We start from the raw sequence: 111,707 nt of genomic DNA on the forward strand, positions 1-111,707 counted from the left end.
CGGCTTCACCGCGGCCCCCGAGTCCTCGCGCTCCTCCATGTACGCGACGGACGTGGCCCGCATGATCGAGGCCCCGATCTTCCACGTGAACGGCGACGACCCCGAGGCGGTCGTCCGTGTCGCGCGGCTCGCCTTCGAGTTCCGTCAGGCGTTCAACAAGGACGTCGTGATCGACCTCATCTGCTACCGCCGCCGCGGTCACAACGAGTCGGACAACCCGGCCTTCACCCAGCCGCTGATGTACGACCTGATCGACAAGAAGCGCTCGGTGCGCAAGCTGTACACCGAGTCCCTGATCGGTCGCGGTGACATCACCCTGGAGGAGGCCGAGCAGGCCCTGCAGGACTACCAGGGCCAGCTGGAGAAGGTCTTCACGGAGGTCCGCGAGGCCACCTCGCAGCCGTCGACGGTCGCGCCCTCGGAGCCGCAGGCCGAGTTCCCGGTCGCCGTGAACACCGCGGTGACCACGGAGGTCGTCAAGCGGATCGCCGAGTCCCAGGTCAACATCCCCGACCACATCACCGTCCACCCGCGTCTGCTGCCGCAGCTCCAGCGCCGGGCGTCGATGGTCGAGGACGGCACCATCGACTGGGGCATGGGCGAGACCCTCGCGGTCGGCTCCCTCCTGCTGGAGGGCGTCCCGGTCCGGCTGGCCGGCCAGGACTCGCAGCGCGGCACCTTCGGCCAGCGCCACGCGGTGATCATCGACCGCGAGACGGGCGAGGAGTACACGCCGCTGCAGTACCTCTCCGAGGACCAGGCGCGGCTGAACGTCTACAACTCCCTGCTCTCCGAGTACGCGGCGATGGGCTTCGAGTACGGCTACTCGCTGGCCCGCCCCGAGGCGCTCGTGATGTGGGAGGCGCAGTTCGGCGACTTCGTCAACGGCGCCCAGACGGTCGTGGACGAGTTCATCTCCTCGGCCGAGCAGAAGTGGGCCCAGACGTCCGGCGTCGTCCTGCTCCTGCCGCACGGCTACGAAGGCCAGGGCCCGGACCACTCCTCGGCCCGCCCGGAGCGCTTCCTCCAGATGTGCGCGCAGAACAACATGACGGTCGCCATGCCGACGTCGCCGTCGAACTACTTCCACCTCCTGCGGTGGCAGGTGCACAACCCGCACCACAAGCCGCTGGTCGTCTTCACCCCGAAGTCGATGCTGCGCCTGAAGGCCGCCGCGTCGAAGGCGGAGGAGTTCACCACCGGCCAGTTCCGGCCGGTCATCGGCGACGCGTCGGTCGACCCGGCCGCCGTCAAGAAGGTCGTCTTCTGCGCCGGCAAGGTCTACTACGACCTGGAGGCCGAGCGGAAGAAGCGCGGCGTCACGGACACGGCGATCATCCGTATCGAGCGCCTGTACCCGCTGCCGGGTGCCGAGCTCCAGGCGGAGATCAAGAAGTACCCGAACGCCGAGAAGTACCTGTGGGCCCAGGAGGAGCCGGCGAACCAGGGTGCGTGGCCGTTCATCGCGCTCAACCTGATCGACCACCTGGACCTCGCGGTCGGCGCCGACGTCCCGCACGGCGAGCGCCTGCGCCGCATCTCGCGTCCGCACTCCTCGTCCCCGGCCGTCGGTTCCGCCAAGCGGCACCAGGCCGAGCAGGAGCAGCTGGTGCGTGAGGTGTTCGAGGCCTGATCCCGCGGATCTCCGTAGGAGAGCCCCGTCCGGAAGGCCCGGCTCCGCGTCCCACCGACTCGGAGCCGGGCCTTCCGGCGTTCCTAGCTCAGGGCGGCGAGGAGATGGGCCAGGGCCCGTACGGTCGACCGGATCTCCAGCAGGTACGAGGTCGCGCCGGACGGGCGCCGGGCCGGCTCCGGCGCCCGCGACGGTTCGATGCCGACCGTGTCCACCTCCACGGCGAAGGGCAGCTGGAGCATCCGTACGGCGGTGGCGTGCTGGGCGGGGACGTGGAGCGCGGTCGTCACCAGCAGCAGCCGCTCCCCGGGCACCGGTTCGGCGATCCGCTCGGCGAAGAAGGCGTAGCTGTCCGCGGTGTCCGCGCGGCGCCGCTCCGGCTCGCTCGACGGGGCGGCGACCACCCGGACGGGCAGTCGGCCGGGCGTGCGGTAGGTGCGTACGGCCCAGGTGCCGCCGGGCAGTTCGGAGTGCTCACCCGCCACGGACTCCGGCGTCTGCAGGCCGAAGGCGCGGCGTGTGCCGAAGTCCAGCGCCTCGTACTCCTCACCGAGTTCGGGTGCCCCGGCGAGCGCCGCGAGCTCGAACTCGTCGCCCAGGAAAGGGCGGTGGCCGCCGAGAGCGGTGACGGAGCCGGCCGTCACCCGCCCGGTGCGGATCAGTTGGGCGGCATACGCCGTGCGTGCCAGGCAGGCCCGGATGAGGCCGCCCAGCACCAGGACGTGCTCGTAGTGGCCGTAGCGCAGGCGGGTTCCGCCGCACAGGCCGAGCGCCTCGGCCGCGGCCCGTACGAGCTGCTGCTGCTCGGGCCGCACGGGCAGGTCGTCGGCCAGGTTGCGCTCCCTGCCCCGCCGGGTGTCCCAGCGCCGGGTGAACACGTCGAGCCGGGCCAGCCGCTCCGCGGCGTCGCCCTTCCCGGCCGCGAGGTCGCGGGCCAGCTCGTGGTCCTGGTCGGTGCGGGCGAACGCCTCGACCAGCGCGCGCACCGGCGGGGAGGCCAGCCAGAACTCGATGTCCGCGGCCGGGTCGACTCCCGTGCCGACGAGGGGGACCGGTTCGAAGTGGGTACTCATGTCGTTCCGTCTCCGTCGGGGTGGGTCTACCGCGCGCCGTCCCGAGAACTGCCGGGAGGGGGGCGGGGTCACGGAGCCGGCCGGGGGCGGCCCCGGCCCGGCACGCAGCCGTGGCGGACAGGACATATCCTCGCTGCATGTACTTCACCGACCGAGGCATCGAAGAGCTGGAGAAGCGGCGTGGCGAGGAGGAGATCACCTTCGAGTGGCTGGCCGAGCAGCTGCGCACCTTCGTCGATCTGAACCCCGACTTCGAGGTACCGGTGGAGCGGCTGGCGACGTGGCTGGCCCGGCTGGACGAGCAGGACGACGACATCTGACCAGGGACGGCGCCCCCGGGGCGGTGCCCCGCTGAGGGCGCGGGCGTTCAGTCGAGCGGCCGGACCGGCGCGCAGGCCAGGCCGAGCGTGCCGTGGGCCAGCAGCAGCGCGCCCGCCGTCGTCCAGCCGCCGCTGCGGCGGCGCAGGCCCCAGGCCGTGAGGGGCAGACCGGCCGCGATCTGGGCCAGGGAGAGCACACGGCCCCACGGTGCGGCGGCCCAGGCCGGCCAGGGGCCGGGACGGTCCTCCCGCGTCCCGCGCCGGCCCGCCCCGCCGCCCTCGGACCGGCTCACGCCCTGCTCCAGGCGGGTGTGGGGCCCCTCGCGCGCGGCGGCACGCAGCAGCTCCGCGCTGTCGCCGGGAGCGAGGCCGCCGGGCAGGTCCACGCCCGCGCGCTGGAGGACGGCGAGCAGGCCCCGCAGACGGGCGCGCGCGTCGGACGCCGGGTCGGGGCGGGTCAGTTCGTCGAGGGACTGCACGTCGAGCACCGGGTCGAGGCCGAGGCGCCCGGCGAAGGTGTGCATGGCCTCCTCCACGCCCGCCGGGGTGCCGTTGGCGAGCCACTCGTAGCCGACCGGGCGGCGGAAGCCCGAGGCGAGGGAGTACCCGGCGCGTTCGGTGTCCCACCACAGGGCGAGCACGGGCCACGGGGCGCCTACGGCGAGGGCGAGGGCCCAGCCGGAGAGGACGCGGTCGACCGGCTCGCCGGCCTCCTGCCAGGGCCTGCCCTCGGGGAGGAGGACGCTCCACCCGTCGCCGGCCGGCGCGAGCAGCATGTCCTCGCGCAGCAGGCGGGCCACGGGCGCGACGGAATCGGGTTCCGCCCGGCACAGGAGCAGGGCGCCCGGGGCCGGCTGGGCCTCGCGGGCGGACCGGGACTGTTCCGTCGACATGCCCCCACGCTAGGCCGGTTTGCCCGGTCAGCGGGATTTGTGATCACCAGAACGAGTGCCTTGACTTTCCCCGGCCGCGATATATCGTGTTTTGGAGAAGACGCGATATGGCGTGTCGTGTTCAGGTCCGGCCCGTGCGCCGCGCCCGGTCAGCCAGGAGGTCCGCACCATGCCCGAGTGGTCCGTCACGGAGCCCAGGAAACTCACCTTCGACGAGCCGGTGCGGGACCTGCACGTCCGCATCGTCAACGGCACGGTGAACGTGGTGGGCACCGAGGAGGGTTCCGCCCGTCTGGAGGTCTCCGAGCTGGAGGGCCCGCCCCTGGTGGTGAGCCAGCAGCGCGGCACCCTGACCGTCGCCTACGAGGACCTGCCCTGGAAGGGGTTCCTCAAGTGGCTGGACCGCAAGGGCTGGCGCCGCAGCGCGGTGGTCTCCCTGGCGGTGCCGGCCGGCACCCGCGTCGAGGTGGGCGTGGTCGGCGCGAGCGCGTTCGTCTCCGGGCTGCGGGGGCCGTCCATGATCAAGGGCGTCACCGGCGACACCACGCTCGTCGGCCTGTCCGGCCCGGTCCGCGCGGACACCGTCTCCGGGAACCTGGAGGCGCAGGCCGTCACCGGCGACCTGCGCTTCAACTCGGTCTCCGGCGATCTGACGGTCGTCGAGGGGGCCGGCTCGTCCGTGAAGGCCGACTCGGTCAGCGGGTCCATGATCGTCGACCTCGACCCGGAGGGCCCGACGGACGTCCGGCTGACCAGTGTCTCCGGCGAGATCGCCATACGGCTGCCCGCCCCGGCGGACGCGGACGTCGAGGCCAACACGGCGAGCGGCACCATCTCCAACGCCTTCGACGACCTGCGGGTGCACGGCCAGTGGGGTGCCCACAAGATCACCGGACGGCTGGGCGCCGGCACCGGCAAGCTCCGGGCGACGACGGTCTCCGGTTCGATCGCCCTGCTGCGCCGCCCGCCACGGGAGGAGGAGCCCTGGGAGGGACGGACCGGCGGGGAGCCGGGCTCCACCCCGGGTGCGGCGCCCGGCCCCGTGGACGGCCCCGCGGGCGGGGCGGGGGACAATCCCCCCTCCGGCCCGGGCGGCGTCCCGTCCGACACCCCCCCACCCCGCCCGGCCGACGGCACGACCGACAAGAAGGTGCTCTGACATGCCCCCCGTCTTCGCCCACGGCCGCCTCCGCCTGTATCTGCTGAAGCTGCTGGACGAGGCGCCCCGCCACGGCTACGAGGTGATCCGCCTCCTGGAGGAGCGCTTCCAGGGGCTGTACGCGCCGTCCGCCGGCACCGTCTACCCGCGCCTGGCCAAGCTGGAGGCCGAGGGCCTGGTCACCCACACCACCGAGGGCGGCCGCAAGGTCTACGCCATCACGGACGCGGGCCGCGCCGAACTGGCCGACCGCAGCGGTGAACTGGCCGATCTGGAGCTGGAGATCCGGGAGTCCGTCGCCGAGCTGGCCGCCGAGATGCAGGCCGATGTGCGCGGGGCGGCCGGGGATCTGCGGCGTGAGATGCGGGCCGCCGCGTCCGAGGCCCGCAAGGGCGGCTCCCGGCCGGAGACCTCCTTCGGCGACTTCTCGGACGTCGCCGACAAGGAGGCGTGGCGGGCCGCCAAGGAGGAGATGCGCCGGGCCAAGCAGGAGTGGAAGGAGCAGGCCCGCCGCGCCAAGGACGAGAGCCGTCGAGCCCGCGAGGAGGCCCAGCGCGCCCGGCGCCAGGCCAAGGAGGCCCAGGACCGCGCCCGGGCCCAGGCCGAGGAGGAGGTCCAGCGCATCGCCCGCCGGGTCCAGGAGCAGGTGCAGGACCACTTCGCGCGCGGCGACTGGCCGACGGGGCTGCGCGAGGGCCTGACGGAACTCGCCAAGGAGTTCGGGGACTTCGGCAAGGACTACGGCAAGGGGCTGGGCCGGGACTTCGGCTTCGGCCGTCAGGGCGCCTCCTCCCCGGGGGCCGACCGTGCCGGGCCCTCCCCCGCCGCCGACTCCACACGGCCCCGCGAGTACTCCGGGACTCCCGAGTACTCCGAGACCCCGGAGGACTTCCCGGCCGGCTACGAGCCCTCCTGGTCCCATGAGGCCGGCACCGGGGATCCGGTCCGCGACCTGGACCGTCTGCTCGACCGGTTCCGCGACGACATCCGCGACGCGGCCCGCGACCACGGCGTGACGCCGGATCAGTTCCGGGACGTGCGCCGCCACCTGTCGACGGCGGCGGCCCATATCGGGGCCCTGCTGCGCGCACCCAAGTCCTGAAGGAGCCGGGCGGTACGGCGGCCGTACCGCCCGGCCTCGCGCGCGGGAGCGGTGGCGGCTCCTCAGCCCGCCTTGGTCTCCGGGCCGCCGTACAGCACCCGGGTGACGGACGCATGGGTCACCCCGTGGTCGGCGAGGGCCTCGGCGGGCACTCCGGGGCGGCCGATCAGGGCCAGCAGCAGATGCTCGTCGCCGATGTGCCGGTCCCGCCGGGCGACGGCCACGCGCAGCGACCGCGTGAGCACGTCCTTGGCCTCCTTGCTGAACGGGCGGTGCCCGGACCACCCGGTCCCGCTCCTGCGGTCCCCGGCGAGCGCTCCGACACCGTGCGCCTCCTCGACCCGGGCGACGATCTCCGTGACGTCGATCCCGAGCCCGGCGAGCGCCTCGGTCTCGGCCTGCGACAGCCCGCCCCGCCGCCGGGCGTCGCCGAGCGCCCGGCGTACGGAGTCGACCCACTCCCCGCCGCCGAGCGCCGCCAGGGCGAACGACGCGCGGCTGCCCTCCCGGTCGAGCAGCGCGAGCAGCAGATGCTCGGCCCCGACGGCCGGCGCCTTGTCCCGCTCGGCGTGCTCCGCCGCGCCCGTCACCACCGCGCGGGCGTCCTTCGTGAACCGCTCGAACATCAACGCCTCCCGTACTTCTTGTGCACGGCCTGCCTGCTGACCCCGAGTTCCGCGGCGATCTCCTGCCACGACCACCCTTGGTTGCGCGCGCTGCGCACCTGCACCGCCTCCAGTTGCTCCAGCAGCCGGCGCAGTGCCGCGACGGCCCGCAGGCCCACACGTGGATCGCGATCTCCCGCCCGCTCGGCGAGATCCGTTGCCTCGGTCATGCTGTCAATATTGGTTGACAGATGCCGGCATGTCAACCTCAGTTGACATGCCGGAACGCGAACGGCGGGCCCGGAGTCAGGTCCGGACCCGCCGTGCACAACGCGACGCCGTGCGGTCAGTTGGTGAGCACGATCTTCCCGAACTGCTCGCCGGACGCCAGCCGCTCGAAGCCCTCACGGGCCCGGTCCATCGGAAGCACCTCGTCGATCACCGGGCGCACCCCGGTCGCGGCGCAGAAGGACAGCAGGTCCTCCAGCTCGTCCTTCGTGCCCATGGTGGATCCGACGACCTTCAGCTCCAGGAAGAAGATCCGGGTGAGTTCGGCGTGGGAGGGACGGTCGCCGCTGGTGGCACCGGAGATGACCAGCGTGCCGCCCGGCTTCAGCGACTTCACGGAATGCGACCAGGTGGCGGCGCCCACGGTCTCGATCACGGCGTCGACCCGCTGCGGCAGCCGGGCCCCCGACTCCACGGCCTCCACGGCGCCGAGCTCCAGGGCGCGCTTGCGCTTGGCCTCGTCCCGGCTGGTGGCGAAGACCCGCAGCCCCGCCGCCTTGCCGAGGACGATGGCGGCCGTGGCGACACCGCCGCCGGCCCCCTGCACCAGCACCGAGTCCCCGGGGCGCACACCGGCGTTGGTGAACAGCATCCGGTACGCCGTCAGCCAGGCGGTGGGCAGGCAGGCGGCCTCCGCGAAGGAGAGCTCCTTGGGCTTGGGCAGGACGTTCCACGTCGGGACGGCGACCCGCTCGGCGAAGGTGCCCTGGTACCGCTCGGTGAGGATGGAGCGGGGCTCCCGGGGGCCGACCCCGTGCCCGCTCTGGCCGATGACGGAGTGCAGGACGACCTCGTTGCCGTCCTCGTCGACGCCCGCGGCGTCGCAGCCGAGGATCATCGGCAGCCGTTCCTCGGGGAGGCCCACACCCCGCAGGGACCAGAGGTCGTGATGGTTCAGGGAGGCGGCCCTGACGTCGATGGTGCTCCAGCCGGGGCGGGCCTCGGGGGCCGGGCGGTCCCCCAACTCCAGGCCGGAGAGCGGCTGGTCGCGGTCGATTCGGGCGGCGTAGACAGCGAACATGACCTTGACGATAAGCTCCGCGCCCGGCCGGCGGAACGGTGGGGCGTTGTGAGACACGCCCTCTTGCCAAGCCGCGGGACATCCCGGCGGACCTTCCGCGCCCCGGGGCCGCTCCGCGCGACACACCGGTCCCACGCTCCCCGCCCACCCGGACGGGCGAGCGGGCAGGTGAAAAAGACGGCACCCACCGGCGGGCAGGTGAAAAGAAGGTACCCACCGGCGCGTGGGCGCAAAGGGGACGACCCCGCCCGGGGAGCCGGGCGGGGTCGTCCTGGGGCGGGTCAGCGGCGGGCGACGCCCTCGGCCCGCGCGGCGGCGGCGACGGCCGCGGTGACCGCGGGGGCCACCCGCTCGTCGAACGGGGACGGGATCACGTAGTCGGCGGCGAGGTCGTCACCGACGACACCGGCGAGCGCCTCGGCGGCGGCGATCTTCATGCCCTCGGTGATCCGGGAGGCCCGCACCTGGAGCGCCCCGGCGAAGATGCCGGGGAAGGCCAGGACGTTGTTGATCTGGTTCGGGAAGTCCGACCGGCCGGTGGCCACGACCGCCGCGTACTTGTGCGCGACGTCCGGGTGCACCTCGGGGTTCGGGTTGGCCATGGCGAACACGAACGAACCCTCCGCCATGGAGGCGACGGCCTCCTCGGGCACCGTGCCGCCGGAGACGCCGATGAAGACGTCCGCGCCGGCCAGCGCCGACTCCAGCGACCCGGTGAGGCCGGCCTTGTTGGTGAACCCGGCCAGCTCCCGCTTGACGTCCGTCAGGTCGGTCCGGTCGGCCGACACGACGCCCTTGCGGTCGGCCACCGCGACATCACCGATGCCGGCCTCGACCAGCATCCGGGCGATGGCGACGCCCGCGGCCCCGGCGCCGGAGATGACGGCCCGCAGGTCCGCGAGCCCCTTGCCGGTCAGCCGCGCCGCGTTGCGCAGCGCCGCCAGCGTGACGACGGCCGTGCCGTGCTGGTCGTCGTGGAAGATCGGGATGTCGAGCCGCTCCTGCAGCTTGCGCTCGATCTCGAAGCACCGGGGGGCCGAGATGTCCTCCAGGTTCACCCCGCCGAAGGACGGCGCGAGGCGCACCACGGTCTCGACGATCTCGTCGACGCCGGTGCAGTCGAGGGCGATCGGGACCGCGTCGACGCCTCCGAACTGCTTGAAAAGGATCGCCTTCCCCTCCATCACCGGGAGGGAGGCTTCGGGGCCGATGTCACCGAGCCCCAGCACGGCCGTGCCGTCGGTCACGACGGCGACGACGGACGACTTCCACGTGTAGTCGTTGACGAGGTCCGGCTGCTCGGCGATCGCGCTGCACACTTTCGCGACGCCGGGCGTGTACGCCAGGGACAGGTCGTCCTTGTCACGGACCGGCACGGTGGCCTGCACGGCCATCTTGCCGCCGCGGTGCAGGGCGAATGCCGGATCGAAGGAATCGAGGGGCTCGACCCCTCCGTCCTGATCGGTATTGCCCCCGCTGCGAGGATTGACGATCTCCGCTGCCACTTTGTCTGACCCCTTAGGTGTTCTGGTTGAGGGTGGGACCACTCCTGGTGAGAAGTGGGCGGGGACGCGTATGGCCCTGCTCGTTGATACGTACGACGTACGACGTACGGCCCATACGCGACGGGCGCGCCGCACACGCGCCCTGAGCCCCGGATGAGGGGTGTAAAGAACCTTCTTACCGGACGGACCGCGCCGCGACGAGTCCAATACGTGCAAGATCACATGACGCATGGGGAGACTTCCTCACCCATGGATACGAATCGGACACGACGTGAAGGTGCCACCGGCGTGAATCGTGCCGAAATGGTCGGACAATCAACACCAAACATCATGAAGGGTCGATGACCCCCACGCATCCCGCACACGACCGGCTCTTATTCCGTGAAACGCCGAAGATCTTCCGGCCGGAGGGACGGATTCCCGCAAGAGGTGCGGTCAGGATGGACCGGCCTGCGGCTGTTCGGGGGTAACCCGTTATCCGATTTTGACATGGCGAGTGCCCTGAATGGCCCAGTCCGAATGGCAAGATGCCGTAATCACACAGGGTCGCGACACTCGAAGGCGTGTGTTCCCGTCGCCCTGAGCACCCCAGGCGCCTGCCGGTCACCGGCAGGCGCCCGCCCCATCGGCAACTCCACCCATCCGCCGGAGGAACCCACCATGACCGCACGCACCACCCGTCGTACGACCGCCGCTCGCCCCCGGTTGGCAGTGGTCGGCTCGATCGCGGTCGCAGGCGCGCTGATTCTCACCGGTTGCGGTGACCAGACCGACAGCAACGCGGACGGCTCCGGCTCGAAGAGCGCGGCGCCGCTCGCCGACAAGCTGCCGCAGGCGATCCGCGACAAGGGCGTCATCAAGGTCGGCTCGGACATCGCCTACGCCCCGGTCGAGTTCAAGGACGACTCCGGCAAGACGGTCGGCATCGACCCCGATCTGGCCGCCGCCATGGGCAAGCAGCTCGGTGTGACGTTCCAGTTCGAGAACGGCACCTTCGACAGCCTCATCACCGGTCTGCGCTCCAAGCGCTACGACATCGCCATGTCGGCGATGACGGACACGAAGGACCGCCAGGAGGGCATCGACTCGGACACCGGCAAGAAGGTCGGTGAGGGCGTCGACTTCGTCGACTACTTCACGGCCGGTGTCTCGATCTACACCCAGAAGGGCAAGAACACCGACATCAAGACCTGGTCGGACCTGTGCGGCAAGAAGATCGTCGTGCAGCGCGGCACGGTCTCCGAGGACCTGGCCAAGGCCGAGGCCAAGAAGTGTTCCGGTGGCAAGACCATCAGCATCGAGGCCTTCGACAACGACCAGCAGGCCCAGACCCGCCTGCGCGCCGGTGGCGCCGCCGCCGGCTCGTCCGACTTCCCCGTCGCCGCGTACGCCGTGAAGACCTCCGGTGGCGGCAAGGACTTCCAGCTGGTCGGCGAGCAGGTCGAGGCCGCCCCGTACGGCATCGCGGTCGCCAAGACCAACACCCAGCTGCGGGACGCCCTCAAGGCCGCCCTCGACGCGATCATCGCGAACGGCGAGTACGGGAAGATCATCAAGAAGTGGGGCGTCGAGGACGGTGCGGTCAAGGAAGCCACCGTCAACGGCGGCAAGTGACCGCGCCGGACAGCGGGCACTGAAAGGCAACACCTGTGACTGACATCGACAAGAAGGACCGGCCGGTGGACACCCCGCCGGCCGGTCCGGAGGCCATCAAGGCCATCCCGGTCCGCCACTACGGACGGTACGTCTCCGCCGTCGTGGCGCTCGCCCTCTTCGGCGCGATCGTCTACGCCTTCTCCCAGGGCAAGATCAACTGGGGTGCGATCCCGGACTACTTCTTCGACGACCGCATCCTCGACGGCGTCGGCAAGACCCTGCTGCTGACGATCCTGTCCATGGCGATCGGCATCATCGGCGGCATCCTGCTGGCCGTGATGCGCCTGTCCAAGAACCCCGTGACCTCGTCCATCGCGTGGTTCTACATCTGGTTCTTCCGCGGCACCCCGGTCCTGGTCCAGCTCATCGTCTGGTTCAACCTCGGCCTGGTCTTCGAGTACATCAACCTCGGCCCGTTCTACAAGAACGAGTGGTCGGACTTCATGACGCCGTTCCTGACGGCGCTGCTGGGTCTCGGCCTGAACGAGGCGGCGTACATGGCGGAGATCTGCCGCGCCGGCCTGCTCGCGGTCGACGAGGGGCAGACGGAGGCCTCGCACGCGCTCGGCATGAGCCACGTCAAGACGCTGCGCCGCATCGTCATCCCGCAGGCCATGCGCGTGATCGTGCCGCCCACGGGCAACGAGGTCATCAACATGCTGAAGACGACCTCGCTGGTCTCGGTCGTCCAGTACCCCGAGCTGCTGCGCGCGGCCCAGGACATCGGCCAGACCTCCGGCGCCCCGGCCGAGATGCTCTTCCTCGCGGCCGCCTGGTACCTGCTGCTGACCTCGGTCTTCAGCATCGGCCAGTACTACCTGGAGCGCTACTACGCGCGCGGTTCCAGCCGGTCCCTGCCGGCCACGCCGTTCCAGAAGGTCAAGGCGAACCTGCTGTCCCTGTCCAACCGCTCGGCGTCGACGGGAGGCACCGCATGAACGCCATGGTCAAGGCCGAGGGCGTCCACAAGTCCTTCGGCCCGGTAGAGGTCCTCAAGGGCATCGACCTCGAGGTCAAGCAGGGTGAGGTGTTCTGCCTCATCGGGCCCTCGGGCTCCGGCAAGTCGACCTTCCTCCGGTGCATCAACCACCTGGAGAAGATCAACTCCGGACGGCTGTACGTCGACGGCGAGCTGGTCGGCTACCGCCAGAAGGGCGACAAGCTGTACGAGCTCAAGGACAGCGAGGTCGCGCTGAAGCGCCGGGACATCGGCATGGTGTTCCAGCGGTTCAACCTGTTCCCGCACATGACGGCCCTGGAGAACGTCATCGAGGCGCCGATCCAGGTCAAGGGCGTCGCCAAGGCCCAGGCCCGGGAGCGGGCGCGCGAGCTCCTCGACCGGGTCGGCCTGTCCGACAAGGCCGGGAACTACCCCTCGCAGCTCTCCGGCGGCCAGCAGCAGCGGGTGGCGATCGCCCGTGCGCTCGCGATGGACCCGAAGCTGATGCTGTTCGACGAGCCCACCTCGGCGCTCGACCCGGAGCTGGTCGGCGACGTCCTGGACGTCATGCGCGACCTCGCCGAGTCCGGCATGACGATGGTCGTCGTCACCCACGAGATGGGCTTCGCCCGCGAGGTCGGCGACAGCCTGGTCTTCATGGACGGCGGTGTGGTCGTCGAGTCCGGCGATCCCCGGGAGGTCCTGACCAACCCGCAGCACGAGCGGACGCAGGCGTTCCTGTCCAAGGTGCTCTGACCGAGGACACCGGAGAGGGGCGGTACGGGTGATCCGTACCGCCCCTCTCGTCCTGTGCTACTTCAGCGCCAGCACCAGCGCGTCCGACGGGGAGCACCAGACCGGCCGGGCCTCCCCGAAGCCCTTCTCACGCAGGACGCGCGCGTGCCACGCGGCCGAGGGCGTGTCGCCGTCGGCGTGGTCGCCGTAGATCTCGAAGCGGCGGGCCGTCGGCTCGGCGAGGGCCGGGTCCTGGGCCGCGAGCCGCCACCACTCGGACCAGTCGGGGACGCCGTCCGCCCTGGCCCGCTCCATGCGCGCGTGGCGCTGGGCGCGCTCCGCGGCGTTGATCCGGGGCGTCGAATCGTCGATCATGTGGTCCGCGTTCATGAAGACACCGCCGTCACGGACGAGCTCCGCGACCTGACCGTAGAGGGCCACGAGGGGTTCCGTGTGCAGCCAGTGCAGGGCCGTGGCGGTCAGGACGGCGTCGTAGGAGTCGTACGGCAGCCCGGCCGGCCAGTCGGGGTCCTTGAGGTCGGCCGTGACGAACGAGATCCGCTCGTCGCCCGCGAAGGTGCCCTCGGCGATGGCGAGGAGCGCCGGGTCGAGGTCGACGCCGGTGCTGGTGGCCTGCGGGAACCGCGCGAGCAGCCGCGCCGAGATGCTTCCGGTGCCGCACGCGAGGTCGAGCACGCGCGGGGCCGGGCCGACGAGGGCTTCGACCATGTCCAGCATGATCCGGAAGCGGTCCTCACGGTCGGGCATGTACCACTCCTGCTGCCGGTCCCAGCTGCGCTGCCAGCCGGCCCAGTCCGCCGTCGCCGTGGTGGCCGAGTTGTCCAAGTCCGTCATCGGGCCCCTCCGTCACAGGATTGCGTAATACCCTGGATACGCGATCACCCATTACCCGACCGCACGACGACGATAGAACGTCACCGTAAGGACTACAAGTGGAACTGGCCTATTACTCGGACTACGCCGTACGACTCGTCAACAGCGAGGACCCGGCCCGGGGCAAGGACTCGCTGACCTCGGTCGAGGCCGTCCGCGACCTCTTCGGCGGCAGTCAGGAGGCGGCCCGCCGCGCCACCGACGCCGACGTCACCCGCTTCCGCTCGGTCCGCGCACGGCTGCGGTCGGTCTTCGAGGCGGCGGACCAGGGCGACGAGTCCACCGCGGTGAACCTGCTCAACGCCCTGCTCCTGGAGTTCCCGGTGAGCCCGCAGATCTCCGGGCACGACGTCCGGGACGACGACGGACGCCCGCTGTGGCACATGCACCTGGCCGACCACCCGTCGAACGCGACGGCCGGCTACGCGGCCATCGCCGCGATGGGCCTGGCCTTCCATCTGACGGAGTACGGCGTCGACCGGCTGGGGCTGTGCGAGGCGTCACCCTGCCGCAACGCCTACCTGGACACCTCGACCAACCGCTCCCGGCGCTACTGCTCGGACCGCTGCGCGACCCGCGCCAACGTCGCCGCCTACCGGGCCCGCAAACGCCTGGAGGCCGATCGGTCGGCCAGCACCGGCCGCACGGCCGACACCGCCCAGCGCAGCACCGCGAACAGCGAGCGCTGACCGGGCTTGCGCGGCCGCACCCGCAGCCGTACGCGGCCCAGGATCAGCTCGTCGGGGACGACGCCGTAGTCGGTGCTGTCGCCGCCAGCGAACGCGTTGTCGGCCAGCACCCACCAGCCGCCCTCCCGGCGCTCGGCCGCGCGCTTGACGACCAGCAGGTCCTGCTGGAAGGGATGGCGCAGGACGACGACGTCACCGGGCCTGGTGCGGCCCCGGTGCGACACGACGAGCAGATCGCCGTGGTAGAGCGTGGGCACCATGGACGGACCGGTCACCTCGGCCCACCCGAAGGGCCGCCCGGCACGCCCGCGCCCGGTCTCCTGCGACAACTCCGGCATCCCCGGCACCTCCCCGGTACGGTCCTCCACCAGTCTCAGTCTCACCCCGGACTTTTGTCCTAAGCCCACGGGGGCACTCGCGAAATCCGGTCTTGCAGGGAGTAATGTCCCACCTGAGAAGACGATCACGAGGAAGGAATGCTCCATGCTTTCCCGCCTGTTTGCCCCCAAGGTCAAGGTCAGCGCACACTGCGACCTGCCCTGCGGTGTGTACGACCCGGCCCAGGCCCGCATCGAGGCGGAGTCGGTGAAGGCCGTCCAGGAGAAGATGGCCGCCAACGACGACCCGCACTTCCAGGCGCGTGCCACCGTCATCAAGGAGCAGCGCGCCGAGCTGGCCAAGCACCACGTCTCGGTTCTCTGGAGCGACTACTTCAAGCCCCCGCACTTCGAGAAGTACCCGGAGCTGCACCAGCTGGTCAACGACGCCCTGAAGGCCCTCTCGGCCGCCAAGGCGTCGACGGACCCGGCGACGGGCCAGAAGGCTCTGGACTACATCGCCCAGATCGACAAGATCTTCTGGGAGACCAAGAAGGCCTGAACCCAGGCCGTTTCGTCGTTCTCCCGACTCCCGAAGGGGCTTGCCCGGTTCGCCGGGCGGGCCCCTTCGGTGTCGGTCGGCGCGGCCGGGCACGGTGTCTTCGCCGGCCGTTCACCGCGTGGGCCAGCGGTTCCCTCGACGTGCCGTGACGGTGCTCACCCGGTGCGGAGTGGCCCTTGATCGTCGCAGTCCCGTAGGTTCTGGCATGTCCACCCAGCCGGTGCAGCCGTCCGGCGGTGGTCTCACGGGGGTGATGTGGCCGGCATGGCCGAGGCGGACCGCCTCGCCGTGCCCGGTGTGAGCGGATCGCTGCGCTGCGGGCCGCCCTCGGTGGACGAATGCCGATCCCCGGGGGGAACACCGTTGCCCGAGTCACGCTCCACGGCCGTCATGGAGGCCGCGGTCGTCCCGCGCGCGCCCGCCGCGGAACCGATACCCCACCGGCGTCGCCGGTCGCTCCTGTGCGTGGTTCCCGCCGTGTGGACCGTCGGCCTCGGGCTGTGGGGGCTCTCCCGGCAGCACAGCGTCTGGCGCGACGAGGCCGCGACCTGGCAGGTGGCCCGGCGCTCCAGCGGGGCGATGGCGCACCTGCTGGAGCACGTCGACGCCGTGCACGGCCTCTACTACCTGCTGATGCACGCCCTGTTCAGCTGCTTCGGCAGCGGCACCACCACCCTGCGGCTCCCCTCGGTGCTGGCCATGGCCGTCGCGGCGGCCTGTGTGACCCGCCTCGGGCAGCGAACGGCCGGGGCCTGGGCGGGGCTGGCGGGCGGACTGGCCCTCGGGCTGCTCCCGGCCGTGCAGTTCCACCTCCAGGAGGGCCGCCCGTACGCCCTCGTGACCGCCGGGGCCGGGGTCGCGACCGTGCTGCTGGTGACCGCCCTGGAAGGACGCGCCCGGCGCCGGCACTGGGCCGCCTACGCGGCCGTGGTCGCCGTGTGCGGGCTGCTGAACTGGCTCTCGCTGCTGGTGCTGCCCGCGCATCTCGTGACCCTGGCGTGGACTCGGGCCACGCGCCGGGTCCTGGCACGCTGGGCGGTGGCGTCGGCGCTCGCCGTGGCGGCGGTGCTGCCGCTGATCCTGTTCAGCCTCGGGCAGGCCGAACAGGTCTCCTGGATACCGCCGGTGACCTGGCACATGCTCATCGGCCCCGGGGTCCTCGTCGCGATCGGGGTGCTCGGCGCCCTGGCGGACCGTCCGCACACCCGGCGCCCGTCGGCGGCGGCCGTGGGGCTGCCGCTGCTCGCGGTGCCCCAACTCCTGCTCCTCTGCGTCTCCTTGGTGAAGCCGCTCTTCCTGGACCGCTACGTGCTGTTCTCGATGCTGGGCCTGGCGCTGCTGATCGGCACCGCGCTGGGCGCGGCCGTCCGGGCGGTCCGGCCGCGACTGCCGAGGGTGTCGGCGGTGCTGGTCCCGGTGGCGGTCGCCGTGGCGCTGGCCGCGCTGCTGCCCCAGTCGCTGGCCAAGCGGTCCCCGGCGAGCCGGGTGGACGACGTGCTGGCCGTGGCGGCGGACGTACGGCGGCTGAAACAGGTCGGCGACGCCGTGGTGTTCGTACCGGCGGCCCGGCGGGACACCGCGCTGGTGTCGCCGGCCGCCTTCACGGGGGTGCGGGACATAGCGCTGGCCCGGGGCCCGGTGGAGTCCGGCACGCTGAAGGGCGAGGAGGCACCGCCCGCCCGCATACGGTCCGCGATGCTGACTCAGCGGCGCATCCTGCTCGTCACGGACGCGGCGGCGGTGGCCCGGCCGGTGCCGGCACACCGGGACCAGGTCAAGTCGGCTGTGCTGAAGCGGTACTTCACCGTGGTGACGGACGTACAGGTACGGGGGCGGCGGGTGACGGTGTACGAGCGACGGCCGTCCCGGTGAGGGGCGGCGGCCGGACCTACGATCACCTCATGAGCATTCGCTGGACGTACGCCTTCGTGGACCGGCCCGCCGCCGTCTTCGAGCGGGCCCACTCCTTCTGGGCGGCGGTGACCGAGAGCGGCCTGTCGGCCTTCCGGGGCGACCGGGACGAGTTCGTCACCCTGCTGCCGGGCGACGGGGCGGACGCCTGCGTCAAGGTGCAGGGGGTCGGGGCGGGGGCCGGGGGCGCGCATCTCGACTTCGCCGTCGAGGACGTACGGGGGTTCGTGGACGGCGCGTCGGAGCGCGGGGCCGGCCTGGTCGCCGAGCACGACGGGTGGGCCGTGCTGCGCACGCCCGCCGGGGTGGCGTTCTGCGTGGTGCCGTGGGCCGGGGAGGCGGTCCGGCCGCCCGTCGTGCGCGGGAGCCGTCCGGACCAGGTCTGCCTGGACGTGCCGCCCTCCGCGTTCGACGCCGAAGTCGCCTTCTTCGAGGCCCTGTTGGACGGCTGGGAGTCTCGGCCCGGCTCACGCCCCGAGTTCCACGTGCTGCGTCCCCCGGCCGGACTGCCGGTCCGGATCCTGCTCCAGCGGCTCGGCGAGGAGCGCGCGGCCTCGGCGCATATGGACCTCGCCTGCGCGGATGTGGCGGCGACCCGGGCCCGGCACGAGGGACTGGGCGCCGCCTTCGTCGCGCAGGGTGCGCACTGGACGGTGATGCGGGACCCGGCGGGCGGCGTCTACTGCCTGACGGCACGGGATCCGGGCACGGGCGCGCTCAGCGCGTCCTGACGAAGCAGAGGACGTCCGCCCTGTCCTCCCCCGGTGCGGGCCGCGTGCACTCCGGCGGGGGCGACGGACTCGTCGCGTTCTCCCAGACGTACGGCCCCGGCGGCTCGGCGGCGTCCCGCAGCCACAGCGTCACCCCGCCCGCGACGGCCACCAGGACCAGCCAGGCCGCCACGATCCACCGCCATGACCGGTGGCTCCGCTCCGTCACCCCCACCGCTCCACGTCGACCACAGCGCCTGCCGGCAGCGGGCCGTACACGTGCGGGAACTCCTCGCCGCCCGGCTCCACCGCCTCGTAGCGCAGCGGCACGTCCAGCCGCTCGGGGTCGACGACCAGCACCACCAGGTCGTCGGGGCCGTCGTAGGAGCCGTAGAGGAAGCCGGCGACCGTCGGGAGCTGGGCGCGGGTCGAGCAGTGGATGAAGCCCTCCTGCTGGAGCGTGCGGCCACGGGTGGACATCTCGTAGGCGCCGCGCTCGCGGGCGGCCTCCCAGAGCGACCGCTCCGTGAGGTGGAGGATGTGCGCGTGTTCGGGCATGCGGCGAGCCTACGGTCCGGGGCGGACCGGCTTCCCGCCGCGGGTCAGGATTCGGTCGCGGTGGTCTTCTCGGGCCGACCGGACGGGGCGGGCTGTCCGGGCGGGGCGGGCTGGTCGTGGTGGTGCTCGGCGGCCTCCGGGGGGTGCGCCGCGCAGTCGGGGTTCCGGCAGGGGCCGGCGACCCAGGTGGGGACCCATGCGCCCAGCGTCTTGTGACGCCGGACGACCGTTTCGACGGGCTGTCCGCAGTCGGGACAGACGTGCTCTTCGCTGCCCATGCCTTCAGGGTAGGGCGGCTCGGGGCTCAGCGCTTCCTGCTGTACGTACGGACCACGGTTCCGTTGCGGAAGGCGCGGACCTCGTCGAGGGCGAACTCGGTGACGGCGAGGCCCGCTCCGAACATCGGCATGCCCGCCCCGTAGACGATCGGGTAGCTCTTGACGACCAGTTCGTCGATCTCGTCGAGCAGGGTGCCGGCGAGCCGCGAGCCGCCGCACAGGTAGATGTCGAGTCCGCCCTCCTCGGCCTTCAGCGCGCGAACCTTGCCGACGACGTCGTCCGTGATCAACTCGACCTCCGGGTCCGGGGACTCCGGCAGGGAGCGCGTCGCGACGTACTGGCGCAGGTGTGCGTACGGGCTGGTGATGCCCACCTTCAGGGCCTCGTCGTAGCTGCCGCGGCCCTGGACGACGGTGTCGAACCGCTTGTTCTCCAGGTGGTCGACGCCGAGGGCGCGGCGGCCCTGGGTCGCCACCGTCTCCGGGTACTGCTCCGTGAGGTAGGCCAGGAACTCCTCGTCCACGAAGCGGAACATGTCCGTGGCGTCGCCGGCCGGGTCCCCGATGAAGCCGTCGAGGGAGCAGGCGATGAAGTACGTGAGCTTGCGCAAGCCGGTCTCTTTTCGTAGGCCGACCGCAACCACTTCGATTGCAGTGCTTCAGTTGTAGTACTCCGGATGCAGTGGTTACAAGGGGGTTTTCCGTGAGGGCTTCGACTGCCACCGCTCCGCCGGGCTGCCCGGCGGGGGCGAGGTCGTCACCGTGCTCGGTCCGGCGATACTCGGCGTGCTCCTCGAGCACCTGCCCCTGCCTGCCGGACGTCCACGGCAGCGTTCTGCGCGGCGGGACCGTCCTGGACGGGCGGGTGGAGCGGATCACGGCGACGGTGGCGCCGGAGGAGGAGCGGGCGCGGACCGCGAGAGGCGGGTGGGGTGGTGGACGGCGGGGTTCAGGCGCGCGGCTCGCGCCACATCGGCCACATCCGCGGGCCGTCCGGGAGGTCGAGGGGGCGTCCTTCGAGGGTGAAGCCGAGGCGTTCGTACAGCACACGGCTGCGGGCGCTGCTCGCCTCCAGGTAGGCGCCGAGGCCCTCCTGGTCGCAGCGGTCGAGGACGGAGGTGATGAGGGCCGTGCCCAGGCCCTGCCCCTGCCGCTCCGGGGCCGCGGCGATCATCCACAGGTACTCGTGGGCCCGCCCGGCCGGATGGATCCCGGCGGTCAGCCGGCCGATCAGTTCGACGCGCTCGTTGTCCGGGTCGACGGCCGCACGCAGCTGGGCGGGGCCCTCGTCGTCCTGCTCGGGTGCGTCGGCGGGGACGGACATCCACAGCGCGCAGGCCGTGCCGTCCTCGGTGAGGTCGATCCGGCCGTGGGCCAGGACGACATCGGTGAACGCGGCCATCAGTCGCGGGTGGGTGGTGCGGCGGTGCTCCTCGCCGGGGAAGACCCAGCCGCTGACCGGGTCGTTCTGGAAGGCCGCGTCCAGCAGTCCCACCACCAGCTCCCGGTCCGCCTCGCCCGCCGTCCGGATCGCCACGCCCATGAGTCCGCACCCCTTCGTCTCAACCGGGCTCGATCGTAGGGCCGTTGACCGTGCGGTGCCGTACCGGGGACGACTTTGACGCGATCCGTTCGCCTCGCGGACGCGGGCACGGGGACCCGCGCACGGTGGCGGACGTGAGACGGGCCCCGCACACCGTGGGGATGTGCGGGACCCGCCAGGCCGGAGCCACCAAGGCGCCGTACGGGGTCAGGAGCCGTACGGCCCCGATGGCTCCGGGGTCCTCATGGCCGCGGCGGACGCCGCGTCCCTCAGGCGCTGCGCCGGGTCACGAACTCGGCCAGCGCCAGCAGTCCACCGGCCTCCTCCGGCTCGGGCACCGCGCGGGCGAGCGCCTGCACGGCACGGGCCATCCGGTCCGCGGCCTGGGCCTGCGCCCAGTCGCGACCGCCCGCCCGTTCCACGGCGAGCGCGGTGCGCTGCAGGTCCTCCTGGTCGTAGGGCGCCTCGTACAGGGCGGCCAGTTCCTGCGCCGCCGGGCCGCCCGAGGTGAGCGCCGCGACGACGGGCAGCGACTTCTTGCGGGCGGCGAGGTCCGCTCCGACCGGCTTGCCGGTGCGGCTCGGGTCTCCCCATATGCCGATCACGTCGTCGATGAGCTGGAAGGCGAGCCCGGCCTCGCGGCCGAAAGCGTCCAGCGCCCGGACCTCGTCGTCGCCGGCGCCCGCGTACAGCGCCCCGAGCGCGCAGGCGCAGCCGAGGAGCGCGCCGGTCTTGGCCTCGGCCATGGCGAGCACCTCGTCGAGGGAGACCTCGGCGGGGCGCCGCCTCTCCAGCGCGGTGTCGGCGTGCTGGCCCGCGCACAGTTCGACCACGCAGTCGGCGAGCCGGGACGCGGCCGCGGAGGACGCCGGGTGCGGGTCGTCGGCGAGCAGACGCAGGGCCAGTGCCTGCAGGGCGTCCCCGGCGAGGATCGCGTCGGCGTCGCCGAACACGGTCCACGCGGTGGGCCGGTGCCGGCGGGTGGTGTCCCGGTCCATCACGTCGTCGTGCAACAACGTGAAGTTGTGGATCAGTTCCACCGCGACCGCCGCCCGCAGGGCCGCCGCCCGCCCCTGTGGCCCGCCGAGCGTCGCCGCGGCGGTGAGGACGAGGGCGGGCCGGATGGCCTTGCCCGCGCCGCCCGCCGCCGGGGCTCCGTCCGGGCCGGTCCAGCCGAAGTGATAGAGCGCGATCCGGCGCATGGCGGGCGGCAGCGACTCGACCGCGGCGCGCATCTCGGGGTCGACGGACGCCCGGGTGCCCTCCAGGATCACCGCCGCCTCGGGCGGCTCGGCCGGTCGCGGGCGGTCCGGTGGGCCGGTCAGGACGGGCCCCCGCCCCTCCGGCGGTTCGGTCGCACGCGGTACCCCGGCGGGGCGGTGCTGTGTCTCCGTCATGAACTCACCCACGGCCTCGCCTCGATGAGTCGGCCCACGGCGGCCCTTCCGCTCCGGCTGGACGCCTACGCCGTGGGTCTACCCACGCGGTGAGTGCGGAACACGGCGTACCGCCGGCGACGGTCATCGCCAACGGCCGATCTCGACGTTCTCCAGGACGCCGAGGGCGTCCGGGACGAGGACCGCGGCCGAGTAGTACGCCGTCACGAGGTAGTTGATGACGGCCTGCTCGTTGATGCCCATGAAGCGGCACGACAGGCTCGGCTCGATCTCGTCCGGGATGCCGGCCTGCTGGAGCCCGATGACCCCCTGCTCCGCCTCGCCGGTGCGCAGCGCGATGATCGAGGTCGTCCGGGCGTCGGTGACCGGGATCTTGTTGCACGGGAAGATCGGCACGCCCCGCCAGGTCGGGATGCGGTTGCCGCCCATCTCGATGGTCTCCGGGACCAGTCCGCGCTTGTTCAGCTCGCGTCCGAACGCGGAGATCGCCCGCGGGTGGGCGAGGAACATCTTGGTGCCGCGCCGCCGGCTGAGCAGCTCGTCCATGTCGTCGGGGCCGGGCACGCCGTCGTGCGGCTGGAGCCGCTGGTCGTACTCGCAGTTGTGGAGCAGGCCGAACTCGCGGTTGTTGACGAGTTCGTGCTCCTGGCGCTCCTTCAGGGCCTCCACGGTGAGCCGCAGCTGCTGCTCGGTCTGGTTCATCGGCTGGTTGTACAGGTCGGCCACGCGTGTGTGGATGCGCAGCACGGTCTGGGCGATGCTCAGTTCGTACTCGCGGGGCCGGGCCTCGTAGTCGACGAAGGTGTGCGGGATGTCCGGCTCGCCGCTGTGGCCGGCGGCCAGGTCGAGCGCCTTCTCGCCGTACTTGTTGGTGCGCTGCGCGGGGATCGACCGCAGCCGCTCCAGATGCCCCCGCAGCGACTCGGCGCGCTCCGCTACCTGCTCGAAGTCCCGCCGGTCCAGGACCAGGACGGTGCAGGCGGTCACCGTGCGGGCGGTGTACTCCCAGATGGCGTCGGAGTCGAGCAGCGCCTGCTCGCCGAGGTAGGCGCCGTCGGCGAGGACACCCAGCAGCTCGTCCTCCCCGTAGGGGCCGGCGCCGATCTTCTCCACCCTGCCGTGCGCGAGCAGGTACACGGCGTCGGTCGGGCTGCCGAACGAGGCGATGACCTGGCCGGCCGCGAACTCCCGCTGCACGCACCGCTGGGCGAGCTCGAAGAGCACGTCCTCGTCCTCGAAGGACCGCAGCGCCGGCAGTTCACCCAGCTCGGCGGGGATGACCTCGACCCGGTCACCGGTCTTCACGAACGTGACGCGGCCGTCCCCCACGGCGTACGTCAGACGCCGGTTCACCCGGTACGTGCCGCCCTGCACATTGACCCAGGGCAGCATGCGCAGCAGCCAGCGGGAGCTGATCTCCTGCATCTGGGGAGCCGACTTGGTCGTGGTGGCCAGGTTCCGTGCGGCTGCCGTGCCGAGACTCTGCTGCGCCTTGGCCTGCTCCGTACGGACCTCTTCGCCTACCGACATATGGAATTGCCCTCCCGGTCGTGCACCGGCGCCGTCGCGGCGCCACGCGTAGCGATCTGCCTGACCAGGCTTTCATCACGGAACGTGTTGGTGCTATTACACGAACGAGGGGGAATGGATCACGGACCCGCTGGGCAGATGGAGGTCTTCTGTCCATCCGTACCGGCGCCGCCGGCTGGCCGAAACAGCTCGCTCACCGTGCGAGCGGCGGAGCGACAAGGAGTCCTTTCTTCCGTTTCCGGTAAAGCACCGGTACGAGGCGGCCGCATCCGGCGGCCGCCCCACGGCACGAGGAGGCGTACATGGCCACACCCATGTCCGCGAGCAGATTCCTGCAGAGGCTGCGCGCGGAGGGCGTGACGGTCGTCGAGGTCGGCGACTGGGAGCACCACAACCGCAATCACGTGGGGCCCTGGGGCCCCGTGCACGGCGTGATGATCCACCACTCGGTGACCAAGGGCAGCGCACACACCGTGGAGCTGTGCCGCAAGGGCTACGAAGGGCTGCCCGGTCCGCTCTGCCACGGGGTGATCACCAAGGACGGCAAGGTCCACCTGGTCGGCTACGGCCGTGCCAACCACGCCGGTCTCGGCGACGACGACGTGCTGCGCGCGGTCATCGCGGAGGAGGCACTGCCGCCGGACAACGAGGCCAACACCGACGGCAACCGACACTTCTACGGCTTCGAGTGCGAGAACCTGGGCGACGGCAAGGACCCCTGGCCCGAGGCTCAGTTGGAAGCGATCGAGCGCGTGTCGGCCGCGATCTGCCGCCATCACGGCTGGAACGAGCGCTCGGTGATCGGGCACCTGGAGTGGCAGCCCGGAAAGGTGGACCCGCGCGGGTTCACGATGGCGTCCCTGCGCGGGCGCGTGAAGGAGCGGCTGAAGTAGCGGCCCCGTGCCGGTCACAATGGCCGGGTGACCAGCCGTGACGCCGTACCCGACCTCGCCGCCCTGCGGCCCCGGCTGCCCTCGCCGCTGCGCGAGTCGCCGGACGGGCGGCTGGAGCGGCGCGGTGTGCGGCTGCTGCTCAAACGGGACGACCTGATCCACCCGGAGCTGGTCGGCAACAAGTGGCGCAAGCTCGCGCCGAACCTGACGGCCGCGGCCGGACGGACGGTCGTCACCTTCGGCGGCGCCTATTCGAACCATCTGCGGGCCACGGCGGCGGCGGGCCGTCTCCTCGGTCTGCCCACGGTCGGCGTGGTGCGCGGCCAGGAGCTGGCGGAACGTCCCCTCAACCCCTCGCTGGCCCGGTGCGTGGCCGACGGGATGCGGCTGCACTTCGTCGACCGGTCGACGTACCGCCGCAAGGGCGAGCCCTCGACGCTCGCCGCCGTGCTGCGCGCGGCGGGCGCCCGGGACGCCCACGTCGTCCCGGAGGGCGGTAGCAACGCCCTGGCCGTCCAGGGGTGCCGGGCGCTCGGCGAGGAGCTGCGCGGGCGGGCCGACGTGGTCGCGGTCGCGTGCGGCACGGGCGGGACCCTGGCGGGCCTGGCCGCCGGGCTGGGTCCGGGCGGGCGGGCGCTGGGCGTGCCGGTGCTCAAGGGCGGCTTCCTCGGCGCCGAGGTCCGTGCCCTGCAGACCGCGGCGTTCGGGGGACCGCGCGGCGACTGGTCCCTCGACGAGCGCTTCCACTTCGGTGGGTACGCGCGTACGACGCCCGCTCTGGAGTCCTTCGTGGCCGACTTCGAGGAGCGCCACGGGCTGCCCGTCGAGCGTCTTTATGTGGCCAAAATGTTGAACGCGCTCGTGGCCCTCGCCGAGGAGGGCGCCTTCGCGCGCGGGACGACGGTCGCGGCCGTTGTCACCGGGGCGCCGTTCACCGGCTGACCCGGGCGGGCCGGGTCAGCCCCCCTCGCGGTAGGCCGCCGCCTCCTCCAGGTCCAGTCTGCGCAGCAGGGTCCGCAGCATCTCGTCGTCGATGTAGCGGCCGTCGCGCAGCTTGACGAAGACGGAGCGTTCGGCGCCGATCGCGTCCCGGGACAGACGCCGGTAGGTGTCGTCGACGGACTCGCCGGTGATCGGGTTGGCCTGGCCGAGGCGTTCCCAGACGGAGTTGCGCCGGCGTTCCAGGACCGACATCAGGCGCTCGGCCAGGGGCTCGGGGAGGGCGTTGCGCTCGTCGGCGAGCAGTTCCCGCAGGCGCTCCTCGGCGACCCGGGACGCCTGCGCCTGGGCGTTGGCCTCGGCGAGGGTCTCGGCCTGGGGGTCGCGGCCGGGCAGCTTCAGCAGACGGATCAGCGGCGGCAGCGTCAGGCCCTGCACGACGAGAGTGCCGATCACCGTGGTGAAGGTCAGGAACAGGATGAGGTTGCGCTCGGGGAAAGGCCGGCCCTCATGCGTCGTGAGCGGGATGGAGAACGCGATGGCGAGGGAGACCACGCCCCGCATCCCCGCCCAGGAGATGATGAACGGCCCCTTCCAGGTCGGGTTGTCCTCGCGCTCCCTGATCCGGGCCGAGAGCATCCGCGGCAGGAAGGTCGCCGGGTAGACCCACAGGAACCGCGTCACGACGACGACGGCGAACAGGGCGGTCGCGTACCAGGCGGCGGTGGAGCCCTCGAACTCCCCCAGGCCCTTGAGCACGACCGGCAGTTGCAGGCCGATCAGGGCGAACACGGCCGACTCCAGCACGAACGCGACCATCTTCCACACCGCCTCCTCCTGGAGCCGGGTCGCGAAGTCGACCTCCCACGCGCGGTGTCCGAGGTAGAGGGCGACGACCACGACGGCGAGCACACCGGAGGCGTGCACCTGCTCGGCGGCCGCGTACGCCACGAAAGGGGTCAGCAGCGACAGCGTGTTCTGCAGCAGCGCCTCCTTCAGATGGGTGCGCAGCCAGTGGATCGGCACCATCAGCACCAGTCCGGCGACGACGCCGCCGACCGCGGCCATCAGGAACTCCCGGATGCCGCCGGCCCAGGTGGCGCCCTCGCCGACGGCCGCGGCGACGGCGACCCGGTAGACGGTGATCGCGGTGGCGTCGTTCACCAGGGACTCGCCCTGGAGGATCGTGGTGATCCGTGACGGCAGCCCCACCCGGCGGGCGACGGCCGTCGCCGCGACCGCGTCCGGCGGCGCCACGACCGCGCCCAGCACCAGGGCCGCGGTCAGCGGGAGCCCGGGGATGAGGCGGTAGGCGGCGTAGCCCACGACGACGGTCGCGAACAGGACGTACCCCACGGACAGCAGCGCCACGGGGCGCAGTTGCGCGCGCAGGTCGAGGTAGGAGCTGTCGGTGGCCGCCGTGTAGAGCAGCGGCGGCAGGATCAGCGGCAGCACGACGTGCGGGTCGAGCGTGTAGTCGGGCACGCCCGGCACGTACGACACCATGAGTCCGGCCGCGACCAGCAGCAGGGGTGCCGGCACGGGGACCCGCCGGGCGAGCGCGGCCACCGCCGCGCTTCCCGCCACCAGCAACAGCAGCGGCATCACGTCCATGCTTCTCGCCCACCCTTGTCCGTCGCCCGCGCTCGCGCGTGGCCGCCCGTCGTGTCCGGGGACGCGGCCACCCGCGCTCCCCGGCCATGATTTTCGCGCGCGGGGCCGCGCGCGGCCGTCGTAACCTGGCAATCATGAAACAGTGCACGCACGCCGACGGGCTGCCGCACCCGGAACCCGAACCGCTGAGCGAGACGTGTCCGGAGTGTCTGGCGGAGGGTACGCATCCGGTGCAGCTGCGGATCTGCCTCACCTGCGGTCATGTCGGCTGCTGCGACTCCTCGCCCGGGCGGCACGCCACCAGGCACCACAAGGAGTCCGGGCACCCGGTCATGCGGACCTTCGAGCCCGGCGAGCGCTGGCGCTGGTGCTTCGTGGACCACGTTCTGGTGTGACGGGGACGTAGGCTGGACGGCGCCTGAACCGGACGGTTCGACCGTCTGACGTCTGGGTACGTCAAACCGGCGCGCGCTCTTCCCAATTGGGCCCGCAGACCCCCTAGCCACGGAGCGTATCCGTGTGTTTACTATGAGTGACAGCAAGGGGTTGGGGTCCTGGGGACAGGAAACTTCGAAGCGCGGTAGCGTCACCGCTGAACCACAGATCGCGTTACCCCGGGGGGCGACCCTCGGCCCCGAGAAGCTTGTACCACCTTGGAGGTGAGGGTGTCCCAGATCGCAGGCGAGCCCGTGACCCAGGACTTCGTGGAAGTCCGGCTGCCGGCTGCGGGTGCCTACCTGTCGGTGCTGCGTACGGCGACTGCCGGCCTCGCCGCCCGTTTGGACTTCACCCTCGACGAGATCGAGGACCTTCGCATCGCGGTGGACGAGGCCTGCGCGATCCTGCTCCAGCAGGCCGTGCCCGGCTCGGTGCTCAGCTGCGTGTTCCGGCTCGTCGACGACTCGCTGGAGGTCACCGTCTCGGCCCCGACCACGGACGGCCACGCCCCGTCCCGGGACACCTTCGCCTGGACCGTCCTGTCGGCCCTGGCCGGCAAGGTCTCCTCGGCGGTGGACGAGGACAAGACCGTGTCGATCAGCCTCTACAAACAGCGCGGCGCGGGACCCGGGCCGGCGTGAGGGACGGGGACGGGCCGGTGCGGGACGAAGAGCGCGGCACACGGGAGCTGCCGGACGGCACCTCCCCCTGCTCCGACGGAGCCGGGAGCCCGGGGGCGGGCCCGAGCGGCCCGAGCGGTTCCCGCCGCATGGCGGACGGCATCGACGGCATCCCCGAGCAGGCCCGGCCGCACCCGGAGGACGACTCCGTGGCGACCGGCCTCCTGGACGACGGACGGGATGACGAGGGTGCCGTGCAGGGTGCGCCCACGGCCGGGCGCATCGGGGTCTCCCCGGCCCGGCCGGCGGCGGGGGCTCGGGAGAGGGCGACGGGCGGGACGATGAGCGAGCACGAGCGATACGCCGAGGACCGGGCGGCGAGCGCGCGCGGCGCGCAGGCCACACGCCACGACCCGCAGGACCGCAGCGGGGCACGCGCCCTGTTCATCGAGCTGCGCGGGCTGCAGGACGGCACCCCGGAGTACGCGGAGCTGCGCAACCGACTGGTCCGGATGCATCTGCCGCTCGTGGAGCACCTCGCGCGCCGCTTCCGCAACCGGGGCGAGCCGCTCGACGACCTCACCCAGGTCGCCACGATCGGGCTGATCAAGTCGGTCGACCGGTTCGACCCGGACCGGGGCGTGGAGTTCTCGACGTACGCGACACCGACGGTCGTCGGGGAGATCAAGCGGCACTTCCGTGACAAGGGCTGGGCGGTCCGCGTCCCGCGCCGGCTCCAGGAGCTGCGCCTCGCCCTCACGACGGCCACCGCGGAGCTGTCCCAGCTGCACGGCCGCTCCCCCACCGTCCACGAACTCGCCGAGAAGCTGGCGATCTCGGAGGAGGAGGTCCTGGAGGGCCTGGAGTCGGCCAACGCCTACTCCACGCTGTCCCTGGACGTCCCCGACACCGACGACGAGTCGCCGGCGGTCGCGGACACCCTGGGCGCGGAGGACGAGGCGCTGGAGGGCGTCGAGTACCGCGAGTCGCTGAAGCCGCTGCTGGAGGACCTCCCGCCGCGCGAGAAGCGCATCCTGCTGCTGCGTTTCTTCGGCAACATGACGCAGTCGCAGATCGCGCAGGAGGTCGGCATCTCCCAGATGCACGTCTCGCGTCTGCTGGCGCGCACGCTGGCGCAGCTGCGGGAGAAGCTGCTCGTGGAGGAGTGAGCGCCGTGCGGGTGTGGCGGCCGGGTCCGACCCGGCCGGTGGTCACCGCTCGTCGGGTTCGGCGCCGGGCCGCCGGATGCCGAGGGCCTGCGTGGTCGACGGGCTGACGAGGAAGACCAGCGTGGCGATCGCTGCGGCGGCGAGGGCGATCCCCACCGGGATGGCGATGCTGTCGGCCTGCAGCAGGCTGTAGGCCACCGGCAGCGCCAGGATCTGGGTGATCACGGACGGTCCCCGGCTCCAGCTGCGCAGGGCGAACAGTCCGCGCGCGGCGAGCAGTGGCAGCAGGGCGAGGACGACGAGCGTGACACCGAGAGTGACGGCCTGCTGCCGGTCGTCGGGGTCCCCGGTGAGTCCGAGCACCAGTACCCAGATGCCGCCGACGGCCAGTCCCAGCCCTTCCAGGGCAGTGAGCACGGCGGCGTAGGTCAGCCGCCGCGGGCGCGGACCGGCGGTTTCCTCGGGAGTGGGGGTCTGCTGCTTGGTCACTCCTGAAGGGTAGCCCTCCGTGCGGGGCTCCTTTCGGGCCGAGGTCCCCCGGCTCCCGCCGTGGCGAGGCTCACGCGGAATGTCCCGGTCGATCCCCACCTCGGCCTGTGCCCGGTACCCCCCAGTAGGTACGCTGCCAGTCATGCGTGCACTTCTCGTGGTCAATCCGGCGGCAACCACCACAAGCGCACGTACGCGCGACGTCCTGATCCATGCGCTCGCCAGCGAGATGAAGCTGGAGGCGGTCACCACCGAGTACCGCGGGCACGCGCGCGACCTGGGCCGGCAGGCGGCGGACAGCAACGACATCGACCTGGTGGTCGCCCTCGGCGGCGACGGCACGGTGAACGAGGTCGTCAACGGCCTGCTGCACAACGGCCCCGATCCGGACGGCCTGCCGCGTCTCGCGGTGGTCCCCGGCGGTTCCACGAACGTCTTCGCCCGCGCTCTCGGGCTGCCCAACGACGCCGTCGAGGCAACCGGCGCCCTGCTCGACGCCCTGCGCGAGGGAAGCGAGCGCACGGTCGGCATGGGGATAGCCGCCGGCACCCCGGGGAGTGCGGACGAGACGGTGCCGGGCCGGTGGTTCACCTTCTGCGCGGGGCTCGGCTTCGACGCGGGGGTCGTGGGCCGGGTCGAGCAGCAGCGCGAGCAGGGCCGGAAGTCCACGCACGCGCTGTATCTGCGCCAGGTGGTGCGCCAGTTCCTCCAGGAACCCAACCGCCGGCACGGCACGATCACCCTGGAGCGGCCGGGCGAGGACCCGGTGACCGATTTGGTGCTGTCCATCGTCTGCAACACCGCTCCGTGGACGTATCTGCTCAATCGCCCCGTGTACGCGGCACCTAAGGCCTCGTTCGATACCGGTCTCGACGTACTCGGTCTCAGCCGGATGTCCACGGTCGCGGTTGCCCGGTATGCGACCCAGTTGCTCACTTCGTCCCCCGAGCGGGGACCCCAGGGCAAGCACGCGGTCTCGCTGCACGATCTGGACCGGTTCACCTTGCATTCGAAGGTGCCCCTGCCCCTTCAGATGGACGGCGACCACCTGGGGCTGCGTACGAGCGTGACGTTCACAGGCGTACGCCGTGCACTGCGTGTGATTGTGTGAGCGGAACGGGCGAAAGTCCTTTCACTCGAACGTTTAGGCCAGGATCCACCCCATGGAAGTACGGCTGTGACCTAGTCGACACCGAGGAATCAAAAAAAACTTTCCGGAAGGGGTTGTATCCGCCGCCGAGGTTTGCGAGTCTCTTCATGGCGATCGGGACGGCCCGCAAGACCGGCCTCCACTGATCACCAGAATCCCCTTCAACTCACAGGACCCACGCCGGGAAACCTGGCGATAGGCCCTTCACTTGTTGAGGGATTCGTGAAAGCGTTCACATTCACAAGCAACCCGCATGTAATCAAGGAGAGGTAGCAGCCATGGACTGGCGTCACAACGCCGTTTGCCGCGAGGAAGACCCCGAGCTGTTCTTCCCCATCGGCAACACCGGTCCTGCGCTGCTGCAGATCGAGGAAGCCAAGGCCGTCTGCCGTCGCTGCCCGGTTATCGAGCAGTGCCTGCAGTGGGCGCTCGAGTCCGGTCAGGACTCCGGCGTCTGGGGTGGTCTCAGCGAGGACGAGCGCCGCGCCATGAAGCGCCGCGCCGCCCGCAACCGGGCCCGTCAGGCCTCCGCCTGACACTCCCACCCCGCAAGAACAGCCTGAGCTTGGCGGCGCGTACAGCGCGTACGCATCTCCCGCCCCCGAGCCGCAGCGCGCAGTACCCCCGATGCTCCCCCGACACTCGGCCCCGGTCGAACGGCGGGTGACCATCGAACTTGCTGACGAGCAGCAACGAGCACTGGCCCCGGACCTTCTGGTCCGGGGCTCTTTGCTGTCCGCACTCCCCCGCCGCGGGCCACACCCCCGGCCGGCGCTACTTGGCCGCCCGTACCGGGATGTCGAGGATCACCCGGGTGCCCCGCTCCGGCGCGGGCACCATGTCGAAGGAGCCGCCCAACTCGCCCTCGACGAGCGTCCGTACGATCTGCAGGCCGAGATTGCCCGCGGTGTGCGGGTCGAAGCCCTCGGGCAGGCCGACGCCGTCGTCCTGGACCGTGACCAGGAGCCGTGCCTGCTTGGCTGTCCCGCCGCGGACCGCGGACACCTCGACGGTGCCGGTGTCGCCCTCGCGGAACCCGTGCTCCAGCGCGTTCTGCAGGACTTCGGTCAGCACCATCGACAGCGGGGTGGCGACCTCGGCGTCCAGGATGCCGAAGCGGCCCGTGCGCCGGCCGGTGACCTTGCCGGGCGAGATCTCGGCGACCATCGCGAGCACCCGGTCGGCGATCTCGTCGAACTCGACGCGCTCGTCCAGGTTCTGGCTGAGCGTCTCGTGCACGATGGCGATCGAGCCGACGCGGCGGACCGCCTCCTCCAGGGCCTCGCGGCCGCGGTCGGACTCGATGCGCCGGGCCTGCAGGCGCAGCAGGGCGGCCACCGTCTGGAGGTTGTTCTTGACCCGGTGGTGGATCTCCCGGATCGTCGCGTCCTTGGTGATCAACTCGCGCTCGCGGCGGCGCAGTTCGGTGACGTCCCGCAGCAGCACCAGCGATCCGATGCGGATGCCCTTGGGCTTGAGCGGGATCGCCCGGAACTGGATGACGCCGTCGCCGGACTCGATCTCGAACTCACGGGGCGCCCAGCCGCTGGCGACCTTGGCGAGCGCCTCGTCCACCGGGCCGTGGGTCGGGGCGAGTTCGGCGGTCGTCCGGCCCAGGTGGTGGCCGACCAGGTCGGCCGCGAGGCCCAGGCGGTGGTAGGCGGAGAGGGCGTTCGGGGAGGCGTACTGGACGACGCCGTCGGCGTCCACGCGGATCAGGCCGTCGCCGACCCGCGGCGAGGCGTCCATGTCGACCTGCTGGTTGGCGAACGGGAACGAGCCGGCCGCGATCATCTGCGCGAGGTCCGAGGCGCTCTGCAGATAGGTGAGCTCGAGACGGCTCGGGGTGCGGACGGTGAGCAGGTTGGTGTTGCGGGCGATGACGCCGAGGACGCGGCCCTCCCGCCGGACCGGGATCGACTCGACGCGGACCGGCACCTCCTCGCGCCACTCCGGGTCGCCCTCGCGCACGATGCGGCCCTCGTCGAGCGCGGCGTCCAGCATGGGGCGGCGGCCGCGCGGCACGAGGTGGCCGACCATGTCGTCCTGGTAGGAGGTCGGGCCGGTGTTGGGCCGCATCTGCGCCACGGAGACATAGCGGGTGCCGTCGCTGGTGGGCACCCACAGCACGAGGTCGGCGAAGGAGAGGTCGGAGAGCAGCTGCCACTCCGAGACCAGCAGATGAAGCCACTCGAGGTCGGTGTCGTCGAGGGCTGTGTGCTGGCGTACGAGTTCGTTCATGGAGGGCACGAGGCCGAGCGTACCCGGGGTCACGGACGGGGCCCGAACGCCGCCCTCGGGAGGCTGTACGGCCCCGGAGACACCCGCGGGCCGCGGCGCCTGAGAGGGACCCTCAACCCTCCCGGCACCGCAGCCCGGAGCAATATCGGCCGTGGGGTGTGCGGTCCCGGTCGGCCGAGGATGAGGACCCGGGGGCAGTCAGGGCAGAGAGCCCCGGTTCCTCGGTCCGCCTTCCTGTGCGGGGAAGGCGGAAGTCGGTGCGTACTTCGCTACGCACTCCCTGGCATTGTGGACTAGACCACTCGAGTGTGTCCATGCGTGGGAGCTTGTTCGTTGTTGGCGTTTCCGGGCGGGCCCTCGGACCGGCCCGAGCCCTTCGGCCGCCCCGTCATGCATCACGCAGCCTAACCCGTATGGGTTCATGTCGGGGCGGGTCGGCCGGGGCAATTCCAGCGGGCGGACCCGGTTCGTCCTTGTTCGTCCCGTCAGGCCATCTTTCGTACCGGGGCGTGGGCATCGCGCCGGAGCCGTGGAAGGCCCCTCGCGCGGGGCCCCGGGCGGCGGCTCGCGGGGCACGCTCACCTGGGCCCGAGGGCCCCGCTCTGTTAGATTGGTCTAAACCACATGCTCCCTTCAGGGTGCCCTTCGAGTCCCTCTTCAGATCGGCAGGCCCAGCGTGGAAGTTGTCATCGTTCCGGACGCCCAGGCGGGCGGCGAGCTGATAGCCGAGGCCATGGCCCAGCTGCTCCGACGCAAGCCCGACGCCCTGCTCGGTGTGGCCACCGGCTCGACACCGCTGCCCGTCTACACCGCGCTCGCGGCCAAGGTGCGCTCCGGTGCCGTCGACGCCTCGCGGGCGCGCATCGCGCAGCTCGACGAGTACGTGGGGCTTCCCGCCGAGCACCCGGAGTCCTACCGCTCGGTGCTGCGGCGCGAGGTGCTGGAGCCGCTGGGCCTCGGCATGGACGCGTTCATGGGCCCGGACGGCACGGCCGAGGACGTGCAGGCCGCGTGCGAGGCGTACGACGCGGCCCTGGCGGCGGCCGGCGGGGTCGACCTCCAGCTGCTCGGGATCGGCACGGACGGGCACATCGGCTTCAACGAGCCCTGTTCGTCGCTGGCCTCGCGGACCCGGATCAAGACGCTCACCGAGCAGACCCGGGTGGACAACGCGCGCTTCTTCGACGGGGACATCGAGCAGGTCCCGCACCACGTGATCACCCAGGGCATCGGGACGATCCTGGAGGCGCGGCACCTGGTGCTGCTGGCCACCGGCGAGGGCAAGGCGGACGCGGTCGCCGCGACCGTCGAGGGGCCGGTCGCCGCGGTGTGCCCGGCGTCGGCGCTGCAGCTGCACCCGCACGCCACGGTCGTCGTCGACGAGGCGGCCGCCTCGAAGCTGAAGCTGGCGGACTACTTCCGGCAGACGTACGCCGCCAAGCCCGACTGGCAGGGGATCTGAGCCCCCTGCCCACGACTCGGGCGCCGGTCCCCCTCGGGGGACCGGCGCCCTCCGTCATCCCGCCTGGGCGCCCGCGATGACCTCGGCCGCCGCGCGGCCGCAGACGCGGGCCGCGCCGTGGGTGGCGATGTGCAGGCTGCCGCGCGGGGCGGCCTGGGGGACGCCCATCTCGACCACGATCGTGTCGGGGCGGGCCGTGAGCAGGTCGTCCAGGGCCGCCGCCATCCAGGGGTGGCGGTGCTCGTCGCGCACGACCGCCACCAGGCGGCTGTCTCCGGCCGCCGCCAGGGCCTCCCGGCCCGCGTCCTCGCCCGTGTGGCTGCCGGTCCGGGTGCCGGGGAGGAGACGGTCCAGGTCCGCGGCCACGCCCCACGGGGTCTCGTCGCCCACGGCGATGTTGGCGACCGGCGTGAAGGCGGCGACGTACGGCGCCTCGGTGAGCGGGGTGAAGGACGCGGCGCCCGTCAGCCGCAGGGCGCGGCGGGCCGCGACGAGGCCGATGCCGGGGCGGGCCTCCACCGGGTCCGCCGCAGCGGTGGCCGTCCAGCGGGCCAGCTCGCGGACGCGTTCGGCCGCCTCCGCGAGCCGCGCCTCGGGGAGTTCGCCCGAGCGGACGGCCGTGACGAGGGCGTCGCGCAGCCGCCGTACCGTCTCGTCGTCGGCGAGGCCGCCGCCCACGCAGATCGCGTCGGCGCCGGCCGCGATCGCGAGGACGCTGCCGCGTTCGATGCCGTAGGTGGCGGCGATGGCCTGCATCTCCATGCCGTCGGTGACGATGAGGCCGGTGTAGCCGAGTTCGCCGCGCAGCAGTCCGGTCAGGATGCCGCGGGACAGGGTCGCCGGGCGCTCCGGGTCCAGGGCGGGGACGAGGATGTGCGCGCTCATCACCGCCCGGGTGCCGGCCGCGATCGCCGCGCGGAACGGGGCGAGTTCGCGCTCCGTCAGCAGCGAGGCGCCGGCGTCGATACGGGGCAGGGCGTGGTGGGAGTCGACGGCGGTGTCGCCGTGGCCGGGGAAGTGCTTGGTGCACGCCGCGACGCCCGCCGACTGGAGGCCGGTGACATAGGCCGCGGTGTGCCGGGCGGCCAGGGCGGTGTCGGCGCCGAAGGAGCGCACGCCGATCACCGGGTTGGCCGGGTTGGAGTTGACGTCGGCCGACGGCGCCCAGTTGAGGTTGACCCCGCAGGCGGCGAGGCGGCGGCCCAGTTCGGCCGCGACCTGGCGGGTGAGCGCGACGTCGTCCACGGCGCCGAGGGCGTGGTTGCCGGGGAAGCTGGAGCCGGAGCGCACCTCCAGCCGCGTCACGTCACCGCCCTCCTCGTCGATCGCCACGAGGACGTCGTCGCGCTCGGCGCGCAGCTGGGCGGTGAGGGCCGCCAGTTGCTCGGGCGAGGCGATGTTGCGGCCGAACAGTCCGACGGAGGCGAGGCCCTCCCCGAGCCGGCGCAGCAGCCAGTCCGGGGCCGTGGTGCCGGTGAAGCCCGGCTGGAGGACGGTCAGGGCATCGCGCGTGAGTGTGTCGGTGCCGCTGGCGATTGTCGTCATCGGGTGGCGTTATCCCTTCACGGCGCCGGCCGTCAGGCCGCTGACAGCCCTGCGCTGCAGGAAGACGAAGAGGATCAGGATCGGGACGGCGAAGAGGGAGGACGCCGCCATGGTCGCGCCCCAGTCGTTGCCGAACGCGGTCTGGAAGCTGGACAGCCACAGCGGCAGCGTCTGCGACTCCGCCTCCTTGTTCAGCACCAGGACCAGCGGGAACTCGTTCCACGCGGTGATGAAGCCGAACAGGGACGTGGACATCAGTCCCGGTGCGAGCAGCGGCAGGATGACCTTGCGGAAGGCCTGGGAGCGGGTGCAGCCGTCGACCATCGCCGCCTCCTCCAGCTCCCGGGGCACCGCGGCGACGAAGCCGCGCAGCGTCAGGATGGTGAAGGGCAGGATCATCATCATGTAGAAGACCGTCAGCGGCAGGAGGCTGTTGAGCATCGACGCGTCGCGGACGATCATGTACATCGCGATGATCATGACCTCCCAGGGCGCCATCTGGGCCAGCATGAAGCCGATGACGAACCCGCGTCGCCCCCGGAACCGCATCCGGGCGAGGGCGAACGCGCCGGCCAGCGCGATGACCAGGGCGAAGGCGACCGCGCAGACGGTGACGATCAGCGAGTTGCCGACGTAGGTCCAGAAGTGGTCGACGCCGGTGGCCCGCCGGAAGTGCTCGAAGGTGATGTCGGTCGGGAACCAGACCGGGTCCTCGGAGATGATGTCGCCGGTCGGCTTGAACGCCGTGGCGAACATCCAGTACACGGGGAAGACGAAGCCGACGAACAGGACGACGGCCGTGACGTTGGGCCACAGGCGGCCGAAGAGCGAGCGCTTCACAGCTCGTCCTCCTCTTGCTTGAGCACGATCCTGAGGTAGTACGCGGTCAGGCCGAGCAGGATCAGGATGGTCAGGACGGCGATCGCGGCGCCCATGCCGTAGTGCTGGTTTCCGACGCCCTCGATGTAGGCGTAGACGGGCAGGATCTCGGTGAGCCGGTCGGGGCCGCCGCCGTTGATGGTGAAGACCTGCACGAACGCCTTGAAGACCCAGATGACCTCGAGGAAGGTCGTGGCGTACAGGAAGGGGCGCAGGAAGGGCATGGTCACCGTGGTGAAGCTCTTCCACACGCCCGCGCCGTCCAGGGCCGCGGCCTCGTACAGCTCGCCGGGGATGGTGGTCGTGGCCGCGTAGAGGTTGATCGCGACGAACGGGATCGACATCCACACGATCAGCAGCGTGACCACGAAGAACGTGGACATCTGGCTGCTGGTCCAGCTGTAGTCGGCCATCGAGTGCCAGCCCAGCTTGTCGAGCACCCAGTTGACGACGCCGAAGCGCTGGGCGAACAGCCACTGGTAGACGGTGCTCGCGGCGACCACGGGCATCGCCCAGGCCAGCACGAGCCCCATCATGAGCGTGAGCCGCATCCGCCGGCCGAGGCGGGCGAGCAGCAGGCCGACCAGTGTTCCCGCGACCATGATCAGGACGACGTTGACCGCCGTGAACAGGATCGAGCGCAGGGTGACGCGCCAGAAGTCCTCGCCGGTGAGGACCTGCTTGTAGTTCTCGACGCCGTTCCACTCGGTGACGTGCTGGATCAGCTGCGCCATGTTGAGGTTCTGGAACGACAGCAGCACGTCCTTCAGCAGCGGCCAGCCGAGCAGCAGCACGGTGGCCGCGCAGGCCGGCAGCAGCAGGAGGTACGGGACGAACGTGCCCGCGCGCTTCCCCGACGCGGGTCTGGGCCCGCCGGGTCGGCTCGGCGTCGTCTTCGCCACGTCCACCGGACCGGAGGGCGGCCGTTCGGTCTGCACGGTCATGCTCGCGATCTCTCTTCTCGACCTACCGGAACGAGGGTGCGGGGGGCGGCCCGACGGCCGGCCCCCGCACCCGGTGCCCTTACTGCTGCTGCGCGAGGCGCTTGTTGAACTCGTCCTCGACCTGCTTGGCGGCGGCGGCCGGGGACTTGCCGTTCAGCACGGCGGTCATGTACGTCTTCACCGGGTTCGGCGCGTTCTCCACGGCGGCCCACTCGGGGATCAGCGGCGTGGTGCCACCGCCCGCGGCGGCCGGCGCGGCGGCCTCGGCGACCTCGTTGCCCTTCAGGTTGCTCTGCAGCGACTCCTTGTTGGGGATGACGCCGTTGAGCTTGGCGAGCTCGCCCTCGTACGTGTCGGACAGGGCGATCTTCAGGAACTCCTTGGCCAGCTCCTGCTTCTTGCTGCCCGCGGCGACCGCGAGGTTGGAGCCGCCGAGGAAGACACCCTCGGGCTTGTCGGCCGTGGCACCGGGGATGGTGAAGTAGCCGATCTCCTTCTCGATCTTCGGGTTCGCCTTGATGGCGATGCCGGCCTCCCAGCCCATGCCGATGAAGGCGCCGACGTCGCCCTTGCCGAAGACCTCGCCCTGCTGCGGGGTGGCCTCGTCCTTGTCCTTGGGGGCCTTGGACAGGGCCTGGAACTTCTTGTAGGTCTCCATCGCGGCGGCGACCTTGGGGTCGTCGAGGTTGGAGACGTACTTGCCGTCCTGCTCCTTCACCAGCTGGACGCCCTCACCGATGGTGAGGCCGACGAAGTGGTACCAGTTCTGGCCGGGCAGGTAGATCGGCTCGGCGTCGGTCTTCTCGTCGATCTGCTTGAGGTCGGCGTAGAACTCGTCGCGGGTCTTGGGCGTGTCCTTGATGCCGGCGTCGGCCCAGACCTTCTTGTTGTAGAGCACGACGCGGTTGGCGAAGTACCAGGGCGCCGCGTACTGCTTGCCCTCGAAGATCGAGGACTCGTTGAGGGACGCCGTCCACTCGCCGCCGATCTCGCTCTTCAGGTCCGCCAGGTCGGCGAGGCCTCCCGTCTTGGCGTACGCCGGGGTCTGGGTGTTGCCGATCTCGAAGACGTCCGGCGGGTTCTCCTCGGAGAGGGCGGTGGTCAGCTTCTGCTGGATGCCGTTCCACTGCTGGATCTCGAACTTGACCTTGGCCTTGGTCTTCTTCTCGAACGCCGCGGCGACGTCCTTCTGCCACTGGTCGGGCGAGGAACCGTCCATCACCCACACCGTGAGCGTCTCGCCCGCGTAGCCGTCCGCCCCGGCCTTGCCGCCGCCGTCGCCGTTGTCGCCCCCGCACGCCGCCAGGGAGATCATCATGCCCGCGACACCGATCGCGGATATCAGCCTGCGCTTCACGCCATCCTCCTCAGGGATGCCACAAACCCCCCTGCCTCCCCGCACTAGCGATGGGCCGGGACCTGGACCAATGGTGTAGACCAGTACCCGGAGCTTGGACCAGACCAGAAAGGGTGTCAAGGGTGCGTGAATAGCCTCCGACCAGCCGTTATGCGACCTACATATGCAGGAACCTTTAAGTAAGAAACCCTCGAAAAGGCGGCTCGCAGCCGCCGTCAGTCGCTGTACCACTGCATTCTGTGGACTAGACCAAACGACGCGGCGACGGTATACAGAACAGATCACGGAGCGTACGGGGACAGGCCCCGCGCGGCCGTGCCACGATGTGAGCCGCAGCCGGAGCCGGGAAGGCGGAGCATGAGCACCGACGTCAGCAGTGCGGAGAACGAGAGCGGCGTCCCCGTCCGTACCGCCCGCGTGCCCAAGTACTACCGCCTGAAGAAGCACCTCCTCGACATGACGGAGACCCAGGCGCCGGGCACGCCGGTGCCGCCCGAGCGCACGCTCGCCGCCGAGTTCGACACCTCGCGCACGACCGTGCGCCAGGCCCTTCAGGAACTCGTCGTCGAGGGCCGGCTCGAGCGCATCCAGGGCAAGGGCACGTTCGTCGCCAAGCCGAAGGTGTCGCAGGCGCTGCAACTCACCTCGTACACCGAGGACATGCGTGCCCAGGGCCTGGAGCCGACCTCACAGCTGCTGGACATCGGCTACATCACCGCCGACGACCGCCTGGCCGGCCTGCTCGACATCACGGCCGGCGGCCGGGTGCTGCGCATCGAGCGGCTGCGCATGGCGAACGGCGAGCCGATGGCCATCGAGACCACGCACCTGTCGGCCAAGCGCTTCCCCGCCCTGCGCCGGTCGCTGGTCAAGTACACCTCGCTCTACACCGCGCTCGCCGAGGTCTACGACGTCCACCTCGCCGAGGCCGAGGAGACCATCGAGACCTCCCTGGCCACCCCCCGCGAGGCGGGCCTGCTCGGCACCGACGTGGGCCTGCCGATGCTCATGCTGTCCCGGCACTCGCTGGACCGCGACGGCCAGCCGGTGGAGTGGGTGCGGTCGGTCTACCGCGGCGACCGGTACAAGTTCGTCGCGCGGCTGAAGCGGCCGCAGGACTGAGCGGTAACGCCGCTGCTCAACGGCCCTGTGCCACGCACACGATTCCTCCACAACCGAACAACGGTCAAGGCCTTCCGCTGCGGTCGCGCCGTCACCTACATTGCCCGGGCATTTCACAGGCGATCAACAAGGGGACGGAGCCGTCAGATGTCAGATGCCCCAGAAGTGAACAGAGGCGTGGTGACACCGACCCGGGTGGTCATCGGCCTCTGCCTGGCCGCGCCCTTCGTGGCGATGCTGTGGGTGGGTTCGTACGCCAAGACCGACCCGGAGTTCATCGGCATCCCCTTCTTCTACTGGTACCAGATGCTGTGGGTGCTGCTCTCGACGCTGCTGACGATGACGGCGTACAAGCTGTGGCAGCGTGACCAGCGCGCCCGCGCCTCGCGGAAGGGCGGTGCGGCGGAATGAACGACGGCGTGAACGGCGTCGCACTCGGCGTCTTCATCTTCTTCTTCCTGGCCGTCACGGTCATGGGCTTCCTGGCCGCGCGCTGGCGCAAGGCCGAGAACGAGCACAGCCTCGACGAATGGGGCCTGGGAGGCCGGTCGTTCGGCACCTGGGTCACCTGGTTCCTGCTCGGCGGCGACCTGTACACCGCGTACACCTTCGTCGCGGTCCCGGCGGCCATCTACGCGGCCGGCGCGGCGGGCTTCTTCGCGGTGCCGTACACCATCCTGGTCTACCCGCTGATCTTCACGTTCCTGCCGCGGCTGTGGTCGGTCTCGCACAAGCACGGCTATGTGACGACCTCGGACTTCGTGCGCGGACGGTTCGGCTCCAAGAGCCTGTCGCTGGCCGTGGCGGTCACCGGCATCCTGGCGACGATGCCCTACATCGCGCTCCAGCTCGTCGGCATCCAGGCCGTCCTGGACGTGATGGGCGTCGGCGGCGGCGAGAGCACCCACTGGTTCGTCAAGGACCTGCCGCTGCTCATCGCCTTCGGTGTGCTGGCGGCGTACACCTACTCGTCGGGACTGCGCGCCCCCGCGCTGATCGCCTTCGTCAAGGACACGCTGATCTACCTCGTCATCGCGGTGGCGATCATCTACATCCCGATCAAGCTCGGCGGCTTCGACGAGATCTTCGCCAAGGCGGGCGACGCCTTCGCGCAGACCAACCCGGCCACCGGCGCGCCGCGCGGTGCGCTGGCCCCGGGCGAGGCGGGCCAGTGGACGTACGCCACGCTGGCGCTGGGCTCCGCGCTCGCGCTGTTCATGTACCCGCACTCGATCACCGCGACGCTGTCCTCACGCAGCCGTGACGTGATCCGGCGCAACACCACGATCCTGCCGCTGTACTCCCTGATGCTGGGCCTGCTGGCGCTGCTCGGCTTCATGGCGATCGCGGCCGGGATCAAGGTGCAGAACGGGCAGCTGGCGATCCCGCAGCTGTTCGAGAACATGTTCCCCGACTGGTTCGCCGGCGTGGCCTTCGCGGCCATCGGCATCGGGGCGCTGGTACCGGCGGCGATCATGTCCATCGCGGCGGCGAACCTGTTCACCCGCAACATCTACAAGGACTTCATCAGGCCCGACGCCACGCCCGCCCAGGAGACCAAGGTCTCCAAGATCGTGTCCCTCCTGGTGAAGGTGGGCGCGCTCGTCTTCGTCCTCACCATGGACAAGACGGTCGCCATCAACTTCCAGCTGCTGGGCGGCATCTGGATCCTGCAGACCTTCCCGGCCCTGGTCGGCGGCCTGTTCACCCGCTGGTTCCACCGCTGGGCGCTGCTGGCCGGCTGGGCGGTCGGCATGCTCTACGGCACGGTCGCCGCGTACGGGGTGGCGTCGCCGACGCAGAAGCACTTCGGCGGCTCGGCCAAGGAGATCCCGGGCATCGGTGAGATCGGCTACATCGGTCTGACGGCGTTCGTGCTCAATGTGCTGGTCACGGTCGTCCTGACCTTCGTCCTGAGGGCCGCGAAGGCGCCCGAGGGCGTCGACGAGACGAAGCCGGAGGACTACACGGCGGACGCGGGTGACCCCGGCGTCCAGGTGGAGCTGCCGCCGGCCACGGCGGGCTCGGCCCACTGAACCACCGGCACACGGCGGGCCGTCGGAGAGATCCGGCGGCCCGCCGCCGTGTGCGCGGGGGTTGTCCCGTCGGCGACGCCGGGGCCCGGCCTGACCGGCGGGACACCTCCTACGGCAGACTCGCCGTATGGACATCGTGATCCGGCAGGCGGACCCAGGCGAGTACGGCATCCTCGGCGAGATCACCGCACGGGCCTATCTCCAGGACGGCTTCCTCGACTTCGGCGAGAGCGACGACTACCTCGGCGAGCTCAAGGACGTGGCCAGGCGCGCGGCGGCCGCACAGGTGCTCGTGGCCGTCGAGCACGACCGCGTCCTCGGCGGCGTGACCTTCGTCCCGGACGGCGGCCCGATGGCCGATCTGGCCCGCCGCGGCGAGGCGGAGATCCGTATGCTCGCCGTCGACCACGCGGCCCGGGGCCGTGGAGCCGGCGAGGCGCTGGTCCGCGCCTGCGTCGACCGCGCCCGCGCCACGGAGGGGTGTGTGCGGGTGATCCTCTCCTCCCAGTCCACCATGCACTCCGCCCACCGCCTCTACGAGCGCCTGGGCTTCGTCCGCACACCGGACCGGGACTGGAACCCCCTGCCGGAGCTGACCGACCTCATGCTCATCACCTATGAGTTGACGCTCTGACACCAGTACGCCACAACATCTAGGGGTGGCGCGGCGGGCGAGCACAAGATGTATGCTCATGCTCGCTGTCGCCGCAGGGGAATCCGGTGCGAATCCGGAACTGTCCCGCAACGGTGTACCTGTGCATGTCGCGTGCACATCGTCAGTCCGAGGACCTGCCGACAGTGCGTCCCGGCCACCCCCGGCCGGTGCGCTCCGACGTCCGGGCCTCGGGGAATGGGCCGGTGGACGCGACGCCCCGTGCGCTCGTGAGCTGCCCCCTGCCTCCGCGAGGCCCAGTGCCGAGCGAGGGAGAGCCTCACGTGACCATCGCGCCAGCCGAACCGGCCTCAGCGGCGGCCGAACCGGAGAACGACGGTCCCGGTGCCGCGCTGTTGCGGACCCTGACCGAGCTGACCGCCGACCTCCCCGACGCCGACCCCGGCCGGATCGCCGGCGCCGCGCTGCGCGGCCGGTCCGCCCGGGCCGACGAGACGGAGCTGCGCGAGCTCGCCACCGAGGCGGCGGCCGGGCTCATCTCCGAGGACCCCGCGTACAGCAGGCTGGCCGCGCGGCTGCTCACCCGCTCCATCGCCGCCGAGGCGGCCTCGCAGGGCGTCACGACCTTCACCGAGTCGGTCGCGACCGGGCACCGCGAGGGCCTCGTCGCCGACCGGACGGCCGCGTTCGTCCGGGCGCACGCCGGCCGGCTCGACGCGCTCGTCGACCCCGCCGCCGACGACCGGTTCGGCTACTTCGGCCTGCGCACCCTCCACAGCCGCTACCTGCTGCGGCACCCGCACACCCGCAAGGTGATCGAGACGCCCCAGCACTTCCTGCTGCGCGTCGCCGCGGGTCTCGCCGCCGACGACACAGCCGGAGCGGTGGACGAGGTCGCCGCGCTCTACCGACTGATGAGCCGCCTGGAGTACCTGCCGTCCTCCCCCACCCTCTTCAACTCCGGCACCCGGCACCCCCAGATGTCGTCGTGCTACCTCCTGGACTCCCCCAAGGACGAGCTGGACTCGATCTACGACCGCTACCACCAGGTCGCGCGCCTGTCCAAGCACGCGGGCGGCATCGGTCTGTCGTACTCCCGCGTCCGGGCCCGGGGTTCGCTGATCCGGGGGACGAACGGGCACTCCAACGGCATCGTGCCGTTCCTGAAGACGCTGGACGCCTCGGTCGCCGCCGTGAACCAGGGCGGCCGGCGCAAGGGCGCCGCCGCGGTCTACCTGGAGACCTGGCACTCCGACATCGAGGAGTTCCTGGAGCTGCGGGACAACACCGGTGAGGACGCCCGCCGTACGCACAACCTGAACCTCGCGCACTGGGTCCCGGACGAGTTCATGCGCCGGGTCGAGGCCGACGGGCCGTGGAGCCTGTTCTCCCCCGCCGACGTGCCCCACCTGGTCGACCTGTGGGGCGAGGAGTTCGACGCGGCGTACCGCGAGGCGGAGCGCGCGGGGCTGGCCCGCAAGACCCTCCCGGCCCGTGAGCTGTACGGCCGTATGATGCGCACCCTCGCGCAGACCGGCAACGGCTGGATGACCTTCAAGGACGCCGCCAACCGGACCGCCAACCAGACCGCCCTGCCCGGGCACGTCGTGCACTCCTCCAACCTGTGCACCGAGATCCTGGAGGTCACGGACGACGGGGAGACGGCGGTCTGCAACCTCGGCTCGGTCAACCTCGGCGCCTTCGTGCGCGACGGTGACATCGACTGGGAGCGCCTGGACGAGACGGTCCGCACGGCCGTCACCTTCCTCGACCGGGTCGTGGACATCAACTTCTACCCGACCGAGCAGGCCGGCCGCTCCAACGCCCGCTGGCGTCCGGTGGGCCTGGGCGCGATGGGCCTGCAGGACGTCCTCTTCCAGCTGCGGCTGCCCTTCGACTCCCCCGAGGCCAAGGCGCTGTCGACCCGGATCGCCGAGCGCATCATGCTCGCCGCGTACGAGGCGTCCGCCGACCTCGCCGAGCGCGACGGCCCGCTGCCCGCCTGGGAGAAGACGCGGACCGCCCGGGGCGTGCTGCACCCCGACCACTACGACGTCGAGCTCACGTGGCCCGGGCGCTGGGCCGCGCTGCGCGAGCGGATCGCCGCGACCGGGCTGCGCAACTCGCTGCTGCTGGCGATCGCGCCCACCGCCACGATCGCCTCCATCGCCGGTGTCTACGAGTGCATCGAGCCGCAGGTCTCCAACCTGTTCAAGCGCGAGACCCTGTCCGGCGAGTTCCTCCAGGTCAACTCCTACCTCGTCGAGGAGCTGAAGCGGCTCGGCGTGTGGGACGCCCGTACCCGCGAGGCGCTGCGCGAGGCCAACGGCTCGGTGCAAGACTTCGCCTGGATCCCGGCGGACGTACGGGCGCTGTACCGCACGGCCTGGGAGATCCCGCAGCGCGGCCTGATCGACATGGCGGCGGCGCGCACGCCGTTCCTCGACCAGTCGCAGTCCCTGAACCTGTTCCTGGAGACGCCGACCATCGGCAAGCTCTCCTCGATGTACGCGTACGCCTGGAAGCAGGGGCTGAAGACGACGTACTACCTGCGCTCGCGCCCGGCGACGAGGATCGCCCGCGCCGCACGGGCGACCGTCCCCGTACCGCAGGTCACCGACCCCGACGCGGTCGCCTGCTCCCTGGAGAACCCCGAGTCCTGCGACGCCTGCCAGTGATGCCCGCCCGTCACCCGACCACCACCCCTGGAGGACGGCGCTCCGCGCCGACAGCGATGACCCGTACCCAGAACCTGCTCGACCCCGGCTTCGAGCTGACCCTGCGCCCGATGCGCTACCCGGACTTCTACGAGCGCTACCGGGACGCCATCAAGAACACCTGGACCGTCGAGGAGGTCGACCTCCACTCGGACGTGGCCGACCTCGCGAAGCTGACCCCGGCCGAACAGCACCTGATCGGGCGCCTGGTGGCGTTCTTCGCGACCGGTGACTCGATCGTCGCGAACAATCTGGTGCTGACGCTGTACAAGCACATCAACTCCCCCGAGGCGCGGCTGTACCTGTCGCGTCAGCTGTTCGAGGAGGCCGTGCACGTCCAGTTCTATCTGACGCTGCTCGACACCTACCTTCCCGACCCCGAGGACCGGGCGGCGGCGTTCGCGGCGGTGGAGAACATCCCGTCGATCCGCGAGAAGGCCGGCTTCTGCTTCAAGTGGATCAACGAGGTGGAGAAGCTGGACCGTCTGGAGTCCCATGCGGACCGCCGGCGGTTCCTGCTCAACCTGATCTGCTTCGCGGCCTGCATCGAGGGCCTGTTCTTCTACGGCGCCTTCGCGTACGTCTACTGGTTCCGCAGCCGGGGCCTGCTGCACGGCCTGGCGACCGGCACCAACTGGGTGTTCCGGGACGAGACCATGCACATGTCGTTCGCCTTCGACGTGGTCGACACGGTCCGCAAGGAGGAGCCGGAGCTGTTCGACGACCAGCTCGGGCAACAGGTCACCGACATGCTCAAGGAGGCCGTCGAGGCCGAGCTGCAGTTCGCGCGCGACCTGTGCGGTGACGGCCTCCCGGGCATGAACACCGACTCGATGCGGCAGTACCTGGAGTGTGTCGCCGACCAGCGGCTGACCCGCCTCGGCTTCGCTCCGGTGTACGGCTCCGAGAACCCCTTCTCCTTCATGGAGCTGCAGGGGGTTCAGGAGTTGACCAACTTCTTCGAGCGGCGTCCCTCGGCGTACCAGGTGGCGGTGGAGGGCACCGTCGACCTGGACGAGGACTTCTGAGTCCGGACCGCGTCGCGCTCCTGGGCCTCCCTGATCTGACGGTCGATGCGGCGGTCGTGCACGATCCCGATCACCGAGGGGAGGACCAGGAGGACGAACATCCCGAGCACGACGGCCATGGCGAGCAGTGTCTGTGTCTGTTCTGCAGTCATGACACCACTGTCGCGCCGGACACTCCTGTCGAACAGTGGCAGGACTGCCGCACACCCTCGATTTACTGCCATCCGCGAGGCACAATGGCAGCATGCTGAAGAACGTGGCGGCCGTCCTGCTGGACGGCGTACACCCCTTCGAACTCGGTGTGATCTGCGAGGTGTTCGGCATCGACCGCAGCGACGAGGGACTGCCCACGTACGACTTCGCGGTCGCCTCGGCCGAGGGGCCGACACTGGGCACCCGCACCGGCGGGCTGACCCTCTCCACGCCGTACGGTCTGGAGCGGCTGGAGGAGGCGGACCTGATCGCGGTGCCCGCCGGCAACGACTACGTCACCCGTGACTTCCCGCCCGAGCTGCTGGACGCCCTGGTCAGAGCGGTCGACCGGGGCGCCCGGGTGCTCAGCGTCTGCTCCGGCGTCTTCCTGCTGGGGGCGGCGGGCCTGCTCGACGGACGGCGGTGCAGTGTGCACTGGCGGCACGCCGAGGAGCTGTCGCGGCGGCACCCCCGCACGACGGTCGAGCCCGATGTGCTGTACGTCGACGAGGGGCCGGTGATCACCAGCGCCGGCACCGCCGCCGGCATCGACGCCTGTCTGCACCTGGTGCGGCGGGAACAGGGGACGGAGATCGCCAACAAGATCGCCCGGCGCATGGTCGTACCGCCGCACCGCGACGGGGGCCAGGCCCAGTACATCGAGCGGCCGCTGCCCGTCTCCTCGTGCGACACGGTCGGTGAGGTGCTGGCCTGGATGGAGCGGCACCTCGACGAGGACGTCACCGTCGAGCAGCTCGCCGAGCGCGCGCTGATGTCCCCGCGGACCTTCGCCCGCCGCTTCCAGCAGGAGACAGGCACCACCCCCTACCGCTGGATCCTGCGGCAACGGGTCCTGCTGGCCCAGGAGTTGCTGGAGGCGACGGACGAGACGGTGGACGCGATCGCCGGCCGGACGGGGTTCGGCACGGCGGCCGCGCTGCGCCACCAGTTCGTACGGGCCCTCGGAACGACGCCGCAGGCCTACCGGCGGACGTTCCAGGGGCCCGACGCCGCCTAGGGCCTTGGCTATCCGCGGGGCATCGTCCGCAGCCTGAGGTCGTGAGGGTGGAGGGTGATGCCCACCCTGGTGCCGTCCTTCGAGCCGGGTGCCTGCTCGAAGCGGTACGACGTCGCCAGCGCCGCAGTGACGAGGGTCAGCAGCGCCATCGAGAAGTGGTCGCTCGGGCACTTGCGGTTGCCGACGCCGAACGGGGCCATGGCGTGCTTGGGCACCTCCTTCGCCCGCTCCGGGAGCCAGCGGTCCGGGTCGAACCGGAGGTGGTCGGCGTACGACCGCGGATCGCGCTGGACCGCGTACGGGCTGTAGACGATGTCGGACCCGGCCGGAATGCGATAGCCGCCGAGTTCGGTGTCCGTGACCGCGCGCCGGGTGAGAATCCAGATGGCGGGCCGCAGTCGCATTGCCTCCACGACGACATTGTTGGTGTGCCGCAGGCTGCGGACGTCCTCGAATGCCACCGGCCGGCCATCGGTCACGGATTCAACTTCCGCACGCACCCTGTCGGCGTGTTCCGGATGCTCGGCGAGCACATGGAGCAGCCACATGATCGTGGATCCCACGGTTTCGGCGCCCGCGGTGAGAATGGCCACGACCTGATCGTGGATCTCCTGCTCCCCAATGGGGTCGCCATTCCCGTCCGTGGCCTCCAGCAATGCCGTCAGCAAATCGTTCGGCTTTTGACCGGATGCCCGGCGCTCGGCGACGATCTCGTCGACGATGAGATGGAAGTCGGCCAGGGCGCCGTTGAATCGGCGGTTGGCCGGGAGCGGCAGCTTGTAGAGCGGCCCGAGCGGGATCACCATCCTCCGGTACATGCCCCGGAAGAGCGTGTCGAGCGCCGCGGACAGGCGCTCGGCGCGCTCGTCCATGTACGCCCCGCGCAGCAGGCAGCGGGCGGCGACCCGCACGGCGATCCGGAAGGCCTCGGTGGTGCAGTCGATGATCTGGCCGGCCCGCCACCGCTCGGTGAGCGCGTGGGCCTCCTCCTCCATGACCGGCGCGTAGCCGGGGATGGCGTCGAGCCGGAAGGCGGGCTGCATGGTGCGGCGCTGACGGCGGTGGCGGGGGCCGTTCGCGGTGGCCACGCCCTCCTTGCCGAGCAGGTCCTCGAGCGACTCCCACAGCGGCCCGGCGATCTCGAAGTCGGTGCTCAGCGCCAGCGCGCCGGTCAGCTCGGGGGTGGTGACGGCGTACAGCGTCTTCGGTCCGAGCTTCAGCCGGACGACGTCGCCGTGGTCCCGCAGCCCGGACATGAAGGCCAGGGGGTCGCGGACCATCCGCCAGGCGTGGCGCAGCACGGGGACCCCGCCGCCGGCGAGGGGCGGCTCCCGCAGTTCGGAGGACGGACGGGAGCCGGTCGTGGGGTGCGGGGACTCGACGGTCATTTCTCACCTGCCGCTTCGTTGCTGACGTACGGGGGCGTGGACCGGTCGTCCCAGCTGTCGACCTTGTACCGGCCGGACTCGTGGTGGAACCAGTAGACGGAGCTGAACCAGTTGCGCATGTCGCCGACGCAGGTGCGCACGGCGGCACCGAGTTCCTTTCCGCGTCGCGTGCCGTCGGAGAGGGAGTCGGCGAATTCCAGAGCTTCGCGTTCGGCGGCGAGGAATTCGGAGACACAGGTGTCGACGCGTCGCTGCATTTCCGCGACCGCCTCCTCCAGAGTCAGCCGCTCATGGGTGATGAGACTGATGCCGAGATTGTGGACCTCGTTGCCCGCTATTTCCTTCGGGAGCGAGCAGAGGTCGTTGTACCAGGCGGCGAAATCCTGGCTCAGTAAGGCCGCCCGCCGATAGGCGGGATGTTTTCGCACCGGGTCCGGGAGTTCGAGCTGTGCGCTCGGCTCCAGCAGATCGGTCCAGATCCGGTGGGCGAAGGTGAGACGGCGCAGTGCGAGGTATTCCTCGACGGTGGGGATACGGCCCTCGGTGCGGTTCACGAATTCCCGGTCGTAGGCCTCGATCACCGCGTGGAAGTGGCGGGCGAATCGAGTGTTCCAGGTATCGGACAGGAACGAGTAGAGGCGCACCAGGCTGTCGGCGAGCCCCGCGACCAGCGGATCGGCGTGCCGGAGGTGGCTCTCGGGCGCGTCGAGGACGGCGTGCAGCCGCACCCGCAGACGCCGCCAGGCGGCCGGGCGGCGGTGGATGATGTCGCGGTCGTGCCGGTCGTCCCAGACGAAGAACCACGCGCTGTAGTCGGCTATCGCCTGCAGGACGTCCTCGGGGGCCTCGGTGTAGTACCCCGCCATGAGGTCGGTGTAGCACAGGCCGTCGGCATGCTCTTCGACCTTGTCGGCCGGCATGAGCCGCTTTTCGAGGAGCCAGGTGCGGGTCTTCTCCTGGAGCCGGGGCCAATACGGGTGGAGTTGCCTGGGAAACGCTTCCTCGATCACCGGGAGAGAGAGCGATGGTGGAACCGGTACCGCCGTGGGTGTCGATGTGGTGCCGCGTGAGAAAGCATGCACGAACAAACCCCTCTCAGGCCGCCAGTCGGTCACGCCCTTCCCTGCGCCGGGCGTGCACCGTCGTGTATCCCCGCACTTCCATTCAGCACCACAACTGACCGTTCTGGGAACGGATTTGCATCATTCACTACCCCTACAGGACCGCCGTCCCGCTGTCACCGGTAGAACACGGCCGAACAGATGACGGACATGCGAACGGCGCCCGCTCGGGACGGAGGTCACGGGGGGCGCCGTACGGAGGGTGCCTGTGGGGCGTGAGGGGGTCAGTCGTTGGCGACGACCGGGTAGCGCGGCTCGTTCTCGGCCATCTGGCGCAGCGCTTCCTTGCGTTCCCGCTTGGAGAGGCGGTCGATGTAGAGGTAGCCGTAGAGGTGGTCCGTCTCGTGCTGGAGGCAGCGGGCGAAGTAGCCCGTGCCGCGCACCCGGATCGGGTTGCCCTTCTCGTCCTGGCCGGTCACCTCGGCGTAGTCGGGACGGGCGAGCGGGGCGTACGCGGTCGGCACGGACAGGCACCCCTCGTTGCTGTCGTCCAGACGGCGCCGGTCCGCGGGCAGCTCCACGAGCTTGGGGTTGCAGACGACACCGACGTGCCGCACGCCCTCGTCGTCCGGGCAGTCGTAGACGAAGACCTTCCAGTCGACGCCGATCTGGTTGGCGGCCAGGCCGACCCCTTCGGCGGTGCGCTGCGAGGCGAACATGTCGTCGACCAGCTTCCGCAGCTCGTCGTCGAACTCGGTGACGTCCTTGCACTCCTTGTGCAGGACCGGGTTGCCGACGACCGTGATGGGCCGCGAGGTGCCGCGCTCGCGGTACGCCTGCTCGCGCTCCTCGCAGTCCTCCGAGTCGATGACGAATCCCTCGTCGTCGACGGGGAGCACGCCCGCGTGCTGCTGTTCGGTGTCCTGCTGGGCCATGACAGACGTAAGCCTTTCCTGCACAAACCGGGGATCGTACGGACGGTGATGTGGATACAGGGTACGGCGAATGCTCAGCAGACCTCTTCGAGATCACGCCAGTCACGGGAGTCCGGGCTGTCGGCGACCCAGCCGTCGAGCAGCCCCCGGACCAGCGCGGCCGGCGCGGCGACCCCGCACTCGCGCTCCGGCACCCACAGCTGCCCGTCGGTGCGGTGCCCGAGCGGACCGGGATGACCCGGCTCACTGTGGTCGTGCGGGTCCAGATGCTCCCCGTCGCCCTCGTCGGACGGCATCCGCGACTCGGAGCACATCCGGCACAGCAGACGGACGGACGACGACCAGTCCTCCGCGGCGAACCCGGCGTCGGCGGCGAGCTGCTCCAGGGCGTCCCGGTCGGCCTCGGTGGCCGCCTCCAGCAACACCACCCAGGTCGGGACCGGTGAGGGTGCCCACAGCTCGATCTCGTCGAAGACCGGGAAGGAGTGACCGGACGACGTGGTGCGCTCCCCGTGGGGCACGCCGTCGTGCAGGACGACCTCGCCCCAGCGGCGCCCGGACGACGGCAGCGGGATCGACAGCACCTCGATCCGGGCGGGGTCCAGCCGCCGCCCCCACACGACCTCGGCCTCACCCTCCGGGGAGAGCCGTACGGCCGCGCTGCCCAGGTCCATCCCGGCCGGCTCACCGGACTCGGTGGCCCCTCCCGGCACCCGCAGGCCGTACGCCTGCCAGGCGCGCCGGGCCAGCGGCCAGTCCTGGAGCGCGGTGGCCGCGATGCCGACGTTCCACCAGTCGGGGGCGCCGGTCTCCCGGTCCAGCAGGGCCACGGCCCGCAGGCCGGCGGCGCGGGCCTGCTCCCAGTCGTGCCGGAACTTGTGCAGCAGGGCGAGGTTGAACCAGGACTCGGACAGCCAGGGCTCCAGGTCGGCGGCCCGCGTCAGCAGCGCGCCGGCGTCCTCGTACCGGCCGTCGCCGATGAGAGTGAACGCCCGGTCGGTGGCCTGCCGCCAGGAGGCGGAGGGCCGGTGCCGTCCCTTGCCGAAGATCCTCACGATTCCCGCCTGCCAGTTCCGTGGAGTGGGCTGGCTAGTGCTGCCCCCGGACACCCTTTCCTTCGCATCCAACCACGTACGGCTGGAAGGGCGCTCATTACCCATGGGTTACCCAGCCACGGGCATGCTCAGACCGTCTCTGGACAGGACCCGCGCCAGCGATCCGACGACCTCCGGGGCGTACTCCCCGGCCGTCCCCAGGCGCAGTTCCTCCAGGGCTTTCAGCGCCCCGCCGGGCCCGGCGTCGCGGGCCTTCTCCTCGTAGGCGTTCACCGCGCGCACGATCCGGGCGGCGACCGGCTGCTCGGCACAGGGGTCCGCCAGGCGCTCCACGACCAGGGCCACCTGCGGGCTCACCCCGGTCTGCCGGACGACGGCCCCGCCGAGCAGCGCGATCCGGCGCTGCTCCTCGGCGGGCAGCCGGGCCGTGGCCCCGGCCGGCACCGGGTCGACCAGGCTGAGCTGCCCGATGTCGTGCATGAGCGCCGCGTACTCCAGGATCGTGAGCTCCGCCTCGGACAGCCCGAGGTCCCGGCCGACCTCCCGGCTGAGGGCGGCCACCCGGCGGGCGTGCCCGGCCGGGGTGTACCCGGCGATCTCGGTGGCCCGGGCGAGGGAGGCGATGGTCTGCCGGTAGGTGGTCCGCACGGCGGCGTACCGGCGGAACGACATCTGGGTGAGCAGCAGCGGCACCGAGAAGACCGGCAGCGCCCACAGCCCGACCACGGCGACCGCGAGCCCCATCACCGCGCCCGTGGCGCAGACCGCCGAGCCGATGCCGAGGGTGGCCCGCAGCTCGTCCCGCAGCAGCGGCCCGAACGGCCAGCCGGTGCGGGAGTGGGCGAGGGCCGCCGCGAGCAGCGCGTCGCACAGGAAGGTGAGGGTGAGCACCGCCGCCAGCAGCAGGGCGTAGGAGGTGCCCCAGCCGTGGAAGGCGCCCTGGTTGTAGAGGGGGTGCAGACAGACGGCCGCGAAGCCGGTGGTGAGCACGCGCCGCGCGAGGTGGTCCCGCACGGGCCGGCCCCGCGCGATGTGCGGCACGCTGCCGAGCAGCGAGGCGGTGAGGACGACGCCGACCACCTGGGTCACCCCGTGGTGGGTGGCCTGCCCGCCGGCCTCCCCGAGCAGCGCGTACGACAGGGCGGCCGCGGCGCCGAGAGGTGCGGTCTCCCGGCCCTCGGCGCCGGGCCGGCGGGTCAGTTCGCCCAGGACGACGAGGGCGCCGAAGGCGAGTGCGGTGCCGCGTTCGTCGAGGCCGCCGCGCAGGCAGTCGAGCAGGGAGAGGCCGGCCAGGAGGGCGGCGCCGGTGTGGACGCACGCGAGCAGGAGCGGGGGCCGCGGGGCGGTCATCGGTGGGCCCCGGCACTGGAGACGGGCGGCCGGTGCGGGGGCGCGCCGGTCTCGTCGGCGGTCACGGCGGGGTGCCAGCCGAGGCGGCGGACGGCCCGGACCAGCGCGGTGACCATCCGGGGGTCGAAGTGCGAGCCGGCGCACCGCTCCAGCTCCCGCAGGGCGACGGGGACGGGGCGGGCCCGGGAGTAGGACCGGGTGGACGTCATCGCGTCGAAGGCGTCCGCCACGGCCACCACCCGGGCGGGCTCGGGGATCTGGCTTCCCCTCAGCCCGTACGGGTAGCCGCTGCCGTCCAGGCGTTCGTGGTGGTGCAGGACGGCGGCGCGGGCCTCGCCGAGGAAGGAGATGCCGCGGACCATCTCGTGCCCGTACTCGGGGTGCAGCTCGATGATCCGGCGTTCCTCGGGCGTGAGCGGGCCGTCCTTGCGGAGCAGCCGGGTGGGCACGCCGAGCTTGCCGACGTCGTGCAGGATCCCGGCGAACCGGAGCACCTCCACCCGCTCGTCCTCCAGGCCCAGCTCCCGCGCGATCATCATGGAGGCGTGCCCGACGCGCTCGCTGTGGCCCCGGGTGTAGCCGTCCTTGATGTCGACGGCCTGGACGAGGGCGCGGATGGTGGCCTGGTGGGCCGCGTGTTCCCGGTGGTACTGGGCGAACACCCACCACGACACCCACATGGGCAGGAGCACGAGCAGGGCCGCGACCGGGCCGTACGGGCTGTGCCACAGGACGGCCATCATGAGCCCGGCGAGTCCGTGCACGGCGATGGGCGCGAGGGAGCGCAGGAACAGGCCCCGCCAGGCGCGGCGCGCGGGAACGCGCTCGGCGAGCGCCAGGATGCTGCCGTCGAGCAGGGTGAGGACCAGGCAGAACGCGACGACGGCGGCTCCGGCGGCGGCGAGCGCGCCGGGGAACTCCGCGGCGGTCACGGCGTCCGGCTCGCCCAGGGCCCCGTAGACCTCGGCGGCCGCCCGCACGGCGAGCACGAGCTGGGCGGCCCGCCACAGGCGCCGCGGTCCGCGCGGCCGGCGTCCGACGGGCCCGAGCAGCGCCCCCGGCACCGCCACGAGCGCGGCGGCGGGCGGCGGCAGCAGAAAAGCCCCGGCCAGCAGCACGGGGTAGAAGGTGCCGGACAGCCGTCCGCGGGCGGCGACGCGTCCCCCGCCGGCGTAGAGCGCGGCGAGGAGGGCCACCGCCCACCAGGGCGGGCGTGCGGAGGGCAGGGGCAGCAGACAGAGCGCCGCCGCCACGGCGGCACAGGCGACGTACACACGCGCCCGCACCGGCAAGGTCTCCATGCCCGGCCCCTCCCCCACCGTCACCTGCTCAGCTCAATCGGAGCCTAGGCGGGCGCGGGGGCGGGTGCGGGCGTGTCGCCCGCCTTTCGCACGTTCGGGTGACGCGGGGGTCAGGTCTCCTGGGGCGCGGCGGTGACGTCGTGCTCGGGCACGGACTCGCCCGAGCGGATCAGGTCCAGCCGGCTCAGCACCTTGGCGCGCAGGTCCGTGGGAACGTCGTCATGGCCGCAGCAGCGCTTGACGAGCCTCTTCACCGCTTCTTCGAGCCCGTACTTCTCCAGGCACGGCGAGCACTCCTGGAAGTGCTGCTTGAACTTGTCGCGGTCGACGTCCGGAATCTCGCTGTCGAGGAACTCGTAGAGGTGGTCGAGTACCTCGGAGCAATCCGTCTCGTGCGGCTCTCCGCAGCTCATGAGCCCGAGCCTTTCGCTTCGTCCGACTCTCCGGCGCCGGCCGGGACGAGCCCGCGCTCACGGGCGTAGTCCTCGAGCATGCCGCGCAGTTGACGGCGGCCCCGGTGCAGCCGGGACATCACCGTACCGATGGGTGTCCCCATGATGTCCGCGATCTCCTTGTACGCAAAGCCCTCTACGTCGGCCAGATACACGGCGATGCGGAATTCCTCGGGGATCGCCTGCAGTGCTTCCTTCACGTCCGAGTCCGGCAGGTGGTCGAGCGCCTGCGACTCGGCGGAGCGCAGCCCCGTCGACATGTGCGACTCGGCGCGCGCCAGCTGCCAGTCCTCGATCTCCTCGGCCGCGGAGCGCTGCGGCTCACGCTGCTTCTTGCGGTACGAGTTGATGAAGGTGTTGGTGAGGATCCGGTACAGCCAGGCCTTCAGGTTGGTTCCCTCGCGGAACTGGTGGAAGGACGCGTACGCCTTGGCGTAGGTCTCCTGCACCAGGTCCTCCGCGTCGGCCGGGTTGCGCGTCATGCGCAGGGCGGCCGAGTACATCTGGTCGAGGAATTCCAGCGCGTCCCGCTCGAAGCGCGCGGTGCGCTCGGCGGTCGTCTCCGGGGACGTGCCCACGCCCGTGCCCAGGCCCTCGGGCTGCTCCGCCTGGCCGTTGTCGGTCCCTGCGTCGGTACCGGGAACCGGACCCACCTCCTCAAGATTCCGGGCAGGGCCGAATCCGGCCGTGCCTGAATCGGAGGATAGACGACCTGCCGTACCTGCCGCCCCTCGAATAGGAGCGGCCTTGGCCGCGTGCAGCACCGTCCAGTCCAGGTCGGCACGGCTGCTGCGACTCGGGCAGAAGGTCGAACCCATGCGGTGGACTTCCTCTCCTACGACGTCGGTGCCGGTGCTCAGCACCGCATGTCCGCCACAACAGAGGCCGGGGCCGCAACATTCCCGGGCCTTCAGCCCAGTGACCCGGCCCACCTCACCACGGCGTCCGTGACCAGGGCCACGGCCTCGTCCTGCCCGAGGGGCGCCCGCTTGGGCACGGCGAACCCGTGGTCGGCGTGAGGCACCTCGACGAGGTCGTACGGGCCGTCGGGGAACTCCTCGGGCTTGCCGAAGGGGTCGTTGCCGCCCTGGACGACGAGGGTGGGCACCCCGGCGCCGAGCAGTTCGTCCGCCCGGGACTTCTCGGGCCTGCCCGGCGGGTGCAGGGGGAAGCCGAGCGCCAGCACGGCGTGCGCCCCGAGGTCACTGGCCGTACGGCAGGCGACGCGGGCGCCCGCGCTGCGCCCGCCGGCGATCACGGGCAGTCCCGGCGCGGCGAGCGCGGGCCACAGCCCCCGCCAGCCGGTGTCCAGGGTCTTCGGCGCGGGCGCCACCTTCTTGCCGGCCACCCGCCAGGGCTGCTCGACGAGGGCGACGCTCACACCGTGCGCCGGGAGGGTCCGGGCGAGCGCCACGAGGTCCCGGGCCCCGATGCCGCCGCCGGCGCCGTGGCTCACGGCCAGCACGAGCCGGGGCCGGGGCGCCGGGTGCCAGGTGACGCGGGCGTCCCCGGCGTCCGTGGCGATGGTCTCGATGATCTCGTTCGTCACGTCAGAAGAGTGTGCCCTCTTCGGGGCCGTCGAGCTCCTTGAGCAGCTCCGGGCCGTTGTTGCGAACGTTGCTGACCAGGGTGGAGACGGGGTAGGCGCGCATCAGTCCGGCCGGCGGCGGCGCGAGCAGCGGCCGCAGCTCCTCCGGGTCCTGGCGGGCGGGGTCCAGCCAGGCGTCCCAGCGGTCGGGGGTGAGCATCAGCGGCATCCGCGGGTGGATGTCGGCCAGGGAGCGCGGGCCCTCCTCGGGCGCGACCGCCAGCGGGGCGGTCTCCGCCTCGGTCGTGATCACCGAGCAGGTCACCCACCAGGCCCGCGGGTCGTCGTCCGGCAGGGTCCGGTCCCGCCAGAACTCGTACAGCCCGGCCATCGCGAAGACCGAGCCGTCGGCGGGGAGCACGAAGTAGGGCTGCTTGCGCGGCCGTTTGCGCTTGCCCTCCTGCTCCAGGTCCAGCTCCTGGCGGCCGGTGACCCACTCGTAGTAGCCGTCGGCGGGGATGATGCAGCGCCGGGAGGTGAAGGCCCGCCGGTAGGACGGCTTCTCGTGGACCGTCTCCGCGCGCGCGTTGATCATCTTGAAGGCGGTCTCGGGCGTCTTGGACCAGCTGGGGACCAGTCCCCACTTCAGCGTGCGCAGCTGCCGAACCGGACGCGGGTCCGCCGCGTCCTTCAGGGGGCGGTCGAGGACGACGTGGACCTCTTTCGTCGGGGCCACGTTGTAGTCCGGCTCCAGACTCTCCTCTGGCTCCCACTTCTCGATCTCGAAGATCGCCGCGAGGTCCTCGGGCCCGCGACTGGCTGCATACCGTCCGCACATACGTGCCACACTGCCAGACTCCATCCACCCCGAGGGAGCCAATGCCTCACATGGACAGCACCGCATCCGCCTCGCTCGCCTCCCTGTGGGGCGAGGTCTCCGGTACCCAGACCGACCCGGACCTGTGGGTGGTGATCGCCACCCTGGTGGCGGCCCTCGCCGTCGTCGTCCCGCCCGGCCTGTGGCGGCTGTCACGCAACACCATCACCATCGCCCACGAGGGCGGGCACGGACTGGTCGCCCTGCTGACCGGCCGCACGCTGACCGGGATACGGCTGCACTCCGACACCAGCGGCCTGACCGTCAGCCGGGGCAAGCCGTACGGCCTCGGGATGATCCTCACGGCGGCCGCGGGCTACACGGCGCCGCCGCTGCTGGGGCTCGGCGGGGCCGCCCTGCTGTCCGCCGGGCGCATCACGCTGCTGCTGTGGCTGGCGACGGTGCTGCTGCTGGCGATGCTGGTGATGATCCGCAACGCCTACGGGGCGCTCACGGTGTTCCTCACGGGCGGCACCTTCGTGGTCGTCTCGTGGCTCACGGGACCGCAGGTGCAGGCGGCGTTCGCGTACGCGGTGGTGTGGTTCCTGCTGGTGGGCGGTGTGCGGCCGGCCTTCGAACTGCAGGCCAAGCGGTCGCACGGCGGGGCCGGCGACTCGGACGCGGACCAGCTGTCGCGGCTCACCCATGTACCGGCGGGGCTGTGGCTGTTTCTCTTCCACGCGGTGTCGCTGTGCTCGCTCCTCGGCGGCGGCCGGTGGCTGCTCGACCTGTGAGGCTCTGACGGGCCCCAGGTCACCGGGGCGCGGCCCCGGGGCGTGACCGGGCCCACGGCGCGGCACCGGCGGGACCTCCTGCTTATAAAGTGGGGCCATGGCCCCGAACGCCCCGAACGACGCATCCACCGCCCTCTGGCCCGCCCCGCACGCGAGCGGAGCCGTCGACGCGACGGTCCACGTGCCGGGGTCCAAGTCGGTCACCAACCGCGCCCTCGTCCTCGCCGCCCTGGCCAGCGAGCCCGGCTGGCTGCGCCGCCCGCTGCGCTCCCGCGACACGCTGCTGATGGCCGGCGCGCTGCGCACGATGGGCGTCGGCATCGAGGAGGGCGTGGGTCCCGAGGGCACCGGTGAGGCGTGGCGGGTGCTGCCCGCGGGGCTGCGCGGCCCGGCCACGGTCGACGTGGGCAACGCGGGCACGGTGATGCGCTTCCTGCCTCCGGTGGCCGCGCTGGCCGACGGCCCGGTCCGCTTCGACGGCGACCCGAGGTCGTACGAGCGTCCGCTGAACGGGGTGATCGACGCGCTGCGCGTCCTCGGCGCCCGGATCGACGACGACGGCCGGGGCGCGCTGCCGCTGACGGTGCACGGCGGGGGTGCGCTGGAGGGCGGCGTGGTGGAGATCGACGCCTCGTCGTCGTCCCAGTTCGTGTCGGCGCTGCTGCTGTCCGGCCCGCGGTTCAACCAGGGCGTCGAGGTCCGGCACATCGGCTCCACGCTGCCGTCGATGCCGCACATCCGGATGACCGTCGACATGCTGCGCGCGGTCGGCGCCCAGGTGGACACCCCGGAGTCGGGCGGCGAGCCGAACGTCTGGCGGGTGACGCCGGGCGCGCTGCTCGGCCGCGATCTGACCGTCGAGCCGGACCTGTCCAACGCCCAGCCGTTCCTCGCGGCGGCGCTGGTGACCGGAGGGAAGATCCTCGTCCCGGACTGGCCGGCCCGCACCACCCAGCCGGGCGACCGGCTGCGGGAGATCTTCACCGAGATGGGCGGCTCCTGCGAACTCACCGAGTACGGGCTGGTGTTCACCGGCTCGGGTGCGATCCACGGCATCGACGTGGACCTCGGCGAGGTCGGCGAGCTGACCCCGGGCATCGCGGCGGTCGCGGCCCTCGCGGACTCCCCGTCCACCCTGCGCGGCGTGGCCCATCTGCGGCTGCACGAGACGGACCGGCTGGCGGCGCTCACCAAGGAGATCAACGAACTCGGCGGCGACGTCACCGAGACCGCCGACGGCCTGCACATCCGCCCGCGCCCGCTGCACGGCGGCGTGTTCCACACCTACGAGGACCACCGCATGGCGACGGCCGGCGCGATCATCGGCCTCGCGGTCGAGGGCGTGCGCGTCGAGAACGTGGCGACGACGGCGAAGACCCTCCCGGACTTCCCCGATCTGTGGACCGGGATGCTCGGGGCATAGGGCCGGGGACACAGCCATGCGCCGCTACGGCAAGCACACCGACGAGGACGACATCCGCGCGCGCCCCGGCCGTCGGAACACCAGGCCCCGCTCCAACATCCGGCCCAAGCACGAGGACGCCGCCGAGGGCATGGTCCTCACCGTCGACCGGGGCCGGCTGACCTGCCTCGTGGGGGACCGGGTCGTCCTGGCGATGAAGGCACGCGAACTGGGCCGCAAGGCCGCGGTGGTCGGTGATCGGGTGGCCCTCGTCGGTGATCTCTCCGGCAAGAAGGACACGCTCGCGCGGATCGTGCGCATCGAGGAGCGCACCTCGGTGCTGCGCCGTACCGCCGACGACGACGATCCGTTCGAGCGGGTCGTGGTGGCCAACGCCGACCAGCTCGCGATCGTCACCGCCCTCGCCGACCCCGAGCCGCGGCCCCGGCTGATCGACCGCTGTCTCGTGGCGGCGTTCGACGGCGGCCTGGAGCCGCTGTTGGTACTGACGAAGTCCGATCTCGCGTCGCCGGACGAACTGCTGGAGCTGTACGGCGCGTTGGACATCCCGTACGTCGTCACCAACCGTGAGGAGCTGGCCGACGGGAGCGCGGCGGACCGGGTGCGCGAGCATCTGGGCGGCAAGGTCACGGCGTTCGTGGGCCACTCCGGCGTCGGTAAGACCACGCTGGTGAACGCGCTGGTGCCGGAGGACCGCCGGCGTTCGACCGGGCATGTCAACGCGGTGACCGGACGCGGCCGGCACACCACGACGTCGGCGCTCGCGCTGCCGCTGGGCGGCGCGGACGGCTGGGTGGTGGACACCCCGGGCGTGCGGTCGTTCGGCCTCGCCCACATCGACCCGTCGCGGGTGATCCACGCGTTTCCCGACCTGGAGGCGGGCACCGAGGGCTGCCCGCGCGCCTGCAGTCACGACGAGCCCGACTGCGCGCTGGACGCGTGGGTGGCGGAGGGGCACGCCGATCCCGCGCGGCTCTACTCGCTGCGGCGGCTGCTGGCGACTCGGGAGCCCACGGAGGGCGACTGACCTCCGCGTTGTTTGTCCGCCCACGAGTCCGGTAAGGGCATAATCGCACCGAGCGAGCTCCAAGCCTGGCCAAAGGCTGACGATTCTGACGATGCGGTCACCGAAACACGGCGTACGGGAGGACAGCACATGGCGTGGCTGCTGGTCATCGTGGCGGGGCTGCTCGAAACCGGCTTCGCCGTCTGCCTCAAGCTGTCGCACGGCTTCTCCCGGCTGTGGCCGACCGTCGCCTTCTGCGTCTTCGCGCTGGGCAGTTTCGGCCTGCTGACGCTGTCCCTGCGCAAGCTGGACGTGGGTCCGGCGTACGCGGTGTGGACGGGCATCGGGGCGGCGGGCACCGCGATCTACGGGATGATCTTCCTCGGCGACGTCGTCTCGACGCTGAAGATCGTGTCGATCTCCCTGGTCATCGCGGGAGTGGTCGGCCTCCAGCTGTCCGGATCGGCTCACTGAGGGCGATCCCGCCGGACCGCGTTCAATCCGTCAACTGACGGTCCAGCGCCTCCCGTACGAGTGCGGCGACGCCGTCCTCGCCGGGCGGCGGGGCGGCGACGCAGGACAGGGCGAGCCGCAGGGCGAGTTCGCAGCAGCGCGCGAGGCCGGCCTGGTCCGGCGGGGCGGCGCCGGACGCGGCGAGCACCGAGACGGCCCGGTCGCGCACCATGGCCACGAAGTCGCCCGGCGCGGGCAGCGGCCCGTCGGCCCTGCGCTGGGCGGGCACGGCCGAGGAGGACGGCACGGCGGCCAGCGTCAGCGCGGGCAGGCGCTCGCACCAGCAACCGGTGAGCAGGGCGCGGACGAGGGCGTTGTCACGTGCGAGGCGGGCGGTCCACTCGGCGGTGGCGGCCAGGCGGCCCCGGACGTCGGTGGGGGTGGCGAGGGCGCGTTCGACGCCCGCCAGATAGGTGTCGGCCTCCCTGCGCACCAGCGCGCGGGCGAGTCCCTCCTTGCTCCCGAACTCGTTGTAGAGCGTCTGCCGGGAGACCCCGGCCGCCGCGGCCACGTCGACCATCCGCACGGCTGACCACGGCCGGCGCGCCAGCGCCGTGTGGGCGGCGTCGAGCAGGGATTCCCGCGCTGCAGGCATCATCGCCTCCTGGGGCGAGCGGCTTAGCGCCCAGATTTGACGCGGGCGGGGGCACTGTCAAGGGTCCGCGAAGGCGTACGGGCACCCTTCGGCCGGGTGTTCGGAGCCGGGACCGGGCCCTGGTCGCGCGCGGGACCGGATCCGCTCGGGGGCGTGGTGGCCGCACCCCGATCACGACAGATACGGTTCGTTCCATGCCGGACTACCTCGACGATCTCCGCCTCGCCCACGTCCTCGCGGACGCCGCCGACGCCGCCACCATGGACCGCTTCAAGGCGCTCGACCTCAAGGTCGAGACCAAGCCGGACATGACGCCGGTGAGCGAGGCCGACCGGGCGGCCGAGGAGCTGATCCGGGGGCAGCTGCAGCGGGCCCGCCCGAGAGACGCGATCCTCGGCGAGGAGTACGGCGTCGAGGGCACCGGCCCCCGCCGCTGGGTGATCGACCCGATCGACGGCACCAAGAACTACGTCCGCGGCGTCCCGGTGTGGGCCACGCTCATCTCGCTGATGGAGGCGGGTGAGGGCGGTTACCAGCCCGTCGTCGGTGTCGTGTCCGCGCCCGCCCTCGGGCGGCGCTGGTGGGCAGCCAAGGGGTACGGGGCGTTCAGCGGGCGCAGTCTCTCCGCCGCGACCCGGCTGCACGTCTCGCGCGTCTCGAAGCTGGCGGACGCGTCGTTCGCGTACTCCTCGCTCAGCGGCTGGGAGGAACAGGGGCGCCTGAACGGCTTCCTCGACCTGACCCGCGAAGTGTGGCGCACGCGCGCGTACGGCGACTTCTGGCCGTACATGATGGTCGCCGAGGGCGCGGTCGACCTGTGCGCCGAACCCGAGCTCTCCCTCTGGGACATGGCCGCCACCGCCATCGTCGTGACGGAGGCGGGCGGCACCTTCACCGGCCTCGACGGCCGCCCCGGCCCGCACAGCGGAAACGCCGCGGCCTCGAACGGGCTGCTGCACGACGAACTCCTGAACTACTTGAACGGCCGCTGCTGAACGCCCTCTTGTTGACCCCCTCTTTACCTGTCACTCTGGGAATCCCCCCACTTGTGAACTTGTGCACCGCCGACTGGCGCGTCCGGCGCCGGACAGGAGCGGCGGTGCGGGGGCACTTCAGGAGGTGGCTCCATCCATGCTCGTACGAGACGCCATGAGCACCGTGGTCCTCACCATCGGCCCCACCCACACCCTTCGCCAGGCAGCCGCGTTGATGTCCACCCGCCGGGTCGGCGCGGCCATCGTCCATGATCCCGACGCGGGCGGTATCGGCATCCTGACCGAACGCGACATCCTGAACTCCGTCGGTCTCGGGCAGAGCCCGGACACCGAACGGGTCCAGGACCACACCACCGACGACGTCGTCTTCGCCACGCCGTCCTGGACCTTGGAGGAGGCCGCCCGCGCCATGGCGCACGGCGGCTTCCGCCATCTGATCGTGCTGGAGGGCGACGAGCCCGTCGGCGTCGTCTCGGTCCGGGACGTCATCCGCTGCTGGGCTCCGTCCCGTCAGCAGGTGCCGGCCTGAGCACAGGACGGGCCGGGCTCCCCGAGGGAACCCGGCCCGTCCGCCCGGCAGGCGGTCCAGTGCTGGTGATCAGCCGCGCAGCGTCCGCACGGCGGCCTCCAGCCGCTTGCCGAAGTCCTCGTCGGCCTGCCGGAAGTTGTCGATCGCGCGCTCGGCGATGTCGTCGCGCGTGACCCCGGAGATGGCGTTCGCCAGGTTGTCCACCAGACGCTCCTTCTCCTCCTGCGTCATCAGCCGGTACAGGTTGCCCGCCTGGACGAAGTCGTTGTCCTCGGCGTGGACGGGCGTGACCGTCTCCCCGGTGACCCCGGAGACCGGGACGGGCTGCCACAGCGGGCGGTCCGTCTGGAAGGGGCCGCCGAAGCTGTTCGGCTCGTAGTTCTTCGCGCCCCTGTGGCGGCCGTCGTACAGACGGCCGTCACGGGAGTGGGTGCGCGCCTCGGTGGCGTGCGGGCGGTTCACCGGCAGGTGGTCGGCGTTGATGCCGACGCGGTAGCGGTGGGCGTCGCCGTACGAGAAGAGGCGGCCCTGGAGCATCTTGTCCGGGGAGGGGCCGATGCCCGGCACGAAGTGGGCGGGGCTGAAGATCGACTGCTCGACCTCGGCGAAGATGTTCTCCGGGTTGCGGTTGAGCTCCAGCTTGCCGAACTCGATCAGCGGGTAGTCCGCGTGCGGCCAGACCTTGGTCAGGTCGAACGGGTTGAAGCGGTAGGTCGCCGCCTCGGCCACCGGCATGAGCTGGACGTAGACGGTCCAGGTCGGATACTCGCCGCGCTCGATGGCCTCGCGCAGGTCCCGCTGGTGGGAGTCGGGGTCCTTGCCCGCGAGGATCTCGGCCTCCTGGGCGGTCAGGTTCTTGATGCCCTGGTCCGTCTTGAAGTGGTACTTGACCCAGAAGGCCTCGCCGGCCTCGTTGTTCCACTGGTAGGTGTGGGAGCCGAAGCCGTCCATGTGGCGGTAGGACGCCGGGATGCCGCGGTCACCGAACAGCCAGGTCACCTGGTGCGTGGACTCGGGCGACAGACCCCAGAAGTCGAAGACGTTGTCCGCCTCCTGCGAGCCGGTGTACGGGTCGCGCTTCTGGGTGTGGATGAAGTCGGGGAACTTGATGGCGTCGCGGATGAAGAACACCGGGGTGTTGTTGCCGACGAGGTCGTAGTTTCCCTCCTCGGTGTAGAACTTCACCGCGAAACCGCGCGGGTCGCGCACCGCGTCCGGGGCACCGAGGTTGCCCGCGACCGTGGAGAAGCGCAGGAAGACCTCGGTCTCCTTGCCGACCTCGGACAGGAACCCCGCCCGGGTGTATCCGGTGACGTCGGCGGTCACCGTGAAGGTGCCGTAGGCGCCGGCACCGCGGGCGTGCACCACGCGCTCCGGGATGCGCTCGCGGTTGAAGTGGGCCAGCTTCTCCAGCAGGAGCTGGTCCTGGACGAGGACCGGGCCGCCGATCCCCGCGGTCTCGCTGTTCTGGTTGTCAGCCACCGGAGCTCCGGCCTCCGTCGTGAGCGGTCCCTGGGTCACGTACGCCTCCTGCGTGGTTCTGTGTGACTCCGACCGTTCCTGTCCCTAGGTCAAAGTCGTTACCGATCCTACAATGGACACTGTCTAAGTCAAGTAACGATCCAAAGTCACATCAGTTCAGAACCTGGTCCTGGTGCTGTTAAGGTGTCCTCCATGAGTGACCTTCTGGAACGGCTGCGTGGACGCGGATGGCGCCTGACCGCACAGCGGCGCGTCGTGGCCGAGGTCCTCGCCGGCGAGCACGTCCATCTGACGGCCGACGAGGTGCACGCCCGAGCCGTCGCCAAGCTGCCCGAGATCTCCCGTGCCACCGTCTACAACACCCTGGGTGAGCTGGTCTCGCTCGGCGAGGTGGTCGAGGTCTCCACCGACAAGCGCGCCAAGCGGTACGACCCGAACGCCCACCAGCCGCATCACCACCTGGTGTGCGCCCGGTGCGGCACGATCCGGGACGTCCACCCCACGGGGAACCCGATGGCCGACCTCCCCGACTCCGAGCGCTTCGGCTTCTCGGTCTCCGAGGTCGAGGTGACCTACCGCGGCGTCTGCCCGAACTGCTCGAAGGCCTGAGCACGCCCTTGAGAAGCCCCGGCGCCCTTGAGGTGCCGGGGCTTCTCACTGCCCCGGGACCGCGGGACGCGTGACGGCACAAACACCAAGGGCCGGAATCCTGGGATTCCGGCCCTTGGCCTTCAGTAGCGGGGACAGGATTTGAACCTGCGACCTCTGGGTTATGAGCCCAGCGAGCTACCGAGCTGCTCCACCCCGCGTCGGTGAAATGAACACTACGTCAAGGACGCGGACAGAGGCAAATCGCTTCAGGCCGAGAGCTCCTCGCGCAGGGCGTCCCGCAGACGCGCCGCGCGCTGGGCGACCTCCTTCGGACCGAGGGCCACCGCGCGGTCGGCCCACCGCTGGCCCTCCGCCAGCTCGCCGCGACGCGCGTAGACCAGGGCGAGGCGCAAGGCCGACCGCCCGTGCCCGGCGTCGGCCGCACGGGTCCACCACACGGCGGCCTCGGGCTCGCTGCCCTCCCTGGCCAGCAGCAGGCCGAGGTTGAACGCGCCGTTGCGGGAGCCGGCCTCGGCGGCCCTGCGGTACCAGTCGGCCGCCTCCACCACGTCGCCCCGCGCCGCGGCCAGCATCCCGACCCGGACCTGGGCGCGCCGGTGGCCCAGGGTCGCCGCCCGCTCGTACCACTCCTCGCACTCGGCCTTCTCGTGCACGGTCTCCCCGAGCTCGTGCGCGGGCTCCGGCGGGCGCCGCGCGTCGAGCAGGGTCGCCAGCCGGTACGCCGCCTCGGCGCTGCCGGCCCCGGCCGCGCACCGCAGATGCCGCTCGGCCGCGAACTCGTCCCCGTCCCGCAGGCACGCGATGCCGACCTGGAGGGCCGCCTCCGAGTGCCCGGCGGCGGCCGCGCGCCCGTACCAGCGCAGCGCGGCCTCCTCCTCACCGCGCCCGGCGTGCAGGATGCCCAGATTGAACGCGGCGTCCACGCTCCCGGCCTCGGCGGCCTTGGAGAACCAGGGCTCGGCGCCCGCGGCGTCCCCACCCTGCAGCAGCAGGATGGCCAGCGCGTTCGCCGCCTCGCGGTGCCCGGCGTAGGCGGCCCTCCGGTACCACTGCTCGGCCTGCGCGGTGCGCTTCTGCTCGGCGCAGAGCAGCCCCAGGTTGTAGGCGCCGTTCACGTCACCGGCGTCCATGGCGGCCCGGTACCAGCGCTCGGCGGTCTGCGTCTCGCCCCGCTCGGCGTGCAGCGCGCCCAGCGCGTTGGCCGCGTTGCCGTCGCCGTCCTGGGCGGCCCGCAGCCACCACACGGCGGCGCTCTCGCTGTCCCCGGCGTCGCGCAGCAGGAAGCCCAGCGCGCAGGCGGCCCGCGGCTCGCCGTCCTTGGCGGACGTCAGGTACCAGCGCCCGGCCTCCTTGAGCTCTCCCCGCCGTTCGAGGATGGCCCCGAGGTGCAGGGCGGCCCTGCGGTGCCCGCGCGCGGCGGCCTGCCGGTACCACTGCTCGGCCTCCTCCGGCGAGGCCTCGTCCACGGCGACACCGTTGTCCGGCCCGTCCATGTCCGTACGGCCGGCCTGCCGGTCGAGCGCGCGGGCCAGCCGGTACGCCGCCTCGCGGTGGCCGCGCTCGGCGGCCGCCCGCATCCAGCGCTCGGCGCCGGGGTCGCCGCGGTGCTCCAGCAGATCGGCGAGGGCGTACGCGCCGAGCGCGTGCCCCTGCTCGGCGGACTGCCGCAGCCAGTACTCGGCGGCGGGCTCGTCACCGCGCTCGCGGTGGTGCCGGCCGAGCGCGTGCGCGGCGGCGGCCGACCCGGCGACGGCGGCGATCCGCCACCAGCCGGCGGCCTCGTCGGCGTAGCCGCGCTGGTGCAGCAGCACGCCCAGGTTGTTGGCCGCGGCCCGGTCGCCCGCGGCGGTGGCCGCGCGCAGATGCGGCTCGGCGCCGTCGAGGTCGCCGCGGCGCAGCAGCATGGCCCCGAGGACGCTCATGGCCTCGACCTCGCCGCTCTGCGCGGCGAGCCGGTGGCGCGCCTCCTCGGCGGCCTCCCCCGCCTCGTCGACGGCCACCGGGCGGCCGGGAAGCGGGGTGGCGTCGGACTGCACCAGGTCACTCATCGGCTGCGAGGCGTCCCCCGTCGGCTGCACGGAATCGCCCACCGGCCTCACAAAGCCGGCAGGCTGCACAAACCGCCCTGTCTCCAACAGAGTTGCCTTGTCCCCCATAACGTCCATCGTCGCACCACCTGCAACCTGGGTACACCTGGTATACCGCAGCCAGTGAGGTCACTACAGCGTTTTGTCGACATGCCCACAGAGAGACAAGTCAAACACAAGAGGCCCGACTCACCACGGCGGCGCGTCCATCCCGCTGCCCGGCACATGCGTTCGCACACCACAAAGGCCCGGATCCATCAGGATCCGGGCCTTCGGTGTCGTGCGAACGAATCGCCGACTTCAGTAGCGGGGACAGGATTTGAACCTGCGACCTCTGGGTTATGAGCCCAGCGAGCTACCGAGCTGCTCCACCCCGCGCCGTTGTGTTGCAACCGTACCACGGCGCGGGATGGGCCCCTCCACCAGCCGAGCGTCCCTAGGTGCCGGTGGGACTGCCGGTGGGCTCGGGACTCTTGCTCGGCTTGGCGCTCGCGCCGCCGTCACCGGCACCGCTCGCACCCTTGTCCGCGGCGTCCTGGGCGTCCTCGGCCCGCCGCAGCGCGTCCTGCAGGTCCTTCTGCGCCTGGCCGTACGCCTCCCAGTCACCCTTCTTCAGGGCGTCCTGGCCGGCGTCGAACGCCTTCTGGGCGTCGTTCAGCGCGTCCTGGACCGTCGGATCGGTGGACTTCGGCGGCGGCTTCGTACCGCCGTCGTCTCCCTCGTCCGGCGGCTCGGTGGTCGGGCTCTGAGCTCCGAAGACCTTGTTCAGCGCCTCGTCGAGGGTGTCCTCGAACGCGGTGGCGCCGCCGTAGGACACCAACACCTTGCGCAGCAGCGGGTACTTCAGCCCGCCGCCTCGGACGTAGACCGGCTCCACGTAGAGCAGTCCGCCGTCCAGCGGGACCGCCAGCAGGTTGCCGTACTCGACCTCCGAGTCGCCGCCTCTCAGCAGCCTGATCGTCTCGGCGATGTTCTGCTCGGAGTTGAACTGGCTCTGCACCTGACTGGGGCCGTTGACCGTGGTGTTGGTCGGCAGTTTCAGAATTCTGATCTTGCCGTAGTCACTGGTCCCCGCCTCGGCGTCGACGGCCATGAACGCGCTGAGGTTGTCCCTGCCGTTGGGCGTGAACGTCGTCGTCAGCGAGAAGGCCTGCGCCTGCTGGTCGGGCATCTTCATGCTCAGGTAGTACGGCGGCACCGCGCTGCCCGACTTGTTGGTCGGGTCGTCCGGCACCTGCCAGACCTCGCTGCCGCTGAGGAACGTCGTCGCGTCCTTCACGTGGTAGCGGGTCAGCAGCTCGCGCTGGACCTTGAACAGGTCCTGCGGGTAGCGCAGATGGTCCATCAGACCGCTGGAGATCTCGCTCTTGGCCTTCACCGTGCCGGGGAACGCCTTCATCCACGTCTTCAGGACGGGGTCCTTGGTGTCCCACTGGAACAGCTTGACCTCGCCGGTGTAGGCGTCGACCGTCGCCTTCACCGAGTTGCGGATGTAGTTGACCTGGTTCTGCTGGGCCACCACCGCGCGGTTGTCGTTGGTGGCGGTCAGCGAGTCGGCCGTGGTGTCGCCCAGGGTGGTGCGCGAGGAGTACGGGTAGCCGTTCGTCGTCGTGTAGGCGTCGACGATCCACTGGATCCGCCCGTCCACGACCGCCGGGTAGGCGTCGCCGTCGATGGTCAGCCACGGGGCGACCGCCTCGACGCGCTCCTTGGGCGTGCGGTTGTACAGGATGCGCGAGCCGTCGCCGATGGCTCCGGAGTACAGGATCTGCGGCTCGCCGAACGCCACGGCGTACGCGGCCCGGTTGACCGGGCTGGAGAGGCTGACCCCGCTGCCGCCCTTGTAGCTGTAGGTCTTCTCACCGCTGTCGTCGGAGTAGTCGATCTCCTTCTGGGGACCGCCGACGATCGAGTACATCGTGGTCTTCTCGCCGTAGTAGACCCGCTGCTCGTACGTGCCGAGGTCGCCCTTGGACGGCAGGTCGGACTCGGTGAAGTCCGGACGGCCCTGGGAGTCGGCGTTGGTGCCCTCGGCGGCGACGGCGCCGTAGCCGTGGGTGTACCGGAAGTGGTCGTTGATCCAGTTGCGCTTCGGGATGCCGTTGAGGTTGATCTCGCGCAGACCGATGACCGTGTCCTGGTCCTTGCCGTCCTTGCTGTACCGGTCGACGTCCAGGTTGGTCGGGAACGCGTAGTAGTTCCTGATCTGCTGGAGCTGCTGGAACGTCGGCGAGACGATGTTCGGGTCCATGATCCGGATGCTCGCCGTGCGGTCCACGTCGTCGCGCAGCTCGGTCTTGTCCCCGGTCTTGCTGGTGCCCGGGTACTCGGTCACCCGCGTGCCGTCGATGCCGTAGGCGTCACGCGTCGCCTTCAGGTTCTTCTCGACGTACGGCGCTTCCTTGGCCTGCTCGTTCGGCTGGACCTGGAACTTCTGCACGATCGCCGGGTACAGGCCGCCGATGAGGATCGCGGACAGCACCATCAGGCCGAAGCCGATCACGGGCAGCTGCCAGGTGCGCCGCCACAGGGTGGCGAAGAACAGCAGGGCGCAGATGACGGCGATGCAGAACAGAATCGTCTTCGCCGGCAGATAGGCGTTGGCGTCGACGTACCGCAGGCCTGTCCAGTTGTCGGTGGCCTTGAAGTCACTGGACTTGACGGCCAGGCCGTACCGGTCGAGCCAGTAGGCGACGGCCTTCAGCGTGACGAAGATCCCGAGGAGGACCGACAGGTGCCCGGTGGCGGCGGCCGTGGCGCGCGCGCCGGGGCTCGTGATCCGCAGCCCGCCGTAGAGGTAGTGGGTGAGCGCGGCGGCGATCACGGAGAGGATCACGGCGGCGAAGCCGAAGCCGAGCAGGAACCGGTACCAGGGCAGGTCGAAGGCGTAGAAGCCGACGTCGAGGTGGAACTGCGGGTCCTTCTCGCCGAAGGGCACGCCGTTGACCCACATCAGCCAGGTCCGCCACTGACTGGAGGCGGAGGCTCCGGCGATCAGGCCGACCAGGGCCGTGATGGCGATCAGCAGCCACTTCTTGTAGGGCGCGATGCCCATGCGGTAGCGGTCGAGGTTCTGCTGCTCCATCGACATCGCGCTCAGCGGCGGGCGCAGCCGGTGGGCCAGCCAGATGTTGAAGCCGACCGCGAGGGCCATCAGCAGGCCGAAGACGAAGAACAGCCCGATCTTCGTCCACAGCGTCGTGGTGAACACCGACGAGTAGTTCACCGACCGGTACCAGAGCCAGTCCGTCCAGAAACCCGCGAACATGGTGAAGACCATGCCGAGGACGGCGAGGACGCCCAGTGTCATGAGCAGGGTCCGGACCCGCCGGGACGGGCGGCCCACTCTCATCCGTGGCCCGGTCGGGCCTCCGCCGCGGTCCGGCATCTGGAAAGCCAAGGTTTCGCACCCCGAAGTTCGCTGTTGGTCTGGGTCAGGCCCGCGTCTTCGTGGACCCTCTGTGGCCCCCCGTGATCGCGGGCCCACACCTATGCAACTTACTCACCCTTTACTCGGTTCCCGATTCCGGCCGGGAACGAGGCAGGATTGTGACCATGTCCAACACTCCCATGGCAGCCAACCCGCTGACCCGGGCCGTTCTCGAGATCGACGAGTACGTTTCCGGACTCGGCTGGGACCAGCCCGCCCGCCTCTTCGCCCTCGTCGACACCGCACGGCTGCGAGTCCAGGAACCCGGCCTCGCCGCCCAGCTCGGCCTGGGGGACGAGCAGGAGTCCACCGGCCTGACCCCGATCGAGCAGGACGAACTTCCAACGGGCAAGCAGCTCGACGAGTTCCTGGGCACGATCGCCTGGCCCGACGCCGTCGCCGGCTGCGCGCTCACCGTGGAGCGCCTGATGCTGCCTCCGTCCGCCGAGGCGCAGGTGCCGCAGGGCCTGAGCGACGCCGAGCTGACCCGGTGGGTGGCGGAGCACCCCGAGCGCCAGGAGGTCCGTATGACGGTGGCGGTGCTGCGCGACGGCAGCCGTGAGTCGGCGCTGCGGCTGCGTGAGAAGGACACCCCGACGGAGGTCCTGACCGGCCCCGAGCTGGTGCCCGGCCTGGCGCAGGCGCTGGCGGCGACGTTCGAGGACTGAGGACCCGGCTACGACGGCGGGGGTGCCCCTCGGGTGAGGGGCACCCCCGTGTCAGGTGGGCCGGCCGGCTCAGCTCCCGGTGGTGCACTTCGGCAGGGCGGCGGTGTCGCCGGAGCGGATGTCCTTCAGGGCGCCGAGCGCGTCGTCGATGGTGTCGACCTTGACCAGGGTGAGCCCGTCGGGGACGTCCCTGGCGGCGGTGGCGCAGTTGTCGGCGGGGGTGAGGAAGTACCGCGCGCCCTTGTCGTGCGCTCCCACGGTCTTCATCTCGATGCCCCCGATGGGCCCGACCTTGCCGTCGTCGTCGATGGTGCCGGTGCCGGCGACGAACTTCCCGCCGGTGAGGCTGCCCGGCGTGAGCTTGTCGTAGAGCCCGAGGGCGAACATCAGGCCCGCGCTGGGGCCGCCGACGTCGGCGAGCTTGATGTCGATGTCGAACGGGAAGGTGTGGTCGATCCCGGCGGAGATCCCGACGATGGCGCGCTTCGCGCCGCTGTCGTCGGACTCGGCGGTGGTGATCGTCACCTTCTCGGTGCGCTGCGGCGTCCGGTGCTCCTTCTCCGCGGCGGCCTGCTCCTTGGCGGGCACGATCGTGAAGACGACCTCCTGGCCGGGCTTGTGCTTGGTCACCAGCTCGGCGACGTCCCCGGGCTTCTTGACCGCGGTGCCGTCGACGGCCTTGATGACGTCACCGGCGTGCAGCCTGCCCTCGGCCGGGCTGCCCTTGACGACGGTCGCGACGATCACCCAGCTCCGCACCGGGATGTCCAGCGCCTCCAGGGCCGCGACCTTCGCGCTCTCCTGGGACTGGCTGAACTCCTCGGCGTTCTCCTGGGTGGACTGCTCCTCCGTCTTGCCGTCCGGGTAGAGGGTGTCGTGCGGCACGACCTTGTTGTCGTGCGCGAGCCAGCCGTAGACGGCCTCGACGAGGTTCATCCGGTAGTCGGCGCTCGTGACCCGGACGGTGGTCATGTTGAGGTGGCCGCTCGTCGGATACGTCTTGCGCCCGGAGATCTGCAGCACCGGCTCGCCGTCGTGTTCCCCGAGGGTGTTGACCGTGGGGCCCGGGGACATCTCGGCGTACGGCACGCGGATGAAGACTCCCGCGCACAGGAGCGCGATCAGCATCAGGGTGGAGGCGAGCATCGTCGCGGTGCGGCGTGGCATGGCACGACAGTACGTGACAGTCCTGTCAGAGCCCCGTCAGGGCCGGGAACCGGACCACGCGGGCGCCTCCGGGGCGCCGGCGGCTCAGGTCCGGGACGGGGGCTTCTCCATGGCCGCGCGGAACCGCGCGTACCCGTCGAGCTCGGGCCCGTCGCCGCGGGTCCTGCGGGTCCTGTTGGCCCAGCTCCCCCACAGCCCTGCGCCGATCGCGGCCCCGAGCGGAATCAGCAACCAGGCGAGCGCCGTCATGCGCGCCTCCCGTCCCCACAGAGCGAACCGCAACTGACTGATCAGCAGATTAACCGCTGGCACTGACAACGCTCATGCCAGGGGTGCGGTTACGCAAGCCGGGTGGGGTGGACGGGTTCCCGGAGCCTTCGGGGCGGGTCAGCAGGCGCCGACCCACTCCTCGCTGCCGTCGGAGAATTTCTGGTGCTTCCAGATCGGCACCTCGTGCTTGAGGTCGTCGATCAGCTTCCGGCACGCCTCGAACGCCTCGCCGCGGTGCGGGCAGGAGACGGCGACGACGACGGCGAGGTCCCCGACGGCGAGATCGCCGACGCGGTGCACGGCGGCGAGCGCCCGCACCGGGAACTCGGCGACGACCTTCTCCGCGATCCGCCGCATCTCGGCCTCGGCGCTCGGGTGGCAGGAGTACGTGAGCGCGTCCACGTCGGCGCCCCCGTCGTGGTCGCGCACGGTGCCCACGAACAGCGCGGTCCCCCCGGCGGCGTCGTCCCCGACGGCCCGGAAGACCTCGTCCACGGAGAGGGCCGTCTCACGGATGCCGATGAGCTTGACCGGGTCCTGAGCGCCCTGCTCACCGGGGTGATCACTGGTAGGTGCCATGTCCCCATCGTGCCCCACGCGCGCGAGGGCGGGGAATAGCGTCATCGCCCGGCACACGCGTGTGGGGCTTTGGAGCCTCCTACAGACGGCGCGGGGTCGTGGGGCGCGGTCAGATCCGGCGGCGGGCCTTGCGGGCCCTGCGGACCACCGCCGCCGCGCCCAGCAGCGCCACCGTCGCACCCGCGGCACCGGCGGCCGTCGCGTCCTTGCGGCCCAGGCGCCGTCCGGCGACCGTGTGCCGGCCGGAGACCTCCTCCAGCAGCTCCGCGAGCACCTCCTCGTTGGTCCACTGCGGCCGCCAGCCCGCGTCGTGGAGCCGGCTCCCGCTGACCACCCACGGGTACATCGTGTACGCGAGGTCGCCGGCCGGGGAGGGCGTCAGGCCGATGCGGTGCAGCCGGGCCGCGGCGCCGAGGGCGACCGCGGACGGCAGTTCCATGCGCCGGATCCCGCTCAGCTCCTCGACCTCCTCCTGCTCCAGCCAGCCGTCGCAGCCGACGGCCAGTTCCCCGTCGACCTTCTCCAGGACGGCGTACTCCAGCGCGCCGCACAGGTCCTCGACGTGGCAGAACTGCCAGGCGGGCCGGGACCCGGCGACCACGAGCAGCCGGGGCGACTCGAAGTACCTGGTCAGGGCGGTGTCGGTGCCGCCGACCAGGACGGCGGGGCGGACGACGGTGACGTTGAGGCCCGGGTGGGCGCGGGGGGCGCGGCGCGCCAGGCGCTCGATCTCCAGCAGGTCGCCGACGCCGGTGGCCTCGGCGGTCGCCCGCAGCTCGGCGTCCTCGGACAGCGGCAGCTCGTTGTCCGGCAGGGCGCCGTAGACCATGGCGGAGGTGCACAGCACCACCCGGTGCACTCCGGCGGCCGCGGCGGCCGTCAGGACGGTCTGGGTCCCCCGAACGTTGTAGGCGGTCCGCGCGGCGGGATCCGTCTCCAGATCGAGGTCGAGCGCCAGGTGCACGACGACGTCGGCGCCGCGCAGCTTGTCCGCGATCGCCGGGTCGCGCACGTCCAGGATGTGCCACTGCGCCGCCGCGCACTCGCCGCGCCGCTCGTCGATGGCGATGACCTGCTTGACCTCCTCGGAGGCGGCGAGCCGCTCCGTGAGCAGGGCGCCGACGCCGGACGCGGCACCGGTGACCGCGACGACGGGACCGCGCACACCGCGCGCGGGAGGGGTTGACGGGTTTCGCGCTGCGCGAACCTGCGGATCGGGGGAACTCACCGGGCGTCTCCAGCGGTTGTCTTCAGTACGAGCGTGAGTGACGCGTACGTACCAGGTGGCATCCATCCTGCCGCAGGCCGAGTGTCGGCGAAGCACCGAGGCCCGATCGGTCCCAGGTGTCTACGCTGGGTGGTGTTATCGGGCAGTCGTGCCGTCGGCGCCAGCCGGTGGCCTTAACAGCCGAGGAACCCCGTGAGTGACACCCCATTCGGATTCGGCCTTCCGCCGGAGGAGCCGGACGACGGCGACGAGGGCAAGAAGAAGGACCAGGAGAGCGGTGGTGGTCAGGGACCGTCCAACCCGTTCGGCTTCGGGCTGCCCGGTGCCGGAGGCTTTGGCAGCCCGGGCGCCGACAATCCGTTCGCAGCCATGTTCGGTTCACTGAGCCCCAACGACCTGGGCGCGGCCTTCCAGCAGCTCGGTCAGATGCTCTCCTACGAGGGCGGCCCGGTGAACTGGGACATGGCCAAGCAGATCGCCCGGCAGACGGTCTCCCAGGGCACGGCGGACGGCACCAAGGACGCCAGCGTCGGCCCGGCCGACCGCAGCGCCGTCCAGGAGGCGGTGCGCCTCGCCGACCTGTGGCTCGACGACGCGACGTCGCTGCCGTCGGGTGCGGGCACCGCCGTCGCCTGGAGCCGCGCGGAGTGGGTCGAGGCGACCCTGCCCGCGTGGCAGGAACTGGTCGACCCGGTGGCCGAGCGGGTCGGCACCGCCATGGGCGACGTCCTGCCGGAGGAGATGCAGGCCATGGCCGGCCCGCTGATCGGCATGATGCGCTCGATGGGCGGCGCCATGTTCGGCACGCAGATCGGGCAGGCCGTGGGTGTGCTCGCGGGCGAGGTCGTCGGCTCCACCGACATCGGCCTGCCGCTCGGCCCGGCCGGTAAGGCCGCGCTGCTTCCGGTCAACATCGAGACGTTCGGCAAGGACCTCGGTGTGCCGAAGGAGGAGGTGCGGCTCTACCTGGCGCTGCGCGAGGCCGCCCATCAGCGGCTCTTCGCCCATGTGCCGTGGCTGCGCTCCCACCTGTTCGGCGCCGTCGACGGGTACGCGCGCGGGATCAAGGTCGACACCGCCAAGCTGGAGGACGTCGTCGGCCAGTTCGACCCGCAGAACCCCGAGCAGTTGCAGGACGCCCTCCAGCAGGGCATGTTCCAGCCGGAGGACACCCCGGAGCAGAAGGCCGCCCTGGCCCGCCTGGAGACGGCTCTGGCGCTGGTCGAGGGCTGGGTGGACGCCGTGGTGCACGCGGCCGCGAAGCCCCGTCTGTCGTCCGCCGACGCGCTGCGCGAGACGCTGCGCCGCCGTCGGGCCTCGGGCGGTCCGGCCGAGCAGACGTTCGCCACGCTGATCGGGCTCGAGCTGCGGCCCCGCCGGCTGCGCGACGCCTCCCGGCTGTGGGCGTCGCTCACGGACGCGCGCGGTGTCGACGGCAGGGACGCCCTGTGGCACCACCCGGACATGCTGCCGACGGCCAGTGACCTGGACGACCCGGACGGCTTCGTGCACCGCGAGCAGATCGACTTCAGCGAGCTCGACAAGATGCTCGGCGAGGCGGCGAGCGGCGGCTCCACCGGCAAGCCCGACCTGAGCAAGGGCCCGGATGACGGCAAGGACCGCGAGAAGGACGACGACAGCGAGTGAGCCTGTACGACGACGCGGTCCTGGTGCTCAAGGGGTACGAGGACCAGCCCGAGCTGCGCCAGGTCTACCTCGACCATCTCGCGGGACACCCTGACGGCCTGTGGAAATCCTGCTCGGCCGGGCACATCACGGCGAGCGCCCTGGTGGTGGACCCGACCCGCGGGCGGGTGCTGCTGACGCTGCACCGGAAGCTGCGGATGTGGCTGCAGATGGGCGGCCACTGCGAGCCGGGCGACGCGACACTGGCGGCGGCGGCCCTGCGCGAGGCCACCGAGGAGTCCGGCGTCCCCGGCCTCACCTTGCTGCCGGGTGGCCCGGTGCGCCTCGACCGGCATCCCATCCCGGCGCCCTGCAACTGGCACCTGGACGTGCAGTACGCCGTCCTCGCGCCCCCGGACGCCGAGCACGCGATCAGCGACGAGTCACTGGACGTGCGCTGGTTCGGCTACGACGAGGTGGCGAACGTGGCGGACGAGTCCGTCGTACGGCTGCTCAGGGCGAGCCGCGAACGGCTGTGAGCGCGTGAGCGGGAACGGGTGAGGGGCGACCGCCCAGAGTGGTCGCCCCTCACCCGCGCTCCTGCGTCAGCTCCAGACGTTGCCCTGGTTCTGGCCGCGGGCGCCCTGCTGGCCCATGCCGTACTGGGCGGCGAGGCCCGAACCGATCTGGGCGTTCTGCGGCGGCAGCAGCTCGCTGGGCTGCACCAGCGCGAAGCCGGTGCCCATGAAGCTGAGCTCCCAGCCCTCCCCGGTGTTGCCGCGGCGCCGCCACACCCCGGAGGAGTGCGTCTGCGCCTGCATCTGCACGCGCAGACCGGTGGACCAGGCCACGATCGCGTCCGCGTCGCAGTTGACGTACTTGTCGGGCGTCACCTGCATCATCAGCGGCATGCCGGAGGTCATCAGGGCGACCTTGCCGCGGCCGGTGATGTTGAGCTGGTACTTCCCGGAGCCGGAGATGCCGTAGAGGCTGTCCACGGCGATGACCTCGTGGTGCAGCGAGGAGTCCATCGCCAGCACGTAGCTGCTGTCGACGGTCAGGCCGTCCTGGTCGACGTCGACGAGGTGGACGTGCTGCTTGAGGTTGGCGAAGTAGACGATGCCCTGTCCGTGACAGCGCATGAGGTCCATTCCCTCACCGGTGCGCGCCCGCGAGCGGGACTGCTGGTTGCTCTGGAACTCGGCGTCGAACTCGACGAGTCCCTGGTAGGCGACCATCGTGCCCTTGCGGGCCAGGACGTCGTCGTGCCCCTCCAGGGCGACGCGGAGCATCTGCTTGTTCTGCAGGCTCCAGCGGTCCTGGGTCTGCTGGTCGTTGTACGCGAAAATCGGGCTCTGCATGGCGTTCTCTGCTCCCCCTCAGCCCCGGACCCGGAGGCGGTCGGTACTGTCCTCGCTCGGCTGGACGACGACGATGCCCTGGCCGGAGAAGGCCATCTGGTAGGCCTCGCCGCTGCCCCGGCCGATCAGGGACTGCGCCTTGAAGCTGCGCTTGCCCTTCACCTTGAGGTTGGGCGACCAGGCGACGAGCGCGTCGGGGTCGACGTACGTCTCGTCCTCGCCGCCGCCGCAGTCGACGACGATCGGCTTGCCCCGGGAGGTCAGCGCGACCCAGCCCTGCCCGGAGATCTTGGTGTTCCACAGGCCCTGCCCGGCGAACTTCGCCAGGCCCTTCACCCGCTCGACCCCCCACGTCAGATGGGCGTCGAAGGCCAGCAGGTTGGTGGCGTTGACGGAGATGCCGTCGCCGTTGAGGTTGATCACGACGACGTTGGCGCCGTAGTCGGCGAGGTAGAGCAGGCCGTCGCCGGAGCACTTCATCAGCGGCGCGCCCTCACCGGTGAGCCAGTCCTTGGCGATCTGGCGGACGGCGGGCGGGTTGGGCTCGTACTGGACGAAGCCCTCGTAGGCGACCATCGAGCCCACGCGCGCCATGAGGTCGTGCCCGGTCTGCACGGCCACCTTGACCATGTGGTTGCCGTGGTTCTCCATGCGGGCGGTGACGGGTGCGGGAGCGTAGCCCGCGAGCGGCTGGTTCATGACGGGCTCTCCCTCAGATCTCGTACGGCTGGACGACGACGAAGCTGCCGGGCGCGGCCCGGAACTGGAGGTTGACGCTCTCGCCGGTGTCGCCCGGGTAGGCGTTGCGGCGCATGCGCACCTGGCTGGAGACGACCACCTGGGCGGCGGCCGACCACGCGACCACGGCGTTGCAGTCGGCGAACGTCGTGGGCGTGACGGGCAGCACCACGGGGGTGCCGTGCGTCTTGACGACGATCGTGCCAGTGCCGGTGAACTGCATCGTGAACAGCGCGCCACCGGGGATGCCGTGCCCCTCGATCCGGCGCACCTCGTACTGGAGGGACTCGTCGAAGGCGAGGACGTTCTCCGCGGAGACACAGATGCCGTCGCCCTGGAGTTCGATGGGGTGCAGCATCGTGGAGTCCTCGGCGAGGAACACCTGGCCCTGGCCGGTGCAGCGCATCAGCTGCATCTCCTGGCCGGTCGCGTTGCCCACGATCCGGCCGGCGAATCCGGCGCCCTTGTAGCTGAAGTCGACCTTGCCCTGGTACAGGACCATGCTGCCCTGCCGGGCCAGCACCGGATGGCCGCCGATGCCGAGGTCGACGCGGACCATCTTCTTGTTCTGCTGCGTCCAGCGCTGTCCGGTCGGCGTCTCCTTGAACTGCTGGAGCGCGGCGGCGACTCCGGGCGCCTGGGGTGCGCCCTGCGGGACACCGTGCGGGACCTGGCCGGGCACCTGCCCGGGGATCTGTCCGCCGGGCGGCTGACCGTAGGGGGGCTGACCGTAGGGGGGCTGCTGGCCGTATCCCGGGGGCGGGGCCGGCTGGCCGTAGCCGGGTGGCGGGGGCGGGGCCTGGGGTGCCTGCGGCGCGGGCGCCTGGGGGTAGCCGTAGCCGGGAGGCGGCGGCGCGGCGGGCCGGCCGTAGGGCGCGGGCGCCGGGGCGGGCGGCGGCGGGGTGCCGCCGGGCGGCGTCATGGGCGCGACGATGGTCGGCTGGGCGTGCACCGACGGCGCCGGGCCGGGCGGCGGCGGGGTGGCACCCGGCGGGGGCGCGAAGCCCTGGGCGGCCGGCGCGGGAGCGGGCGGGGCCGCGGGCTGCGGGGCGGGCGTCGGCGCTCCTGCCGGGGCGCCGAAGGCGGGCGGGGCGGCGGCCTGGGCGGGCGGCGCGAAGCTGGGCGCGCCGGCACCGGCCTGGGGCTGCGGCGGGGCGGCGGCGGGCATCTCCTCCTCCATCACCTCGCCGCCGAAGTTCCTGAGCAGCGCCTCGAGACCGCCGTCGAAGCCCTGTCCGACCGCGGCGAACCGCCAGACGTCCTTCAGGTAGAAGTCGCCCAGCATCACGGCGCGCTCGGTGGTGAACTCCGAGCCGCTGAAGGCGTATCGGGCCACCTCCTCGCCGCCCGCGACGATGCGGAGGTATCCGGGGCCGATCTGCGACATCTGGCCGGCGCCGTCGATCGTCGCTGTGAAGGACAGCTTCTGGATCTGCGGGGGGATCTTGTCGAGCGTGACCCGGAACGACTCGGTGTCACCGGCCTGCGCGCCGAGGAGCTGGACGGCCTCCTCGGGGGACTTCGGCTGATTGAAGAAGATGAAGTAACGGTCGTCCGAGAGCCGTTCGTCGGCGTCGAGACCGAAGCAGCTGATGTCGAAGGTCAGCCCCGGGCCGCCGATCTGTACGCCTACGTACAGATCCGTGCCCGCCGTGAGGTCACTGATCCTGGCCTTGTGGCCGCGTTGGAATTCCCTGGCCATGCGTAACGACCGTCCCCCATCCCGAAGTAAGTGCGTCGCGACAGGCTAACGGCAAACTCGGACATCGGACCAAGCCGGTACAGACCCGGTACACAACCGCCGCGAAGGAGGCGGAGGCACCGTCTGCGGACACCTCGGAGGGGAGCGGTCACTCGCCCCGGGCAGCAGGGAGATGGGGCAGACGCTCGGCGGCCACGACGCCTTCGAGATAGCCCTTGGCCCGCTCGGTGCGGGGATAGGCCTCCAGCAGGCGCCAGAAGCGCGGGCCGTGGCCGGGGACGAGGAGATGCGCGAGCTCGTGCAGGAGGACGTAGTCCACGACGTATTCGGGCATGCCCTGCAGGCGGTGGGAGAGCCGGATGCTGCCCTCGGCGGGGGTGCACGAACCCCAGCGGGTGTTCTGGTTGGTGACCCAGCGCACCGAGTCCGGCCGGGCCCGGCCGCCCAGATACTGCTCCGACAACCGCTCGGCACGCGTGGACAGTTCGGCGTCGCCGAGGACCTTCTTGCTCTCCTGGGCGGCCAGTTTGTCGAGCATGACGCTCACCCAGCGCTGCTCCTCCGCCTCGGACATCCGGGCGGGGATGAGCACGATGGTGCGATCGCCCTCGCGGTACGCCGACACCGTCCGGCGGCGCCGGGCGCTCCTGCGGACCTCGATCGCGTTCGCCCCCGGGCCGCTCATGGGCGGGCTCGTCGTACTGCGCTGTGGCGTTCCGGCGCGGTGCAGTGGGTCGACGGACACGCCCCGACGTTACCCGGTGCCCCGGGGGGAAGTCCCGACTCCGGGACGGTTCGATTCCGATCCCTCACCCGGCGTCTGATTTGTACGACGAATATCCACTGCCTGTGGACAACTTTCCGCACCGATCGCCGCGCCGGGGCATCCTGACTGCTGTCGGGGGGCCACGACCGGGCTCCCCCGGCAGACGGGGACGCACCACGACGACGGCTACGGGGGCCAGTTCATGCACGCTGCAACTTCGACCGACACCGATGTATCGATTTCTGCCCATTCGTCCCCCATTTCGGCGGAGACGGACGAGGAGGCCAGGGCGGGACTCCCGCAGGCGCCCCTGCTGAAGCCCGCGTTGAGGCGCGGCTGGCGGGACCTCAACACGGTGCAGTTCGGGATGACTCCGGCGCAGGCGCTGACGCTCGGCCCGATGGACACCGCGACGGGCAGTTTCCTCGACCTGCTGAACGGCACGCGGGGACCGGAGCTGCTGCGCGAGGAGGGCCGGCGGATGGACCTGCCCGACGGTCACGTCGACGGGCTGCTGAGACGGCTCACGCGGGCCGGCCTGCTCGACGACGCCCGGGGCGGCGGGCCGGGGGGCGACCTGCTGCGGCGCAGGAAGGCGGTCCTGGACCGGCTGCGTCCCGATCTTGCCTCGCTGTCCCTGACCACGTCCGAGCCGGGCGAGGCGATCAGCCGGCTCGCCGCCCGCCGCTCCGCGCGGGTGCAGGTGCGCGGCGCGGGCCGGGTCGGCGCGGTGCTCGCCTCGCTGCTGGCGGCGGCCGGGGTCGGCGAGGTGGACGTGCGCGACATCGGGCGGGTCGAGCCGTGGGACGTGACGCCGGGTGGGCTGCCCGCGGAGACGATCGGCGACCGCAGGGACGAGGCGGCCCGCCGCGTCGCGCGCCGCCACGCGCCGGACCGCCCACCGCGCCGCGACACCCGTTCCCCCCGCGGACAGGACGCCCACGGCCACTCCCTGGTGATCATCGCGCCGCGCGACGACGTCGGCGTGCACGCCCCGTCACCGTCCGCCGCGGAACCGCTGATCGGCTCCGGTACGCCCCATCTGTACGTCGGCGTGGTGGAGGGCACCGGTGTGGTCGGCCCTCTCGTCCTGCCCGGCGAGACGGCGTGCGCCGGGTGCCTCGACGCGGACCGCACCGACCGGGACCCGGCCTGGCCCCGCCTGGTGACCCAGTGGCGGTCGGGCCGGGGACGGGCGCGGCCGGTGCCGCCCTGCGATCTGGCGCTGGCCACCGCGGTCGCCGGACTGGCCGCCGCGCACGCGCTGGCCTTCCTCGACGGCCGGACCCCGTCGACGGCGGGTGCCCGCTGGGAGGTGTCCCTACCGGGTCTGACCTGGCATGCTCGCCCGGTGTGGGCGCATCGCGCCTGTCCGTGCGGCGCCGCGGAGAAAGGTGAGGAGGAACACCCCTCCGCCAAGGAGCAAACGCACGAGACAATGGCGGAGGAACGGCCGTCGAAGAAGCCACGCCGCGAGGCGGGCACCGCACGGCCGGCTCGGATCTGGAGGGCGCATGTCTGATCTTCCGCGCAAGGCGGTCACCCGCACCGCCAAGCTCGCGGCGCTGCCGCTCGGCTTCGCCGGGCGGGCGACCTGGGGACTCGGCAAGCGGATCGTCGGCGAGTCCGCGGAGATCGTCGGCCGCGAACTGCAGCAGCGGACCGCCGAGCAGCTGTTCAAGGTCCTGGGCGAGCTCAAGGGCGGCGCGATGAAGTTCGGGCAGGCCCTGTCCGTCTTCGAGTCGGCCCTGCCCGAGGAGGTCGCCGGGCCGTACCGGGCGGCACTCACCAAGCTCCAGGAGGCCGCGCCGCCGATGCCGACGCGCACCGTGCACACGGTGCTGGCGGAACGGCTCGGTGAGGACTGGCACGACCTGTTCCTGGAGTTCGAGGACAAACCGGCCGCCGCGGCCTCGATCGGCCAGGTGCACCGTGGCGTGTGGCACGACGGCCGTGAGGTCGCGGTCAAGGTGCAGTACCCCGGAGCGGGGGAGGCCCTGCTGTCCGACCTGAACCAGCTGAGCCGCTTCGCCCGGCTGCTCGGCCCCCTGATCCCGGGCATGGACATCAAGCCGCTGATCGCGGAGCTGAGGGACCGCGTCTCCGAGGAGCTGGACTACGGCCTGGAGGCGCAGGCGCAGCAGGCCCACGCGGAGGAGTTCGCGGACGACCCGGACGTCGTCGTGCCGGCGGTCGTCCACCAGAGCGACGAGGTCCTGATCACGGAGTGGATCGACGGGGTGCCGCTCTCGGAGGTGATCTCCGACGGCACCGAGGAGCAGCGCGACCGCGCCGGTCAGCTCCTGGCCCGGTTCCTCTTCTCCGGCCCGGCCCGCACCGGTCTGCTGCACGCCGACCCCCACCCGGGAAACTTCCGTCTGCTGCCGGGCGGCCCGGAGGGCGAGGACGACTGGCGGCTGGGCGTGCTGGACTTCGGCACAGTCGACCGGCTCCCTGGGGGCCTGCCGACGACCATCGGGGAGTCCTTGCGGATGACGCTGGACGGCGACGCGGACGCGGTCTACGAGATGCTGTGCGCCGAGGGCTTCGTCAAGGAGTCGATCGACCTGGAGCCCGACGCCGTCCTGGACTACCTGCTGCCGATCATCGAACCGGCCCAGGTCGAGGAGTTCACGTTCACCCGCGGCTGGATGCGCAGTCAGGCGGCCCGGGTGGCCGACCCCCGCTCCCCCGCCTACCAGTTGGGCAAGCGGCTCAATCTGCCCCCGGCCTACCTCCTCATCCACCGGGTGACGCTGAGCACCATCGGCGTGCTGTGCCAGCTGGGGGCGACGGTGCGGCTGCGGGAGGAACTGGAGGAGTGGCTGCCGGGGTTCGCGCCGGAGGGCCTGACGGACGAGGAGGACTCGGCGGCGGAGGCCTGAGCGGCCGGGCTACCACCAGGCGGAGTCCAGCCGGCCCTCGATCGCGCGCAGGTTCTCACGCGAGCAGGCGTCGCAGAAGTGGATCCGGACGCCGTTCTCCACGGAGCAGGTCCAGGTGGGCCGCGGCTCCGCGCTGCGGGCGCCGCAGCGAGCGCACACCGTCGGCCGGGGCTCGGCGTCGGAGCCACGGCCGCCCTCGCTGCCGGGAGGACTCGTCACCCGTCCGACGATATCGCCGGCGCCTGCCGACCGCCCGGACAACGCACGGCGGGGGCCGCTCCGTTCGTGACGGATCGGCCCCCGCGGGAGTCAGTGCCCGGCCGGTGGAAGGACCACCGGCCGGCGGTGCGGCGTTACTGCATGACCGCCATGGCGAGCGCGCGGCGGGCACGCCGCGAGGCGCGCTCGGCCCGGCGCTGCATCCGGCGAGCGGTCGCCAGGCGCACGGCCTGTCGCTCCCGCTGCGCCTCGCGCTGGAGGTCGTGCATATGCGCACGTGCCAGGGCTTCTTGGATGAGTTGCATCTCTCGGTTCCTGTTCTGGCGCGAGGTGGTGGCGCCACTGCTGGTGAAGTCTTCAGGCGCGGAGCTTGCGGTCTCGTTGGTGGACGGCTTCATCGGGGCCTGCTTCTGGGGGTCGTGCGTGAGGGGGCGGTCGATCGTTCCGGTGATGTTCATGCCGTGACCGGGTTCTTGCGCGGGCGGCCACGCGGCCGCTTCCGGGCGACGACGACACCCTGGACGAACAGCTCGCCACCCCAGACGCCCCAGGGCTCACGCCGCTCCTTGGCGCCGGCGAGGCAGGCCTCGACCAGCGGGCAGGTGCGGCAGAGGGACTTGGCGTACTCGACGTCCGCCGGCGACTCGGCGAAGAAGACCTCCGGGTCGTACGAACGGCAGGGGACGGGCACGCCGAGGTTCTCGATGGCGTCGTCGAGCGCGGTGAGCGCGGTGAGGGGGGTCAAGGTCGGGTCCTCCGTGGAGCCAGGCTTGGGAATCACGTCTGAAGGCGGTACGGACGGGGCGTGCGCTTCGAGTTGCACGGATCGTCTTCCTCGTCTGTTCGTTCCGGCCCTGTTGGGCCGGTTGGCGGCTGGTACCGGGTCTTGCCTGTCCCGAGGCACCTTCGCTCTGTCGTCCCTGTGGGAGGACAAACAGAAGGGCCGCGGATCCCGGATGGGGTTCCGCGGCCCTGAAGGCGCCGGCCTGATCGAGATCAGGCTGGATCACTCCAGGGTTCTGGCCCACGGAAGGCCCACATCTGGTGGTGCTGCGTCGTCTGCTTCCGGAATCCGGCACCGGTCGCCGTAAAGGCATAGGCCTGCGCCTGTGCCACTACTGCCGCTTCCAGTGCCTTGGTCGGTCGCTCATTGCGCTCACGGACGGGAAGGCCCGCGAGGGACACGGCGGACGCCGGACGACCGGCACGAATGCCGGACAGACCGGTGCCCAGGTCCGAGGCGTCGAGCATGCACAGGGAGGCGACGACCGAGCGATCGGTCATTTTGGCGGTGCTGATGGAGCTGGCGTTGATGCTGATCACTGGACTCGCCTCCTCTCGGCGTCTCGGGGGGACTGGTGTGAACCAGTCCTGCGGGTATGCAAGTACATCACGGATCAGGGGCCTCCGAGAAGGCCTCCGCTCGCGTGGTTAAGAACCTATGGGGATCGCTGGGGCATGCGCAAACTATTTTTGGGACGAGTTCCCCTCAGTCCCCCACCTCGCTCTCCCCGACCTCCTGACCTGCGCATATGGCCAGCACATCGGCTCCGTAGCGGTCGAGCTTCCGCTTGAGGAGACCTGGAATGCGGGCCAACTCATCCGGACTGTTCGGCTCCGCCTCAGCGATCGCCATCAGGGTCCGGTCCGTGAAGACGCAGAAGTCGGGCTGGCCGCTGCGCCGCGCCTGACCCGCTCGCCAGTCGCGCAGACGCGCGTACAGGCCCTCGTTCATCTCGGAGGGGCAGTTCTCGCAGCGCATCAGCTTCATCTCACCGGCGTCGATGAGGGTGCGCCCGCAGACCCGGCAGCGGGCCGGGCTGCGCTGCCTCCGTCTCGGGGCGTCCTCGCGCCGGCTGGTGTACGCCCGCGTGTGCCCCCGCTCGACGCCGCCGGCACCGCCTCCGGACGCCGCCCGGCCCGCGGCACCCGCGGAACCGGGGCGCAGTCCGTCCAGGAAACGGCTGGGACGGCGGTTGGGCCGGCCACCGGGAGCGCGGGTCAGCGCCCAGGAGACATGGAGGTGGCGCCGGGCGCGGGTGACACCCACGTACAGGAGGCGGCGCTCCTCCTCGACCTGCTCGTCGGTCTTGGCGTACGAGATCGGCATCATGCCCTCGGCGACGCCGACCAGGAAGACGGCGTCCCACTCCAGGCCCTTCGCCGAGTGGAGGGAGGCGAGGGTGACGCCCTGGACGGTGGGGGCGTGCTGGGCGTTCGCCCGCTCGTCGAGCTCGGCGACCAGGTCGGCGAGGGTGGCGCCGGGTTTGGCCGCCGCGAAGTCCTGCGCGAGGTGGACGAGGGCGGCCAGCGACTCCCAGCGCTCTCGGACGGCACCGGAGCCGGCCGGCGGTTCGGACGTCCAGCCCTCCCCCGACAGCACGGCGCGCACCTGCGAGGGCAGGTCCACGACATCGTCCAGGAGGGAGTCGTTGCCGCCGAAGCGGGCCGCGCCGCGCAGGGCGACACTCGCCTTGCGCACCTCGGGGCGGTCGAAGAACCTCTCGGCGCCGCGCAGCTGGTAGGGGATGCCCGCGTCGGCGAGGGCCTGCTCATAGGTCTCGGACTGGGAGTTCGTCCGGAACAGGACGGCGATCCCGGCGGCCGGGACACCGTCGTCCAGCAGGTCCCGGATGCGCCGGGCGGCGCCCTCCGCCTCGGCCGGTTCGTCGGTGTACTCGGTGTAGACGGGCTCGGGACCGGGGTCGCGCTGGGAGACCAGTTCCAGCCGGTGGTCGGCGGCGCGGCCGCGGGCCTGGGAGAGCAGACCGTTGGCGAGGCGGACGACCTGGGGGGTGGAGCGGTAGTCGCGGACCAGCTTGACGACGGTGGCTCCGGGGTGGCGGGCGCGGAAGTCGAGCAGATGGTCCGGGGTGGCGCCGGTGAACGAGTAGATCGTCTGGCTGGCGTCCCCCACCACGCAGAGGCTGTCGCGGTCACCGAGCCACAGCTCCAGCAGGCGCTGCTGGAGGGGGCTGACGTCCTGGTACTCGTCGACCACGAAGTGCTGGTACTGGGAACGCACCTGCTCGGCGATGTCCTGGCGGTCCTGGAGGACGGCGACCGTGAGCAGCAGGACGTCCTCGAAGTCGATGACGGCGCGGTCCCGCTTGAGGTCCTCGTAGACGGTGTAGAGCTGGGCGATCTCGGCGGGGTCGCGGGGCGCCTCACGACCGGCCTTCGCGGCGGCGAGCGCGTAGTCGGCGGGGACGGTCTGGGTGACCTTGGACCACTCGATCTCGGCGGTGACGTCCCGCAGCTCGTTGCGATCGAGGCGGATGCGGCAGGCGGCGGCCGCGTCGGCGACAAGCTGGATCTTGCGGTCGACGAGGCGCGGCATGGAGCCACCGACGGCTTTCGGCCAGAAGTACTGCAGCTGCCGCAGCGCGGCCGAGTGGAACGTACGGGCCTGGACCCCGGCGGCGCCGAGCTGGCGCAGCCGCCCGCGCATCTCCCCCGCGGCGCGGGCGGTGAAGGTGACGGCGAGGACGCTGCCGGGCTGGAGGATGCCGGCGCGCACCCCGTAGGCGATGCGGTGGGTGATGGCCCGGGTCTTGCCGGTACCGGCTCCGGCGAGCACGCACACCGGACCGTGCAGGGCGGTCGCCACCTCGCGCTGCTCGGGGTCGAGCCCTTCGAGCACCGCGTCGGGGGAGTCCGGTACCTGCGGGAAGAGGGTGGAGTGCGTTGCTGCTGTCACACGTTCATGCTGCCAGGTCGCCGGAGGCGGCCGCGCCGGTTGTCCACAGGCGGGCAGGGACAGTCGTACTTATGCGGCAGGCGTCACGTGCCCGGCATACCCCGGGTGGGAATGGAGCGCCGCCGCCGTACGTTCTCCCTCCGGACGACCTGATCCCCGAGCCATCCGAGGAGCGCACGAGACATGCAGGGCACTGTGACGATGTACAGCACCACCTGGTGCGGCTACTGCCAGCGGCTGAAGAAGCAGCTGGACCGCGAGGGCATCGCGTACACCGAGATCAACATCGAGCAGGACCCCGAGTCCGCCGCGTTCGTCGAGAAGGCCAATGGCGGAAACCAGACCGTGCCGACCGTGCTCTTCGCGGACGGTTCGACGCTGACGAACCCGTCGCTGGCCCAGGTGAAGCAGAAGATCAGCGTCTGAGCGGACGTCCGCTCCACAGCTGAGAAGAGGGTGGCTGCCCGTGACCGGGCCGCCACCCTCTTCGTCTGCGTCCGTGCGCTTCCCCGCGGGTCAGACGCCGCGCGTCGGCAGCTGCTTGCCGTACCAGATCTCGATCAGACGGGCCGCGATCGAGATGCCGTAGGGCGGCAGGACCTCGCCCGACTCGAAGGCCGCGCGCAGGTCCTCGCGGGAGAACCAGCGGGCCTCGTGGATCTCGTCGCCGTCCACCTGGATGTCGTAGGAGGTGGCGCGGGCCATGAAGCCGAGCATGAGGCTGGACGGGAAGGGCCAGGGCTGGCTGGCCACGTACTCGACCCCGCCGACGGTGATGCCGGCCTCCTCGAAGACCTCGCGCCGCACGGCCTGCTCGATGGACTCCCCCGGCTCGACGAAGCCCGCGAGCGTGGAGAAGCGGCCCTCGGGCCAGTGCACCTGGCGGCCGAGGAGGATGCGGTCCTCCTCGTCGGTGACGGCCATGATCACGGCCGGGTCGGTGCGCGGGTAGTGCTCGGCGCCGCAGGCGGGGCAGCGGCGGATGTGCCCGGCCGCGGCGATGACGGTGCGCTCGCCGCAGCGGGAGCAGAAGCGGTGGGTGCGCTGCCAGTTCTCCAGGCCGACGGCGTGCACCATCAGGCCCGCGTCACGCGGGGACAGCAGCAGTCCGGCCTCGCGCAGGCCGGCCGGTCGCGCGGACTGGTCGATACGGCCGGGCAGGACGTCCTTCTGCAGGGCGAAGTAGCTGACGCCGTCCTCGTCGATACCGAGGAAGTACCGGTGCGCCTCGGTGAGGGGTGCCTCGAACGAGGGGGTCATGACGAGTTCGGTACGCCCGTCCGGCGTCTCGTCGATCAGGACCTGACCGCCGGAGACCACGAAGCAGCGGGTCGTGGGGTGACTCCACGCCGCCGCCAGCCAGGCCTCGTCGAGCCGGTGGTGGGCGGCGCGGTCGATGCCGCTCGGGGCGGTGAGCGAGACGGGTCGGTCGGCGGTGTGGTCGGTCGAGGTGGTCACGGGTGCTTCCAACTCCCCCAGTGGAACGGTGTGCTTCGGCGGGTGGATCGGCGGGACATGGGACGGGAGACGACCGGGGGCGGCAGCGCCGGCGTTGCGGCGGCGTCTGCGGTGCGCCGCGCGCGAGGCCGCTCCGGGCGGGGGCGGTGCGTCAGGGCACATGACGCCAGTGCGCGGCGAGGTCGCCCCACAGGTAGGCGGTGGTCTCGACGCCCTTGAGGAGCAGGTCGAGCTCGACCTTCTCGTTCGGGGCGTGCCAGCCGTCGGAGGGGACGGAGATGCCGAGGAAGAGCACGGGTGCGCCGAGCACGTCCTGGAGGTCGGCGGCGGGCCCGGAGCCGCCCTCGCGCGTGAAGCGGACGGGGCCCTCGAAGGCGCGGCCCATGGCCCGGACGACGGACCGGAGGGCCGGGTGGTCGAGGGGCGTCAGGCACGGGCGGGTGGCCCCGCTGAAGGTGATCTCGCAGCGGATCCCCGCAGGCACCTGCTCGGCGGCCCACGCGCGGACGGCCTTCTCGATGTGGTCCGGGTCCTGCCCGGCGACCAGCCGGAAGGACAACTTCACCATGGCGGACGACGGGATGATCGTCTTGCTTCCGGGGCCCTGGTAGCCCCCGCCGATCCCGTTGACCTCGGCGGTGGGGCGGGCCCAGACGCGCTCCAGCGTGGTGTGGCCGCTCTCGCCGTGGCCGGCGTGCGACCTGGCGGTGCGCAGCCACTGCGCCTCGTCGAAGGGCAGCTCGGCGAAGAGCTCACGCTCGCGGTCGGTCAGCTCCACGACCCCGTCGTAGAAGCCGGGGATCGCCACACGCGCGTGGTCGTCGTGGAGGGCGGCGACCAAGCGGGCGACGGCGGTCGCCGGGTTCGGGACGGCGCCGCCGAACGAGCCGGAGTGGATGTCCTGGTCGGGGCCGTGCAGCCGGATCTCGCACTCGGCGAGGCCCCGCATGCCCGTGCACACGGTGGGGGTGTCCTCGGCCCACATGCCCGTGTCGGAGACGATCACCGCGTCGGCGGCGAGCCGGTCGGCGCGCTCCTCGACCAGGGCGCGGAAGTGCGGGGAGCCGGACTCCTCCTCGCCCTCGATCAGCAGCTTGAGGTCGACGGCCGGGGCGGTGCGGCCGGTCGTCGCGAGGTGGGCCCGGACGCCGAGTGTGTGGAAGAACACCTGGCCCTTGTCGTCGGCCGCCCCGCGCGCGTACAGCCGTCCGTCGCGCACGACGGGCTCGAACGGCTCGCTGTCCCAGCCGTCCTCGCGGGCGGCGGGCTGCACGTCGTGGTGGCCGTAGACGAGGACCGTGGGCGCCTCGGGGTCGCCGGAGGGCCAGTGCGCGAAGACGGCGGGTGCGCCGGGCGTGGGCCAGACCTCGACCGTGGGGAAGCCGGTCTCCAGGAGCTTGGCGGCGAGCCAGTCGGCGCTGCGGCGCACGTCGGGCGCGTGGGCCGGCTGAGCCGAGACGGACGGGATGCGCAGCCATTCCGCGAGATCGTCGAGGAAGGCGGTGCTGTGCTGTTCGATGTACGTACGGACAGCGTCGTCCGGGGTCTGGCTCATACTCCCGAGCCTATCGGCCCGCGCGGGCATCCTGATTGGGCGGTTCCTCACACTCCGTCTCCCCGGCGGGCTCGCCGGTGAGCAGGCGTTCCAGCGCCGAGCGGTCCGGCAGGTCGTCCGGGCGTACGACCTCGCCGCTGCGGACGTACAGGAAGACGGCGTCCACCGACTCCAGGGGGACGCCCTGCTGCTCGGCCCAGGCGAGCCGGTACAGGGCGAGCTGGAGGGGGTCGGCGGTGCGGGCGCGGTTGGTCTTCCAGTCGACGATCTCGTACGTCGCCCCGTCGCCGTCTCCGTCGCGGTACACGGCGTCGATGCGGCCGCGGACGACCCGGCCGGCGATCGCGAGCTGGAACGGGGCCTCCACCCGGTACGGCGTGCGGTGCGCGTACTCCGTGCGCTCGAAGGCGTCCTTGAGGGCCTCCAGGTCGCGTTCGTCGGCGATCTCCGCCTCGCTGCCGGGCAGCTCATCGGGCTCCAGCATCGGCAGCGTCAACTCTTCGAAGCGGGCTTCCACCCATGCGTGGAATCGGGTGCCTCGGCGTGCGGCGGGTTGCGGGGGGCGCGGCATGGGGCGCGCGAGTTCCTGCGCGAACCCGTCCGGATCGGCGGCCAGCCGCATCAGCTGGGAGGCGGTCAGGGACGCGGGCAGCGGTACGTCCGTGACGCTCGCGCGGGCGCGCAGCAGCTCGCCGGTCAGGGCGTCGAGGTCACGGTCCCAGGAGGCGAGGGTGCGGGCCTCTTCCGGTGTGAGGTGTTCGCCGTCCGCCGTGCGCGGGCGCGGCCGCGCCGCCTGGTGCGGGATGGCCGGGCGGCCGGTGGTCCGGGACTCCGGGTCGCGAGGGCGGTGGTGTCCGGCGGTCGCGTCGGGGGCGCTCTCGTGCTGGATGGCGCTCTCGTACGGGGTGTCGTCGTAGGCGCCGTCCTCGAAAGGGGCCTCGTCGAGCGGGGCGTCGTCGAGGGGAGCGTGGTCGAGGGGAGAGTCGTCCCACAGATCGGATGCGCCGGGGTCGTCGTCCGGGTGGGCGTACGCGTCGGCGAACGCGCGGTCGTCGTCCTCGTCCGGCGGGGGCGGCCAGTCGGGGTCGTCGTAGGTGCCGGGATCGTGCGTCGCGACGGGGTCGTCCCGGGACGCCAGCCGCTCCAGGTGGGCCAGGACCGTCTCGGCGGCCGCGCGGCGCCGGGCCAGGGCGGTCTCGTCCAGGGGCAGGGGCCAGGCGTGCTCGGCGCCCTCCCGGAGCAGGGCCGGGTTCTCCGCGCCGTCGGCCGGCTCGTCGGCCCACACCTCGATCTCTCCGTGCCCGGTCGCGCAGTGGTCGTGGAGGGCCAGCAGGAAGTCGGAGGGCCCGCGGGGCTTCTTCTGGCTGGGACCCCACCAGTGGCCGGAGCCGAGAAGCAGCGAGCGGGGCCGCGTGAAGGTGACGTAGCCGAGGCGCAGCTCCTCGGTGTGCTGGTGCTCCTTCATGGCCTCGTGAAAGGCCTTCAGGCCCCGGGAGTCCCAGGAGTCGACGTCGGGGAGCGTGTCGGCGTCGCCGCGCAGCTCGTGCGGAAGCACCTTGCCCTGCGCGGTCCATTTCTCGCGGCCCTGGGAGCTGGGGAAGGTGCCGGTGACCAGGCCGGGGACGGCCACGACGTCCCACTCCAGGCCCTTGGACTTGTGGGCGGTGAGCACCTTGACGGTGTTGTCGCCGCCCGGCAGGGCGTTGTCGAGGCCCTTCTCGTACTGGGCTGCGGTGCGCAGGAAGGCCAGGAAGGCGAGCAGGGAGGCCTCGTGGTCGCCGGCGGCGAAGGACGCGGCGATGTCGAGGAAGTTCGACAGGGTCTCGCGGCGGCGGGCGGCGAGCGCGTGCGGGGAGGCCGACAGCTCGACCTCCAGGCCGGTGACGGCGAGGACGCGGTGCAGGACGTCCATGAGCGGGTCGGACAGGGAGCGGCGCAGGTCGCGCAGCTCGGCGGCGAGACGGGCGAAGCGCACGCGCGCGTCGGGCGAGAAGGGCAGCCCGTCGTCGTCCCCGGCGCCGTCCAGCGGCGTCTCCAGGAACGTGTCGAGGGCGTCCGCGAGGGAGATCACCTCGGCCGGGTCGATGCCCTCGACGGCCTCGGCGAGACGGCGGTCGGGGTCGTCGTCGCCGTCCACGCGCGCGTGGGAGACCAGGAGGCGGGCGCGCCGGCCCAGCAGGGCGAGGTCGCGCGGGCCGATGCGCCAGCGCGGGCCGGTGAGCAGGCGGACCAGGGAGGCGTTGGCGCCGGGGTCCTGGAGGACCTCGCAGACGGCGACCAGGTCGGCGATCTCGGGCAGGTGGAGCAGGCCGGACAGGCCGACCACCTCGACGGGGACGTCCCGGGCGACGAGCGCCGCCTGGATCTCCGCGAAGTCGGTCGCCGTACGGCACAGGACGGCGATCTCGCCGGGCTCCTTGCCGGTGTTCACCAGGTGGGCGACGGAGTCGGCGATCCAGTCGATCTCCTCGGCGTGGGTGGCCAGGAGGGCGCAGCGCACGATGCCGTCACGCTCGGCTCCGGGGGCCGGGCTCAGTGCCTCCACACCCGCGTGCAGGGCGCGCAGGGGCTCCGCGAGGCCGTTGGCGAGGTCGAGGAGGCGGCCTCCGCTGCGGCGGTTCTCGCTGAGGGCCTGGCGGGTGGCGGGGCGGCCGTCGGCGTGGGCGAAGTGCTCGGGGAAGTCGTCCAGGTTGGCGACGGAGGCGCCGCGCCAGCCGTAGATCGCCTGGCAGGGGTCGCCCACGGCGGTCACCGGGTGGCCGGTGCCGTCGCCGAACAGGCCGGCGAGGAGGACGCGCTGGGCGACGGAGGTGTCCTGGTACTCGTCGAGGAGGACCACCCGGAACTCGTCGCGCAGGAGGCGACCCACCTCCGGGATCCGCGCCAGGCGCGCCGACAGGGCGATCTGGTCGCCGAAGTCGAGCAGGTCCCGTTCCCGCTTGGCGGCGCGGTAGCGGACGACGAGTTCGGCGAGCTCGCGGCGCGCGGCGGCGGCCTCGGGGACCTTGCGCAGGTCGGCGTTGCTGAGCCTGGTGCCCTGGAGGGTGAGCAGCAACTGGGCGTCGTGGGCGCGCAGCGCCTCGGGGCGCACGAGGTGCTCGGAGAGTTCGGCGTCGAGGGCGAGCAGGTCGCTGACGAGGTCGGCGAAGGAGCGGGTGAGGGCCGGGTAGGGGCCGGGGGCCTCGCGCAGCACGCCCGCGGCGAGCTGGTAGCGGGTGGCGTCCGCGAGCAGCCGGGAGGTCGGTTCGAGACCGATGCGCAGCCCGTGGTCGGTCAGCAGGCGGCCCGCGAACGCGTGGTACGTGGAGATCACCGGTTCGCCCGGCGGCCGGTCCGGGTCGATGGCGTCGGGGTCGGTGACCCCGGCCCGGACGAGGGCCTTGCGGACGCGTTCGGCGAGCTCGCCCGCGGCCTTGTTGGTGAAGGTCAGGCCGAGGACCTGCTCCGGCGCGACCTGGCCGGTGCCGACCAGCCACACCACGCGGGCCGCCATGACCGTTGTCTTGCCCGATCCGGCGCCGGCCACGATCACCTGCGGGGCGGGCGGTGCGGTGATGCAGGCCGTCTGCTCCGGGGTGAACGGGATGCCGAGGAGCTCTTTGAGCTGCTCGGGGTCGGTGATACGGGCGGGCACCTGAGGAAGGCTAGCGGCGGCCACTGACAGCGCGTGCCGGATCGGCCCGCCGGGACGGAAGAAGCGCAGGTCGGAGCCGGGTGGTGCGATCCGTCACGCCGGTCACCGGACCGCGTGCCGTCCCTCGGGGCGGTCACCGCACCCCGCGTGCCGCCCCTCCCGAGGGCGCGGTCACTCGACCACGTGCCGGCCCTCCGGGCGCGCGCTGCACGACGCCCGGAACGCGCAGTGGGTGCAGTGCTGGCCCGCGGTGGGCGTGAACCGCTCGTCGAGGACCTTGCCGGCCGCCGTGGCCAGCAGGTCGCCGACCCACTCCCCCTCCGGGCCGTCCAGCGGCTGCTGCGCCTGCACCTTGGGCAGCGTGTCGCCGCCGTCCCGCTGGGCGGCGCCCTGACGCAGCTGGACGAGTTCGGCGCCGCCCGGCTCGGGCCGTACGCCGTCGAAGGCCTCGTCGACGGCGCCCTCGCGCACGGCGAGCTGGTAGACGGCGAGCTGCGGGTGGCGGGCCACCTCGGCGGCGCTGGGGGCCTGCTTGCCGGTCTTGAAGTCCACGACGTAGGCGCGTCCGTCGGCGTCGGCCTCGACGCGGTCCAGCTGGCCGCGGATGCGCACCTCGAAGTCGCCCGCCTCCAGCGTCACGTCGAAGTCGTGTTCGCTGGCGACCGGGGCGCGGCCCGCCCGGTCCATCACGTGCCAGCGGAGGAAGCGTTCGAGCGCCACGCGCGCGTTGGCCTTCTCCTGCTCGGACTTCCACGGGGCGTCGAAGGCGAGGGCGTTCCAGACGGAGTCGAGCCGTTCCATGAGGACCGCGAGATCGGCCGGTGTGTGCCCGGAGGCGACCTCGTCGGCGAGGACGTGGACCACGTTGCCGAAGCCCTGGGCGACGGTCGCGGGCGCGTCGGCCTTCACCTCGCGGCCGAGGAACCACTGCAGCGAGCAGGTGTTGGCGAGCTGGTCCAGCGCGCTGCCGGACAGCACCACGGGCTGGTCGCGGTCGCGCAGCGGCACCTTCGACTCGGTGGGTTCGAACATGCCCCACCAGCGGTAGGGGTGGGCGGCGGGCACCAGCGGACGGCCGTCGTCGTCGGCGAGCGCGGCCAGCCGGGCCAGCCGGAGCGCTGCGGCCCGGCGCAGGGTGTCCGACGCGCGCGGGTCGACCGTCGTGGCCCGGAGTTCGGCGACGAGGGCGGCCACGGACAGCGGGCGGCGGGGGCGGCCGGTCACGTCGACGGGTTCCACGCCGAGTTCGGTCAGGAACCGGGACGGCTGGTCGCCGTCGTCGGCGGGTGCCTTCACGGCCGTGACGACGAGCCGTTCACGCGCGCGCGTGGCGGCCACATAGAACAGCCTGCGCTCCTCGGCGAGCAGTGCGCCGGGGGTGAGCGGTTCGGCGAGCCCGTCGCGGCCGATGCGGTCGGCCTCCAGGAGGGAGCCGCGGCGGCGCAGGTCGGGCCACAGGCCCTCCTGGACCCCGGCGACGACGACCAGGCGCCACTCCAGCCCCTTGGAGCGGTGCGCGGTCATCAGGCGCACCGCGTCCGGGCGTACAGCCCGCCGGGTGAGGGTGTCGGCGGCGATGTCCTCTGCGTCGATCTGTTCCAGGAAGTTCAGGGCGCCCCGGCCGCCGGTGCGCTCCTCCGCGCGCGCCGCCGTCGCGAACAGGGCGCACACGGCGTCCAGGTCGCGGTCGGCGTTGCGGCCGGCGGCGCCGCCGCGGCGGGCTGCGCGTTCCAGGCGGGTGGGCCAGGGGGTGCCCTGCCACAGGTCCCACAGCGCCTCCTCGGCCGTACCGCCGCCCGCGAGGCGCTCGCGTGCCGTGCGGAGCAGCGCGCCGAGGCGCTGGGCGCCCCGCGCGTACGTGGGGTCGTGCACGGCCAGCCGCTCGGGCTCGGCCAGCGCGCGGGCGAGCAGGTCGTCGGAGGGCGGCGGCAGCGAGTTGCCCGCGGCCCGCTCCTCGTCCCGCAGGGCCCGCCCGAGGCGGCGCAGGTCGGCGGCGTCCATGCCGGCCAGCGGGGAGGCGAGCAGGGTCAGGGCGGTCTCGGTGTCGAGCCAGCAGGGGGCGGGCTCGGTTCCGTCGGGGTCCTCCGCCTCGGAAGCAGCGGACCCGGCCGGCCCGGTCACCGCCGGCGCTTCGTCTGTGCGTCCCGTGCGGTCCTGCCCCGCCACCGCCGTGGCCACCGCGCGCAGTGCCGTCAGCAGGGGCGCGACGGAGGGCTCATGGCGCAGGGGCAGGTCGTCGCCGTCGATGTCCAGGGGCACCCCGGCGGCCGTGAGGGCCCGGCGGACAGTCGGGATGGTGCGGGAGCCGGCGCGCACCAGGACGGCCATCTCGCTCCAGGGGACGCCGTCCTCCAGATGGGCCCGGCGCAGGATGTCCGCGACGTTGTCCAGCTCGGTGCCGGCCGTCGGGTACGTGTGGACCTCGACCCGGCCGCCCTCGTGGACCGCGGTGAGCTCGCGGTGGGCGCGGACCTTGTCGGCCGGGAGCCGGGTGAGCGGCATGCGTCGGGTCAGCAGCCGGGTCGCGGCGAGGAGCGCGGTGCCCGAGCGCCGGGAGGTGCGCAGGACCTCGACGGGGGCGGGACGGCCGTCCGCGCGCGGGAAGGTGTGCGGGAACTCCAGGATGCCGTTCACGTCGGCGCCGCGGAACGTGTAGATCGACTGGTCGGGGTCGCCGAACGCCACGAGGGTGCGGCCGCCGCCGGCGAGGGCGTGCAGCAGCCGCACCTGGGCCGGGTCGGTGTCCTGGTACTCGTCGACGTACACGGCGTCGTACCGCGCGGCGAGCGCCTCGGCGGCGCCGGGCCGCCGGGCGAGCAGGACCGCGCGGTGGACCAGCTCGGCGTAGTCGAGGACGCCCTGGAGGTCGAGGACGTCCAGGTACTCGGCGAGGAAGGAGGCGGCGGCCCGCCAGTCGGGTCGGCCGATGCGGCGGGCGAAGTCGTCGAGGGCGCCGGGGCCGAGGCCCAGTTCGCGGCTGCGGGCGAGGACGGCGCGGACCTCGTCGGCGAAGCCGCGGGTGGTCAGGCAGGCGCGCAGCTCGTCCGGCCAGCGCACATGGGCGAGCCCGAGCCGCTCCAGCTCGGGCTGGCCGGCGAGCAGCTCGCGGACGGTCACGTCCTGCTCCGGGCCGGACAGCAGCCGCAGGGGCTCGACGAACAGGTCGTGGTCCTGGTGGGCGCGGACCAGGGCGTAGCAGAACGAGTGGAAGGTGGTCGCCTGGGGCGCGCGGGCGGCGCCGATGCGCAGCGCCATGCGGTCGCGCAGTTCCACGGCGGCCTTGCGGCTGAACGTCAGCACGAGGATGCGCTCCGGGTCGCCGCCGCGCGCGATACGGGCCGCCACCGATTCGACGAGCGTGGTCGTCTTGCCGGTGCCCGGGCCCGCGAGGACGAGCATCGGGCCGGTGGTGTGGTCAACCACCGAGCGCTGAGCTGCGTCAAGACGAGGGGGAGCCGCCTGGGCCGGAGGGGTACGCACCAACCGGTAAGCGCCACGGGCCCCCTGTCGCACCGTGGTGTGCGACAGGCGCCTGGTGGAGGAAGAGGAGCTCACGTGGTTCGCCGGTCCTGGTGGGTGTGCAGGGGGTCGTGGCCGGCGCGCTGCGCCGTGGCCGGAAGACGGTGGTCGGGGTCGCGGGCGGCCGCCTTCCGCGCGGGGAGGGCGGTGACCGCGGGGTGAGGGGGACACGCGCAGCCGACGCTACGCCGGGGGACAGCACGGAAGCAGGGCTTCCGCTTCATCCCTCGGGTCACTCCTGGCACCTGTGCCCCTCGCCTCACGAACGTACGTCATGCCTCGGACGTGCCCTCCCACCCCGGGACGCGTCACGCGTCACACGGCGGGCCCGCCGATGGCGGAAGCTGTCAGGTGTGACCCTGTGCGCGTCCACCGCCGTCCCAGCGCGCCCGTCTCATGTCGAGGCGCGGCAGATGGCCCTCGGCGGCCCTGCTCGCCTCCTTCAGCGGCGTGCCCTCGGCGCGGTAGTGCTCCAGGGCCCGCAGCTCGTGACCGGGCAGCAGGACGCCGTCCGAGCGGACCACCCGCCACCACGGGACGGCGCCCCCGTAGAGGGCCATCACCCGGCCCACCTGGCGCGGCCCGCCCTCCTCCAGCCACTCCGCCACGTCCCCGTACGTCATGACGCGCCCCGGCGGGATCACCTCGGCGACCTCCAGGACCCGCTCGGCGTACTCCGGCAGCGCGTCCGCCTGCTGCGGACGGGCCGCGTCCGGAAGGCTCTCCTCGCTCATCCGCCCCATCCTGCACCACGCCACCGACAGCGCGACGCGCCCGCCACCGTGCGTAGCCCTCGCCCCGGGGCGACGCTTCGGGCAGACTGTGCGCCCCCGCGTTTGCACCCTGATGCCCCTGTGTGTCGGTGCGGCATGCCACCATCGTGCGGGCGGTGACCGGTGATACGAGACCAAGAAGAGTCGATGAAGCAGCAGGGCGTGCACCCGGAGGACGCGGAGAGCACGTCCGGCGCTTCGCCGCGCCCTGACACCGCGCGCCCGGGCGACAAGGACCCCGAGGGGACCGCCACCAGCGAGGAACAGCAGGCCGGCGAGGGCTCCGATGCCGGTCGCGCGGCCGGCGAGGAGCCGGCCCAGAACGTCGAGGAGGCGCATGCGGACGAGGTGGAGGGCGACGAACCGCTGCTCCCCGCGCGCGTGCACCGCCCCTCCGACCTCGTCCGGGTCCTGGCGGGCTTGCTGGGGATCGTGCTGCTGCTCGCGATCGCCGCGTTCGCGCACGGCACCACCTCGGGCCTCGAACAGGACATCAACAAGGGCACCGGGCAGGCGCCCGACGTGTTCAGCAAGCTCGCGGGGCTGGTCTCCAGCATCGCCATCCTGCTGGTCCCGGTGGCCTTCGCGATCGAACGGCTGATCAAACGGGACGGGCTGCGCATCGCCGACGGCGTCCTGGCGGCCGTCCTCGCGCACGGGGTGACACTCGCCACAGACCTGTGGGTCGCGCGGGCCGCCCCGGACTCCATCCGGGACGCGCTCACCCAGCCCTCCCCCGGTGACGTCGGCTCGCTCACCGACCCGGTGCACGGCTACCTCGCCCCGGTGATCGCGTACATGACGGCCGTGGGCATGTCCCGCAGGCCCCGCTGGCGCGCGGTCCTGTGGGCGGTCCTGGTCCTGTACGCCTTCTCGATGCTGGTCACCGGCTACACCACACCGTTCTCGATCCTGCTGACGCTGCTGATCGGCTGGGCCGTCGCCTACGGGACGCTCTACGCGGTCGGATCGCCCAACGTCCGCCCGACCGGCCGGACGCTGATGGCGGGCCTGCGGCACGTCGGATTCCGTCCGGTGAGCGCGGCCCGCGAGGAGGTCGCCGACACTCAGGAGACCGCCACCGACCGCGGCCGGCGCTACTTCGTCACCCTGGAGGACGGGCCGCCGCTGGACGTCACGGTGGTCGACCGGGAGCAGCAGGCGCAGGGCTTCTTCTACCGCGCGTGGCGCAACCTCACGCTGCGCGGCTTCGCCACCCGCAGCAGCCTCCAGTCGCTGCGGCAGGCCCTGGAACAGGAGGCCCTGCTCGCCTACGCGGCCATCGCGGCCGGGGCCAACGCGCCGAAGCTGATCGCCACGTCCGAGCTCGGCCCGGACGCCGTGATGCTGGTCTACGAGCACACCGGCGGCCGCACCCTGGACTCGCTCGCGGAGGAGGAGATCACCGACGATCTGCTGCGCGACACCTGGCTGCAGGTCAAAGCGCTGCAGTCGCGCCGTATCGCGCACCGCAGGCTGGTCGGCGACGCCATCCTGGTGGATCGTTCCGGCAAGGTGATCATCACCGACCTCCGGATCGGCGAGATCGCGGCGAACAGCCTGCTGCTGCGCATGGACATCTCCCAGCTGCTGGTCACCCTCGGGCTGCGCATCGGCGCCGAGCGTGCCGTGGCCTCGGCGGTCGGCGTGCTCGGCCCGGACGCCGTGGCCGACTGCCTGCCGATGCTCCAGCCCATCGCGCTGAGCCGCTCCACGCGCGCGACGCTGCGCCGGCTCGCCCGGGAACGCGCGCAGCGCGAGCGCGACGCGGTCCTGGAGGCGTCCCGGCTGTCCAAGCAGACCCGCAGCGAGGAGGCCGACGCCGGGGCCGACAAGCCGGACAAGAAGACCGTGCGGGCCCAGGCGCGGGCCGAGAAGCGGGCGCTGGACGAGGCCCTGGACGACGCCCGTGAGGAGGACCTGCTCACGCTGATCCGGCACGAGGTGCTGCGCATCAGGCCGCAGGCACCGGTCGAGCCGGCCCGGCTCGAGCGGGTGCGCCCGCGCACCCTGATCAGCTTCATCGCGGGCGCCATCGGCGCGTACTTCCTGCTCACACAGCTCACGCACATCGAGTTCGGCCCGCTCGTCGCGAACGCCGAGTGGGGCTGGGTGGCCGCGGCCGTGCTGTTCTCCGCCGCCAGCTACTTCGCGGCGGCGATGGCCCTGCTGGGCTTCGTGCCCGAGCGGGTGCCGTTCCGGCGGACGGTGGCGGCGCAGGTCGCCGGGTCGTTCGTGAAGATCGTCGCGCCGGCCGCGGTCGGCGGTGTCGCGCTGAACACCCGCTTCCTGCAGCGCGCGGGAGTGCGGCCGGGGCTCGCGGTGGCGAGCGTGGGCGCGTCCCAGTTGTTCGGGCTCGGCTGCCACATCCTGATGCTGCTGTCCTTCGGCTATCTCACCGGAACCGAGAAGACACCCTCGCTGTCGCCGTCCCGCACGGTCATCGCGGGTCTGCTGACGGTGGCGGTGCTGGTGCTCGTCGTGACGTCGGTGCCGTTCCTGCGGAAGTTCGTCGTCACGCGCGTGAGGTCGCTGTTCGCGGGCGTCGTGCCCCGCATGCTCGACGTGCTCCAGCGGCCGCAGAAGCTGGTCACCGGCATCGGCGGCATGCTGCTGCTGACCGCCTGCTTCGTGATGTGCCTGGACGCCTCGATCAGGGCGTTCGGCAGCGAGGGCACCTCGCTGAGCATCGCCAGCGTGGCCGTCGTCTTCCTCGCGGGCAACGCGCTCGGCTCGGCGGCCCCGACCCCGGGCGGCGTGGGCGCCGTGGAGGCCACCCTCACGGTCGGTCTGATCGCCGTCGGCCTGCCCAGCGAGGTCGCCGCGCCCGCGGTGCTGCTGTTCCGTCTGCTGACCCTGTGGCTGCCGGTGCTGCCCGGCTGGCTCGCCTTCAACCATCTGACCCGCAAGGGCGCCCTGTAGGGCCGAGCCCGGCACGCCGTACGACGCGCCGGGCGCCGTACGGTGGAGGGGCACCGGACGAGCGTGGCGCCGCCGTACCCCGTACGGCCCGTGGCCCGGGCGCCGCGCCCCGCACGACCGCAGGATGGGATCATGCCGAACCCGCCCCGGCTGCGCGCCACAGCCCTGACCGCCGCCGCCCTCCTGCTGGCCTCCGCGCTGGCGGCCTGCGGGGACGACGACTCCGGGGACCGTGACCTGACGGCACAGAAGCTGACGTGGCGGGACTGCCCGGCGCCGTCGAAGGCCGAGGGGGGCGAAGGCAGCCCCTCGCCGCTCCCGGACGGCGGCACCTGGCAGTGCGCCAAGATGAAGGCGCCCCGTGACTGGGACGACCCCAAGGGCGACACCATCGACATCGAGCTGATCCGGGTGAGGACCACCGGTGCCGAGAACCGCCGCATCGGCTCCCTGATCTTCAACTTCGGCGGGCCGGGCGGCTCGGGAGTCACCACGCTCCCGGCCTTCGGCGCGTCGTACGAGACCCTGCGCACCCGCTACGACCTGGTGAGCTTCGATCCTCGCGGGGTGGGCCGCAGCGCGCCCGTGTGGTGCGAGGACGACCAGCAGCTCGACGCCTACTTCCAGCAGGACGCGACACCGGACGACGCCGCCGAGCGCAGGGAGCTCGTGGACAGCACCAAGGACTTCAACAACGCCTGCGAGAAGAACTCCGGCGGGATGCTCCCGCACGTCCGCACCACCGAGGCGGCCCGCGACATGGACCTGATGCGCCAGGTCCTGGGCGACGACAGGCTCCACTACTTCGGCATCTCGTACGGCACGGAACTGGGCGGCGTCTACGCCCACCTGTTCCCGAAGAACGTCGGACGGGCGGTGTTCGACGCGGTGGTCGATCCGACCCAGACCCCCGAGCAGCAATCGCTCGCCCAGGCCAGGGGCTTCCAGCTGGCCCTCGACAACTTCGCCGAGGACTGCACCTCCCGGGCCGACGACTGCCCGGTCGGCGACACCCCCAAGGACGTCAAGAACCGCGTCGCCGCACTGCTGAAGGACCTCGACAGGAAGCCGATCAAGGGCATCTTCCCGCGCGAACTCACCCAGAGCGCCGCCACCACCGGCATCCTGCAGGCGCTGTACTCGAAGGACTTCTGGCCCTACCTCACGGAGGGCCTGGAGCAGGCGTACGACGGGGACGGCAGCACCCTGATGCTGCTCTCCGACTCGCTGAACGGACGCAACGAGAACGGCGAGTACAACAACAGCACCGCCGCCAACGTCTCGATCAACTGCGCCGACGACAAGCCCCGTTACACCCCGGCGTTCGTGGAGGACCGGCTGCCGGAGTTCCGGACGGCGTCCGGGCTCTTCGGCGACTCCCTCGCCTGGTCGATGCTCAGCTGCACCGACTGGGCCGTGCCCGGAGCCGCGAACCACCCCGACGTCAGCGCGCCCGGCTCGGCGCCGATCCTCGTCGTGGGCAACACCGGCGACCCGGCCACCCCCTACGAGGGGGCCCGGAAGATGGCGCGGGCGCTGGGCGACGGCGTGGGGGTCGAGATGACCTACCGGGGACAGGGGCACGGGGCGTACGAGAGCGACAACAAGTGCGTACGGGACGCGGTGAACGGCTATCTCCTGGACGGGAAGGTGCCTCCGGCCGGGACGATCTGCTCCTGAAACCCCACAATGACTGAATACCCGCAGGTCAGAGAGTTATCCACAGGGTCCGACGGGCTTTCCGTGATCCGCCTAGTATGGCCGGACCGCCCTCCGCTGCACGGTGCGGAGGGCCCGCGAGGGGGGACACGGCATGGCACGGTTCGTACGGTGGACGGCTCTGACGGCTGCCGCCGCGCTGCTCGCGACCGGGTGCAGCGGAGGCTCGTCGGACGACCCGAAGTCCGACACCGGTGGCACCAGCGCCTCGGCGCCGGCCGCGAGTTCCGGGACCGCGCTGCCCTCCTCCCTGACCTCGCAGAAACCGGACTGGGGGCGCTGCCGGGCCACCGCGGGCTCACCCGCGCCGGGCGGCGAGTGGCAGTGCGCGACGGTCGAAGCGCCGCTGGACTGGAAGAAGCCCGAGGGCAGGACGATCGACCTCGCGCTGATCCGCGCCAAGGCCACCGGGGACGACCGCATCGGCTCCCTGCTGTTCAACTTCGGCGGCCCCGGCGGCTCGGGCCTGGCCACCCTGCCCTGGTACTCGGCGGGCGCGTCCGAACTGCGCGAGCGCTATGACCTGGTGAGCTGGGATCCGCGCGGAGTGGGGGCCAGCGAGGGCGTGCGCTGCCGCCGCGACCGGGAGATCCAGGCGTCCGAGGCCGTTGACCTGACACCGGACACGCCGGCGGAGGAGACCGCGTACTTCCGTGACGCCGCCGACTTCGGCAAGGGCTGCCAAAGGGCCGGAGGCGCCCTCATAGCGCACGTGGCGACCACCGACACCGCGCGCGACATGGACCTGATGCGCCAGGTGCTCGGGGACCGGAAGACCCACTACTTCGGCATCTCGTACGGCACCGAACTGGGCGGCGTCTACGCCCACCTGTTCCCGAAGAACGTCGGCCGGATCGTCCTGGACGCGGTGGTCGACCCGAGCGCCGACGCGGCGGGCCACGCCGAGAACCAGGCGTTGGGCTTCCAGCGCGCGCTGAACAACTACCTGGAGTCCACGGGCCGGGGCGCGGAGGCGGGGACCCGCGAGGTGGTCGACCTGCTGAAGCGGATCGACGCGAAGCCGCTGCCGACGTCGTCGAGCCGCGAGCTCACCGAGTCGCTCGCGCTCACGGGGATCGTCAGGCCGCTGTACAACAAGGCGAGCTGGCCGACCCTGACCAGCGCGCTCCAGGCGGCCCGACAGGGCGACGGCACCGAGCTTCTGGCCCTCGCCGACGAGTACAACGACCGTGAGGCGTCAGGGAAGTACGGCACGGGAAGCCACTCGCAGCGGGTCATATCGTGCCTGGACGACAAGCAGCGGCCGACGGCCGAGGACGCGAAGAAGCTGCTGCCGCGCTTCGAGAAGGTCTCGCCCGTGTTCGGTCCGATGCTGGGCTGGGACACGGCCGGCTGGTGCCACGACTGGCCGGTGTCCGGTCAGTACGACACCCCGGAGGTGAGCGCGCCGGGCTCCGCCCCGATCCTGCTCGTCGGCAACACCGGCGATCCGGCGACTCCCTACGAGGGCACGCGCCGGATGGCCGACGAACTCGGCAAGGGCGTGGGGGTGACGCTCACCTGGAAGGGCGAGGGCCACTCCGCGTACGGCAAGGGCAGCGGCTGCGTGGACTCGACGGTCAACGCGTACCTGCTGAAGGGCACCGTCCCGAAGGACGGCAAGGTCTGCTCCTGACGGCTCATGCAAGATCTTCGCGGGACGACAACCCGCTGCGATCATGAAAGCCGGGCAGAAGCGGCGCGGACGTGGACGGCACTCGGCAACTTGATGCGGGGCGCCGACGCGGGCTGGGCCGGCGAACGAACTTGTGCGGCGGCACTCACCCGGGCCGACGCTCCGCATGGTCCGGGCCAGGCCGTGTCCCCGGGCTGTGCGAGGCCACCCGACGCCGACCGACGACGACAGAAGCCCACGGCACCCGAACTGGTCGGAGCCGTGGGCTTCGTCAGCCTCGCTGGTGGGCGAGACCCGTGATCAGTAGACCGGCTTGTCGGGTTCGATCTGGTTGACCCAGCCGATGACGCCGCCGCCGACGTGGACCGCGTCGGAGAAGCCCGCGGCCTTCAGGACCGCGAGGACCTCCGCACTGCGGACACCCGTCTTGCAGTGCAGGACGATCTTCTTGTCCTGCGGGAGGGTCTCCAGGGCGGTGCCCATGAGGAACTCGTTCTTCGGGATCAGACGGGCACCGGGGATCGAGACGATCTCGTACTCGTTGACCTCGCGGACATCGATGATGTCGATGTTCTCGCCGTCGTCGATCCACTCCTTGAGCTGCTTGGGAGTGATCGTCGAGCCGGCCGCCGCCTCCTGGGCCTCCTCGGAGACGACGCCGCAGAAGGCCTCGTAGTCGATGAGCTCGGTGACGGTCGGGTTCTCGCCGCAGACCGCGCAGTCGGGGTCCTTGCGGACCTTGACCTGGCGGTACTGCATCTCCAGGGCGTCGTAGATCATGAGGCGGCCGACCAGCGGCTCGCCGATGCCCGCGAGGAGCTTGATGGCCTCGTTGACCTGGATGGAGCCGATGGACGCGCAGAGCACGCCCAGCACGCCGCCCTCGGCGCAGGAGGGGACCATGCCCGGCGGCGGGGGCTCCGGGTAGAGGCAGCGGTAGCACGGGCCGTGCTCGGACCAGAACACAGAGGCCTGGCCGTCGAAGCGGTAGATCGAGCCCCACACGTACGGCTTGTTCAGCAGCACGCAGGCGTCGTTGACCAGGTAACGCGTCGCGAAGTTGTCCGTGCCGTCGACGATCAGGTCGTACTGGCTGAAGATGTCCATCACGTTGTCGGCCTCGAGCCGCTCCTCGTGAAGGACCACGTTCACGTAAGGGTTGATGCCCTTGACGCTGTCGCGTGCGGACTCGGCCTTGGAGCGGCCGATGTCGGCCTGGCTGTGGATGATCTGGCGCTGGAGGTTCGACTCGTCGACCTCGTCGAACTCCACGATGCCGAGCGTGCCGACGCCCGCCGCGGCCAGGTACATCAGCGCCGGCGAGCCCAGGCCGCCGGCGCCCACACAGAGCACCTTGGCGTTCTTCAGCCGCTTCTGCCCGTCCATCCCGACATCGGGGATGATCAGGTGGCGGGAGTACCTGCGAACCTCGTCTACGGTGAGCTCGGGGGCGGGCTCGACCAGGGGTGGCAGCGACACGGGGACTCCGTTGGTCGGTCGATCACTACATTTGTTCTCCCCGTAACAGTGCCATGGCCTTTTTCATTCCGAGACACCTGTTCCGATCCGCGAGACGATGTCGTCCCAGTAGCCGGGCATGGTCTCCCAGGGGTCGGTGCGCCCGCCGCGGTCGGTGCGGTCGGTGAACCAGACGGTCGCGGCGCCCTGCCAGCGCGCGATGCGCAGCGCCTCCTCCAGGTGGCCGCGCGGCACCCCGTGGACCAAGTGGCAGAAGCGGCCGGGCGGATAGTCGGCCGTCCACTCCGCCACCTGCGACCAGCGGTACTCGGACCAGGCGCCGGAGAACGTGACGAGCTGGTCACCGCACTCCGCGTACCCGGGGTGAGGGTGGGCGCCGTGGCCGAGGACGATGTGCGCCTTGTCACGCAGCGCGCGCAGCGTGCCGACCGCGCGGCGGGTCTCGGGCAGGTCGGCCCGTTCGACGGGGCAGCGGTCCAGGTAGAAGCCGTCGACCCGGTACCAGTCGACGTACCGCTGGGCCTCGGACATCAGCTCGCCCAGGCTCCGGCCACCGCCCCCTCGGGACGGGCCCCGGCCCGGTGCGCCCGAGCGCGGTCCGCCGGGGCGGGCGGCGTCGAAGCGGGTCGCGTCGAAGCGCGTGGTGCCGAAGCGGGTCGTGTCCAGGCGGGCGGCGTCCAGGTGACCGAGGATGCGGACGCCCGCGTTGCGGAGGCGGCCGGCCGCCTCCAGGCAGTGGGGGTCGGGCTGCGTGCCGGGGCCGTCGGCGACGTTGAGGACGGCCCAGTGCACGGGGGCGCCGGGGTGGGTCAGTTCCGCCCACTCGGCGGGTGCGAGCAGGGGGTGGGCCAGGCCGGGGATGCCTAACCCCGGGCGCAGGTCCGTGCTCGCGGTCGTCGCGGGGGTGCCGGTCAGATACGGCATGCCGCCTCCATCCAGATGTCGCCCAGGGACTCCTCGAGGTTGATGCGGGGGCGCCACCCGAGCCGGTCGCGGGCGGTGCGCACATCGGCCTGCTGCCAGCTGCCGCAGCCGTCCGGGTAGGCGACGGGCGCGGCGTTGTGACCGGTGTGGGCGCCGTGCGCAGCGTGCACCGTGTGGTCGGAGTCGCCCCGGGGGTGGCCGATGGTGGCGCGCAGCGGGCCGGGCGGGCCGTCGAGTTCGTGCAGGGCGCCGCCGTACCCGGCCACCCGGGCGAGGACGGCGGCCGCGTCGCGCAGGCGGACGGCGCGTCCGGAGCCGATGTTGATGACGCCCTGCGCCGCCGAGAGGGAGGCGGCGTGGACGGCACGGGCGACGTCGCGGACGTCGACGAAGTCGCGCTGGGCCCCGAGACCGGTGAGCTTCAGCTCGCCGTCGCCCGACTGCATGGCGCGCCGCATGGCCTCGGCGAGGCGGCCGAGCGGGGAGCCGGCCGGGGTGCCGGGGCCCGCGGGCGAGAAGACCCGCAGCACGACGGCGTCCAGACCGGACCCCAGGACGAGTTCGGTGGCGGCGAGCTTGCTGACGCCGTACGGGCCGCCGGGACGGGGCACGGCGTCCTCGGCCGTGGAGGAGCCGGGCTGGCTCGGGCCGTACTCGGCACCGCAGCCGATCTGCACGAGGCGGGCGCCGCAGCCGCTGCGCCGCAGGGCCTCGCAGACGGTGGCGACGGCGACGGTGTTGTGCCGGGTGAGTTCACGGGCGCCGCCGCGGGTGGCGCCGGCGCAGTTGATGACGACGCCGGGGTGGACCGCGTCGAGGAAGCGGGTGAGGGCTCCGGGGCTGCCGGACGCGAGGTCGAACCGGACGTCCGCGTCGTCGCCGCGGCCCAGCGCGGTGAGCTGGACGGCGGGGTCGGCGAGGAGACGGTCGGCGACGAAGCGGCCGAGATAGCCGTTGGCTCCGATCAGCAGGACTCTCATCGCGCGGCTCCCGGGGCCGAGGGGAGGTCGGGTCGGGAGGTGGTCATGGGAGGTCTCTCCTTCGTCGGGGTGCCTCCGGCGGTTCGGGCCGGGGGCTACGGGTGGTGGGAGAAGCGGGGGGTGGCTGCCGGGGCGAGGGCGTGGAAGCGCGTCCGCGCGGCCGGGACGAGGGGGCGGGGGTGCGGCTGTGCGCCCTGGGCGACACCTCCACCTGGTCGCCGCCTCACCACCGCTCCTCCCCCGCCGTGTGGGCCGACGCCCGGGTGAGGGTGCGGCTCGCGTGGAACAGCAGGGCCAGGGCGGCGGCGCCGCAGGCGAGGGCCGGGACGGCGGCGGGGCCCCAGGTGTCGGCGAGCGCCCGGGTGGGGGTCGCCAGCCACGCGCACCCCGGGAGGCGGGCCGCGAAGACGCAGGCGAGGGCGGTCGCCTCGGCCGCGGCGGTGGCGGTCAGGACGAGCGCCGGGGCGTGGGTGAAGCCGTGGACGGTGAGCAGGCGGGCCAGGAAGAGCAGGGCGCCCAGCGTGAGGGTCTGCGGGTAAGCGGCCGGCTCGTCCAGGGCCGCGGCGGTGGCGGCGGTGAGGGCCGCGAGGGCACCGACGTAGGCGGCGAACGCGGCGAGCAGCAGGGGGTGCACCGAGGTGGCGAAGTCGGCCAGGGCCCGGCTGGAGGACAGCGTGCGGCGGGCCCGTACGGCGAGGAGGTGCGCGCACCAGGCCGCGGGGGCGCAGGAGAGCGCGAGGGCCAGGAGGGGAGCGGTGGTCAGGGGCCAGGGGCCGTCGGTGCCGCCGCTGGGCAGGGCGTCGGGTCCCCCGGTCAGGGCCGCGCGCAGGAGGCCGTCGCCGAGGAGGGCGTAGCCGAGGAGCCAGCCCGTCCAGGTCGCCGTCGGGCGGGTGGGGCGCGTGGTCGACAACGGGCCCCTGGCCAGGGCCGCGCGCAGCGCGAGGAGCACGGTGAGCGCTCCCGCGGCGGCCGCGACGAGGCGGGTCTGGCCGTGGGTGAGACGCACCGCGGCCAGGGTGGCCGTGCCCAGCGCGCCGGGGAGGAGGGTGAGGAGCACCCAGTCGGCCCGTACGCGCGGCGGTGTGACGGGTGCGGGGTCGCCGGGCGCGTCGCCGTCGCGGGGCACGCGCGCGTACATCTCCTCGGCCAGCGAGAACACGTCCCGGTGCCGGAAGCGGGCGGCGGTGCGGTCGGTGATGCCGTGGACCTCGAGGCCGGCGGCGATCTCCAGGGGGTCCACCGCGTGGGCGCACAGGTCATGGTGACGGTGCATCAGGGCCTTCACCGGGTCCACGCCCGCGCGGGGCGGGCGGGGTCGGTCGAGAGGGCCGGCGAGGGCCTGGTCCTCCCGTCCGTCGGCGTCGGCCGTGAGCCACTCCTCGGCACGCTCGTCCCAGACCTCCGGGCTGCCGGGCGCGGTCATGGGGTGGTCGGTCCCTCCTGCGGCGGTCATCGCGCCTCCTCCGTCACCGGGGCCGGGCCAGCCGGCGTCCCGCCGATCCGCACGCCCCTCATCGCGCCCCCTCCGGCGTGGGAACCCCCGGAGGCCGGGCGGACGGCGTCGCGCCAGGCCCGGTGTGCAGGCGGTTGGTCCAGTGCCCGGGGACGTGGGCCTCGGCGGGCACGCCGAACGGCAGCGGGGCGCCCGCGTCGTCGAGGACCACGCGCCGGACCGGCGTACCGGCGACGACGTCGAGGTAAATGCCGTGAAATGCCGCGACGTTCTGCTCGGCGGTGAAGAGTTCGAGTGCTCGCGCGCGGGCAGCCGCGCCGAGGCGTTCACGGCGCTCGGGGTCGCGCAGCAGCGCCACGCACGCCTCCGCGAGCGCCCGCGGGTTGCGCGGCGGTACGACGAGACCGGTGCCGCCGATGACCTCGACCACCGCGCCGACGTCGGTGGACACCGTGGCGCGCCCGCAGAGCATGGCCTCGACCAGGCCGACGGGGAAGCCCTCGACGACGCTGGACAGGACGGTCACCGCGCCGGAGGCGTAGGCGTCGGCGAGGGACGGGAGCGGCGGCCCGCCGATCTCCTCGAAGGAGACCGGGTTGTCCCCGACGGTGTGCGGGCCGTCGGCCTCGTCGGGGAAGAGCTGCGCGGCCAGCGCCCTGCAGTGGCCGAGGTAGGTCTCCCCCTCGGGTCCCGCCGGGGTGCCGACGATCCGCAGGCGGGTCTTCGGCTCCTCCTTGCGGACCTCGGCGAAGGCGTGCAGCAGGGAGACGAGGTCCTTGGCGGGTTCGACCCGGCCGACCCAGACCAGCGTGTCGGGGTCCGCGCACGACGACGCCTCGCCGACCTCCGCGAAACGGGAGGCGTCCATGCCGGGGTAGACGGTGCGGAGCTTGGACCGGTCGGCGCCGCAGCGCTCCTGCCAGCGGCGGGCGTGGGCGTTGCCCGGGGTGATGACGGCAGCCCGGTGGTACGCCTCGGCGGCGAGGGCGCCGTGGAAGCCGGCGAGGAGGGCGCGTACGGCGGGCGGGGCGCCGCTGCCGGCGAGGTAGTGGGTGCGCAGCCGGACGCCGTACTCGGTCAGCAGCAGCGGTACGTCGCAGAAGTGCCGGGCGAGCAGGCCGGTCAGGGCCGCGGTGCCGCCGGAGGTGGCGTGGATCAGGTCGGCCGCGCCGAGCCCGTCGTCCTCGTACCAGTCGAGCGAGAGGGGGCGCAGGGCGCGTTCGAGGTGGGCGGCGACGGCGAGGAGGTCGGGGACGCGCGCCTCGCGCACCGTGCGCATCGCGTCCCGCGCGCGGCAGGCGCGCTCCAGGGTGCGGACGGCGATCTCGGACCGTAACGCCCCGGCCAGTCCCCCTTCGTCGCGGGCGAGTTCGGCGAGCCCGTACAGCGCGTTGCCGAAACGGTCCGCCTGGAGGGCGGACGGGGTCTCGGAGACGCCGTCGGCACCCCGGTCGCCGCCCGCGCAGAGCACGGCCGCCAATGCGCCGTAGTGCTCGGCGAAGCGCCGGCGGGCGCGGCGGCCGTGGACGACCCCGTCGTCCTCGGCGGTCCACAGCGACGCGGTGCGCACCCGGCTGACCTGCGGGGGCAGCGGGACCCAGCCCTCGT

General features: G+C 72.0%; 102 protein-coding genes, 2 tRNA genes and 1 riboswitch (2 of these 105 cut by a window edge). Of the genes, 42 read left to right on the forward strand and 62 right to left on the reverse strand.

Going from position 1 to position 111,707, the window contains the following annotated elements; translation table 11 throughout:
• On the forward strand, positions 1 to 1,633 hold the 3' portion of the coding sequence (locus ABZ899_RS12550) for a multifunctional oxoglutarate decarboxylase/oxoglutarate dehydrogenase thiamine pyrophosphate-binding subunit/dihydrolipoyllysine-residue succinyltransferase subunit (protein WP_361344730.1). Its footprint begins 2,165 nt before the window's first position; only the last 1,633 of its 3,798 coding nucleotides appear in the window; the start codon falls outside the window, past its left edge; the stop codon is at positions 1,631 to 1,633.
• Positions 1,634 to 1,716: 83 nt separating this feature from the next.
• Here ABZ899_RS12550 and ABZ899_RS12555 read toward each other — a convergent pair whose 3' ends face one another.
• Positions 1,717 to 2,706, reverse strand: a complete 990-nt coding sequence (locus tag ABZ899_RS12555; RefSeq protein ID WP_361344732.1) for a hypothetical protein — start codon at positions 2,704 to 2,706, stop codon at positions 1,717 to 1,719.
• A gap of 137 nt (positions 2,707 to 2,843) precedes the next feature.
• Here ABZ899_RS12555 and ABZ899_RS12560 point away from each other — a divergent pair, with 137 nt between their 5' ends.
• A complete protein-coding gene (locus ABZ899_RS12560; protein ID WP_361344734.1) occupies positions 2,844 to 3,026 on the forward strand; it encodes a DUF6104 family protein in 183 nt (60 codons plus the stop codon).
• A 47-nt stretch (positions 3,027 to 3,073) separates the two neighbouring features.
• Here ABZ899_RS12560 and ABZ899_RS12565 read toward each other — a convergent pair whose 3' ends face one another.
• A complete protein-coding gene (locus ABZ899_RS12565) occupies positions 3,074 to 3,919 on the reverse strand; it encodes a hypothetical protein (RefSeq protein WP_361344736.1) in 846 nt (281 codons plus the stop codon).
• Between the two features lie 169 nt (positions 3,920 to 4,088).
• Here ABZ899_RS12565 and ABZ899_RS12570 point away from each other — a divergent pair, with 169 nt between their 5' ends.
• Entirely contained in the window at positions 4,089 to 5,078 is a 990-nt protein-coding gene (locus tag ABZ899_RS12570; protein ID WP_361344738.1) for a hypothetical protein, read from the forward strand.
• Between the two features lies 1 nt (position 5,079).
• Complete coding sequence (locus ABZ899_RS12575; protein WP_361344739.1) at positions 5,080 to 6,180, forward strand: helix-turn-helix transcriptional regulator; 1,101 nt, start codon at positions 5,080 to 5,082, stop codon at positions 6,178 to 6,180.
• A 62-nt stretch (positions 6,181 to 6,242) separates the two neighbouring features.
• On the opposite strand, the gene ABZ899_RS12580 is transcribed toward ABZ899_RS12575, so the two are convergent.
• The 4 genes from ABZ899_RS12580 to ABZ899_RS12595 form a co-directional block, all read right to left on the reverse strand.
• The gene (locus tag ABZ899_RS12580; protein WP_361344741.1) at positions 6,243 to 6,806 is read right to left on the reverse strand and encodes a Clp protease N-terminal domain-containing protein; all 564 of its coding nucleotides are present in this window, start codon (positions 6,804 to 6,806) and stop codon (positions 6,243 to 6,245) included.
• Positions 6,806 to 7,015 (reverse strand): HTH domain-containing protein, encoded by a 210-nt coding sequence (locus tag ABZ899_RS12585; protein WP_003997975.1) that lies wholly within the window; start codon positions 7,013 to 7,015, stop codon positions 6,806 to 6,808. The genes ABZ899_RS12580 and ABZ899_RS12585 overlap by 1 nt, the downstream gene beginning before the upstream one ends.
• A gap of 116 nt (positions 7,016 to 7,131) precedes the next feature.
• The gene (locus ABZ899_RS12590) at positions 7,132 to 8,094 is read right to left on the reverse strand and encodes a zinc-binding dehydrogenase (protein ID WP_361344743.1); all 963 of its coding nucleotides are present in this window, start codon (positions 8,092 to 8,094) and stop codon (positions 7,132 to 7,134) included.
• Positions 8,095 to 8,375: 281 nt separating this feature from the next.
• Positions 8,376 to 9,599 (reverse strand): NADP-dependent malic enzyme, encoded by a 1,224-nt coding sequence (locus tag ABZ899_RS12595; RefSeq protein ID WP_361344745.1) that lies wholly within the window; start codon positions 9,597 to 9,599, stop codon positions 8,376 to 8,378.
• Between the two features lie 660 nt (positions 9,600 to 10,259).
• On the opposite strand from ABZ899_RS12595, the gene ABZ899_RS12600 reads away from it, so the two are divergent.
• Genes ABZ899_RS12600 through ABZ899_RS12610 form a run of 3 tightly spaced genes read left to right on the forward strand, consistent with a single transcriptional unit; the run spans position 10,260 to position 12,951 of the window.
• Positions 10,260 to 11,213: an ABC transporter substrate-binding protein gene (locus ABZ899_RS12600; RefSeq protein WP_361344747.1), complete on the forward strand. Its 954-nt coding sequence runs from the start codon at positions 10,260 to 10,262 to the stop codon at positions 11,211 to 11,213.
• Positions 11,214 to 11,248: 35 nt separating this feature from the next.
• Entirely contained in the window at positions 11,249 to 12,193 is a 945-nt protein-coding gene (locus ABZ899_RS12605; RefSeq protein WP_361344749.1) for an amino acid ABC transporter permease, read from the forward strand.
• Positions 12,190 to 12,951, forward strand: a complete 762-nt coding sequence (locus ABZ899_RS12610; RefSeq protein ID WP_361344751.1) for an amino acid ABC transporter ATP-binding protein — start codon at positions 12,190 to 12,192, stop codon at positions 12,949 to 12,951. Before ABZ899_RS12605 ends, ABZ899_RS12610 begins: the two co-directional genes overlap by 4 nt.
• Positions 12,952 to 13,008: 57 nt before the next feature.
• Here the strand turns inward: ABZ899_RS12610 and ABZ899_RS12615 are convergent, their stop codons facing one another.
• Positions 13,009 to 13,785, reverse strand: a complete 777-nt coding sequence (locus ABZ899_RS12615) for a class I SAM-dependent methyltransferase (RefSeq protein ID WP_361344752.1) — start codon at positions 13,783 to 13,785, stop codon at positions 13,009 to 13,011.
• 98 nt (positions 13,786 to 13,883) lie between these two features.
• Here ABZ899_RS12615 and ABZ899_RS12620 point away from each other — a divergent pair, with 98 nt between their 5' ends.
• Positions 13,884 to 14,513, forward strand: a complete 630-nt coding sequence (locus ABZ899_RS12620; RefSeq protein ID WP_361344754.1) for a CGNR zinc finger domain-containing protein — start codon at positions 13,884 to 13,886, stop codon at positions 14,511 to 14,513.
• Here ABZ899_RS12620 and sodX read toward each other — a convergent pair.
• Entirely contained in the window at positions 14,417 to 14,851 is a 435-nt protein-coding gene (sodX, locus tag ABZ899_RS12625; RefSeq protein ID WP_361345224.1) for a nickel-type superoxide dismutase maturation protease, read from the reverse strand. The genes ABZ899_RS12620 and sodX overlap by 97 nt on opposite strands.
• A 145-nt stretch (positions 14,852 to 14,996) precedes the next feature.
• Between sodX and sodN the strand changes: the two genes are divergently transcribed.
• The 3 genes from sodN (at position 14,997) to ABZ899_RS12640 (ending at position 18,034) form a co-directional block, all read left to right on the forward strand.
• A complete protein-coding gene (sodN, locus tag ABZ899_RS12630; RefSeq protein ID WP_020123534.1) occupies positions 14,997 to 15,392 on the forward strand; it encodes a superoxide dismutase, Ni in 396 nt (131 codons plus the stop codon).
• 390 nt (positions 15,393 to 15,782) lie between these two features.
• A complete protein-coding gene (locus tag ABZ899_RS12635) occupies positions 15,783 to 17,264 on the forward strand; it encodes a glycosyltransferase family 39 protein (protein ID WP_361345226.1) in 1,482 nt (493 codons plus the stop codon).
• A 29-nt stretch (positions 17,265 to 17,293) separates the two neighbouring features.
• Positions 17,294 to 18,034, forward strand: a complete 741-nt coding sequence (locus tag ABZ899_RS12640; protein WP_361344756.1) for a VOC family protein — start codon at positions 17,294 to 17,296, stop codon at positions 18,032 to 18,034.
• Here ABZ899_RS12640 and ABZ899_RS12645 read toward each other — a convergent pair.
• The 7 genes from ABZ899_RS12645 to ABZ899_RS12675 form a co-directional block, all read right to left on the reverse strand.
• Positions 18,021 to 18,242, reverse strand: a complete 222-nt coding sequence (locus ABZ899_RS12645) for a hypothetical protein (RefSeq protein ID WP_361344758.1) — start codon at positions 18,240 to 18,242, stop codon at positions 18,021 to 18,023. The genes ABZ899_RS12640 and ABZ899_RS12645 overlap by 14 nt on opposite strands.
• Positions 18,239 to 18,571, reverse strand: coding sequence for a DUF952 domain-containing protein (locus ABZ899_RS12650; protein ID WP_361344760.1), 333 nt, complete (start codon positions 18,569 to 18,571; stop codon positions 18,239 to 18,241). The genes ABZ899_RS12645 and ABZ899_RS12650 overlap by 4 nt, the downstream gene beginning before the upstream one ends.
• Positions 18,572 to 18,615: 44 nt before the next feature.
• Entirely contained in the window at positions 18,616 to 18,849 is a 234-nt protein-coding gene (locus ABZ899_RS12655) for a hypothetical protein (protein WP_361344762.1), read from the reverse strand.
• Between the two features lie 26 nt (positions 18,850 to 18,875).
• Positions 18,876 to 19,460, reverse strand: a complete 585-nt coding sequence (locus ABZ899_RS12660) for a dihydrofolate reductase family protein (protein ID WP_361344764.1) — start codon at positions 19,458 to 19,460, stop codon at positions 18,876 to 18,878.
• A 338-nt stretch (positions 19,461 to 19,798) separates the two neighbouring features.
• Positions 19,799 to 20,392: a GNAT family N-acetyltransferase gene (locus ABZ899_RS12665; protein WP_361344766.1), complete on the reverse strand. Its 594-nt coding sequence runs from the start codon at positions 20,390 to 20,392 to the stop codon at positions 19,799 to 19,801.
• A 269-nt stretch (positions 20,393 to 20,661) separates the two neighbouring features.
• Positions 20,662 to 21,801: a family 2 encapsulin nanocompartment cargo protein polyprenyl transferase gene (locus ABZ899_RS12670; protein WP_361344768.1), complete on the reverse strand. Its 1,140-nt coding sequence runs from the start codon at positions 21,799 to 21,801 to the stop codon at positions 20,662 to 20,664.
• Positions 21,802 to 21,912: 111 nt separating this feature from the next.
• Positions 21,913 to 23,319 carry a family 2B encapsulin nanocompartment shell protein gene (locus ABZ899_RS12675; RefSeq protein WP_361344770.1) on the reverse strand — a complete coding sequence of 469 codons (1,407 nt, stop codon included), beginning with the start codon at positions 23,317 to 23,319 and terminating at the stop codon, positions 21,913 to 21,915.
• A gap of 302 nt (positions 23,320 to 23,621) precedes the next feature.
• On the opposite strand from ABZ899_RS12675, the gene ABZ899_RS12680 reads away from it, so the two are divergent.
• Together ABZ899_RS12680 and ABZ899_RS12685 are read left to right on the forward strand one after the other, a co-directional pair.
• Positions 23,622 to 24,212: an N-acetylmuramoyl-L-alanine amidase gene (locus tag ABZ899_RS12680; protein WP_361344772.1), complete on the forward strand. Its 591-nt coding sequence runs from the start codon at positions 23,622 to 23,624 to the stop codon at positions 24,210 to 24,212.
• A gap of 27 nt (positions 24,213 to 24,239) precedes the next feature.
• Positions 24,240 to 25,154 (forward strand): pyridoxal-phosphate dependent enzyme, encoded by a 915-nt coding sequence (locus ABZ899_RS12685; RefSeq protein WP_361344774.1) that lies wholly within the window; start codon positions 24,240 to 24,242, stop codon positions 25,152 to 25,154.
• Between the two features lie 15 nt (positions 25,155 to 25,169).
• Here ABZ899_RS12685 and ABZ899_RS12690 read toward each other — a convergent pair whose 3' ends face one another.
• Positions 25,170 to 26,765, reverse strand: coding sequence for a Na+/H+ antiporter (locus tag ABZ899_RS12690; RefSeq protein ID WP_361344776.1), 1,596 nt, complete (start codon positions 26,763 to 26,765; stop codon positions 25,170 to 25,172).
• A gap of 134 nt (positions 26,766 to 26,899) precedes the next feature.
• Here ABZ899_RS12690 and ABZ899_RS12695 point away from each other — a divergent pair, with 134 nt between their 5' ends.
• The 3 genes from ABZ899_RS12695 (at position 26,900) to ABZ899_RS12705 (ending at position 28,992) form a co-directional block, all read left to right on the forward strand.
• A complete protein-coding gene (locus ABZ899_RS12695) occupies positions 26,900 to 27,160 on the forward strand; it encodes a UBP-type zinc finger domain-containing protein (protein ID WP_361344778.1) in 261 nt (86 codons plus the stop codon).
• A 270-nt stretch (positions 27,161 to 27,430) separates the two neighbouring features.
• Positions 27,431 to 27,844, forward strand: coding sequence for a hypothetical protein (locus ABZ899_RS12700; RefSeq protein ID WP_055624136.1), 414 nt, complete (start codon positions 27,431 to 27,433; stop codon positions 27,842 to 27,844).
• A gap of 17 nt (positions 27,845 to 27,861) precedes the next feature.
• Positions 27,862 to 28,992 carry a SigB/SigF/SigG family RNA polymerase sigma factor gene (locus ABZ899_RS12705; protein WP_361344780.1) on the forward strand — a complete coding sequence of 377 codons (1,131 nt, stop codon included), beginning with the start codon at positions 27,862 to 27,864 and terminating at the stop codon, positions 28,990 to 28,992.
• 42 nt (positions 28,993 to 29,034) lie between these two features.
• Here ABZ899_RS12705 and ABZ899_RS12710 read toward each other — a convergent pair whose 3' ends face one another.
• Complete coding sequence (locus tag ABZ899_RS12710) at positions 29,035 to 29,481, reverse strand: hypothetical protein (RefSeq protein ID WP_361344782.1); 447 nt, start codon at positions 29,479 to 29,481, stop codon at positions 29,035 to 29,037.
• Between the two features lie 142 nt (positions 29,482 to 29,623).
• Here ABZ899_RS12710 and ABZ899_RS12715 point away from each other — a divergent pair, with 142 nt between their 5' ends.
• Positions 29,624 to 30,592, forward strand: a complete 969-nt coding sequence (locus tag ABZ899_RS12715) for a diacylglycerol kinase family protein (RefSeq protein WP_361344784.1) — start codon at positions 29,624 to 29,626, stop codon at positions 30,590 to 30,592.
• A 317-nt stretch (positions 30,593 to 30,909) separates the two neighbouring features.
• On the forward strand, positions 30,910 to 31,167 hold the full coding sequence (locus tag ABZ899_RS12720) for a WhiB family transcriptional regulator (protein ID WP_003992873.1): 258 nt from the start codon (positions 30,910 to 30,912) through the stop codon (positions 31,165 to 31,167).
• A gap of 238 nt (positions 31,168 to 31,405) precedes the next feature.
• Here ABZ899_RS12720 and ABZ899_RS12725 read toward each other — a convergent pair whose 3' ends face one another.
• Positions 31,406 to 32,872, reverse strand: a complete 1,467-nt coding sequence (locus ABZ899_RS12725; RefSeq protein ID WP_361345227.1) for a PAS domain-containing sensor histidine kinase — start codon at positions 32,870 to 32,872, stop codon at positions 31,406 to 31,408.
• 676 nt (positions 32,873 to 33,548) lie between these two features.
• Here ABZ899_RS12725 and nagB point away from each other — a divergent pair.
• Complete coding sequence (nagB, locus tag ABZ899_RS12730) at positions 33,549 to 34,334, forward strand: glucosamine-6-phosphate deaminase (RefSeq protein WP_361344786.1); 786 nt, start codon at positions 33,549 to 33,551, stop codon at positions 34,332 to 34,334.
• 54 nt (positions 34,335 to 34,388) lie between these two features.
• On the opposite strand, the gene ABZ899_RS12735 is transcribed toward nagB, so the two are convergent.
• The 4 genes from ABZ899_RS12735 to ABZ899_RS12750 all read right to left on the reverse strand — a co-directional run bounded on the left by ABZ899_RS12735 (position 34,389) and on the right by ABZ899_RS12750 (position 39,059).
• A complete protein-coding gene (locus ABZ899_RS12735) occupies positions 34,389 to 35,879 on the reverse strand; it encodes a glycoside hydrolase family 3 protein (protein WP_361344788.1) in 1,491 nt (496 codons plus the stop codon).
• 9 nt (positions 35,880 to 35,888) lie between these two features.
• A complete protein-coding gene (locus ABZ899_RS12740) occupies positions 35,889 to 36,719 on the reverse strand; it encodes a carbohydrate ABC transporter permease (protein ID WP_361344790.1) in 831 nt (276 codons plus the stop codon).
• Positions 36,716 to 37,702, reverse strand: a complete 987-nt coding sequence (locus tag ABZ899_RS12745; protein WP_361344792.1) for a sugar ABC transporter permease — start codon at positions 37,700 to 37,702, stop codon at positions 36,716 to 36,718. The genes ABZ899_RS12740 and ABZ899_RS12745 overlap by 4 nt, the downstream gene beginning before the upstream one ends.
• A gap of 79 nt (positions 37,703 to 37,781) precedes the next feature.
• Positions 37,782 to 39,059 carry an extracellular solute-binding protein gene (locus ABZ899_RS12750; protein ID WP_361344794.1) on the reverse strand — a complete coding sequence of 426 codons (1,278 nt, stop codon included), beginning with the start codon at positions 39,057 to 39,059 and terminating at the stop codon, positions 37,782 to 37,784.
• A gap of 357 nt (positions 39,060 to 39,416) precedes the next feature.
• Here ABZ899_RS12750 and ABZ899_RS12755 point away from each other — a divergent pair, with 357 nt between their 5' ends.
• The 6 genes from ABZ899_RS12755 to ABZ899_RS12780 all read left to right on the forward strand — a co-directional run bounded on the left by ABZ899_RS12755 (position 39,417) and on the right by ABZ899_RS12780 (position 46,575).
• Positions 39,417 to 40,181, forward strand: a complete 765-nt coding sequence (locus ABZ899_RS12755; RefSeq protein WP_062668210.1) for a GntR family transcriptional regulator — start codon at positions 39,417 to 39,419, stop codon at positions 40,179 to 40,181.
• A gap of 147 nt (positions 40,182 to 40,328) precedes the next feature.
• Positions 40,329 to 40,592 carry a DUF3311 domain-containing protein gene (locus tag ABZ899_RS12760; protein ID WP_361344796.1) on the forward strand — a complete coding sequence of 88 codons (264 nt, stop codon included), beginning with the start codon at positions 40,329 to 40,331 and terminating at the stop codon, positions 40,590 to 40,592.
• Positions 40,589 to 42,217 (forward strand): monocarboxylate uptake permease MctP, encoded by a 1,629-nt coding sequence (gene mctP / locus ABZ899_RS12765; protein WP_361344798.1) that lies wholly within the window; start codon positions 40,589 to 40,591, stop codon positions 42,215 to 42,217. The genes ABZ899_RS12760 and mctP overlap by 4 nt, the downstream gene beginning before the upstream one ends.
• A gap of 127 nt (positions 42,218 to 42,344) precedes the next feature.
• Positions 42,345 to 42,851, forward strand: a complete 507-nt coding sequence (locus ABZ899_RS12770; protein ID WP_361344800.1) for a GNAT family N-acetyltransferase — start codon at positions 42,345 to 42,347, stop codon at positions 42,849 to 42,851.
• A gap of 17 nt (positions 42,852 to 42,868) precedes the next feature.
• Positions 42,869 to 43,029: riboswitch (cobalamin riboswitch) on the forward strand.
• A gap of 124 nt (positions 43,030 to 43,153) precedes the next feature.
• Positions 43,154 to 45,508: a ribonucleoside-diphosphate reductase subunit alpha gene (locus tag ABZ899_RS12775; RefSeq protein ID WP_361344802.1), complete on the forward strand. Its 2,355-nt coding sequence runs from the start codon at positions 43,154 to 43,156 to the stop codon at positions 45,506 to 45,508.
• A gap of 56 nt (positions 45,509 to 45,564) precedes the next feature.
• Positions 45,565 to 46,575 carry a ribonucleotide-diphosphate reductase subunit beta gene (locus tag ABZ899_RS12780; RefSeq protein ID WP_361344804.1) on the forward strand — a complete coding sequence of 337 codons (1,011 nt, stop codon included), beginning with the start codon at positions 45,565 to 45,567 and terminating at the stop codon, positions 46,573 to 46,575.
• On the opposite strand, the gene ABZ899_RS12785 is transcribed toward ABZ899_RS12780, so the two are convergent.
• A complete protein-coding gene (locus ABZ899_RS12785; protein ID WP_361344806.1) occupies positions 46,488 to 46,727 on the reverse strand; it encodes a hypothetical protein in 240 nt (79 codons plus the stop codon). The two genes, ABZ899_RS12780 and ABZ899_RS12785, sit on opposite strands and share 88 nt — an antisense overlap.
• 92 nt (positions 46,728 to 46,819) lie before the next feature.
• Here ABZ899_RS12785 and ABZ899_RS12790 point away from each other — a divergent pair, with 92 nt between their 5' ends.
• Positions 46,820 to 47,785, forward strand: a complete 966-nt coding sequence (locus tag ABZ899_RS12790) for a helix-turn-helix domain-containing protein (RefSeq protein ID WP_361344808.1) — start codon at positions 46,820 to 46,822, stop codon at positions 47,783 to 47,785.
• A gap of 8 nt (positions 47,786 to 47,793) precedes the next feature.
• Here the strand turns inward: ABZ899_RS12790 and ABZ899_RS12795 are convergent, their stop codons facing one another.
• The 10 genes from ABZ899_RS12795 to ABZ899_RS12840 form a co-directional block, all read right to left on the reverse strand.
• Positions 47,794 to 49,173, reverse strand: a complete 1,380-nt coding sequence (locus ABZ899_RS12795; protein WP_361344810.1) for a cytochrome P450 — start codon at positions 49,171 to 49,173, stop codon at positions 47,794 to 47,796.
• On the reverse strand, positions 49,170 to 50,255 hold the full coding sequence (gene cyc1 / locus ABZ899_RS12800; protein WP_361345229.1) for an epi-isozizaene synthase: 1,086 nt from the start codon (positions 50,253 to 50,255) through the stop codon (positions 49,170 to 49,172). Before cyc1 ends, ABZ899_RS12795 begins: the two co-directional genes overlap by 4 nt.
• Positions 50,256 to 50,518: 263 nt before the next feature.
• Positions 50,519 to 51,169, reverse strand: a complete 651-nt coding sequence (gene def, locus ABZ899_RS12805; protein ID WP_361344812.1) for a peptide deformylase — start codon at positions 51,167 to 51,169, stop codon at positions 50,519 to 50,521.
• A 74-nt stretch (positions 51,170 to 51,243) separates the two neighbouring features.
• The gene (locus tag ABZ899_RS12810) at positions 51,244 to 52,224 is read right to left on the reverse strand and encodes a hypothetical protein (protein ID WP_361344814.1); all 981 of its coding nucleotides are present in this window, start codon (positions 52,222 to 52,224) and stop codon (positions 51,244 to 51,246) included.
• 108 nt (positions 52,225 to 52,332) lie between these two features.
• Complete coding sequence (locus tag ABZ899_RS12815; RefSeq protein ID WP_361344816.1) at positions 52,333 to 53,574, reverse strand: HD domain-containing protein; 1,242 nt, start codon at positions 53,572 to 53,574, stop codon at positions 52,333 to 52,335.
• Positions 53,571 to 54,875, reverse strand: a complete 1,305-nt coding sequence (locus ABZ899_RS12820) for an HD-GYP domain-containing protein (protein WP_361344818.1) — start codon at positions 54,873 to 54,875, stop codon at positions 53,571 to 53,573. Before ABZ899_RS12820 ends, ABZ899_RS12815 begins: the two co-directional genes overlap by 4 nt.
• A 110-nt stretch (positions 54,876 to 54,985) precedes the next feature.
• Positions 54,986 to 55,288, reverse strand: a complete 303-nt coding sequence (rsrA, locus tag ABZ899_RS12825; RefSeq protein ID WP_361344820.1) for a mycothiol system anti-sigma-R factor — start codon at positions 55,286 to 55,288, stop codon at positions 54,986 to 54,988.
• Entirely contained in the window at positions 55,285 to 55,980 is a 696-nt protein-coding gene (locus ABZ899_RS12830; protein WP_192806204.1) for a sigma-70 family RNA polymerase sigma factor, read from the reverse strand. Before ABZ899_RS12830 ends, rsrA begins: the two co-directional genes overlap by 4 nt.
• A 257-nt stretch (positions 55,981 to 56,237) precedes the next feature.
• Entirely contained in the window at positions 56,238 to 56,876 is a 639-nt protein-coding gene (locus tag ABZ899_RS12835) for an alpha/beta family hydrolase (RefSeq protein ID WP_361344822.1), read from the reverse strand.
• Position 56,877: 1 nt separating this feature from the next.
• Positions 56,878 to 57,693 (reverse strand): SOS response-associated peptidase, encoded by an 816-nt coding sequence (locus tag ABZ899_RS12840; RefSeq protein WP_361344824.1) that lies wholly within the window; start codon positions 57,691 to 57,693, stop codon positions 56,878 to 56,880.
• 50 nt (positions 57,694 to 57,743) lie between these two features.
• On the opposite strand from ABZ899_RS12840, the gene ABZ899_RS12845 reads away from it, so the two are divergent.
• From ABZ899_RS12845 to ABZ899_RS12860, 4 genes are all read left to right on the forward strand, one after another.
• The gene (locus ABZ899_RS12845; protein ID WP_361344826.1) at positions 57,744 to 58,466 is read left to right on the forward strand and encodes a M50 family metallopeptidase; all 723 of its coding nucleotides are present in this window, start codon (positions 57,744 to 57,746) and stop codon (positions 58,464 to 58,466) included.
• Positions 58,467 to 58,563: 97 nt separating this feature from the next.
• Positions 58,564 to 59,889, forward strand: a complete 1,326-nt coding sequence (gene aroA / locus ABZ899_RS12850) for a 3-phosphoshikimate 1-carboxyvinyltransferase (RefSeq protein WP_361344828.1) — start codon at positions 58,564 to 58,566, stop codon at positions 59,887 to 59,889.
• A gap of 16 nt (positions 59,890 to 59,905) precedes the next feature.
• Positions 59,906 to 60,916 carry a ribosome small subunit-dependent GTPase A gene (gene rsgA, locus ABZ899_RS12855; protein WP_361344829.1) on the forward strand — a complete coding sequence of 337 codons (1,011 nt, stop codon included), beginning with the start codon at positions 59,906 to 59,908 and terminating at the stop codon, positions 60,914 to 60,916.
• A gap of 129 nt (positions 60,917 to 61,045) precedes the next feature.
• Entirely contained in the window at positions 61,046 to 61,369 is a 324-nt protein-coding gene (locus ABZ899_RS12860; RefSeq protein ID WP_361344830.1) for a multidrug efflux SMR transporter, read from the forward strand.
• A 22-nt stretch (positions 61,370 to 61,391) separates the two neighbouring features.
• Here ABZ899_RS12860 and ABZ899_RS12865 read toward each other — a convergent pair whose 3' ends face one another.
• Complete coding sequence (locus ABZ899_RS12865; RefSeq protein WP_361344832.1) at positions 61,392 to 62,006, reverse strand: helix-turn-helix domain-containing protein; 615 nt, start codon at positions 62,004 to 62,006, stop codon at positions 61,392 to 61,394.
• A gap of 191 nt (positions 62,007 to 62,197) precedes the next feature.
• Here ABZ899_RS12865 and hisN point away from each other — a divergent pair, with 191 nt between their 5' ends.
• Together hisN and ABZ899_RS12875 are read left to right on the forward strand one after the other, a co-directional pair.
• Positions 62,198 to 62,998, forward strand: a complete 801-nt coding sequence (gene hisN, locus ABZ899_RS12870; RefSeq protein ID WP_361344834.1) for a histidinol-phosphatase — start codon at positions 62,198 to 62,200, stop codon at positions 62,996 to 62,998.
• A gap of 136 nt (positions 62,999 to 63,134) precedes the next feature.
• Complete coding sequence (locus tag ABZ899_RS12875; RefSeq protein WP_361344836.1) at positions 63,135 to 63,527, forward strand: CBS domain-containing protein; 393 nt, start codon at positions 63,135 to 63,137, stop codon at positions 63,525 to 63,527.
• Positions 63,528 to 63,596: 69 nt separating this feature from the next.
• On the opposite strand, the gene ABZ899_RS12880 is transcribed toward ABZ899_RS12875, so the two are convergent.
• Positions 63,597 to 65,048 carry a catalase gene (locus tag ABZ899_RS12880; protein WP_361344838.1) on the reverse strand — a complete coding sequence of 484 codons (1,452 nt, stop codon included), beginning with the start codon at positions 65,046 to 65,048 and terminating at the stop codon, positions 63,597 to 63,599.
• A gap of 153 nt (positions 65,049 to 65,201) precedes the next feature.
• On the opposite strand from ABZ899_RS12880, the gene ABZ899_RS12885 reads away from it, so the two are divergent.
• Positions 65,202 to 65,618, forward strand: coding sequence for a Fur family transcriptional regulator (locus tag ABZ899_RS12885; RefSeq protein ID WP_361344840.1), 417 nt, complete (start codon positions 65,202 to 65,204; stop codon positions 65,616 to 65,618).
• A gap of 126 nt (positions 65,619 to 65,744) precedes the next feature.
• Here the strand turns inward: ABZ899_RS12885 and ABZ899_RS12890 are convergent.
• The 4 genes from ABZ899_RS12890 to ABZ899_RS12905 form a co-directional block, all read right to left on the reverse strand.
• Positions 65,745 to 65,818 (reverse strand) — tRNA-Met (locus ABZ899_RS12890).
• 48 nt (positions 65,819 to 65,866) lie between these two features.
• Positions 65,867 to 67,786: a tetratricopeptide repeat protein gene (locus tag ABZ899_RS12895; RefSeq protein WP_361344842.1), complete on the reverse strand. Its 1,920-nt coding sequence runs from the start codon at positions 67,784 to 67,786 to the stop codon at positions 65,867 to 65,869.
• Positions 67,787 to 68,012: 226 nt separating this feature from the next.
• Positions 68,013 to 68,086 (reverse strand) — tRNA-Met (locus ABZ899_RS12900).
• A 58-nt stretch (positions 68,087 to 68,144) separates the two neighbouring features.
• The gene (locus tag ABZ899_RS12905) at positions 68,145 to 71,096 is read right to left on the reverse strand and encodes a UPF0182 family protein (protein ID WP_361345231.1); all 2,952 of its coding nucleotides are present in this window, start codon (positions 71,094 to 71,096) and stop codon (positions 68,145 to 68,147) included.
• A 167-nt stretch (positions 71,097 to 71,263) separates the two neighbouring features.
• Between ABZ899_RS12905 and ABZ899_RS12910 the strand changes: the two genes are divergently transcribed.
• Positions 71,264 to 71,806, forward strand: a complete 543-nt coding sequence (locus ABZ899_RS12910) for a PPA1309 family protein (RefSeq protein WP_361344844.1) — start codon at positions 71,264 to 71,266, stop codon at positions 71,804 to 71,806.
• 69 nt (positions 71,807 to 71,875) lie between these two features.
• On the opposite strand, the gene ABZ899_RS12915 is transcribed toward ABZ899_RS12910, so the two are convergent.
• The 4 genes from ABZ899_RS12915 to ABZ899_RS12930 all read right to left on the reverse strand — a co-directional run bounded on the left by ABZ899_RS12915 (position 71,876) and on the right by ABZ899_RS12930 (position 75,050).
• The gene (locus tag ABZ899_RS12915) at positions 71,876 to 72,973 is read right to left on the reverse strand and encodes a PDZ domain-containing protein (RefSeq protein ID WP_361344846.1); all 1,098 of its coding nucleotides are present in this window, start codon (positions 72,971 to 72,973) and stop codon (positions 71,876 to 71,878) included.
• A gap of 84 nt (positions 72,974 to 73,057) precedes the next feature.
• Positions 73,058 to 73,222, reverse strand: coding sequence for a hypothetical protein (locus ABZ899_RS12920; RefSeq protein ID WP_164492349.1), 165 nt, complete (start codon positions 73,220 to 73,222; stop codon positions 73,058 to 73,060).
• Between the two features lie 138 nt (positions 73,223 to 73,360).
• Entirely contained in the window at positions 73,361 to 73,822 is a 462-nt protein-coding gene (locus ABZ899_RS12925) for a molybdenum cofactor biosynthesis protein MoaE (protein ID WP_361344848.1), read from the reverse strand.
• Between the two features lie 109 nt (positions 73,823 to 73,931).
• Entirely contained in the window at positions 73,932 to 75,050 is a 1,119-nt protein-coding gene (locus ABZ899_RS12930) for an SDR family oxidoreductase (RefSeq protein ID WP_361344850.1), read from the reverse strand.
• Positions 75,051 to 75,242: 192 nt separating this feature from the next.
• On the opposite strand from ABZ899_RS12930, the gene ABZ899_RS12935 reads away from it, so the two are divergent.
• Positions 75,243 to 76,697: a zinc-dependent metalloprotease gene (locus ABZ899_RS12935; RefSeq protein WP_361344852.1), complete on the forward strand. Its 1,455-nt coding sequence runs from the start codon at positions 75,243 to 75,245 to the stop codon at positions 76,695 to 76,697.
• Positions 76,694 to 77,215 carry an NUDIX hydrolase gene (locus tag ABZ899_RS12940; protein ID WP_361344854.1) on the forward strand — a complete coding sequence of 174 codons (522 nt, stop codon included), beginning with the start codon at positions 76,694 to 76,696 and terminating at the stop codon, positions 77,213 to 77,215. Before ABZ899_RS12935 ends, ABZ899_RS12940 begins: the two co-directional genes overlap by 4 nt.
• A 66-nt stretch (positions 77,216 to 77,281) precedes the next feature.
• Here the strand turns inward: ABZ899_RS12940 and ABZ899_RS12945 are convergent, their stop codons facing one another.
• The 4 genes from ABZ899_RS12945 to ABZ899_RS12960 form a co-directional block, all read right to left on the reverse strand.
• Positions 77,282 to 78,037, reverse strand: coding sequence for an AIM24 family protein (locus tag ABZ899_RS12945; protein WP_361344856.1), 756 nt, complete (start codon positions 78,035 to 78,037; stop codon positions 77,282 to 77,284).
• Positions 78,038 to 78,055: 18 nt separating this feature from the next.
• The gene (locus tag ABZ899_RS12950) at positions 78,056 to 78,736 is read right to left on the reverse strand and encodes an AIM24 family protein (RefSeq protein ID WP_361344858.1); all 681 of its coding nucleotides are present in this window, start codon (positions 78,734 to 78,736) and stop codon (positions 78,056 to 78,058) included.
• Positions 78,737 to 78,749: 13 nt separating this feature from the next.
• Positions 78,750 to 80,477, reverse strand: coding sequence for a TerD family protein (locus tag ABZ899_RS12955; RefSeq protein WP_361344860.1), 1,728 nt, complete (start codon positions 80,475 to 80,477; stop codon positions 78,750 to 78,752).
• Between the two features lie 148 nt (positions 80,478 to 80,625).
• Positions 80,626 to 81,222 carry a M48 family metallopeptidase gene (locus ABZ899_RS12960; RefSeq protein ID WP_361344862.1) on the reverse strand — a complete coding sequence of 199 codons (597 nt, stop codon included), beginning with the start codon at positions 81,220 to 81,222 and terminating at the stop codon, positions 80,626 to 80,628.
• Between the two features lie 388 nt (positions 81,223 to 81,610).
• On the opposite strand from ABZ899_RS12960, the gene ABZ899_RS12965 reads away from it, so the two are divergent.
• The gene (locus tag ABZ899_RS12965; protein WP_361345233.1) at positions 81,611 to 82,765 is read left to right on the forward strand and encodes a TOMM precursor leader peptide-binding protein; all 1,155 of its coding nucleotides are present in this window, start codon (positions 81,611 to 81,613) and stop codon (positions 82,763 to 82,765) included.
• The gene (locus tag ABZ899_RS12970) at positions 82,758 to 84,128 is read left to right on the forward strand and encodes an AarF/UbiB family protein (protein ID WP_361344864.1); all 1,371 of its coding nucleotides are present in this window, start codon (positions 82,758 to 82,760) and stop codon (positions 84,126 to 84,128) included. The genes ABZ899_RS12965 and ABZ899_RS12970 overlap by 8 nt, the downstream gene beginning before the upstream one ends.
• 9 nt (positions 84,129 to 84,137) lie before the next feature.
• Here the strand turns inward: ABZ899_RS12970 and ABZ899_RS12975 are convergent, their stop codons facing one another.
• The 5 genes from ABZ899_RS12975 to ABZ899_RS12995 all read right to left on the reverse strand — a co-directional run bounded on the left by ABZ899_RS12975 (position 84,138) and on the right by ABZ899_RS12995 (position 88,110).
• Complete coding sequence (locus ABZ899_RS12975) at positions 84,138 to 84,347, reverse strand: hypothetical protein (RefSeq protein ID WP_361344866.1); 210 nt, start codon at positions 84,345 to 84,347, stop codon at positions 84,138 to 84,140.
• Between the two features lie 134 nt (positions 84,348 to 84,481).
• A complete protein-coding gene (locus ABZ899_RS12980; protein WP_361344867.1) occupies positions 84,482 to 84,805 on the reverse strand; it encodes a hypothetical protein in 324 nt (107 codons plus the stop codon).
• Positions 84,802 to 85,170, reverse strand: coding sequence for a WhiB family transcriptional regulator (locus ABZ899_RS12985; protein WP_361344869.1), 369 nt, complete (start codon positions 85,168 to 85,170; stop codon positions 84,802 to 84,804). The genes ABZ899_RS12980 and ABZ899_RS12985 overlap by 4 nt, the downstream gene beginning before the upstream one ends.
• Before the next feature lie 173 nt (positions 85,171 to 85,343).
• Positions 85,344 to 85,670 carry a hypothetical protein gene (locus ABZ899_RS12990; RefSeq protein WP_361344871.1) on the reverse strand — a complete coding sequence of 109 codons (327 nt, stop codon included), beginning with the start codon at positions 85,668 to 85,670 and terminating at the stop codon, positions 85,344 to 85,346.
• A gap of 166 nt (positions 85,671 to 85,836) precedes the next feature.
• Positions 85,837 to 88,110, reverse strand: coding sequence for an ATP-dependent DNA helicase UvrD2 (locus ABZ899_RS12995; protein ID WP_361345235.1), 2,274 nt, complete (start codon positions 88,108 to 88,110; stop codon positions 85,837 to 85,839).
• A gap of 120 nt (positions 88,111 to 88,230) precedes the next feature.
• Here ABZ899_RS12995 and ABZ899_RS13000 point away from each other — a divergent pair, with 120 nt between their 5' ends.
• Positions 88,231 to 88,473, forward strand: coding sequence for a mycoredoxin (locus tag ABZ899_RS13000; RefSeq protein WP_234765507.1), 243 nt, complete (start codon positions 88,231 to 88,233; stop codon positions 88,471 to 88,473).
• Positions 88,474 to 88,563: 90 nt separating this feature from the next.
• Here ABZ899_RS13000 and nudC read toward each other — a convergent pair whose 3' ends face one another.
• From nudC to ABZ899_RS13025, 5 genes are all read right to left on the reverse strand, one after another.
• Positions 88,564 to 89,505 (reverse strand): NAD(+) diphosphatase, encoded by a 942-nt coding sequence (nudC, locus tag ABZ899_RS13005; protein WP_361344873.1) that lies wholly within the window; start codon positions 89,503 to 89,505, stop codon positions 88,564 to 88,566.
• 151 nt (positions 89,506 to 89,656) lie between these two features.
• A complete protein-coding gene (locus ABZ899_RS13010; protein WP_361344875.1) occupies positions 89,657 to 91,060 on the reverse strand; it encodes a dipeptidase in 1,404 nt (467 codons plus the stop codon).
• Between the two features lie 10 nt (positions 91,061 to 91,070).
• Positions 91,071 to 94,694 (reverse strand): ATP-dependent DNA helicase, encoded by a 3,624-nt coding sequence (locus ABZ899_RS13015; RefSeq protein WP_361344877.1) that lies wholly within the window; start codon positions 94,692 to 94,694, stop codon positions 91,071 to 91,073.
• Between the two features lie 171 nt (positions 94,695 to 94,865).
• Positions 94,866 to 98,249: an ATP-dependent DNA helicase gene (locus tag ABZ899_RS13020; RefSeq protein WP_361344879.1), complete on the reverse strand. Its 3,384-nt coding sequence runs from the start codon at positions 98,247 to 98,249 to the stop codon at positions 94,866 to 94,868.
• 311 nt (positions 98,250 to 98,560) lie between these two features.
• A complete protein-coding gene (locus tag ABZ899_RS13025) occupies positions 98,561 to 98,947 on the reverse strand; it encodes an MGMT family protein (protein ID WP_361344881.1) in 387 nt (128 codons plus the stop codon).
• Positions 98,948 to 99,133: 186 nt separating this feature from the next.
• Here ABZ899_RS13025 and ABZ899_RS13030 point away from each other — a divergent pair, with 186 nt between their 5' ends.
• The 3 genes from ABZ899_RS13030 to ABZ899_RS13040 all read left to right on the forward strand — a co-directional run bounded on the left by ABZ899_RS13030 (position 99,134) and on the right by ABZ899_RS13040 (position 105,263).
• A complete protein-coding gene (locus ABZ899_RS13030) occupies positions 99,134 to 101,908 on the forward strand; it encodes a lysylphosphatidylglycerol synthase transmembrane domain-containing protein (protein WP_361344882.1) in 2,775 nt (924 codons plus the stop codon).
• Positions 101,909 to 102,040: 132 nt separating this feature from the next.
• Positions 102,041 to 103,588: an alpha/beta hydrolase gene (locus ABZ899_RS13035; protein ID WP_361344883.1), complete on the forward strand. Its 1,548-nt coding sequence runs from the start codon at positions 102,041 to 102,043 to the stop codon at positions 103,586 to 103,588.
• 133 nt (positions 103,589 to 103,721) lie between these two features.
• Positions 103,722 to 105,263, forward strand: a complete 1,542-nt coding sequence (locus ABZ899_RS13040; RefSeq protein ID WP_361344885.1) for an alpha/beta hydrolase — start codon at positions 103,722 to 103,724, stop codon at positions 105,261 to 105,263.
• Positions 105,264 to 105,563: 300 nt separating this feature from the next.
• Here ABZ899_RS13040 and moeZ read toward each other — a convergent pair whose 3' ends face one another.
• The 5 genes from moeZ to ABZ899_RS13065 all read right to left on the reverse strand — a co-directional run.
• Complete coding sequence (gene moeZ / locus ABZ899_RS13045) at positions 105,564 to 106,742, reverse strand: adenylyltransferase/sulfurtransferase MoeZ (protein ID WP_361344887.1); 1,179 nt, start codon at positions 106,740 to 106,742, stop codon at positions 105,564 to 105,566.
• Between the two features lie 63 nt (positions 106,743 to 106,805).
• A complete protein-coding gene (locus tag ABZ899_RS13050) occupies positions 106,806 to 107,666 on the reverse strand; it encodes a spherulation-specific family 4 protein (protein WP_361344888.1) in 861 nt (286 codons plus the stop codon).
• A complete protein-coding gene (locus ABZ899_RS13055) occupies positions 107,654 to 108,646 on the reverse strand; it encodes an NAD-dependent epimerase/dehydratase (RefSeq protein WP_361344890.1) in 993 nt (330 codons plus the stop codon). Before ABZ899_RS13055 ends, ABZ899_RS13050 begins: the two co-directional genes overlap by 13 nt.
• Before the next feature lie 223 nt (positions 108,647 to 108,869).
• Complete coding sequence (locus ABZ899_RS13060) at positions 108,870 to 110,099, reverse strand: hypothetical protein (RefSeq protein WP_361344892.1); 1,230 nt, start codon at positions 110,097 to 110,099, stop codon at positions 108,870 to 108,872.
• A 58-nt stretch (positions 110,100 to 110,157) separates the two neighbouring features.
• Positions 110,158 to 111,707, reverse strand: partial view of a DUF3492 domain-containing protein gene (locus tag ABZ899_RS13065; protein ID WP_361344894.1) — the 3' portion only. 139 nt of this gene lie beyond the right edge of the window; the window shows 1,550 of its 1,689 coding nt (coding positions 140-1,689); the start codon falls outside the window, past its right edge — the gene reads right to left on this strand; it ends in the stop codon at positions 110,158 to 110,160.

The organism is Streptomyces sp. NPDC046859, assembly GCF_040645135.1.
Taxonomy (GTDB): domain Bacteria; phylum Actinomycetota; class Actinomycetes; order Streptomycetales; family Streptomycetaceae; genus Streptomyces.

What these genes read in the sequence shown, in the direction of transcription:
- ABZ899_RS12555 (WP_361344732.1), bottom strand. Translation starts at nt 2,706, where the DNA reads ATGAGTACCCACTTCGAACCGGTCCCCCTCGTCGGCACGGGAGTCGAC.
- ABZ899_RS12560 (WP_361344734.1), top strand. Translation starts at nt 2,844, where the DNA reads ATGTACTTCACCGACCGAGGCATCGAAGAGCTGGAGAAGCGGCGTGGC.
- ABZ899_RS12565 (WP_361344736.1), bottom strand. Translation starts at nt 3,919, where the DNA reads ATGTCGACGGAACAGTCCCGGTCCGCCCGCGAGGCCCAGCCGGCCCCG.
- ABZ899_RS12570 (WP_361344738.1), top strand. Translation starts at nt 4,089, where the DNA reads ATGCCCGAGTGGTCCGTCACGGAGCCCAGGAAACTCACCTTCGACGAG.
- ABZ899_RS12575 (WP_361344739.1), top strand. Translation starts at nt 5,080, where the DNA reads ATGCCCCCCGTCTTCGCCCACGGCCGCCTCCGCCTGTATCTGCTGAAG.
- ABZ899_RS12580 (WP_361344741.1), bottom strand. Translation starts at nt 6,806, where the DNA reads ATGTTCGAGCGGTTCACGAAGGACGCCCGCGCGGTGGTGACGGGCGCG.
- ABZ899_RS12585 (WP_003997975.1), bottom strand. Translation starts at nt 7,015, where the DNA reads ATGACCGAGGCAACGGATCTCGCCGAGCGGGCGGGAGATCGCGATCCA.
- ABZ899_RS12590 (WP_361344743.1), bottom strand. Translation starts at nt 8,094, where the DNA reads ATGTTCGCTGTCTACGCCGCCCGAATCGACCGCGACCAGCCGCTCTCC.
- ABZ899_RS12600 (WP_361344747.1), top strand. Translation starts at nt 10,260, where the DNA reads ATGACCGCACGCACCACCCGTCGTACGACCGCCGCTCGCCCCCGGTTG.
- ABZ899_RS12610 (WP_361344751.1), top strand. Translation starts at nt 12,190, where the DNA reads ATGAACGCCATGGTCAAGGCCGAGGGCGTCCACAAGTCCTTCGGCCCG.
- ABZ899_RS12615 (WP_361344752.1), bottom strand. Translation starts at nt 13,785, where the DNA reads ATGACGGACTTGGACAACTCGGCCACCACGGCGACGGCGGACTGGGCC.
- sodX (WP_361345224.1), bottom strand. Translation starts at nt 14,851, where the DNA reads ATGCCGGAGTTGTCGCAGGAGACCGGGCGCGGGCGTGCCGGGCGGCCC.
- sodN (WP_020123534.1), top strand. Translation starts at nt 14,997, where the DNA reads ATGCTTTCCCGCCTGTTTGCCCCCAAGGTCAAGGTCAGCGCACACTGC.
- ABZ899_RS12635 (WP_361345226.1), top strand. Translation starts at nt 15,783, where the DNA reads ATGGAGGCCGCGGTCGTCCCGCGCGCGCCCGCCGCGGAACCGATACCC.
- ABZ899_RS12640 (WP_361344756.1), top strand. Translation starts at nt 17,294, where the DNA reads ATGAGCATTCGCTGGACGTACGCCTTCGTGGACCGGCCCGCCGCCGTC.
- ABZ899_RS12650 (WP_361344760.1), bottom strand. Translation starts at nt 18,571, where the DNA reads ATGCCCGAACACGCGCACATCCTCCACCTCACGGAGCGGTCGCTCTGG.
- ABZ899_RS12655 (WP_361344762.1), bottom strand. Translation starts at nt 18,849, where the DNA reads ATGGGCAGCGAAGAGCACGTCTGTCCCGACTGCGGACAGCCCGTCGAA.
- ABZ899_RS12665 (WP_361344766.1), bottom strand. Translation starts at nt 20,392, where the DNA reads ATGGGCGTGGCGATCCGGACGGCGGGCGAGGCGGACCGGGAGCTGGTG.
- ABZ899_RS12675 (WP_361344770.1), bottom strand. Translation starts at nt 23,319, where the DNA reads ATGTCGGTAGGCGAAGAGGTCCGTACGGAGCAGGCCAAGGCGCAGCAG.
- ABZ899_RS12680 (WP_361344772.1), top strand. Translation starts at nt 23,622, where the DNA reads ATGGCCACACCCATGTCCGCGAGCAGATTCCTGCAGAGGCTGCGCGCG.
- ABZ899_RS12690 (WP_361344776.1), bottom strand. Translation starts at nt 26,765, where the DNA reads ATGGACGTGATGCCGCTGCTGTTGCTGGTGGCGGGAAGCGCGGCGGTG.
- ABZ899_RS12695 (WP_361344778.1), top strand. Translation starts at nt 26,900, where the DNA reads ATGAAACAGTGCACGCACGCCGACGGGCTGCCGCACCCGGAACCCGAA.
- ABZ899_RS12715 (WP_361344784.1), top strand. Translation starts at nt 29,624, where the DNA reads ATGCGTGCACTTCTCGTGGTCAATCCGGCGGCAACCACCACAAGCGCA.
- ABZ899_RS12720 (WP_003992873.1), top strand. Translation starts at nt 30,910, where the DNA reads ATGGACTGGCGTCACAACGCCGTTTGCCGCGAGGAAGACCCCGAGCTG.
- ABZ899_RS12725 (WP_361345227.1), bottom strand. Translation starts at nt 32,872, where the DNA reads ATGAACGAACTCGTACGCCAGCACACAGCCCTCGACGACACCGACCTC.
- ABZ899_RS12735 (WP_361344788.1), bottom strand. Translation starts at nt 35,879, where the DNA reads ATGACGACAATCGCCAGCGGCACCGACACACTCACGCGCGATGCCCTG.
- ABZ899_RS12745 (WP_361344792.1), bottom strand. Translation starts at nt 37,702, where the DNA reads ATGACCGTGCAGACCGAACGGCCGCCCTCCGGTCCGGTGGACGTGGCG.
- ABZ899_RS12755 (WP_062668210.1), top strand. Translation starts at nt 39,417, where the DNA reads ATGAGCACCGACGTCAGCAGTGCGGAGAACGAGAGCGGCGTCCCCGTC.
- ABZ899_RS12760 (WP_361344796.1), top strand. Translation starts at nt 40,329, where the DNA reads ATGTCAGATGCCCCAGAAGTGAACAGAGGCGTGGTGACACCGACCCGG.
- mctP (WP_361344798.1), top strand. Translation starts at nt 40,589, where the DNA reads ATGAACGACGGCGTGAACGGCGTCGCACTCGGCGTCTTCATCTTCTTC.
- ABZ899_RS12770 (WP_361344800.1), top strand. Translation starts at nt 42,345, where the DNA reads ATGGACATCGTGATCCGGCAGGCGGACCCAGGCGAGTACGGCATCCTC.
- ABZ899_RS12780 (WP_361344804.1), top strand. Translation starts at nt 45,565, where the DNA reads ATGACCCGTACCCAGAACCTGCTCGACCCCGGCTTCGAGCTGACCCTG.
- ABZ899_RS12785 (WP_361344806.1), bottom strand. Translation starts at nt 46,727, where the DNA reads ATGACTGCAGAACAGACACAGACACTGCTCGCCATGGCCGTCGTGCTC.
- ABZ899_RS12790 (WP_361344808.1), top strand. Translation starts at nt 46,820, where the DNA reads ATGCTGAAGAACGTGGCGGCCGTCCTGCTGGACGGCGTACACCCCTTC.
- ABZ899_RS12795 (WP_361344810.1), bottom strand. Translation starts at nt 49,173, where the DNA reads ATGACCGTCGAGTCCCCGCACCCCACGACCGGCTCCCGTCCGTCCTCC.
- def (WP_361344812.1), bottom strand. Translation starts at nt 51,169, where the DNA reads ATGGCCCAGCAGGACACCGAACAGCAGCACGCGGGCGTGCTCCCCGTC.
- ABZ899_RS12815 (WP_361344816.1), bottom strand. Translation starts at nt 53,574, where the DNA reads ATGACCGCCCCGCGGCCCCCGCTCCTGCTCGCGTGCGTCCACACCGGC.
- ABZ899_RS12820 (WP_361344818.1), bottom strand. Translation starts at nt 54,875, where the DNA reads ATGGAGACCTTGCCGGTGCGGGCGCGTGTGTACGTCGCCTGTGCCGCC.
- rsrA (WP_361344820.1), bottom strand. Translation starts at nt 55,288, where the DNA reads ATGAGCTGCGGAGAGCCGCACGAGACGGATTGCTCCGAGGTACTCGAC.
- ABZ899_RS12840 (WP_361344824.1), bottom strand. Translation starts at nt 57,693, where the DNA reads ATGTGCGGACGGTATGCAGCCAGTCGCGGGCCCGAGGACCTCGCGGCG.
- ABZ899_RS12845 (WP_361344826.1), top strand. Translation starts at nt 57,744, where the DNA reads ATGGACAGCACCGCATCCGCCTCGCTCGCCTCCCTGTGGGGCGAGGTC.
- aroA (WP_361344828.1), top strand. Translation starts at nt 58,564, where the DNA reads ATGGCCCCGAACGCCCCGAACGACGCATCCACCGCCCTCTGGCCCGCC.
- rsgA (WP_361344829.1), top strand. Translation starts at nt 59,906, where the DNA reads ATGCGCCGCTACGGCAAGCACACCGACGAGGACGACATCCGCGCGCGC.
- ABZ899_RS12860 (WP_361344830.1), top strand. Translation starts at nt 61,046, where the DNA reads ATGGCGTGGCTGCTGGTCATCGTGGCGGGGCTGCTCGAAACCGGCTTC.
- ABZ899_RS12865 (WP_361344832.1), bottom strand. Translation starts at nt 62,006, where the DNA reads ATGATGCCTGCAGCGCGGGAATCCCTGCTCGACGCCGCCCACACGGCG.
- hisN (WP_361344834.1), top strand. Translation starts at nt 62,198, where the DNA reads ATGCCGGACTACCTCGACGATCTCCGCCTCGCCCACGTCCTCGCGGAC.
- ABZ899_RS12875 (WP_361344836.1), top strand. Translation starts at nt 63,135, where the DNA reads ATGCTCGTACGAGACGCCATGAGCACCGTGGTCCTCACCATCGGCCCC.
- ABZ899_RS12885 (WP_361344840.1), top strand. Translation starts at nt 65,202, where the DNA reads ATGAGTGACCTTCTGGAACGGCTGCGTGGACGCGGATGGCGCCTGACC.
- ABZ899_RS12895 (WP_361344842.1), bottom strand. Translation starts at nt 67,786, where the DNA reads ATGGACGTTATGGGGGACAAGGCAACTCTGTTGGAGACAGGGCGGTTT.
- ABZ899_RS12905 (WP_361345231.1), bottom strand. Translation starts at nt 71,096, where the DNA reads ATGCCGGACCGCGGCGGAGGCCCGACCGGGCCACGGATGAGAGTGGGC.
- ABZ899_RS12910 (WP_361344844.1), top strand. Translation starts at nt 71,264, where the DNA reads ATGTCCAACACTCCCATGGCAGCCAACCCGCTGACCCGGGCCGTTCTC.
- ABZ899_RS12915 (WP_361344846.1), bottom strand. Translation starts at nt 72,973, where the DNA reads ATGCCACGCCGCACCGCGACGATGCTCGCCTCCACCCTGATGCTGATC.
- ABZ899_RS12920 (WP_164492349.1), bottom strand. Translation starts at nt 73,222, where the DNA reads ATGACGGCGCTCGCCTGGTTGCTGATTCCGCTCGGGGCCGCGATCGGC.
- ABZ899_RS12925 (WP_361344848.1), bottom strand. Translation starts at nt 73,822, where the DNA reads ATGGCACCTACCAGTGATCACCCCGGTGAGCAGGGCGCTCAGGACCCG.
- ABZ899_RS12945 (WP_361344856.1), bottom strand. Translation starts at nt 78,037, where the DNA reads ATGCAGAGCCCGATTTTCGCGTACAACGACCAGCAGACCCAGGACCGC.
- ABZ899_RS12950 (WP_361344858.1), bottom strand. Translation starts at nt 78,736, where the DNA reads ATGAACCAGCCGCTCGCGGGCTACGCTCCCGCACCCGTCACCGCCCGC.
- ABZ899_RS12955 (WP_361344860.1), bottom strand. Translation starts at nt 80,477, where the DNA reads ATGGCCAGGGAATTCCAACGCGGCCACAAGGCCAGGATCAGTGACCTC.
- ABZ899_RS12965 (WP_361345233.1), top strand. Translation starts at nt 81,611, where the DNA reads ATGACTCCGGCGCAGGCGCTGACGCTCGGCCCGATGGACACCGCGACG.
- ABZ899_RS12970 (WP_361344864.1), top strand. Translation starts at nt 82,758, where the DNA reads ATGTCTGATCTTCCGCGCAAGGCGGTCACCCGCACCGCCAAGCTCGCG.
- ABZ899_RS12980 (WP_361344867.1), bottom strand. Translation starts at nt 84,805, where the DNA reads ATGAACATCACCGGAACGATCGACCGCCCCCTCACGCACGACCCCCAG.
- ABZ899_RS13000 (WP_234765507.1), top strand. Translation starts at nt 88,231, where the DNA reads ATGCAGGGCACTGTGACGATGTACAGCACCACCTGGTGCGGCTACTGC.
- ABZ899_RS13010 (WP_361344875.1), bottom strand. Translation starts at nt 91,060, where the DNA reads ATGAGCCAGACCCCGGACGACGCTGTCCGTACGTACATCGAACAGCAC.
- ABZ899_RS13025 (WP_361344881.1), bottom strand. Translation starts at nt 98,947, where the DNA reads ATGAGCGAGGAGAGCCTTCCGGACGCGGCCCGTCCGCAGCAGGCGGAC.
- ABZ899_RS13030 (WP_361344882.1), top strand. Translation starts at nt 99,134, where the DNA reads ATGAAGCAGCAGGGCGTGCACCCGGAGGACGCGGAGAGCACGTCCGGC.
- ABZ899_RS13035 (WP_361344883.1), top strand. Translation starts at nt 102,041, where the DNA reads ATGCCGAACCCGCCCCGGCTGCGCGCCACAGCCCTGACCGCCGCCGCC.
- ABZ899_RS13040 (WP_361344885.1), top strand. Translation starts at nt 103,722, where the DNA reads ATGGCACGGTTCGTACGGTGGACGGCTCTGACGGCTGCCGCCGCGCTG.
- ABZ899_RS13050 (WP_361344888.1), bottom strand. Translation starts at nt 107,666, where the DNA reads ATGCCGTATCTGACCGGCACCCCCGCGACGACCGCGAGCACGGACCTG.
- ABZ899_RS13055 (WP_361344890.1), bottom strand. Translation starts at nt 108,646, where the DNA reads ATGAGAGTCCTGCTGATCGGAGCCAACGGCTATCTCGGCCGCTTCGTC.
- ABZ899_RS13060 (WP_361344892.1), bottom strand. Translation starts at nt 110,099, where the DNA reads ATGACCGCCGCAGGAGGGACCGACCACCCCATGACCGCGCCCGGCAGC.